This window comes from Paenibacillus curdlanolyticus YK9, assembly GCF_000179615.1.
GTDB lineage: Bacteria > Bacillota > Bacilli > Paenibacillales > Paenibacillaceae > Paenibacillus_T > Paenibacillus_T curdlanolyticus.
The window spans coordinates 1-114,219 of the sequence record NZ_AEDD01000009.1 but is presented as its reverse complement, the minus strand read 5'-3'; the positions used below and the strand labels follow the sequence as shown (position 1 = coordinate 114,219).

Below are 114,219 nucleotides of genomic sequence, written 5' to 3'. Positions count from 1 at the left end.
TCATATCAAATAAATGTTAATTAGATCTACTCATGAGACTGCTGATTCGATAAGATGAAGGAAGTGAAGTGAGAGAAGGAGTTGAACGCCATGTCGGAAGCAGCAATTCAATTGCAGCAGGTGACGAAGGAGTTTAAAGGGAAAAAAGCGGTAGATAACTTATCGTTTACAGTAGAACGAGGAACAGTAGTTGCGTTGCTCGGCCCTAACGGGGCGGGTAAAACGACGACGATTTCCATGATACTAGGCTTGCTGCATCCGACGACCGGGACGGTGAAATTGCTCGGGGGCGCGCCGCAGGATCGTCAGGTACGCGACAGGATCGGAGCGATGCTGCAGGACGTCAGTGTCATTGAAGGGCTGACGGTAGCCGAGACGATTAATCTGTTTCGGAGCTACTATAGCCAGCCTCTGCCGCTGGAGCAGCTTTTGCAAATTAGCGGGCTCGACAACGAGCGGAACAAGATGGCGTCTGCCATGTCCGGCGGCCAAAGGCGAAGACTAGGGTTTGCGCTGGCAGCCGCAGGTGATCCAGAAGTATTGTTCCTCGATGAACCGACAGTCGGCATGGATGTGACGTCACGCCAGCTGTTCTGGGATACGGTGCGGGCAATGGCGGGGAAAGGCCGGACGATTGTGCTCACTACCCATTACCTGGAGGAAGCCGACCAGGTTGCGGACCGCATCATTGTCATTAACGATGGGAAGCTTGCCGCTGACGGCACGCCTAGCCAGATTAAAGCGACGACGACGGGCCGGACGATTTCGTTTACGGCAGGGAATGCGGTCACGACGGAATCCTTGCGCAACATTTCGGGCATTGTGGATATCGAGTGGAATGGACGGCGCGTGAAATTGTACAGTAACGATACCGATCAGCTTATCGCTGAGCTGGTTCGTGCTGAACTGGAGATGAAGGATATCGAAATTATGAGCGGGGGTTTGGAAGAGGCGTTCCGGTCGTTGGTTAGCACGGCTAAAGTATAATAAGGACTGAGGGGTGTAAGGAATGAATGCAAGCACGAGCACGAATGTAAACACGAGCCGAAGCGTGCGCGCAACGGTTCGGAAAGCAGCTTTTGCGCAAATTAAAGCGGAGCTGCTTCGAACGCTGCGAAACCGGCGGTTCGTTATGTTTTCGGTCATTATGCCAATTGCGTTTTACTTTATTTTCACGAGCACGATGGATGCTGACTCTGAAGTCGGCGGCGTCAATTGGAGCGCTTATTATTTGATGTCCATGACCTCATATGGCGTAGCGGGAGCTGGCATCACGTCATTAAGCCAGAAGCTGGCGAAGGAGCGGACACAAGGCTGGACACAGCTGCTGCGTATTACGCCGCTGCCGTCTTGGGCGTTTATCGTATCCAAGGTTGCCTCCCAAGCGTTGATCAATTTATGCACGGTCGTGCTGATGTTCGTCGTTGCGGCTTTTGCGAAGGGCGTTGATCTAAGCGCAGCCGTATGGATCGAGAGCGGATTATGGATTTGGCTTGGCAGCTTCGCTTTCATGGCGCTTGGCTCCCTCGTCGGCACGATTCGCAATACGGATGTGGTTCAAGTCGTGAGCATGATCGTCTATATGGGCATGTCGGTTCTCGGCGGACTGTGGATGCCAGTGGAAACGATGTCGGACACGATGCGGAATATCGCGCATTTGATGCCAACCTATTGGCTGGGACATGGCGCGTGGAATATGCTTGGCGGCGGTGCATTTGACTGGTCCGGCGTGCTTGTCTTGGCGGTGTATGTTGTTGCGTTCACGCTGATCTCTTCCTTTATTATCCGAAAACAAGAAGCGGTCTAGATGATGCGCATAAATCGATCTTCCATGCGGCCTTCCAATAGGCCGCCTTTATACATTTCATTCGTATGGCTCATTTATTTGATCATCCCGCTATATACGATTTTTCAACGGCCATTGGAAGAGATGCTGTTTGATTTGTTGGTCGTTGTGCTATTCGCTGTTATTTATGTCTTTAGCTTCGTGAATGACCGCTATCGGTTTGTCCTTGTTTGGATGCAGTTTCTCATTATCGGCTATTTCACGCTGCATTATGATCCGAATTTCTTTTTTATGGGGTTCTACCCTGCTCCGGTCATCGCGATGATGCGTACCACTTGGCAGATGATTGTGACTTGGGCGGGGCTGCTCTGCCTGCATGTTAGCGTTTTGTGGCTTTATCATTTTGATTTTACGGATAGCGACATGCTTACCGTATTGCCCGCGATGCTTGTTATGCTGTTCATGCCGCTTGCCTTCCGATTAGGACGGCGGTCGAGGGAGCTGCGTCAGAAGCTGGATTTGGCCAATGAACAAATCGCGCGTATGTCGGCGAATGAGGAGCGTGCGCGGATCTCACGTGACTTGCATGATACGCTCGGCCATTCGCTGTCGCTTATTACGATGAAGAGTGAACTTGCGGAGAAGCTGATGGTTAAAAACCCGGAACGAGCAGCGCAAGAGGTGAGAGATATCCAGTCCACTTCTCGAGCAGCGCTCAGGCAAGTGAGGGAGCTCGTGCAGGGCCTCAATATGACATCGCTCGCGGAGGAAATTATCCATGCGAAGCAGCTGCTTGCAGCAGCGAATATATCGCTTCGCATGATTGATGTTGATAACCATGAAGCAGATGCATCGATGCCGCTCATTAACCATATTATCGGGATGTGCTTGCGCGAGACGGTAACGAATGTCGTGCGTCATAGCCAAGCAACGACGTGCACGATTGAGTGCATATGCTCGAAGGATGCTTTTTCGCTTATCGTGACGGATAACGGCATAGGATGCGACGCCGATCAGCTATCGACTCCGCTTGGCGCAAACGGACTGAAAGGCATGAGAGAGCGATTGAAGCTGGTCGAAGGCAAGATGGACATGCAAGCGGCAGTTGGTGGAGGGACGAGCGTACGGTTTGTCGTACCGTTGGTCACTCGTACAACGGAAGGAGGCGATACGAAGTGAAGGTAGTCATTGCGGAAGATCAAGGCATGCTTCGCGGCGCGTTAAGCGCTTTGCTCGATTTGGAGGACGATATTGAAGTCATTGGGCAAGCAGAAAATGGGGAACAGGCGCTGGCGCTCGTTCTGTCATTATCGCCGGATATTTGCCTGCTCGACATCGAGATGCCTTTGCTGTCGGGCTTGGATGTTGCTGAGCGGCTGTTTAGCCTGAAGCATCCGTGCAAGGTGGTCATTTTGACGACCTTCTCGCGAGCGGGCTATTTCCAGCGGGCAATGCGTTCGGGCGTTTGCGGGTTTCTGTTGAAGGATTCGCCGATTGATGAGCTGGGCGCTGCGCTGCGCAAAGTGAATGCAGGCGGAAGAGCGGTTAGCGCAGAGCTTGCTGTCTCATTATGGGAAGCGGGCAATCCGCTCACTGAACGGGAGCAAGAGGTGCTTCGTTATGCAAGTGAAGGGCTCTCGGCTCGTGAAATTGCGGCTCGTGTCCATTTGACAGCGGGAACGGTTCGCAATTATATGTCAGAGTCGATCCGCAAGCTGGAAGCGAAGAACCGTATTGATGCCATCAGCATTGCGACGCATAAAGGATGGTTAACCTAATAGGCATATATGCTAGCCGGCAGTCGCTCTTAAGAGCGGCTGCCGGTTTTGTTATGAAGCTGGGCTGGAGCATAAATCTGGACGGACGGGCATAAGCTGTACAAGCAGACAGGCATGGCGCGGCGAACCGGAGCTCCCGATCCTCGCGTTTTAGGATGCCACTATCGACCTTTCGGGAGGGTTTAAGCGCATGAGAATGGATGGAATAGGCAGCGCACGCTGGCGGCGGCAATGGCTCGTCGCGGCAGCGCTTTTGTTACTGTTTAGCTTAGCACCGCTGCCGAGCTCGGGGAATGCTGATGCTGCTGCGGCGAATGTCAGTGCTATTAGTACGCAAGCCAAAGCGGCAGCGATAATTGACGTAGAATCGGGACGGCTCTTGTATTCGAAAAATGGCGACGAGCCGATGCGCATAGCCAGCTTAACTAAAATTATGACTGCGATCGTAGCGATCGAGAATGGCAACTTGGCGGATAAAGTCAAAGTGAGCGTTCGCGCAGCGGGCAAGGAAGGCTCATCCATATATTTGCGTGCCGGCGAAGTGATGAAGCTTGAGGATATGTTGTATGGGCTTATGCTGCGATCAGGCAATGATGCGGCAACAGCGATTGCCGAGCATGTCGGAGGCTCAATCGATGGCTTTGTGAAAATGATGAATGAGAAAGCGGAATGGATCGGGCTAAAGCACTCCCGTTTCATGAATCCGTCGGGGCTGGATGAGGACGGGCATCTATCGACCGCTAACGATTTAGCGAAGCTGACTGCTTATGCGCTCCATAACCCGACATTCGCGGCAATCGTGAAAACGCGCGTGAAGAAAGCGCCGAACCCGAATGAACAATGGGATTATTCATGGTCCAACAAGAACAAAATGCTGGCCATGTATGAGGGCGCGGATGGCGTGAAAACGGGGTATACGAAAGCTGCGCTTCGCTGCTTGGTAAGTTCGGCTACCCGGAACGGGCAGCAGCTTGCAGCAGTGACGATCAATGACAGAAACGACTGGGCCGATCATCGCAGCATGCTCGATTGGGGCTTCCAGCATTATGTCCCTACCGTTATTGCTAAGCAGGGCCAGCCCATTAGCGGCTATACATTGGCAGCGGGCCAATCGTTCCGCTTCCCGCTAGCCAAAGGGGAAGCATCGGACTTGCATTCGAAGCTTATCCTGCTTGATCCGCAGAGCTCGCGTTATGCACTGGGCGAACGCGGCGTGCTGCAATGGGAGCTGTCCGGCGAGGTTATCGGTGCGATTCCAGTGTATGAGACCGGCAGCGAGCGACTGAGCTGGCCGGACAAGAAGCCGATTCCGGCTGTGGAGCATGCGACTTCCGCACAAGTGGAAGCGGGCTCTTCGTTCAGGACTGCGATACAAGCCGTTGTGCGTGCTTTATTCGGGGGAGGAGCGTGACGCTGTTATGGTGAATTGGATCTGGTTGTTCATGATCGTTGCCAGCGTCGTCTCCGCAGCAGTGACAGGGCGGCTGGATGCCGTCACAGAAGCTGCGTTCGACGGTGCGAAAACCGGGGTTACCGTAAGCTTTGGCTTAATCAGCATCCTCGTCTTCTGGCTGGGATTAATGCGAATTGGCGAGGACGCCGGACTGCTGCGCGTGCTGTCGCGCATGCTGGGACCAATCGTGCGATTTCTGTTTCCCGACGTGCCTCGCCAGCATCCGGCACTCGGCTATATCATGAGCAATATGGCGGCGAATTTGCTTGGACTGGGCAACGCCGCAACGCCGATGGGCATCAAGGCGATGCAAGAGCTGCAGAAGCTTAACCCTGACAAAGAAACCGCAACGCCAGCGATGTGCACGCTGTTGGCATTGAATACGTCCAGCATTACGCTCGTTCCGACTACGTTAATCGCGATTCGGCTCCAATATGAATCAGCCAACGCAGCCGAAATCGTCGGTTCCACGATTGCGGCGACGGCAGTTGCCACCGTAGCTGCAATCGCAGCGGACCGATGGTATCGCAGCCGAGCGCTACGCCGGCCGCCTGCACCGCCTATTGCGCCGGCTTCGCCGAGCGCCGGAAAGGGTGAGTTGGTTGGTTAACATGCTCTCGGCTTTATCGGTGTGGATGATCCCGGCACTTATCGTATTTATTCCTTTATATGCTGCATTTCGTAAGGTTCCCGTCTATGAAACGTTCGTCGAAGGCGCGAAGGAGGGCTTCGGAACGGCAATCGGCATTATCCCGCATATCGTAGGGATGATGGTTGCGATCAGCATGTTTCGGGCATCCGGCGCAATGGATCTGCTGTTATCGGCCTTCAAGCCGCTCGTGGCCGCGCTAGGCATTCCGGCTGAGGTGCTGCCGCTTGGCTTGCTGCGGCCGCTGACAGGCGCAGGGTCGCTTGCTTATACGACCGATCTGATCCGAACCTTCGGTCCGGATTCGATGATTGGCCGCATTGCTTCTACCATTCAGGGGAGCACAGACACGACGCTGTACGTCATCACTGTTTATTTTGGCGCAGTCGGCATTCGCAAATCCCGCTATGCGCTCAAGGTGGGACTGTTTTCTGACCTGGTAGGCTTCGCCGCATCTATAGCGGTTTGTTTGATTCTATTTGGCTAATTGGTTGCGACGACTTTCAAGCACAAGTTCAATGATGGCCCGCTTTGGCGCCATAGCTGAACTTGTGCTTTTGCTTGCTTAAAGTTAATATGGAGATTGAGGTGAAAAAGTTGGAACGTTTACAAAAGATTTTAGCGCAGGCAGGCATTGCTTCGCGGCGCAAATGCGAGGAGCTCATCATCTCCGGACAAGTGGAAGTGAACGGGGTTCCGGTGACGACGCTCGGGGCGAAAGCCGACCCAGAGGAAGATGTTATTACGGTAGGCGGGAAGCCAATCGTGTCGGAGAACAAGCTTTATATTATGTTGAATAAGCCCAAAGGCGTTATTACGAGCGCTAGCGACCCGCAAGGCCGCAAGGTCGTCTCTGATTTCTTGACGGGCATTAAGCAACGCGTATATCCGATCGGGCGACTCGATTACGATACGGAAGGACTTTTGCTGCTTACGAACGATGGCGAGTTCGCCAATTTGCTGACGCATCCGAAGCATCATGTTCCCAAAACGTATTGGGCCACGGTGAAAGGCGTTCCGCATGGCGACAAGCTGGATAAGCTTCGCAAAGGGATAGAGCTGGAGGATGGCATGACATCCCCGGCTGAGGTTGAGTACCAGGATATCGAGCCTTCGGACAAGGAATCGACGATCCGCATTACGATCTACGAAGGACGCAATCGTCAGGTTCGGCGGATGTTTGATGCGATTGGCCATCCAGTTATTCGATTGAAGCGGGTGAAGTTCGGGGAGCTCGGCTTACAAAACCTGAAGCGGGGCGGATGGCGTCCATTGAAGCCGCATGAGGTACAGGAGCTGTTGCAGGAAGCCGCCAAGGCTGAAGGCAAGTCGAGCTATGTGCCATCAGGCAAACCGGCAACGAAGCCGGAATGGAAGCCTAAGCCGAAGCCGAAGCATTTGACTGCATCCGGGGACAAAAACCATTCGAACGGCCAAAAGGAAGGCGGCAGCGAAACGGGACGCAAGCCATTCCGCTCGAAGCAGGCTTCGAATGCGGCGGCGACGACGGGCTCGCGCAAAGGCAAACGATCACGGCAATCTTATGCGGAATCGGTGCTTGGAGCAGCTGCTGCAACGCAAGGGAAGGGCAAGCCTTCCGCTGGCGTTAGCTCTTCAACTAGAGCAGGCAGCCGTTCAGCAGGCAAAGGTCCGGCTAAAGGGCCGTCCGCTTCCGCAGGTAAAACGGGTACGGGAGCGGGAGCGCGCGTTAACGACCGCTCAACGGGCCGCGGCAGCGAACGTTCGGTTGGCGCTAGCCGCAGCGGAGAAAGTGCTGCGGGCCGAAATGCAGGACGCAATACAGGCCGCAGCTCAGAACGTCCAGCAGGCCGAGGCGCCTCGCGTTCTTCGGAGTGGACGACCGAGCGTCCATCGGGTCGACCGTCGACATCGGGCGGCAGAAGGTCACATAAAATTCATAAATAATCGTCGACGGCATTTCTCAATGCCGTCGAATTTTCGTTATAATGAGGAAGAATACGGTTACGCGACGAACTAGAGGTGATAGGCTTGGGAAAGTATCGGAAACCGGTACAGATCGTGATTATGCTAGGCGTCTTGCTGCTCGGCGGATATGCGATCGGCAAGGCGTTGTTTGCGTCTGGCGACGGCAGGCCGGAAATCGGCGGACAAGCGCCTAATTTTACGCTGCTTGACCTGAAGGGGCAGTCGCATCAACTGTCGGACTACAAGGGAAAAGCGGTCGTCGTTAATTTCTGGGGATCATTTTGCCCGCCATGCGTGAAGGAAATGCCTGAATTTCAACGGCAGTATGACAAGTGGGGCGATAAGTCGCTCAACATTTTGGCGGTTAACTTAAGCGAGGATGACTTGACCGTCCAAACGTTTGTTGGTGAGCGCAACTTATCTTACCCGATTCTGCGCGATGCGAACCGTGTGATCGAACGAAAGTATGGGTTAGAACAATACCCTACGACATTCTTTGTGAAACCCGATGGCACGATAATGGATATTTTCGTCGGCGGGATGACGGAGAAGGATATTGACGATCGAATCGAGCGGTTATTGCAGTCGTAGTGTCGGATCGGACCATTCATAAGGAGGCTTCACCCTTTGTTTCAGAACACGAAGTGCGAATGCGGTCATCAAAATCCGCCCGAAACGCTCTTATGCGAGTCGTGCGGAAAGCCGCAAATGGAAGTGGAGGAATCCAACGAGCCGCTTGAAATGCGTTATGACGGCATTGCCAGGCGTTCGCAGAAAAGCAATCAGAGCTTGCTCGACAAGGTTTGGAGCTTCTTCTCCTCGGTCAAAATTGCGATTTATCTCATTCTTATAACGCTGCTCGGCGCGGCTGTCGGGACGATCTATCCGCAGGAGAAGTCAGCCGATTATTACGCTGAGCATTACGGCTGGAGCGGAGAACTGTACGACAAACTCGGATTGTCGACCATGTATGACTCATGGTGGTTCGTCGGGCTGCTCGTTATGATTGGCACATCGCTCGTGATTTGCAGCTTGGACCGCGTTTTGCCGTTGTATCGCGCGCTGAACAAGCAGCAGATTCGCAAGCATTTGCAATTCATCAATCGGCAGAAAACGGTGTACAGCGGACCAATCGATGGCGATCCGAAGGAATGGGTAGCAACGCTTGAGAAGCATTTGAGAAAACGCCGTTATCGCGTACATACTGACGGCAGCGCGCTGCTGGCCGAGAAAAACCGTTTCAGCCGCTGGGGCCCTTACATTAACCATATCGGACTTATTGTGCTGCTGCTCGCTCTATTGGCAAGGACGATACCCGATTGGAAAATGGAGCAAACGATTGCCGTAAGGGATGGCGAAACCGTTCAAATTCCGGATACGGAGTATTATGTCAAGAATGAGAAGTTCACGATCGAGTTCTACAACAAGAACGAGCTCCCGGATCGATTGAAGGAGCAAGTAAGGCCGAAGCTTTATAAAACGCAGGCGGTGCTGTACAAATGCGTCAGCCAATGCGATCTGCCGGGCGTCGAGCCTAAGCTCGAGCAGGTAAAAGCGCATGACATTATCGTCAACCATCCGATGTCGTATAAGGGCGTTACGATTTTCCAAATCGGATATGACGATGTGCCTCTGCTGAAGAGCGTCAAGCCAATTATCGAAGACAAAGTGAACGGCAAGACGTACGGGCCTTTTGAATTGCCGATGAAAAATCCGAAAACGACAATTGAGGTTGGGCCGTATACGCTGTTTTTGAAAGCGAATTACATGGAATTTGCGCTCAATGAGCAAGGGGACCCGGTAACGCTGTCGCGCGATCCGAAATCGCCGGCATTTATTTTCATGATCAAAGGACCAGGGTTAGATCCTTCCGGCGAGCCTTATATGTATTTCCCATTACAAAAGGACAAGCAGCGCTTCAGCCAAGATAAGATCAACCATGATCTTTCCTCGAAGCTCGAAATCCGCGTTGAAGGCATGGAGAACGTATCGTTCAGCACGTATACGAGCTACTTGCTCATTCGTGTCGACACGGCGCTTACGTTCGTATGGATTGGGCTTGGCATTTGTATGCTCGGCTTGTTAATGGGTGCATATTGGCATCACCGCAGGATTTGGCTGCGCATCGATGACGGTATTCTGTCGCTGGGCGCGCATACGAATAAAAACCATTTTGGGATGCGATCCGATGTGGAATGGGCGCTTCAGCGAATGGGCATATCTGTCGAGCGGGACGCGCTGGACAACGGAGGTTATAATTCGTGAATTGGGTAGACTTTAGTGGCAATGCCTATTTGGTAGCATTCGCATTATACTGCTTCGCCTTCATGTTCTATGTGATTGCGATTGCAGGCAGCAAGTGGAGCAATCGTGAATCGAAGACGCATACGAAAAAATGGGGGCGCATTGCCTTCACCGTCTCATCGGTTGGGTTAGGTGCCCAGCTTGTCTACTTCTTCACCCGCTGGTACGGAAGCGGACAGATTCCGACGAGTAACATGTATGAATTCATGTCCTTCCTGTCTATGGCCATTATGATCGCTTTCACGATCATATACGCGATTTACCGGAAGCCGATACTCGGGATGTTTGCAACGCCGCTTACGGTTATTATCGTCGCATATGCATCGGTATTTCCGAAGGACGTGCAGCCGCTTATCCCATCCTTGAACTCGTACTGGCTCAAAATTCACGTGACGACAGCAGCGCTTGGCGAAGCCTTCTTCGCAGTCGGCTTTGCTGCTGGCCTGATGTATCTGCTCCGCGTAGTCGATTACACGCGTAAAGATGCGAAAGCGCGCAAAGAGCAGCGTTGGATCGAATTTACGATGTACGTAATCGTAGTTGTAGTCGGATTTATCGCGATCGTATTCTCCTTCCGCGGCGCGGGCTATGAAGCGCACTTCACGCAAGAAAATGTGAGCGTCGATTCGGCAGGGCAAACGAATACAACGCAAGAGGAAGTTACTTATTCGCTTCCGCCGATTTTCAAGCCTTACAATAGTGAAGTCGTTTCGATGGATTCGTTCTTGGGCATGAACAAACCGCTGCTAGAAACGCCATCCTGGATGAACGGCATTAATGCAGGACGTAAATTGAATACCGTTATTTGGTCGATAATTGCGGGTTCAATTTTATACGGACTGCTGCGCTTAATATTCCGGAAGCCGCTCGGGGCAGTGATCTCTCCGCATATGGACGGGGTTAACCCCAACGACTTGGATGAAATCAGCTATCGCGCAATCGCGATCGGCTTCCCGGTCTTCACGCTTGGCGCGCTAATCTTCGCTATGATTTGGGCACAAGAAGCATGGGGCCGCTTCTGGGGTTGGGATCCGAAGGAAGTATGGGCGTTAATTACCTGGTTATATTACAGTGTATATTTGCATTTCCGCCTGTCGCGCGGCTGGCAGGGCCACCGTTCAGCATGGCTTGCGGTTATCGGTTTCGTTATCGTTTGGTTTACGCTGATCGGCGTCAACCTGATTATTGCGGGACTTCACTCGTACGCTGGCGTATAACGCTGACGCTTCAATTTTGAATACAAAGGGGTATGTTTCATGACGGAACCAGCGCATCGCATATTGGTCGTAGACGACGAAGAACGGATTCGCCGATTGTTGAAAATGTACCTCGAAAAAGAAGGTTATGAAATCGAAGAAGCAGAGGACGGCGAGACTGCTCTTCGCATGGCCGCAGGCAAGGATTATGATTTAATCATGCTGGATGTCATGCTCCCAGGCATCGATGGCGTCGAGGTATGTTCGCGGCTGCGCCAAGTGAAAGCTACGCCTGTCATCATGCTGACGGCGAAGGGAGAGGAAATGAATCGCGTGCAGGGATTCGAGGCTGGCGCAGACGATTATGTCGTGAAGCCCTTCAGCCCGCGCGAAGTCATTTACCGCGTCAAAGCGATTCTGCGCCGCTCATCCGCTACCGCTTTTCTGACGAAGGAAGCGAATTCGAGCAATAATATCGTGCTTCCGCATCTTGTGATCGAGCACGACGCGCATCGCGTATCTGCAGGCGGTCAAGAGGTCAGCCTTACGCCGAAGGAATACGAGCTGCTGCATTATTTGGCCGTATCGCCTGATAAGGTGTTCTCCCGAGAGGAACTGCTGAAGGATGTATGGAATTATGAGTTTTTCGGCGATCTCCGGACGGTAGATACCCATGTCAAGCGGCTTCGCGAGAAGCTGAACAAAGTATCGCCTGAGGCGGCTTCCATGATTACGACAGTCTGGGGAGTCGGGTATAAGCTTGAGGTGACCAAGTAATCCATGAAGCTATGGCGAAGCGTAGTTGGTAAGCTCTGGATGACGATTATCGTGCTTGTAGCCGTTGTTCTGCTTATATTGGGCATGTTCCTGCTGCAATATATCGATGTCAATTTCCGAGACAACACAACCTCTCATCAAGTTAAAGTATTGTTCGTCGTTACGGGCATAATCGGGTTTTTATTATCGACGTTCTTCGCCTTCTTCTTGTCCTCCAAAATTACGCAGCCGCTGATTGAGATGAAGAAAGCGGCTGCTTCCATTTCAATGGGTAATTATCGTACGCGCGTCCCGATACGTTCATTGGATGAAATCGGGGATTTGGCGCATGCGTTTAACCGAATGGCTGGCGATCTCGACTCGTTGATTAAAGACTTGAATCATGAGAAGGACCATCTGTCCAGCATATTGCGAAGCATGTCGGATGCGGTTGTCACCTTCGATGCGGAAGGCTCGGTGACGATGTCGAATCCGCCAGGCGAGAAGCTGATCGAGAAGTGGAATCGGTTGGACTGGGAGGACGAGGAAGCGAAGCTGACGGGCGTGCCAGGACCGCTTAGAGACTTGTACAGCCGCGTAATTATTGATGGCATAGACAGCAGCAGCAAAATTAATGTGCGCAATGGCGTATGGTCTGTCGTTATGGCGCCCCTAAAGTCAGATGAATCGGTCCGCGGTGCAGTAGCGGTTATGCGAGACGTTACAGAGGAGTTCAAGCTGGAGAAGCTGAGACGGGATTTTGTAGCGAACGTGTCGCATGAGATACGAACGCCGTTGTCGATGCTGCAAGGGTACAGCGAAGCCATTCTCGACGGCTTCGCAGATTCCCCAGAGGAACGCGATGAGCTCGTACAGGTCATTCATGACGAATCGGTTCGCATGGGGCGCCTTGTCAAAGACTTGCTTGATCTCGCGCGAATGGAAGCGGGGCATACCGAGCTTAAGCTGATGCCTTGCGACATCGATAATCTGGTCAAGCGTGTTCATCGCAAATTCTTAACCTTCGCGAAGGAACGCGATATACGTCTCGTTTGCGAACTGCCCGAGCAGCATTTGTTTATGGAAAGCGCTGATGAGGACAGACTGGAGCAAGTGTTAACGAATCTGTTGGACAATGCGCTGCGGCATACGCCGGCTGGGGCAGTCATTACCGTTTCGGGCAAAATGCGAGCAGAGGAGCTCGGGCGAAGCGAGCCTGCCTATGTGGAGCTTCAGATCAAGGATGAGGGAGAGGGTATCCCGGCAGAGGATCTGCCCTATATCTTCGAACGGTTCTATAAAGCCGATAAGTCGCGTAAACGCGGTTCATCTAGCGGAACAGGACTCGGACTTGCCATCGTCAAAAATATCGTCGAGAGCCATGAGGGCCATATCCATGTCGATAGCCTTGTTGGTAAGGGGACAACATTTACTTTGTTGTTACCTGTCGATTCTCATCGTCCGGTGTCATAGCGCTCCTACTCTGGAGCGCTTTTTTTGTTGGAAAAGAGGGACTAATCTTGTTCAACGTGGAACATTGCATGTCAATTATGCGTCAGGCATACGGCTATCTGGCGGCCAAACATGCGGCATGCATGTTCAGCTTTCTCACTTTTGTTTGGATAAAAAACAAGCCCCCCGCAGCGCGGACATCTGTCAACAGATGTCCGTTCTACGGGGGGCTTTAACGTTAAGGCATTATGCCTTAAACGAGATGAATTTCTTTTGCGCTGTTCAGGTCAGAGAGTTGTGCTACCTCTTCGATGACCGATTTCGCTGCGCCTTTGTCTACCGTCAGAACCATGATCGCTGCGCCGCCGACGAGCTTACGGCCTACTTGCATCGCAGCGATGTTGACGTCATTGCTGCCGAGCAGCGTACCAACACGGCCGATGATGCCTGGCTTGTCGTTATGCGAGATGAGGATCAGGTTGCCTTCTGGAGCAACGTCAACCGGGTAGCTGTCGATTTGGACGATACGAGGACCGTAGCCTGTCAACAGCGTACCTGCAACTGTGCGCTCTTCTTTGGAAGAACGAAGCGTTACGGTAACGAGGTTCGTGAAGTCTTTTGCGACATGCGTTTTATTAACGACGATGTTCACGCTGCGCTCTTTAGCCAAGTGCATCGAGTTAACGACGTTAACTTGATCTGCGCCAAGGTGATGAGCGAGTACGCCGCGAGTAATATAGCGCGTCAGTGGCTGCGTATCTACCTCTGCGAGGTCGCCGGAATAGCTAACGACGATCTCTTTTACTGCGCCGTCCGTCATTTGGGAAACGAAGTTGCCGAGCTTCTCGCCAAGCGTGAAGTAAGGCTGAAGGATTTTGCGCACATTTGCAGGGATTGGAGGCATGTTCACCGCATTGATGAACGGCTCGTCACGCAGAATGTGAAGAACTTGCTCCGATACGTCGATTGCAACGTTCTCTTGCGCTTCCACCGTCGATGCGCCAAGATGCGGAGTTACGATGATTTTCGGATGCGTCAGGAACGGATGGTCAGCAGCTGGCGGCTCCACTTCGAATACGTCGAATGCAGCGCCTGCAACGATGCCTTGGTCAACAGCTTCTACGAGCGCTTGCTCGTCGATGATGCCGCCGCGTGCACAGTTTACGATGCGCATGCCTTTTTTCATAACTTCAAATTGTTTGCTCGAAATCATGTGGCGCGTTTCTGGCGTGAGCGGCGTGTGAACCGTCATGAAGTCAGCATTGCGCACGATGTCATCAACAGAAGCGAGCTTGATGCCCATCTCTGCAGCACGTTCTTCCGTAAGGAACGGATCGTAGCCGAGAATGTTCATGCCGAAAGCTTTAGCACGTTTAGCAACTTCGCTGCCGATACGGCCCATGCCCATAACGCCAAGCGTTTTGTTGCGCAGCTCTACGCCGAGGAACGATTTGCGGTCCCATTCGCCGCCAACCGTTTTCAGGTAAGCCTGCGGAATGTGGCGAGCGACTGCCATCATCATTGCAAACGTGTGCTCGCAAGTCGTAATCGTATTGCCGTCTGGCGCATTGATTACGATAATGCCGCGTTGCGTTGCAGCTTCGAGGTCGATGTTGTCTACGCCTACGCCTGCACGTCCAACGACTTTCAGTTGCTTGCCTGCATCCATGATGCGAGCCGTAACGCGCGTTTGGCTGCGAACGAGAAGGGCGTCATATTCGCCAATGATGGCTACGAGCTCGTCCTCGCTCAATCCAGGCTTTTTGTCGACGCTAACGTCTGCAGCGTCCACGAGCTGCTGAATGCCAAGATCACTAATCGGATCCGATACTAACACTTTAAACATGTGCTAATTGCCTCCTGTCTGATCGTAAAAAAACGAAGTGCTGTATTGCTAAAGTGAATATGTAGGAAAAACTCCAGAAGGAGTCATTCGACATCAAGTTACGCGCCCGGACATCTGCTAAAAAACATCGCCCCGTTACCGTGGTGCAGCAGCGGGACGAAATTTGTCCGATTGACGGGTATTTTTGCATATAGTCATAACGTCTACTATTTTATAGCAAACGGCTGTAGGATTGCAATGCCGAAACTTGCCGACCTGTGAATTTTTCGTTATGATTCAGTCATTGCTGATGAGGGGGAAACTGCGTGAAACGATGGGAAGACATTACGGCCGGCGAGCTGATCGCCTTGCTTGAAGACGGGCGCGTGAAGCCCGAGCAGATTATTGACGTGCGAGAAGCGGAGGAATGGACGTATTACCACCTTGAAGGTACGCGTCATGTCCCGATGAGCCAATTTCAAAGCATGCTAAGCACGTTGTCCAAAGAAGAGGCCTTGTACATTTTATGCGCACATGGGGTAAGAAGTGTCGCTGTATGCAACTATATGCAAGAAAACGGCTACTCGGCGCACCTCAACATCGCTGGAGGTATTGCCGAAGTAGCCGCTATTCAAGGATTTCAATACGATTAAATCGTTATTTGTCCTCAGGCAGGAAGAATGGCAGTTGCGGAAGCAGCTGATTGGCGTACAGCCTTCCCATGCTGTTTTGGAAATCGCCGCCGCGAACGGCCTTCGTGTCCGCAAGCAATTCCGCGATCGGGCCGATCAGGCGCATGTTCAGCTTGTTTGCTTGGCCTGAATTGATGAATTCATCAATTCGGCTCGTCAAGTCTTGCGGGTAGTAGCCGACGACCTTGCCTGCGGATGCTACCAGATCGGCGCTCAGCTTGTTCTTGACGATTAAGGGCATTTTTTTCCATTCGGAAATCGAAAGCGAGTTCGGCATTTTAATCGCGCTCGGAATGTCCGCATCGATTGTCGCGCTCCATTTGAGCATAGCCTCATAGTAGGACTGGTGTCCCTGAAGCGACTTGGCGACAGCGGCTTTATAATCACTGTCCTTCTTCAAAGCAGTCATCAGCTGCGCAACGGACGCATCATCGTTATTGCCTGACAGCCGCTTTGATACGCTTTGGAACGATGCCAGGCTTTTGAGCAGCTGCTGCTGGGATTGCTCAAGCAAGGTTGCATGCTGAGTTGACACGGATGAAATTTCATTGAATTTTTGTTGAGCTAGTGTCGAGAGACGCTTGAACTCCGTTGGGAAATCGCTCGTTTGTTTCGTATTGGCGCGATCCATCGCGGTTAGCCATTCATTTTGAAATTCACGATATGGCATGAAGATCGTATGATAGAACGAAACTAGATCCTGTTGCTGGAACGTGCCTGTTGTTGTCGGCTTGCTCTCAAGCTGTTTTTGCGCTTCAAAATTTGCGGTCGTGCGATCGGAGCCAACCCGATAGCCAACGAAGAAGGAGCCAACTGCGCAGACTAGCATGAACAGAAAGCCGAGCGTCATTAACATTTCGGTTCTAGATAATTTTTTACTCATTAAAGAATCCCCTTCTCTATGTATAATAGGAATTACTGCGATAAAAAATAATAATTTATGTATAATTCCATTAACTATCATTCGAATGATGTCGAAATCAAATTATGTGGTATAAGTATAGGCGATACGGATTCAAATTGGAATACAATGAATGTGGACAGGCGGTAGGGAATGAAAAAATTTGATCTAAAAAAAATCAAATTCCGGCAAGTCTCGGTTGATCAAATCGACGACAGGCTTTTGCTCATGAATTTGTATCTTACGCAGGCAGTTACCCTTATTATCGGTATTGTATGGATTTTATTTCAGCATAGAAATCCAATTCGTTTATTAAATCTGCCGGAAGGCTCTGAATATTGGATGTACGGTCTTGGTTTGGCTGCTGCGGTTCTTGTCGTCGATCTGCTCATCTCCAAATTCGTGCCCGAGGAAGCCTCAGATGATGGCGGAATTAACGACCGATTGTTTAAGCGCCGGCCCATCTGGCATATTCTCGTCATTTCGTTCGTTGTATCGGTATGCGAGGAAATGCTTTTCCGGGGCGCAATCCAGCATGCGATCGGCCCGTATTGGACAAGTATTATATTCGCAGCCATTCATGTCCGGTACTTGCGGCACTGGATTCCGACGGGGCTTGTGTTTTCGATCAGCTATGGGCTTGGTTGGATCTACATCCAGACAGGCACGCTTTGGGCCCCTATCATAACGCATTTCTTAGTCGATGCGATCATGGGCTTTATCATCCGGTTGCGGAAGGATGAGGAAGCATGAGCCGCATTCAAAAATTCGGCAGACGGAATGCAGCGCCGGCCGTCCAGCCGGAGGAGCGAAGAGCACGTACGCGCGCGCGCCGAGACCGCGTGGAAGCCGAGGCGGAACTTATTAGCGATGATGCAGAAAGCGGCCTGCCGCCTAGACGGAAGAAGCATCCGTCGAATAAGCAGCAGACCGCGAGATTATATTACCAAGCACTTTTCTTGTTATTTATTATTCTAATCGTAGGGTTATTCTTGTTCGGGAAGCGTACCATTGCGCCTTCCTGACAGGGATAACCCTGTTTAGTTATCGGCCCAGATCGGTATCGATCGTGGCAGGGTCAATGAAGCCGTATCCTTTGCCCTCGAGCTTCGTAAGCAGCTCGTCGAGCGCTTTTGCCGTCCATGGCAGCTCATGCATTAAAATGTTGGCGCCAGGATGGAGCTGCTCCAATACGTTGGCAATGACCTTATCAGGCTTATCCTTGGTAGAGGAATCCCAGTCGAGGGAGCCGTTGGACCACGTCATGTAGAGCATGCCGTTATTTTTGACAATCGATTTGACGGTATCATTGCCTGAACCGAACGGCGGCCTGAAAAACTTAGGCGCGTCGCCAGTTAATTCTTTTACTTTCGCGCTAACGTCTCCAACCTGCTGCTCGACCTTTTCCTTCGTTTCTTTTTTTAGGTCGATATGATCCCAGGAATGGTTGCCGATCGTTTGGCCGCGGTCATGGATCAGCTTAAGCAATTCAGGATGCTGTTTGACGCGATATCCATTTACGAAGAAAATCGCTTTCGCTTTATGCTTATCAAGCGTATCCAGCATGCTCGTGAGCTGCTCCAGCTCTTTTGGGCCGTCATCGAACGTCAAAAGCACGACCTTGTCCGTCGTTTTTTGCTTGTCGATCGGTACGAAGCGGTACACTTTATTCATCTTATATAAAATAACCGGCTGCGAGGTGGCAGGCTTCGTCTGGTCGGGATGATCCTCGCTTGGCGTTGTCTTATCCGTTGGTTTGGCGGGCGAGACGGGATCGGTCGTAGTTGGCGCTGCTGGCTTGACTGCCGGTTGTGATGTAGCTGCTGGCTGATTGCCTTGCTTCTCTTCAGTGGATTTGGCAGTCGATCCGCAAGCGGAAAGCGCCACAGCTAGTGTAAGCGGGATTGCTGCTTTTAGCATGCGATTCATGGGGAGGACCTCCGTCTGGCAAGATAATGGAATGGTGGTAGTGCTTCATAATAGAAGCATGCCATCCATTGTATCATATTTCATTGCGATGAATGTATGCACGTTTTCCTGTATTTCACGAGCATGCCGAAGCGATCGAAGCGCACACTAAGAACGGAATCCAGAATGACTTTGAGGAGGCTGCAGCATTATGAAAATGAGCGGATTTATCGTTGGCGGCTTGCTTGGCATGGCAGCGGCCATGTACGCGGCGCGCAAGCGCCCCGGCTTGGCAGCGTGGGCTGTTGATGCAGCTGGAGATATGATGTCGTCTGCCAAAAATCGGATGATCAGCAAGGTCGTAGAGCGCAAGATGACCAAGTGGAGCAAGGGAGCTGCGCACGCTGCCCCAAAGCCGTCAGCCGCTTCCGCAGACAGTACCGCAGAAGCTTGGAAGCAGTTAGGCGCGCTCGTTGAGAGCGATCCCGAGCTGAAGCGGGAGACGGAAGCGATTATGGCGTCAGCTGGGAGCAAGAACGACGCGAGCGCTGCAGCATCATTAACGAAAACGCATTAACCCCGATCGCAGCAGTTTCTGAATAAGTTTCAATTTTCAGTAAGGGACGAATCCATTGCGAGAAAGTTAGCGAAGGATCGTTCCTTTTTTGTGCGGCGATAGTGCATTCCCCGGGCGGACATGGTAACATAGGTATGTGGCATGATGGTATCACACATCATTGGCATTCTCATACCTTGTTATAACAGATGCTGCAGAGGAGGATCCTGTCATGAAAATCGAACGGCTGAGTCAAGACAAAATTCGTATATTTCTGACGTTCGACGACCTACTGGAGCGGGGCATTCAGAAGGAGGACATGTGGCGGGAAATCCCGAAGGTGAATGAGCTATTCAGCGAGATGATGGATCAGGCTCACTCCGAACTCGGGTTCGAAGCCAGCGGTCCACTTGCCGTTGAAGTGTTCGCACTCCCGGCTCAGGGTATGGTTGTAATTGTTACCCGCGGCAAACTGAACGTGCACGCTGACGATTCCGTACATGATGATGAAGATGCGGACGAGGACGTGTACGAAATGGAAGTTACGCTGGAACAAAGCGACATCGTGATGTACGCTTTCCGAGACTTTGAGGATGTGCTTGCGGTCTGTCGTCGGCTACAGCAATCCGAATTGACCGAGGATGGCCGATTGTTTGCCTATAATGGCAAATATATACTGGCGCTTGACCCTTCGCTTATTGATTCTACAAGGCATAACGCACTTATTGCATTGCTGGCCGAATTTGGCGAGGCGACTTCCGTTACGGAAGCAGTGCTTGAGGAATACGGCAAAACGATTATTAACGCGGGCGCCGTTCGCGAATTGTGCAAACACTTTACATTTTAAGCTAGATCGGTATAGAGAGCATCTTGCGCGATGAAGCAGCGCAGGATGCTTTTTCTTATTCTATCGCAGCAAGCCTGTCATGCATTATGATGGAATAGCAGGGGGATGCAAGGTCCATACTGAACGGTGAGCTGTTTTGACCTACGCCAGATCAGCATACCTTTAGGGGGTTCTTCCACTATGTCTACGCCAACACCGGAGAAGCATGATGTACTATTGTCGACCCAAATCGTGATTGAGCAAGCGCTGAAGAAGCTCGGCTACAGCGATAGTATGGTTGAGCTGCTTAAAGAACCGATGCGGATTCTAACCGTACGGATTCCTGTTCGAATGGACGATGGCAACACCCGCGTGTTTACTGGCTATCGCGCCCAGCATAATGATGCGGTCGGCCCGACCAAAGGCGGCGTTCGATTCCATCCTGACGTAAATGAGCATGAAGTCAAAGCGCTTTCGATCTGGATGAGCCTCAAATGCGGTATTGCAGACCTTCCTTACGGCGGGGGCAAGGGTGGCGTTATATGTGATCCTCGCAAAATGTCCTTTCGCGAGCTGGAGCTTCTGAGCCGCGGATATGTGCGCGCCGTAAGCCAAATCGTTGGTCCGAACAAGGATATTCCGGCCCCTGATGTCATGACGAATTCGCAAATTATGGCGTGGATGATGGATGAATACAGCCGTATTCGCGAGTTTGATTCTCCTGGATTTATTACGGGCAAGCCGCTTGTGCTCGGTGGATCGCGGGGCAGGGAAACCGCTACTGCCCGCGGAGTTGCTATCATGATTCATGAAGCGCTTCGGACTAAAGGAATTGAGCTGAAGGGCGCGCGCGTAGTTGTGCAAGGCTTTGGCAATGCAGGAAGCTACCTAGCCAAATTTATGCATGACGCCGGCGCGGTCGTAATCGGTATTTCCGATGTGAACGGGGCGTTGTATAATAAAGAAGGGTTGGATATCCCTGATTTGCTAGATAAGCGAGATTCGTTCGGCACCGTGACCAACTTGTTTAAGACAACCATTTCGAATGAAGAACTGCTGGAATTGGACTGCGATGTGCTTGTTCCGGCTGCAATAGAGAATCAGATCACTGAAATGAATGCGCCCAAGATTAAAGCTCGAATCATTGTGGAGGCGGCGAACGGGCCTACGACGCTGGAAGCGACCCGCATCGTGACGGAACGGGGCATATTGCTCATTCCCGATGTGCTGGCAAGCGCTGGCGGGGTGATTGTATCTTATTTTGAATGGGTACAAAATAATCAGGGCTATTATTGGTCAGAAGAAGAAGTCGATACGAAGCTGGAGTGGATGATGCGCAAGGGGTTTCGACAAGTCTATGAGCTTCACCAGTCCCGAGGCGTGAATATGAGGCTGGCAGCTTACATGTCGGGTGTTCGCAAAATGGCGGAAGCCGTACGGTTCCGCGGCTGGGTATAACAATAACAAAACAACGCAGAGAAGGAGAGGTGAGAGGATACGATGCTTTTTTCGGTATTGACTGCGGCGATTGCGCCGGGCGTTTTTCTTCTCACCTATCTTTATTTGAAGGATAAGTACGATACCGAACCGATTCATATGGTCGTTCGCATGTTTTTTATCGGCGTTCTCATCTTATTTCCCATTATGATTCTCCAGCGCGGCGTCGAGCTCTGGTGGGGGGATCACCAGTTTATTACTGCGTTTGGCCTCTCTGCATTGGTCGAAGAATGTATCAAATGGTTCGTCCTCTATCATATTATTTATAATCACACCGAATTCGACGAGCCGTATGACGGAATCGTTTATGCAGCGTCGATTTCACTAGGATTTGCTACTTTAGAAAATGTGCTGTATGCACTCATGCAGCCTTCGGGCTTCGGAACGCTAATGTTTAGAGCGCTGTTGCCGGTATCCGGCCACGCCTTGTTCGGCATTACGATGGGGTATTACATGGGCAAAGCCAAGTTTGCGTCCGCCAAACGAGTCAAGCCTTATTTGATTTTGTCGCTTACACTGCCTATTCTCTTCCATGGCCTGTATGACTGGATATTGCTTGCGTTTGCGCATGTGTGGATGTGGATTATCCCTCCGTTCATGGCGTTTATGTGGATATGGGCTTTGCGGAATATGCAGAGGGCGAATAATCGATCGCCGTTTCGGCTGCTGCCGCGCGAGGACGAGATTAAACTATAGCTGATCGGTCTATACTGGTGACCATAAGACTTGCAGCGAAAGACTTCGTAGTGAGGGAATGGGATGAGCCAGGAGGGAATGGATTCATGTTAGGTCAGCGTGTCAAGGTTAGGATCCGTTGCAACGTTTGCGGGGAAAAGTTCGTGCTGCGCGGCAAACGGGAGAAGGAAAAGATCGATACCGGATTTAAGCAATGCATCTGCAACAATCTGGACGATTTTGAGATTGAGGAGCAGCTGGTTTGAGGTTGATCGGCAAATATAGGCTATAGCGGTGAATAAAGCTTCTTTCGGTAAACCAAACTAACGTCAGGTTTGGGACCAGAAAGGAGCTTTTTGTTATGTATAGAAGGCTAAGCGCGGTAATGTTTCCGATCCTTGCGTTGCTGTGCATCGGATCATTCTATTGGGGTTATCAGGAGCATCAAGAGAAGAACTCGATCTTGATTAAGGCGGAAAATCAGTATCAGAGGGCATTCCATGATTTGAGCTATCATGTTGAACAGGTGCATCAGCAGTTGGGCAACACGTTAGCGGTAAACTCGAAGTCGCAAGCGTATCATCGCAAGGGGCTGGTTAACGTATGGCGACTGACGAGCGAGGCGCAAAATGAAGTGAATCAGCTGCCGCTGACGCTTCTTCCCTTCAATACGACGGAGGAGTTCCTTTCGCGGATATCCAACTTTGCCTATAAGACGGCTGTTCGCGACCTATCGAAGAACCCGTTGACGGACGATGAATTTAAGACGATGAAAACGCTATATGACAACTCGGAGGAAATCTCGAAAAACCTGCAGGCGATGCAGCAAAAGGTGCTTCAAAACAATTTGCGCTGGATGGATGTTGAAGTGGCGCTTGCTTCTGAGAAATCAACGCGAGACAACACGATTATCGATGGCTTCAAGACAGTTGATAAAAAGGTTAGCGAATATCCCGAAATCAACTGGGGCCCATCCGTTGCAAGCATGTATCAGAAACGGACGGTCAAAATGCTCAGCGGCAAAATGATGACGCCTGAAGACATTAAAAAGAAAACGGCGGAATTTTTAGGGCTGAAATCCGATGCGAATATTCGCGTGGTCGAGAATGGGCAGGGGACGGAATACGCATCCTATTCAGCGACGATCGAAGAGAAGAAAAACCACACCATCGAGCTGGACTTCACGCAAAAAGGCGGCAAGCTGATTTGGTACATGAATCCTAGGGAAATAGGGGAAAAGAAGTTAGGGTTCGAACAGGCGAAAAAACATGCAGACAAGTTCCTTGGCGAACACGGCTATAAAGGAATGGTGCCAGTCAGCTTTGATGATTACGGCAATGAAGGCGTGTTTACCTATGCAGCGACGCAAAATGGCGTTGTGATTTATCCGGAGAAGCTTACCGTTAAAGTGGCGCTGGATAACGGCGATCCGCTAGCCATACAAGCGTCTGACTTTGTTTATGAGGACCATAAGCGGACGATTCCTAAAGCCAAAATATCCAAAGCGCAGGCAAGGGCAGCATTAAACCCAGCGATGAAAATATCGTCAGAAAAAATGGCGATTATATTAAACGATATGGGCGAAGAGGCGCTTTGCTATGAGTTCACCGGCAAGATCAACAAAGAAGAGTATAAGCTTTACATTAACGCGGATACCGGCATTGAGGAATCGATCGAGCAAACACCGGAATTGCGTTAAAATACCGCTGCGGGAGCACTGAATTTTCGACAGCAACCGCGCGTTTCGATATAGCTCCCCACCATGCGACGTGATATAATCACCGTATGGGAGGGGAGCCGTTTGCTGCCAATAATTAATCAGATCTTACATATCCAGATTGCTTCCTCGGTTGAAGCTGCGGAAGAGCCTAAATTTGAATACAAATCCCGGATCGCAGATGACCGCGGCGACAATTTATTTATTGAATTGCCTCTCCACGAGGCGACAGGCCATTACAAGAGATTGTTGCTGGGCGATGAGCTGTCGATTCTATTCATAACCGAGAACGGCGTCAAACATTATTTCAATACGCATGTTACAGGGTTTGAGGAAGATTCAATCAAGCTTATTCGCATTCAAAAGCCAGAGCCGCAAGCGATCACGAGAACGCAGCGTCGCCATTATTTGCGCGTAGCAGCAGAGCTTGAGGTCGCCGTATTAACATCGAACGGGGATCGATTCACTACGCTCACCGATGATGTGGGCGGTGGAGGGATTTCCTTTATATGCGAAGGTTCATGGCAACTGGAGCAAGGCTGCTCGATTCAATGCTGGCTGCTGCTGCCTTATAAGAATGGCACGATTGACCATGCCTCCTTCAAAGCAGAGATTGTACGTGCAAATCAGCTTACTACAGGTCGCTCGCATGTCATGACCAAATACGTTGACATGCCTGACTTTGAGCGGCAAAAGATCATTCGTTATTGCTTTGAGCGGCAATTAGAGTTCCGTCACAGATAAGACGCGAATAAAAACCGACGAACGGGAAATCCTACGTCCATCCGCCAAAATCAGGGAGGAAGACGCAGGATGGACCGTTTTTTTAAATGCAGCAGGCATATGAGTAATAAGCGTCACAGCATTGTCAAAAGTACAACGCGAAATCAATCCGATAAACAGTGTAAATTGTCAGAAGATGTAAGTCGAGTCTTGCGAAATATCGTTCTTAGCCTGTTGGTGATAACGATTTTATCTCAAATGCTGCTACGGTTCGACCTCGTCCGACAACACGCGACAAGCGCGGAAAGACTAGAAGGAATGCCCTTTAAGCAAGGGGTGCGAGCTTTGCATTGAAGAATGTAGTGTGGTATAATTTTCACGTTCGCAGGCTGAGCCTGCTTTTTTCTTGACAGGAAAACGGGAGCAGCGGTAGTTGTCGTGAGGCTGATCTCAGTAGGGGGGTTCGCAGTTGTTATCGCAACAAGACGGCGGACGGGAACGGATCAACATCGCGATCGACGGACCCGCGGGAGCTGGCAAGAGCACAGTAGCTCGTTCAGTCGCCGAAACATTAGGTTATATCTACATAGATACTGGGGCGATGTATCGTGCGGTTACGCTGAGCGCATTGCGAAGCGGCATCTCGCCAGATGATCGCATGCAGTTAAGCCAGCATGCCGAAAGTATCGAAATCTCACTTCAACCATCTTCTGCGGGACAGGTCGTCCTATTGAACGGATGTGACGTAACTATCGACATTCGTTCGCGCGAGGTCACGCTTAACGTATCGCAGGTGTCAGCTGTAGAGCGGGTGCGAGTTCGGCTCGTGGCCATGCAGCGGCAGCTTGCACGAGGCAAAGGCGTCGTTATGGATGGCCGTGACATAGGGTCTCATGTGCTGCCAGACGCAGAATTGAAGGTTTATTTGACAGCTACGGTGGAAGAGCGCGCGCTGAGGCGATTCAAAGAGCTCGATGGTAGAGATGGCATTACGCTTGAGCAGCTTGAGCATGAGATCGCCGAGCGTGACCGTAAAGATCAAGAACGAGAGATTTCGCCGCTTGTTTGTGCGCCGGATGCGATCGTATTGGACAGCACGTCGATGACGATTGAACAGGTTGCGGACAACATCGTCAATTTAAGTAGAACCAAATTGGCGGAGGCGAAGTAAACTATGGTATATATCTTTTGTCGCGCATTGCTGCGCCTTCTATATGGGCTCTTGTTCCGATTGGAAGCGGTAGGGCGGGAGCATGTGCCTACGGGTGGCCCTGTCATTCTAGCTTCCAATCACTTAAGCGTACTCGATCCGCCTACGATCGGAATAAAGCTTAAGCGTAAGGTTAACTTCATGGCAAAGGCGGAGTTGTTTGACATCCCTTTGTTTGGTTGGGTGATTCGCCAGTGCGGCGCATTCCCTGTCAAGCGCGGCGGTGTCAGCAAGGAGTCGATTCGGTCTTCGATTGAGCTCCTTAATAACGGCGGCATGATGGGCATTTTCCCAGAGGGGACGCGCAAGAGCACAGGCGATGCAGGCAAGAAGGGCGCAGCGATGATTGCTCTGCGAAGCGGTGCAGCAATCGTTCCTGTATACATCGAGGGCAATTATAAACTTTTTCGTAAAATGATCGTCCGATATGGTCCGCCAGTGGATTTATCTGATATTATTGCAGAACCATCAACGGATGCGCTGGAACGAGTGACTGAACGCATAATGAGCGATATTCGCTCGTTGCGAAAAAAATAAGTTTTAAACGCTGTGTTTCGTCCTGTTTCAACCAGGGCGGGCAGGTTTAAATAAATGTTGGGGTATGAATTGAGGAGGTTATTTTCAATGTCAGAAGAAACGAAGATTGAAGAAACCACAGCTGCGGAAACGATCAGCCAGGACGCCTTGGACAACTTTGTGTCCTTGAAGAAGGGCGACACGGTTAAAGGCACGATCGTCAAAATCGAAGACAACCAAGCTACGGTTAGCCTTGGATATAAATATGACGGCGTGATTCCGCTGCGTGAGCTGTCGTCGGTACAGCTCGACAACGCTGCTACAGCAGTTCAAGTTGGCCAAGAGGTTGAACTGAAAGTTGTTAGCATCGACGACGAGAAAGAAAAGCTCGTGCTTTCCAAACGCGCAATCGATGGCGAGAAAGCATGGGAAGAACTGCAAGCTAAATTCGACAACAGCGAAGCATTCGACGTTGTTATCGCTGATGTTGTGAAGGGCGGTCTCGTAGCGGATGTTGGCGTACGCGGCTTCATTCCGGCATCGATGGTAGAGCGTCACTTCGTTGAAGATTTCTCGGATTACAAAGGCCGTTCGATCAAAGTCAAAGTGAAAGAAATTGACCGCGAGAACAACAAAGTAATCCTGTCCGCTAAAGAAGTGCTGGAAGCAGACTTCGAAGCGAATAAACAAAAGATCATTGCTTCGCTTGAGCCAGGTCAAGAGCTTGAAGGTACGGTACAACGCCTGACGCCATTCGGTGCATTCATCGATATCGGCGGCATCGACGGCCTTGTTCACGTTTCCGAAATCTCGTGGCAGCATGTTGCACATCCGAAAGATGCCGTTTCTGAAGGCCAATCGGTACGTGTTAAAGTGTTGAAAGTTGATCCTGCCGCTGGCAAAATCAGCCTCAGCATGAAAGCTGCGCAACCAGGTCCTTGGGATTCCGCAATCAATAGCTTTAATACAGGTGATATCGTTACGGGTACGGTTCGTCGTATCGTTGATTTCGGTGCATTCATCGAAATCGCGCCAGGCGTTGAAGGCCTCGTACACATTTCGCAAATCGCACACCGCCATGTAGCTACGCCGCATGAAGTGTTGAAAGAAGGTCAAGAAGTTAAAGCTAAGATCCTTGACTTCAACCCAGCGCAAAAACGTGTATCCTTGTCCATCAAGGAAACAGAAGAAGCTCCGGAGCAAGCTCCGCGCGCTGAGCGTCCGGCACGTGCGCCAAAAGAAGACCATAGTGCAGCAATCGCAGCAAATAACCAAAGCCTGAGCTTCACGCTCGGCGAGCGTTTCGGCGATAAGCTGAGCAAATTTAAATAAGTTCCTTCCCTTGGCCATGGGCCATAAGGTACGATAATAGAAACAAGCCTGCCATTAGCGAAAGCTAGTTGCAGGCTTGTTTTGTTTTAAGCTGCGGTTGGGGTTATGCTTCGCTTTCATTGTGCATAATACAGGCAAGCGAGGTGAACGTAGCTGTTATGAATCCAGGGTATATTTCTTATTGGCTCCTTACCATAATGGCCATTTTATTGTTTACTGGCTGGTGGAAATGGTTGGCGGATGATGTGCGGCCGCGGCATATTGCGATTTTGGCAGCTGGCTGTATACTCTTGTCCAATATCGTTGTCCCGTTTGATTTTTTGAACGAAAATCTAGGAGGAATTAGCCTCACGGTTTGTTGGTTAGGCGTATGGTCAATCGCAATCCTTGCATTACGGCCTGTGGAAGGCTCGTTGCAGCGTTTTTATTTGTTTTTTGCTGCTTTGTTGGCTGGGATAATGGGGGGCTGGCTTCGTATGCTTTATACGAATGACCCTGTACTTATCGTGATGGATGCGACTGCAGACGCAGCGATATTGATCGGACTGACAGCTTCGCTTAGTGCGCTGAGCCGTGCATCCTTGTTATTTGGCGTCGTCACGCTGGCTTCCATTGCGGAACCGATGCTTGTGGGCAGCCTGCTGCCAGCTTCATCAGTGAAGCCAATAACGATTGGCTCGCTCGCTTGGTGGGACAGTTACTTATTAGCATGGTTTACGGCTCGGATTGTTGTATTGATCGCTCGCGGCACAAAAGCTGTAACTGCCAAATGGTTTACTCGAGCTGCAGGAGAGGGAGAAGGAGGCGTATAACGATGGTCCATTGGTTAGAAACGTACACAAGCAATCATAAATATATGCTTGGCGTATCGATAGGCGTCCTATTTGGATTAGCTGCGAGGCTTCTTATGATGCGAACCGATTATCGACAGTATCCCACCTATCCTCACGGCAGAATTATACATGTTTCGCTTGGCATCATCGCTGCTGCATTAGGAGCTGTTGCCATTCCAGCATTATATAAGAAGGATTATACGGCCATCACCTTCTTGACGCTTGCGGCTCAGCAGTTTCGAGATGTTAGAAAAATGGAGAGAGATACGCTGACGAATATCGATAGCATGGAGCTGGTTTCTCGGGGAACAACCTATATTGAAGGAATTGCAATGGTTTTTGAGGGGCGCAACTACCTTGTTATATTTACATCGCTGCTGACGAGCCTTTTTTCGATTGCATTTAACATCTGGATCGGTAGTCTTGCAGGAGCCGTTTTAATCTTTGTTGTTCAGTTTTTGAAGTCAGGCAAATCGATCTCGCATATTGCGGAAGTGGAATCTGCGCCGCTGCGAATCGAAGGCCCGGATCTTTACGTGGGCGACATTTATATTATGAACGTAGGACTGAAAGCGGATCAAGAGCTGATCGCTGAGCGAGGTTTAGGGGTCATCGTCAAGCCGTTTAATCCGAATGGGAAAGCGACGCTGTCGAATCTTGGTCAGAGGCAAGCGATATTGTACGATCTATCGACGATACTCGGCGTTTTCCGCGATAGCGGCGAACCGTCACTGGTTCCGATGGCCAAGCTGGACATGCGCGACGGAAGGCTTGGTGTATTCATGCTTCCGCAGGAGAAGGATGCAGGGAAAGCGGCGGAAGTCGTTAGGCGTGTCCCGATCCTGGAATCTGCGGTACGAATGCCGACAGAAGCTTCGGTGAATAAAGGGGGGAGTTAATAATGGCGCGCATCGTGGCAATCGTGTCAACAGAAGGAGCATCCGTGATGAGTGGGGGAGCTCCGGTTTTTATTGAGGCGAATGCGGATAACCTTCAGAGGACGGCTTTTTTGCTCGAAAAAATTTTAGATGCAAATGCACATGATTTAAAGAACGGCAGCTTTGTTCTGGTTGATCATCATACATAGCGGGATATGAAATGTTAGCCAAGCTGATTTTTTTTTGCTATGATGGTTATCGTGAGTATTTTCGAAGGAGTGGAATCTTATGGCAAGACCCGTTATAGCAATTGTCGGACGGCCGAATGTAGGGAAGTCCACCATCTTTAATCGGGTCATCGGTGATCGGCTGGCCATTGTTGAAGATAAGCCGGGCGTAACCCGCGACCGGATCTATGGCACAGGTGAATGGAATGGCAGAGCGTTTAGCATCGTCGATACTGGTGGTATTGAAATCGATGGCGAAGACGAGATCATGAAATCGGTCCGAATGCAAGCTGAGCTTGCTGTTGAAGAAGCGGACGTTATTATATTCATGGTAGATGCAAAAGCCGGAATGACCCATGCGGATGATGAAGTAGCCCAAATGCTCTTCCGTTCGCGCAAACCAATCGTCGTCGCGGTCAATAAAGTGGATAACTTTAACCGTATGGATGATGTGTACGAATTTTATGGATTAGGCTTCGGAACGCCTGTAGCGATTTCGGGATCGCACGGGACGGGCATCGGCGATCTGCTGGATGCTGCTGTAGAGAAATTACCCGAGCAAGTGGATGAAGAGTATGACGAGGATGTTATTCGCGTTGCGTTGATCGGCCGACCGAATGTTGGCAAATCGTCGCTTGTCAATGCGATTTTGGGCGAAGAACGCGTAATCGTAAGCGACGTGGCTGGCACGACGCGCGACGCGATTGATACGCCGTTCGAGAAGGATGGCCAGCGTTACGTGCTGATTGATACAGCCGGTATGCGCAAACGCGGCAAAGTTTACGAAACAACGGAGAAGTACAGCGTTATGCGCTCCTTGAAAGCGATTGAGCGTGCGGATGTTGTTCTGATTCTCATAAACGGAGAAGAAGGAATCATCGAGCAAGACAAGCATATCGCGGGATACGCGCATGAAGCAGGCAAAGCTTCTATTTTTGTGGTCAATAAGTGGGATGCTGTCGAACGGGACGAGAAGACGATGAGTCATTTCACGCAGGACGTTCGCGATCACTTCTTGTTCATGCACTATGCGCCGATTGCTTTCCTTTCCGCGAAAACGAAGCAACGCTTGCACAAGCTGCTACCGATTGTTAACCATGTATCTGAGCAGCATGCGCTGCGCATTCAAACCCACGTATTGAATGATGTTATCTCGGATGCAGTTGCAATTAATCCGCCGCCAACGGATAAAGGCAAGCGGCTTCGGATTAACTATGCGACGCAGGTGGCGACGAAACCGCCTACGATCGTTATTTTCGTTAATGATCCGGAGATTATGCATTTCTCGTATGAGCGGTACTTAGAAAATAAAATACGGGCTGCTTTTAACTTTGAGGGGACGCCGGTTCGCCTGTTCACACGCCGTAAATCCGATTCGGATTAAGCGGCGATTGGGGCGGATTGCACAATAACGACTAGTCAGATGGACTAGGCATGTAGGGGAGAACGACATTGTTAAACGCAGTCATCGCGGTTGTCATTAGTTATTTGTTAGGATCTGTATCTTTTAGCATCGTCATTGCACGTTTAGTGAAGGGCATCGACATTAGGCAGCATGGCAGCGGCAATGCGGGGGCGACGAATACGCTGCGCGTACTTGGAAAAGGGCCGGGCATCGCGGTATTCATTCTCGATATTCTCAAAGGGGTTGCAGCTGTAGGAGTTGGCTATGCGCTTAACGGTGAATATGAGTCTTGGACGCCGGTACTATGCGGCTTGGCCGCTATCGTAGGCCATAATTGGCCGATTTGGTTCCGATTTAAAGGCGGCAAAGGAATCGCTACGACAGTTGGCGCAATTATGACGCTTGCCTTCATACCTGCCCTCATCGCAGGTCTTGTCGCAATCGCGATCATCGCAATTACGCGTTATGTTTCCGTTGGCTCGCTGTTTTTTGCAGCGCTTGTTCCAGTCGGCGTTGGTTTTATGACAGGAGCGGGACCGCTATTGTGGGCTAGCTTGTTGATTTGCGTCTTCGCATTCGTACGGCACCGGTCGAATTTGGTGAAGCTTGTACAAGGTAAAGAAAACAAGCTGGGCGCGAAGAAAGGGTAGACGAATCTAATGATGAATGAAATCCGAACGAATGGACGTAAAGCAGCAGTGCTTGTTGCAGGAAGCTGGGGGACGGCGCTGGCCGCAGTGCTATGCGATAATGGGTTTGATGTCTCCATCTGGACGAGGAATGCGCTGCAGGCAGAAGAAATGAATACGACACATACGAACAGTCGCTACTTGCCAGATTGCCCGCTTCCAAGCTCGTTGAAAGCAACAGCTGTGATGAGTGACGCGCTTGATGGCGCAGAGCTCGTATTATTTACTTCCCCATCTTCGGCGATGCGTGAGGTGGCTAAGCAGGCTGCTCCATCACTGCCGGCAAATGCACTTGTCGTTCATGCAACTAAAGGATTTGAGTCAGAGACATTGAATCGAATGACAACAGTATTGTCGGAGGAATTAGGCAGATCGGAAGATTCAATGGTCGTGCTGTCCGGCCCGAGCCATGCAGAAGAGGTTGCGCGGCGTCAGCCGACGACCGTTGTCGTGGCATCAGTGGATCAATCCTGTGCAGAGCAGGCGCAAGATGCTTTTATAAACGCTTACTTCAGAGTTTATACCAACCCGGACGTCATTGGGGTGGAGGTAGCTGGCGCGATTAAAAATATTATTGCATTAGGCGCCGGATTATCGGATGGGCTCGGCTTCGGCGACAATGCGAAAGCAGCTTTATTGACGCGCGGTCTCGCTGAAATAAGCCGGCTTGGAACGGCGATGGGGGCCAATACGCTGACGTTCGCAGGACTTGCTGGCGTGGGTGACCTTGTTGTAACGAGCACAAGCAAGCATAGTCGGAACTGGCGAGCAGGCTCAATGCTGGCCGAAGGGCTGGAGCTCGAAGAGGTGCTCTCGCGGATGGGGATGGTCGTCGAAGGCGTACGAACGACGATGGCTGCTCGCAAGCTCGCAGAACGCTACGAGGTGGAGATGCCAATCGCTGAGCAGCTTTATCAAGTGCTGTTCGAGGGATGCGCGCCAAAGACTGCGGTCGGATTGCTTATGGGGCGCGGACGGACGCATGAGAGCGAGCAAGTCGCTCAGGACTGGGGCCTACACCAAAGCTAAACGCCTCTCATATGATGCTAGCAGCGTACGATTTCGCTTAAGGAATCGGAGTTGCTGCGCATAGGGAGGAGGCGGCGAAGATGGCAGACAAGAAAAACCTGTCTAAAGACGTACTGAGTGCCGTCAACAAAAAAACGGGCAAGGCGATATCGGAATCCGAAGTGAAAAAGCTCGCTAGCGGCGTAACAGCAGAGACGATGCAGAGCGAAGCGGAGCTTAAGAAGCTGATTAAGCAGGTTTCAGCAATGGCTAAGGTTCCGGTGTCGGATCAGACGATCTCGGACATCGTTAAAGCGGTTAAAGCGAGCGGCATGAATATGTCTAACATGGAAACCATTATGAAATTAATGATGAAAAAGTGACGGCATAGCGCCGAAACACCGTTCGTGTATGACTTTCACCAAAACGGGGAAGACGAAACGGCGCCGTCCATGACGGTTCGCCGTTTCTTTTTTATTGAACAGCTGGACAATCTAAGTTGGATGACGGACGGGGGCGTGAACAGGCTTGGATCCCATGACAAAGATGTGGATTTCTTTTGTAGGAATCGGACTAATGGCATTTGCTGCTTTTTTAATATCCTTTGCGAGGTATAAGACGAAAGGCGTAGTAAGGCTGCTGCTATCGATTATTGCATTCATTTTGTTAGTCTTCGGATTTATTTATGGCGCTTTCACTGTGTTTACATAAGGGGTTTGACTACTGAGAGGTGGAGGGAAGATATTCATGCTTGAGCTGAAAGGGAGAACTAAAACGGCAGCAATCGAGCCAATAGAAGGATTTACGCTGCTTGATCTGGCACTTAAAGCTGACGTTGATTGGCAGTTCTCATGCTCGCGCGGCACTTGCGCACGCTGCCGCTGCCTCATTGAGGAAGGCGGCGATCTTCTGGGCGAAATTACGGATTCAGAATGGGACCGTCTTGAACCGGAAGAATTCGATCAAGGCTACAGGCTTGGCTGCCAAGCAACGGTGAAATCGATGGATGGTCGAATTGTAGCGATCAATAAGCCATATTTTTAGAACTCCGCCCTCGAAAGGACGTGCATGATGGTACAACTGGAGCAGTTGGAGCGGCTGGAGTTTGTAATGGGCGTTATTGCCGATGCTGTGCATGACAGCGGTGCGCGTTGGGTCATCGGGGGTAGTACGGGACTTGCGCTTCGCGGCATTGGGATTGGGCGTGCGCCTCGTGACCTGGATATCTATGCGGATTTGGATAGCGCGGTGCTGCTTCATAAGCGACTTGAGCGCTACAGCGTCGATTCGCAGCACTGGAGCGAGACGGAACGCTTTCAATCGCTGCTCAGCCATTATGTGATCGAGGGAGCGCCTGTCGAGGTCGTAGGGGGCTTCATTGTGCGTGCGCATGGCTGCAGATATGCGCTGGAGGTTGACGATTGGCTGCTCGGTCACAGTCTGGAAGTGCAGTGTAATGGGCGGAAGCTGTATGTCGTCCCTTTATCGCATGAGCTATTGTTTAACGTTCTTCGCGACCGTATCGATCGCGCTGATATAATTGTGCAAGCAGCAATAGAAAGCAAGGGAGCTGGCGAGCTGGCTGATCAGCTCATTGAGCTCTCTTCCCGCAATGAGCTTGATGAACAATTGATCGCCCCGTGGCTGCGTAAGCTGCGAGGAATAGGAGATGAACTGCGCGATGAGCGGTGAATCGGAGCTGCTTTTACAGCCTAGCGGCAAGCGTGTGAAGGTAAGGAAAGGCGCGAAGCTATTGGATGCGATACGGCGTGCAGGCGTGCATTTGCCAACGCGCTGTGATGGCAAGGCGGCTTGTATGATGTGCAAGGTTAGGGACATAAATGGATCGGGCTTGACGGCGGTTAGCGACCAAGAGCGAAGAAAGCTCGGGGGAATGCACGAACAAGGCTACCGGCTTGCTTGCCAAACTCGAATATCCGGGCCAGCGGCAGTCGAGCTGCCGGAGGACCCTTTACGCGCAGCGGTACGCAGGCAGCTGGAGCGCCAGCGGGAGGAAGAGGATCGACTATGGTAGAAGGGAAGGCTACACCTATGCGACGCATTGTTACAGCAATTATGCTGCTATTCATCATGTCATCCGTTGCCGGATGCATGTATCCGAAGGATCGACTGGTTGAAAACCAGATGCCTGCTAGAGATGCCATATTGAACACGCAGACGGTCGTTAATCAATATTTCAAGGATACGGGCATTCTGCCGATTGTAACGGCAGACGTCAGTACGCCGAAATATGAGAAATACCGTTTGGATTTCGATAAGCTGAAGAGTAAGCGCTACATATCAGATATGCCGGCATCCTCGTTCGAAGGCGGCGGGCAATATTATTATTTGATCATTAACGAGGAAACAACTAGAGATATCAAGCTCATGGATATCGCGGTGTTCCAGCAGGTTATGGATTTGCAGCGGCAAGTCGACACCTACTATGCCAGCGATGCGAAGATGATTTCGCTGAATAAGGATCAGGCGTATCCTGGCTACTACCGCATCGACTTTAAGCGGTTAGGCGTAACTGAGCCTAAGATCATCTCGATCTATTCGGGGCGCGCGCTTTCCCCGATGATTGACGAGAGAGGGCTTGTATACTTGGATTACGGCTTGGATATTGCGCAATCGGTTCAGAAGTCTGGTCAGACGCCTAAAGCGGACAGCGATTTGCGTGAGCTGCTTGTAGCGTCTTCGGATCTAGTACCGGTCAAATCACCTGTCTACAAGTGGGTGAATGGCGAGCCTCAGGCTCAGCCTTGGAGTAACGAACAGTAAGATAACGATAATCAGAGCCTTATTGCTTCACCAATGCTGCGGCTGTTGGTGGGCGATAGGGTTCTTTTTTTGTAAATATCGGCATATAACTCATTCTTGGAAGGCCGGGAGCGAATTGATAGGAGGTAGAAATGTTACGAATGAATCGTCATATTTGTCCTCGTATCGCAATAAGATGTTACTAGTCCAAAACGTTGTACGAGTAGAGTCGCTAGCCTGCCCCTCTTGACCGGTGGAGATGGCGGCGAACCGGAATTTCAATTGGGAGGGATATTGAGTGGAAAAAGTGGACATTTTTAAAGACATTGCTGAACGAACTGGCGGAGACATTTATCTCGGTGTCGTCGGCGCTGTTCGTACCGGTAAATCGACTTTCATTAAACGATTCATGGAGACGGTCGTGCTTCCCAATATAACGAATGATGCCGACCGTGTCCGGGCAATCGATGAGCTTCCACAAAGCGCAGCAGGCAAGACCATTATGACGACGGAGCCAAAATTCGTCCCGAATCAGGCAGTGAAGCTGAGAGTGGCGGAAGGACTTGAGGTTAACGTTCGTCTCGTAGATTGTGTCGGGTATGCGGTTCAGGGGGCAAAAGGCTATGAGGACGAAAACGGTCCTCGAATGATTACTACGCCATGGTTCGAGGAGCCGATTCCGTTCCAGGAAGCTGCGGAGATCGGCACTCGCAAGGTCATTCAAGAGCATTCCACATTGGGCGTGGTCGTTACGACGGACGGCAGCATCGCTGAAATTCCGCGTAACTCATACATCGAAGCAGAAGAGCGCGTAATTGGCGAGCTCAAAGAGGTCGGCAAGCCATTCGTGCTTGTGATCAATTCTACGCGTCCTCGCAGCGATGAAACCCAGCAGCTCCGCAGCGAGCTGCAGTCCAAGTATGATATTCCTGTAATGGCGCTCAGTGCGGCTACGATGGGTGAAGAAGAAGTCGTCTCCGTACTGCGTGAAGTGCTCTACGAGTTCCCGGTTCATGAAGTGAACGTGAACCTCCCAAGCTGGGTAATGGTGCTGAGCGACAACCATTGGCTGCGCGCGAACTATGAAAACTCGGTTCGTGACACGGTGAAGGATATTCGTCGTCTCCGCGATGTTGATCGGGTAGTGGCGCAGTTTATGGATTATGATTTCATTGCGCGCGCCGGCCTGAGCGGGATGAATATGGGGCAAGGCGTCGCTGAAATTGATCTGTATGCGCCAGATGAGCTGTATGATCAAATCCTGATGGAAGTCGTTGGCGTCGAGATCAGGGGCAAGGATCATCTGCTTCAGCTCATGCAGGAATTCACGCATGCCAAGCGAGAATATGATCGCTTCGCCGAAGCGCTTGAGATGGTGAAGACGACAGGCTATGGCATCGCCGCCCCTTCGCTGGCGGAGATGGCGCTCGACGAGCCTGAATTGATCCGTCAAGGATCGCGGTTCGGCGTAAGACTGAAGGCGACTGCGCCGTCGATTCACATGATTCGCGTAGACGTGGAATCGGAATTTGCGCCGATTATCGGCACAGAGAAGCAGAGCGAGGAGCTCGTACGCTATCTGATGCAAGACTTCGAGAACGATCCAATCAAAATCTGGGAGTCGGATATTTTCGGCCGATCGCTGCATTCCATCGTACGCGAAGGCATCCAAGGCAAGATCGCGATGATGCCAGACAATGCGCGTTATAAGCTGCAGGAAACGCTTGGTCGAATTATTAATGAAGGCTCAGGCGGCTTAATCGCTATCATTTTGTAAATATAACCATAAAACGTCTCCTCTCGGCTGCCGGCCGGCCGAAGGAGATGTTTTTTTGTTTCTACCGGTTGCGCAAGCGGGCGAGTGCTCGTATAATTCATCTTTGTGAGCACAAATGCGACATTATTCGACACTGTCAATATATAGAATCGATTAATTTCGACATTAAAACTATTAATTCCGATTGACATACTAGGATAAAAGAGTTATGATCATTTACATCGAAGCGTAAACTGAGGGGGACAAGCAAATGAAGAAGTGGGGAAAATCGTCATTGTTCATTTTGATTGCAGCTATCTTGCTCATCACGGCAGCATGCGGCAGCAAAACGAAAGAGGACGCGAAAGAGGAAGCGACAGGTACAGAGCAAACCGCATCGGGCAGCAGCGAAACTGCGGCATTGAAGGATAAGAAAATTGCACTTATTATGCAATTCAATACGGGAACATTCTCGGCACAATATATCGAAGGCGTGAAGGAGCAGGTTACGAAGTTCGGCGGCAAGGTGCAGGTGTTTGCTTCTGACAATGATTTGGCTAAAATGTCGGGCAACCTCGATGCAGCCATCAACCAAGGCTTCGACGGCATCCTGATCGACCATGGACAAGCAGCAGCGCTGGAAGCGGGCGTGAAACGCGCGTTGGAGAAAAACATTCCGGTCGTAGCATTTGACGCTGACCTGAAAGTGCCGGGCGTAACGGTCCTGTCGCAAGACGACCAGATGATGGCGAGCAAAACGCTCGAGCTGCTTGGGCAAGACGCCGGCGGCAAAGGCAATATCGTTAAAATTTGGGTAGCAGGCTTCGCGCCGATGGAGCGCCGCCAGGTTGCTTACAAAGCATTCCTCGACAGCAACCCGGGCATTAAGGAAATCGCAGCCTTCGGTACGGCGAACAATCCGGCGCTTGACGCACAAACGCAAATGGAAGCGATTCTGAAGCAATATCCGAACAAAGGCGACATTACGGCAGTGTGGACAGCTTGGGACGAATTTGCTAAAGGCGCTACTCGTGCGATTCAGCAAGCCGGCCGCGACGAAATTAAAGTGTACGGCATCGATATGAGCGACGAGGACCTCCAGCTTATTCAGGATCCGAAGAGCCCATGGGTTGCATCCGCAGCTGTTGATCCGAAGGATATTGGCCGCGTGCAAGTTCGTTACCTCTATCAGAAGCTTCACGGCGATAAAACAGACGATTCGGTCGTACTAGACGCCGTACTCGTGAAACGTGATGAACTGCCTAAAGAAGCTATTAATACGACGCAATTGAACGAATATATCAAAGGCTGGAGCGGCAGAACGCAAGGCTACGCCGATTGGATGAAAGAGCTCGAACAAGCGAAATAATCGGATGTAAGCCGGCCGCGGCAAGCGGCCGGTTTTTCCGCGAATGAGAGGAAGCGTGAGCGTATGAAGCAACTCGTAATGAGCGGTATCGCTAAGTCATTTTCGGGCGTTGCTGCATTGAGGGGAGTCGACTTCGACGTCAGGAGCGGCGAAGTGCACGCTTTGCTAGGCGCCAATGGCGCTGGCAAAAGTACGCTAATGAAAATCTTATCCGGCGCGTACATAAGCGACGGCGGCACGATTGCGATAGATGGCCAAACAGCGTCGATTCGCACGCCTTCCGACGCCAAGGCGCAAGGCATACATTGCGTTTACCAAGAGGTGGACACGGTGATCGTTCCGCATCTTACCGTCGCAGAAAATATTATGCTGGATCGGCTTGCCGCAGCTGGCGGTGGCTATCGATTAGTAGATTGGAAGGGGATGGCGAGAGAAGCAGCTGCAATGCTAGACCGTCTAGGCGCTTCGATTCCCGTCCGCAAGCTAGCTGGCGAGTTGACGCTAGCCGAGAAGCAGCTTGTCGTCATTGCGAGGCTACTAACTGAGCAAGCGAAATATGTTATATTCGATGAGCCGACAGCGCCCCTCAGTTTGGAAGAGGCAGAGCGATTGTTCCGCGTTATTGCAGGTTTGAAAAAAGACGGCATCGGCATCATTTTCATCTCGCATCGTTTGCCGGAGGTGTTCCGGCTTTGTGATCGAATTACAGTCATGCGAGATGGCGAAAAGGTGTTGACGACTGAGGCGTCAGCATCATCGCCAGAGGAAGTTGTTACCGCGATGCTCGGGCGTTCGCTTGAGGAAGAGTTTCCAAAGGTGGATGCGAGAATTGGCGATGTCGTGCTGCAAGTGAATGGGTTACAACTAGGGAATCGCGTACGAAATGTCAGCTTTGAAGCAAGAAGCGGCGAAATCGTGGCGATTGTCGGGCTCGTTGGCGCAGGCAAGACGGAGCTCTCTAGAGTGCTGTTTGGCGCAGATTCTCGTAACGCGGGCTCGGTCAGCGTGAGGGGCCGCGAGGTGCAGCAAGGCGACCCCGCTCTGGCTATTGCTGCCGGTATTGCGCTCGTTCCAGAGGAACGGCGTAAGCAAGGGGTGCTCGTCGGCGAAAGCGTGATGCGCAACTTAAGTCTTCCCTTCCTCAAGTCGCTATCACGGTTGGGATTTGTATCCGGGACGAGAGAAACGGATGAAGCAGAGTCGATAATCAAGCGATTAGGGATCAAAACATCGTCAAGAACGGAGCAGGTCGCGCATCTCAGCGGGGGCAATCAGCAGAAGGTGTCGATCGGCAAGTGGCTGCCAACCGGTGCTGACGTCTACTTGTTTGACGAGCCGACCAAAGGCGTTGATGTAGGGGCAAAGAGCGACATCTTCGGCATTATCGGCGAGCTCGCCCAGCAAGGAAAAACGATTCTTTACTTAACATGCGAATTTTCTGAAGCAATAGGGATAGCCGATCGCATCCTTGTGATGTGCGATGGAGCAATTGTGAAACAATTTGCGCGTGGGGAAGCTGCGCAGGAAGATCTGCTGCTTTATGCGAGCGGCGGAAGGGGAGACAACTAGTGAAAGAACGTACGCTGAACTTTATTTTCAAATATGGGGCGCTTCTCGTTATCGGAATCGTTATTTTGTTTTTCTCGCTTTGGGACGAGCACTTTTTCACGTATGCGAACTTAAGCGATATTTTACGCTCGATCTCCATCGTCACGTTCGTCGCAATCGGCGTCACGTTCTCGTTAACGGTTGACGGTTTTGATTTGTCGGTCGGTTCAACGGTGTCATTGACGACAGTTACCGCTGCGACCATCATGGTTTGGTATGAAATGCCGCTCATTGTCGTGATCGTTGTTCCGATTCTGATCGGTGCGCTTATCGGGCTGTTAAATGCACTTCTCATCGTGCGCGTGCGGATTCCTGATTTGCTTGCGACGCTGGCGGTTATGTATATTATCTCGGGTGTGCAGCGGACCTATACCAAAGGGTATTCGATCTACAACAACATGGCGATGGAGGACGGGACAACTGCGCCAGGCAAGTTTACCGACTCCTTCCTGTGGATCGGCCAAGGCAAGCTGTTGGGCATTCCTGTGCCTGTTATTCTGATGGTCATCGCGGTTGTACTCGTTCACCTGTTCTTCAAGTACACGCGCTACGGGCGCCAGATGCAAATGACGGGCGGCAACGAGGAAGCAGCAAGGCTTTCAGGCGTACGCGTGAAGAGGATTCGTACGGCCGCTTACGTCATCTCAGGCGTTTTCGCTGCGATCGGCGGCATTCTATTCGCTGCTCGCACAGGCACGGGGCAGATCGATGCAGGGGCGCCCATGCTGATGGAAGCGGTCGCGTCCGTCTTCGTCGGCTATTCGGTGCTCGGCGCTGGCCGGCCTAACGTAATCGGCACGTTCTTTGGAGCAGTGCTGATCGGCGTGCTGTTGAACGGGATGACGATGATGCATATTCCATACTACACGAATGATATCATAAAAGGCGCAGTGCTCATTTTGGCATTAGCTGTGACGTTCATTCATCTCACAAGGCGCCGCGCATAGCGGCCAACCTGCAAATTGCTGAAAATCGAACGCGGACTTGTAATTACGAAACGGCTGTATTACTATAAGTTTGTTCGCTTAGACAGGTATATTTTTGAAACAATCGGCAAAACAGATGATAATGAACCGACTCACGCTGTCATCAGGGGAGGTGAAACCATTGAACAAAACGGAACTTATTGCAAAAGTGGCCGAGCTGACGGAATTGTCGAAGAAAGATGCGACGAAAGCAGTTGACGCCGTTTTTGATGCGATCTCTGATGCCCTTCAGACTGGCGATAAAGTCCAGTTGGTAGGATTTGGGAACTTCGAAGTGCGCGAGCGCCAAGCACGTAAAGGCCGCAACCCGCAAACAGGCGAAGAAATCGAAATCGCTGCAAGCAAAATGCCTGCTTTCAAACCGGGCAAGTCGCTTAAAGACCTTTGCTCCAATTAATATCGGCTTATGGCCGCTAACGTCCGGATGGCATTCATTCGGACGTTTCTCATTGTTAGCATTTACAGGGCATACATATTGACATTTATTTATAAATAACCATTCCCGGAGCGAGGAGGCATGTAGCATGGAACAAAACCAAGGGGAATATATCGTTGTGAAGGCGAAGGATCAAGGCGTCGTGGTAATTGGCCTAACAAGAGGACTGGATACAAAATTCCATCATACGGAAAAGCTGGACCGCGGAGAAGTGCTGATTGCGCAATTCACCGACCATACGTCAGCGATCAAGATTCGCGGCAAAGCAACGATTATGACGAAGTACGGCACAGTCGATACGGATGCTTAGGCAGCCATTTAAATCACAGAACAAAGGACGCAGGCATTGCCTGCTTTTTTTATGTTCAATTGCAGCAGTGGAATGACAAGCTGATCCGAGTCGTACAATAAGAGGAGAACGAATACTAGCAGCGAAGCGCTAAGCATTGGCTGCTTGAAAGCGGGGAGCCTCTATGCGAATCGGTTTGTCACTGCTTGCCGCTGGACTAATGACGACCGCCATTACGGTGTTGCTGATTACGGTCCATCCAAGAGATGCTTCGCCTGTGATGCGGCATATTTCAATTGCATCATCCGAGGGGAGCAAACGTTTATCCAACGGCAATCTCGTCGATTTCGTCATTGCCACGCCACTCGAAACGAAGCTGAAGCGTGCAAGCTGGACAGCGCCTACGCTTTCGCTTGATTTTGTACTGGCTTCAGACCGCTCGCTCGACGATCCGACAGTCATTCAATTGATGCGTGATGTTGAGTCGGTTGTGCGGATGTCGTTTTTGCAGGCCGAGAACGTGAGCCGCGTGCTCATTCGATTTGGCGAATCGCCTCAAGCCAATGCGGAGGCGGGACTGTATGCAAGCCCATCGAGCACAGCGACTTATCGATTGTTAATGGCTGCGGATGTTCGGCGTACCGACCGTTGGATCACTGAGGAGCAAAGCAGGTGGCAAGGCATGTCGAACGCTGAATCGGATGGGCTTTGGAAAAGCCGGCTTCGATTGTCGTTTACTCCGCTGTGGGAAATGAAGCGAAATGCTGCATTCAAGGCAGGGCAGGACCACATCAGTACGCCGGATGAAGAGTAAGGCTCGTGTTAGTCTCCTTGTAGCAATATCGTGAACATAAAGCGCATGCGTAGGCGATCACGCCTGTTTGTGCTATAATAGTTTAGATAATTGGACAGCAATGCTCGACTGCTGCCTGTTCGGAGGCTTTCCCGATGACACATAACCGCATTCCTCAATTGATTCACAAATACACCGGGCATGACATGATTCAAACGTATACCGAGCTGCCGGCGTTTCCGGATTCACGGATTCGCCTACTCGTCGCGTGCATGAAGGCTAGCGGCATATCGCCCGCGAATCAGGATTTGTATGCTTCCGTCGTGTCCCTCGTACAGATGGGGCTCGATACGCACGACTTGATTGATACGCATACGGGGCACCAATCCGAAACGGAGATGCGTTCTCGACAAATCAAGGTGCTGGGCGGCGATTATTTTAGCAGCCGGTTTTATTTTTTATTAGCGCAGGCCGGGCAAGTTCAGATGATTCGAGCGTTAAGCGAAGCCGTATGCGAAGTGAATCGCATCAAGATGGATTTTTATGGAGACATGAACAAGGCTAGGCTCACGGCACACGAGTACTTGGAATACCGGATTCTCATCAGCTCGGAATTGTTCCGGGCTTTCGCGGCATTGCTTGAGGAAGAGCTGTCTCCGCAATGGAACGGTCTGCTTTCCGCTTTTTCACAATGCGAAACGGTCATGAAGGAATGGCAGAGTCTCAACGATCCCGGTTTATTTTTGAACAGCTGGACGTATTGGCATATCTGGCATACAGGTACGGAAAGCGAGCGCATTTGGCTGGGCGACTTGGTAAGCGATCAGCTGCCTGACGGTCAAGCGCTTGATGCTCTTCTTGTGAAATACAAGATCCGCAGCGTGCTGGCGGACAAGCTTCATGAACATGTGGCAAGCACGAAGGCGATGATATCGCAGCTTAACAGTAGCAGCTTGGTTGACGAGTTATCCGACATTGTAGATACTTTCGTACAGGCATTGTCAGCGCCGGCCTTGCACAGCGAGATGAGGTGACAACTATGGACGTTCAATCGAAGGAAACGCATGTACAATCCGTTTTTCAGAAAATCGCGCCTGTATACGACTTAATGAATGACTTGCTGAGCTTTCGGCGTCACAAGGCATGGCGCAAATTTACGATGAAGCAAATGAATGTCCAGCCTGGGGATACGGGCATCGATTTATGCTGCGGCACCTGTGACTGGACGATCGCAATCGCGCAAGCGAGCGGCAGCGGCCGTATCGTAGGACTCGATTTTAGCTCCAACATGCTTGAAGTAGGCAAGCAGAAAGTGCAGAAGCAGCAGTTGGACAAGCAGATTGAGCTGGTGCAGGGCAATGCAATGGAGCTGCCTTTCGCAGACAATTCGTTTGATTATGCGACGATCGGCTTCGGTTTGCGTAACGTGCCGGATTACACGCGTGTACTGCAGGAGATGGAGCGGGTAGTTAAGCCGGGCGGGAAGGTCGTATGCCTGGAGCTTTCGAAGCCGACCTGGCAGCCGTTTAAGTCGATTTATTATTTTTATTTCGAGCGGGTTCTTCCGACAATCGGAAGGCTTGTTGCCAAGAGCTATGAGCAATACAAATGGCTTCCGGAATCGCTCAAAGCATTCCCGGGCCGCGATCAACTAGCTGATATGTATCGGGAAATCGGATTGAAGGACGTTAAGGCCTTTCCGTTGACGGGCGGCATTGCTGCACTGCACATCGGCGTAAAGGGGACAGACGAGGCATGATTCGCAAAATTCGCATCTTCTTAGAAATGATCAAATTCGAGCATACCGTATTCGCGCTGCCATTCGCATTCATGGGCGCCATACTCGGCGCAATTACGACGGACGGCCGTTGGCCTTCATGGGCTGAGATCGGCTGGATCCTGCTTGCGATGGTAGGGGCTCGGACAGCGGCTATGGCATTGAATCGATTGATCGACCGAGGAATCGATGCGCTTAACCCGAGGACGGAGCAGCGTGCAATTCCAGCCGGGCTCCTTAAAGTTAGTGAAGTCGTATTTTTCATCATTGTTTCTTTTGCCGTATTGATTTACGCCTCGTCGCAACTAAATGCATTATGCGTAAAGCTGATGCCGTTGGCCGTATTCATGCTCGTCTTATACTCGTATACAAAACGGTTCACGTGGCTGTGCCACGTCGTTCTAGGGCTTACGATCGGCCTGTCGCCGCTCGGCGCATGGGTTGCGGTAACTGGGCAATTTGCTCCAGCGGCATGGGTGCTGTTTGGAACGGTCGCGCTATGGCTCGCTGGGTTTGATATTATTTATGCAACGCAAGACTTCGAATTCGATCGCAGCCAAAAGCTGCATTCGATTCCTGCCCGGTTCGGCATTCGCGGGGCGCTTTGGATTGCACGGTCCCTTCATTTTGTCACGGCGATCGGATTTATAACGTTATTTTTCATGACGGATCTAAGCTGGGCTTATCTCGTTGGAACGATCATTTCATGCATCATTTTGTTCTACCAGCATTGGCTCGTTCGCCCGAACGATTTGAGCCGTGTCCAAATTGCGTTTTTCCCAATGAACGGTACGCTTAGCGTCGTCTTATTCGCATTCACGTTCGTTGATTTGCTGGTATTCTGGCAATGGTAGGCTCTTCGTTTCATCAGCCTGCTCGACCTTCACGCTGGGTTGTTGGCATAACCGGTGCGAGCGGCTCCTTATATGGCATTCGGCTAATTGAGGTGCTGCTGCAAGCCGGCGTTTATGTTCATGTTGTCGTGACCGATGCGGGCTGGCGCGTGCTAAAGGAAGAGCTAGGCTGGGATGTTACGCGTCGACAATCTGTGTTTGAAGAACGGTTTGGCGAGCTGGCAGCAGGCGGACGGTTAACGTTTCATCCGAATGCAGACATCGGAGCATCGATCGCAAGCGGCTCGTACCGTGTCGAGGGGATGATTGTTATGCCTTGCTCGATGGGAACATTGGCCTCGCTCGCACACGGGATTTCCGACGATCTAATGACCCGAGCGGCTGACGTAATGATCAAGGAAGGGCGGAAGCTCATTCTTGTACCGCGGGAAACGCCGCTTCATGCCATTCATCTCGAGAATATGCTCACGCTGGCTAAGCTGGGTGTTAAACTCATACCGGCGATGCCGGCTTTTTATTATGGACCGCAAACCATTGCCGATCTGGTAGATTTTCTGGTCGGCAAGGTGCTCGACATGATGCCTATAGACCATAACCTCTTCAACCGATGGGGGGGAGACACCAATGACTAACGATAACATGCTTGCTGTTGGCCGCATCGATTACGCGAACGCATGGCCTCTATTCCATTATGTGAATGAAACGGCGATGGCCGAGCTGGGCGCTCGAGTCGTAGCGAAAATTCCTGCTAAGCTTAACCAGGGACTGCTAAACGGCGAATTGGCGATGTCTGCCGTATCTTCATTCGCGTATGCGCGCCACGCAGAGCAATATTTGCTGCTGCCTGACGTATCCGTTAGTTCGATTGGCAGTGTGCATTCGATTTTATTGTTCCTTAAGAAGCCGCTTGATCAGGTGCGTGAAGGCGTCATTGCGGTGACGAATGCGTCAGCAACCTCTGTTAATTTGCTGAAGGTGCTCATGTCCATTCATTTGGAAGGGGAACCTACCTATGAGACCATGGAGCCGAACCTTGACAATATGCTTGAGCACGCTGACGCCGCACTTTTAATCGGCGATCCGGCTATACACGCTTCGTGGCGCGGGACCGACCTTCAAGTGATCGACTTGGGTAAAATGTGGCATGACTTTACCGGATTAGGCATGACCTATGCGGTCGTTGCCGTTCGTAAAGAAGCCGCCGAGCACTGCCATGACACAATCGCTGCCGTCCATCAACTCATGATGGCAAGCAAACGGAACAGCCTCTTGAATCCGGAGCCGCTCGTACAGCAAGCATGCGAGGAGCTAGGAGGAGAGCCTGATTATTGGCGGATGTATTTCCGAACGCTAAAATATGATTTTGGGGAACGCCAGCAGGCTGGCCTGCGGTTATACTTGAAATATGCAGCACAGCTCGGCCTGCTCGAACGAGAGCCGGAGCTCGAATTTTTCAAATAGCTGTATCTTGCGATGCTGGTTTTGCTTGTGCAAAACCTAATTGATGCTTACGATGCTGGTTTTGCTTCGCAAAACCTTGGGGTGAACCAATGAAACTAATGGATTTGTTTGTGAAGATGAAGGGTGATCTGAACGAGATTGAAGCAGAGCTGGAACGTGCGATCACTTCTGACCACACGCTAATGACGGAAACCTCCGTCCATCTGTTGAAAGCAGGCGGGAAGCGTATTCGACCGATTTTTGTGCTGCTGTCCGGGAAGTTTGGCCAGTATCGGCTCGATGTGATGAAAAATATCGCCGTTCCGCTTGAATTGATTCATATGGCTTCGCTCGTTCATGATGATGTCATTGATAATGCTGAAACAAGGCGCGGACAACTGACGGTCAAGTCCAAATGGGATAATCGGATTGCCATGTACACGGGCGATTATATACATGGAAAAGCGCTGACGGTTGCGACGAAGCTCGATAATCCGCGCATCCATCAGATTTTGTCCAAAGCGATGGTGGAGATGTGCATCGGCGAGATGGAGCAAATCCGCGATTTTTTCAATACCGAGCAGTCTGTTCGCCAATATTTGCTCCGTATCCGCCGAAAAACCGCGCTGCTGATTGCGATTAGCTGTCAATTGGGCGCATTAGCCGCGGAAACGGACGAGAAGTATGCCAATCGCCTGTATCGTTTTGGCTATAATGTTGGGATGGCATTCCAAATTCGAGATGATGTATTGGATCTCTGCGGCACGGAAAAGCAAATTGGCAAACCTCCCGGCTCTGATATCCGGCAGGGTAACATAACGCTTCCTGTATTGCTCGCGCTGCATGATACCTCGCTTCGTCCGAAGCTGCTTCAAGAAATTGAGCGTATTCAGTCGGCGGACGGGGCAGCGGCGGATACGTCTGAGGCACTCCGGCTCATTCGCAGCAGCAATGGCATTAAGCAAGCGGAAGCGCTGGCTGATCGTTACACGCAAAAAGCTTTGACGGCGCTAGAAGGACTTCCGGATCTTGCGGCGAAAAAGAGTTTGAAGGATATCGCGCGTTTCGTCAATAAGCGCAATTATTAGAGCAGCCTTCAATAGAAAGGGGCAAACACGATGGAAAGAACTTTTTTGATGGTAAAGCCGGACGGCGTACAGCGCGGGCTAATCGGAGAGATCGTAGGCCGATTCGAGCGAAAAGGGCTGCAGCTTGTTGCAAGCAAGTTGATGCAGATTAGTCGCGAGACGGCTGAGCTTCATTATGCGGAACATCATGGAAAGCCCTTCTATGAACGGTTGATTACCTTCATTACATCGGGACCGGTCTTTGCGATGGTCTGGCAAGGCGATAATGTTATTGCATTAACGAGAGCTTTAATCGGCAAAACGGATGCTTTAGAAGCGTTGCCGGGCACGATTCGTTCTGATTATGCTATACATACGAATTTTAACCTCATTCATGGATCAGATTCGGCTGCCAATGCAGAGCGGGAGATTGGCATCTTCTTTGAATCTGACCAAATCATTACCTACGAACATACGATTCAACGTTGGATTTAACCGCAGACGCATTGCGACGGTCATCGATCAATGCTTGTCCTCGGAATGCGAGTCAGTCATGATGGGAGGCACCTTGGCGTGGGGGATCAGGACTACGAACTGTTTATCGAGCAGATTAAGAAACGGACAAAAATCGATTTAGCGCAATACAAAGAAACGCAAATGAAGAGAAGGTTGACGACGCTTCGGCAAAAGCATGGGTTTCAGACGTTCGCTTCCTATATGGATGCGCTCGTGCGCGATCAGACCTTCATGGACGAGTTTCTGGATCGGATGACGATTAACGTCTCTGAGTTTTGGCGAAACCCGAATCGTTGGGGCATGCTCGAAAATCGTTTTCTGCCCGAAATGCTTGCAAACAATGGACGAATTTCAATCTGGAGCGCAGCATGCTCTACGGGAGACGAGCCCTATACGACGGCAATGATTCTCGATAAGATGGGCAAGCTGGATCGTACGACGATTACGGCCACTGATCTTGATCATAACGTACTATCCAAAGCACAGGGCGGGCTGTATCATGAACGTTCGGTGCGTGATGTTCCACCGGAATACCGTGATCGCTACTTCTCGTTAGAGGGCGAAGCGTACGCGGTTGATGAACGCATTAAGCGCGCGATCCGTTTTAAGCAGCATAATTTGCTTTATGATCCGTTTGGCGGCCCTTATGATTTGATCATTTGTCGCAATGTTATGATTTACTTCACTGAAGACGCGAAGCACGGATTATATCAGCGTTTTTCAGACGCGCTAAAGCCCGGCGGCATCTTATTTGTGGGCAGCACGGAGCAGATCTTCACGCCGCAGCAATACCAATTTGAGACCGTCGAGACCTTCTTCTATCGTAAAATGGCAAACGCAACCTAGCAGGCTGTCACATTTGTGGATTTAATGCGCATCTCGTGTATACCTTTGTTTCCTTGTTGCAATACTATGGTAATGGAATGACAACCATGGAGGGACAAGATGGATAAGAGGAAAGTAATCGTCGCCTATCAGCGCGGTTACATCACGATTCATGAATGCGCACAAATATTAGGTATTCATTGCGAGCATCTTCGAACGATTGTAGACAGCTCTAAGGCAGAGAACAGCGCAGGCGCATCATCGACTGAGCGTGCTTTGCCGCGTTAAGTGCCTATTGCCAGAAACGAACAGTACACCGGTTGCATACGCAATCGGTGTTTTTGTTTGTCTAATTGATTCGCGCTTCAACGCAGCCAAGCCGTTTCTCAGCGCCGATCGAGGCCATTCATTCGCATTTGACGTTTCTTGTCAAACCGACGGGGCTGTACTATAATGAGCAAAGATGTTTCGGGCATATACATAGCCGGGCTTTTACAAGCCGGTGAAGGGAGAGTTTTGAGCTTGAGTTTACGTTACTTGACTGCAGGAGAAACACATGGTCCACAGCTGACCGCTATTATTGAAGGGTTGCCTAGCAATCTTCAATTAGATTTTGAGGAATTGAACTTCCAATTGCTTCGTCGTCAAAAAGGCCATGGCCGCGGACGCCGGATGCAAATTGAAAAAGATACAGCGAATATCGTAGGCGGCGTACGACATGGTCGCACGACAGGCGCGCCAGTTGCGCTCGTTGTGGCGAACAATGATTGGAAGCATTGGACTTCGGTCATGAACATCGAGCCAATCGAAGGCAGCGACGAGGAGAAACGCCGCGTACACCGTCCGCGTCCTGGCCATGCTGACCTTAACGGCGGTCTGAAATACAACCTGAAAGATCTTCGCAACGTATTGGAGCGTTCCAGCGCGCGCGAAACGGCTGCTCGCGTTGCAGTTGGTGCGGTAGCGCGCCAATTGCTCGCAGCATTCGGCATTAAAGTTGCCGGACAAGTCATCCGCATCGGCGAGATTGAAGCTCCGGCGAACAACCTGCCTGTAGACGAGTTGATTCGTTTGACAGAAGAGTCGCCTGTTCGTGTTGTTGATAAAGAGACAGAAGAGAAGATGACCGCATATATCGATCAAATCAAAGCGGAAGGCGATTCAATCGGCGGCATCGTGGAGTGTATCGTTGAAGGCTTGCCAGTTGGACTGGGCAGCCACGTGCAATACGACCGTAAGCTTGATGGCCGTATCGCGCAAGCTGTTGTATCGATTAATGCGTTTAAAGGCGTAGAGATCGGCATTGGCTTCGAAGCAGGCAAAATCCGCGGCTCGCAAGTGCATGATGAGATTTTGTACACGGAAGAGCGCGGCTACCACCGCGCAACGAACCGTCTGGGCGGCTTCGAGGGCGGCATGACCAATGGCGAGCAAATCGTCGTTCGCGGCGTCATGAAGCCGATTCCGACGCTGTACAAACCGCTTCAAAGCGTGGACATCGACACGAGAGAGCCTTTCACCGCACAGGTTGAGCGCTCGGATGCTTGTGCTGTTCCAGCTGCAAGCGTTGTAATGGAGCATGTAGTTGCATGGGAAGTTGCACGAGCATTCCTTGAGAAGTTCGGCGGAGATTCGATGGAAGAGATTCGCAGCAACTACGATGCTTATCTCGAACAGATCGGACGGTACTAGCATGGTACGGGAACTGACAGTCGCTCTAGGCGAGCGGTCATATCCGATTTATATCGGGGAGGGCCTCCTTCAGGAGGCCGCTTCCTATTTTGATAAGCATGGCGTCAGCAAGAAGTCACCTCTGATGATTGTAACCGATTCGCATATTGGTCCTTTGTATTTGGAAGCGCTGGAGAACGTTTTGCGGGCATCCGGCTTTCAAGTGGTTAGCGCGGTTGTTCCTGCTGGCGAAGGCTCCAAGTCGCTGGCTGTATTCGAGCAGCTTGTGACCAAAGCGCTGGAGGGCGGGCTTGACCGCAAGTCGACGATCGTTGCGCTTGGCGGCGGCGTAATTGGGGATCTTGCTGGATATGTTGCGGCTTCATATATGCGCGGTGTTCGTTTCGTACAGATCCCGACGACGATTCTTGCCCATGACAGCAGCGTTGGCGGCAAAGTCGCGGTCAATCATCCGCTTGCGAAAAACATTATCGGCGCGTTCCATCAGCCCGCGTTCGTGCTCTATGATTTGAATACGCTGCAATCGCTTCCGCCTCGTGATGTAAGAAGCGGCCTATCCGAGGCAATCAAGCATGGCTTGATTTGGGACGAAGCCTTCGTTGCTTGGTGCGATGACAACATGGAGAAACTGCTTGCACTTGATCCAGACGCCCTTGGCTATGCGTTATTCAAAGGCTGCGGAGTGAAGGCAGCAGTCGTTTCGGTAGACGAGACTGAGAATGGCCTTCGCGCGATTCTGAATCTCGGCCATACGATTGGACATGCGCTTGAGGCAGTAGCAGGCTATGGCGAATTAACGCATGGCGAAGCGATTTCGATCGGAATGATCGGGTCCGCTATTGTAGGCGTGAAGCTCGGCGCACCACAGGAAGTATATAAAGTGACTAGACGTGTTCTTGGCAAGTCAGGTCTGCCTGTACGCCTCCCAGAGCATTTTGATACGGATGCGGTAATGCGTGCCATGATGCATGATAAGAAGTTTACAGAAGGCAGCATCGTCTATGTCGTACCGACTGCGATTGGCAAGGTTGAAGTACGCTCGGATGTACCAGCTTCGCTCGTTCGGGAGACGGTGGAATTATTGAAACAGGAGGCCGATTGGCAATGAGTGTTCGTGGAATTCGCGGTGCCGTAACGGTAGAACGGAATGAGGAGCAGTTGATTTTAGACACAACGGTCGAATTGCTGAATGCCATTGTTGTGGAGAACGGCATTGTTCCCGATGATATTTGCAGCGTATTGATAACCGTAACCGGCGATTTGGATTCAACGTTCCCTGCTAAAGCAATTCGCGTCATGCCGGGCTGGGAGTTCGTGCCGCTAATGTGCGCGCTGGAAGTTCCGGTTAAGGGAAGCTTGGAGAAATGCATTCGGTTCATGCTTCATGTGAATACGACGAAGAGCCAATCCGAAATCCGCCATGTTTATCTGCGCGGCGCGCAAGTGCTTCGACCTGATTTGACCAAAGCATAATGATCGATTGACGATCTTTATACAGCTGGTGTATAGTTGAGCTAGTGAATAGAGCAGTGAGCTGAGGCAAGACAGTAAGTTTAGACATACCGAGAGCGGTAGGCGAACGGTAGAGATGAGATTAGCTAAGATGAGATGAGCTTAGATGAGCGATTAACATTACGGTTTGAGATAATCGAATGGGCCTAGCAACAGGCAGCCATTTAGATTATTTCGCTTTCGTAACGTTTGTTCCTCATTGTTCTCTCGATGGACGCACTCATCCTGTACGTTTAGCTCCTGCCTATCGGCAGGGGCTTTTATTTCGTTACGACAAAGGAGAGGACTGCGATGCAAAACGAACTTCAGCAAGTGATCCGGATGGCAGGTACTTATAACTTGATTCCGATCGTTCGCCATCTGATGGCGGATACGGAAACCCCGATTCGCGTATTCCAACATTTCTATAAGGAACGTAATGCGTTTCTACTGGAGAGTGTGGAGGGCGGCGTGAACTGGGCGCGTTATTCGTTCATTGGAACGGATCCTTTCCTTCTCCTTTACGGCAAGAATGGAACGATGATTTTGGAGCAGCGTGGCGAGAAAACAGAGCTGACCGAGCAGCCGCTTGAGTTGCTCAAAGCGAAGCTTCGTTCTTATCGCAGCCCTCAGATCCAAGGTTTGCCCCCGTTTACAGGCGGTGCCATCGGATTCTTCGGATACGACCTGCTGCAATATTACGAAAAGCTTCCGGCTCATCGCATTGATGATTTGCAGATGAATGATTTGCAATTTATGTTCTGCGATCAGGTCATCGTATTCGATCATGTGAAACAGCAAATTCAAGTGATCGGCAACGTGCACATACCGGAAGGTGCAACGGATTCTGAGATTGAGTCGGCCTATCAAGCGGCTTGCGCGCGAATTGACGCAGCGATTGAACGGCTGCAGCAGCCGATTCCTTTGCCCGTAACGGCTGGCGGCCCAATGCCGGTTGACCCTGATCTGGGCGATGTGAAATCCAATGTGACGAAGGAGCAATTTATTTCGAACATTGAGACGGCTAAGGAATATATCCGTTCAGGCGATATTTTTCAAGTTGTGCTCTCGCAACGGTTCAGCATCGAAACAGACGTGAACCCGCTGCATGTGTATCGCGTTCTGCGAACGATGAATCCATCCCCATACATGTATTATTTGAAGCTGGATGATGAGATCATTGTAGGTACTTCGCCCGAGGCGCTTGTTAAGGTCGATGGCCAGAAAGTCGAGACACGCCCGATTGCAGGAACTCGTCCTCGCGGCGCGACACCTGAGGCGGATCTTGCATTGGAGAAGGAACTGCTGGCAGATGAGAAAGAGCGCGCAGAGCACTTGATGCTTGTTGATCTCGGTCGCAACGATATTGGCCGCGTATCTGAGTTTGGTTCGGTTCGTTGCGACTCGTATATGGATATCGAACGGTATTCTCACGTCATGCACATCGTTTCAAACGTTAGCGGCAAGCTGCGTCAGGATAAAGATTTCTTCGATGCATTCATCTCCTGCATGCCTGCGGGCACCGTGTCAGGTGCGCCAAAGCTGCGTGCGATGGAAATCATTGCAGAACTGGAAAATGAGTCGCGTGGCGCGTATGCGGGCGCGATCGGATATTTGGGCTTCGGCGGAAGCCTGAATACGTGTATTACGATCCGTACGATTATTTTCAAGAACGGCAAAGCCTATGTGCAGGCGGGAGCAGGCATCGTATGGGATTCGGTGCCTGAGAGCGAATATGAGGAAACGGTAAACAAGGCAAAAGCGAGCTTGAAGGCGATCCGTACGGCAGAGCTGTTATTCGCAGGGGATAAGCGGGGCGCTGTGAAAGCGGGAACGACGATCAACACCGATTATGAAATGACAGTGTTGCAGGAGGCGAAGCGCTAATGACGGTATTGCCGGCTAACTCGAATAGCATCACCTTGCACAGCGCGATGAACAAGCTGATCGCAGGCGAGCATCTTTCGCGCCAAGAATCGCAAGAAGTGATGGGATATATCATGAAAGGCGAAGCGACTGCTGCCCAAATTGGCGGTATTATGACGGCGCTACGGATTAAAGGCGAGACGCGGGACGAGATCGCAGGCTTCGCGCTTGCGATGCGATCCCATTCGGACCATGTGATTACCGAACAGGCCAATCTGCTGGACACATGCGGTACCGGCGGTTCTGGCATTCATAAATTCAATATCTCGACCGCTTCCTCAATGATCGCGGCCGCTGCAGGCGTTCGCGTTGCTAAGCATGGCAACCGGGCCATGTCAGGCAAGACTGGCAGTGCAGACGTACTGGAAGCGCTCGGCGTCAATATTACGATTACAGCAGAGCAAGCGGCGCAATGCTTGGAGCGGATCGGTATCGTGTTTATGTTCGCACAGCTGTATCATCCATCGCTTCGCCATGCTGCTGGTCCGCGTCGTGAGCTGGGGATCCGCTCGATTTTCAACATGCTGGGGCCACTGGCGAATCCCGCAGGAGCGGATCGCCAGCTGCTGGGCATCTACGACCGGTCGCGCACGGAGACGATTGCACAGGTGTTGAGCGATCTTGAATTGAAACGTGCCATGGTTGTCAGCAGTCATGACGGTTTGGACGAAATTAGCATTTCTGCACCAACGCAAATTTCGGAGCTGAAGGAAGGCGTCGTGCGTACGTACGATCTGGCGCCGGAGGATCTAGGGTTGAAGCGCCATTCGCTAGATGCGATTATTGGCGGCGATTCCGCAGAGAACGCCTCGATTATACGTTCGATTTTCGATGGAAAAGAGAAGGGCGCTTATCGAGATGTTGTGCTTGCGAACGCCGGCGCGTGCATCTATGTTGGCGGACAAGTCGACTCGTTGGTTGAAGGCGTGGAGCGTGCAGTAGCAATCATCGATTCAGGCGCGGCGAAAGTGAAGCTTGAGCAGCTTATTCAAACGACGGGAGAATTGGGCCATGTTTCTTGATAAAATCGTAGTCACGAAACAGCAGGAGGTAGCGGAGCTTTCCGCTCGCTTCTCGCTGAATGCATATGAACGGACAATTTCGGACATGTCCGCAACGCTTGGATTTGAACGGGCGGTTTCTGCAGCGGGCCGCAAACGCGATATGGGCCTTATTGCCGAAGTGAAGAAAGCGTCGCCCTCCAAAGGGCTGATTCGCGAGGATTTTCACCCTGTAGGATTGGCGAAAGCGTATGAGGAGGCAGGAACGGATTGCATTTCCGTATTAACGGACCGTGATTACTTCCAAGGCTCGAACGACTATTTGCAAGCAGTCAGAGAAGCCGTGAATGTACCGCTTCTTCGCAAAGATTTTACGGTGGATTATCGTCAAATCTATGAAGCGCGCGTCATTGGCGCGGATGCGATTTTGCTTATTGCAGCTATTTTGACAAAACAGCAGTTATCGGAGTTCCACGATATCGCTAAGTCCATCGGATTGGATGTGCTGGTTGAGGTACATGACCAACGCGAACTGGAGACGGTGTTGGAGCTCGATAAAGCGACGCTGATCGGCGTTAACAATCGCGACCTGCGCTCCTTCGTAACCGATCTGAAAACAACGGAGCAGCTAATCGGAATCATTCCGCAAGGCAAAGGGATTACGAGCATTAGCGAGAGCGGCATTGCGGGACCGGAGGATGTGCAATATTTGAAATCGGTTGGCGCGCAAGGCTTACTTATCGGTGAGCATTTCATGCGCAAGCCTCATGTCGGGGAAGCGATTGAGCAGCTGTTGGGCCCGGTTGGTGTACGATGAGCAGGACTCGTATCAAAATTTGCGGGCTGCGTGATCGCGAGACGATTCGCTCCATGCACGGATTGAACGTGGATGCGATCGGGTTTGTGTTCGCCCAGAGCAAGCGACAAGTGTCGCCAGAGCTAGCTTCTGATCTCATCGAAGAGGTGAGAGCTTGGCCGACCGCCAGCTCGGAAGGAACTGCTCCGCTTGCTGTAGGCGTGTTCGTAAATGCAGATTTAGCCGAGTTAACGTCAGTTGTGCAGACGGCCGAATTGGATGTTGTCCAGCTGCATGGCAGCGAGACGCCGGAGCTGTGCGCTGCAGTTAAGCGAGCGCTTGACGTTCAAGTGTGGAAAGTGTTCCCGATAGGCCGGAGCGCCGAAGAGGATGCGGCAGGCGCCGACGCGCGCTTGCAGCCGTTCCAATCCGTTGTTGACGCCGTTCTTATCGATACCGCAGGCGGCGGTACAGGAGAGGTATTTGATTGGAACGTAATTCGTGACTATGAGGAAGCTGCCGCTAAGCTCGGAGTACCTTTATATGTGGCTGGCGGGCTTCATTTGGATAATGTGCAGCCTTTGGTTCAACTTTATCGTCCCGGGGGCGTGGATGTATCAAGCGGCGTAGAAACGGAAGGCGTTAAGGATATTGAGAAAATATCTACTTTTGTGAGAAGGGTGTTGGAAGCATGACCCGTTTACCAGACGAGAAAGGCCGCTTCGGCAAATTCGGCGGGCGTTATGTGCCGGAGACGCTCATGAACGCATTGAGCGAGCTTGAGGAAGCGTACAAAAAATATTCGCAAGACGAAGAGTTTCAAGCGGAAGTTCGGTATCTGTTAGACAAATATTCCGGTCGTCCGACTTCGCTTTATTATGCGGAGCGGCTCACGAAGCATCTGGGCGGCGCCAAAGTCTATTTGAAGCGCGAAGATTTGAACCATACCGGCGCCCACAAAATCAACAATACGATCGGCCAAGGCTTGTTGGCCAAACGGATGGGCAAGACCAAAATTATCGCCGAAACCGGTGCTGGCCAGCACGGTGTTGCATCTGCAACAGTAGCGGCGCTGTTGGGACTGGAATGTAAAGTATTCATGGGCGAAGAAGATATGAAACGCCAACAGCTGAACGTATTCCGGATGCAACTGCTTGGGGCAGAAGTCGTACCGGTTACTTCGGGTACGCGTACGCTGAAGGATGCATGCAATGAAACGCTTCGCTACTGGGTAAGCAACGTAGACGATACGTACTATATTCTCGGCTCTGCAACAGGACCGCATCCGTACCCGTTGATCGTGCGCGACTTCCAGCGGATCATCGGCGATGAAGCGCGCGAGCAGATTCAAGAGATGGAAGGCCGTTTGCCGGATTATGTTGTTGCGGCAGTCGGCGGCGGCAGCAACGCGATCGGCATTTTCTATCCGTTCGTAGAGGACGAGTCCGTCAAGCTGGTAGGCGTAGAAGCGGCTGGCCGCGGCGTCGAAACAGAAGAGCATGCGGCGACGATGACCAAAGGGCGCCACGGCGTATTCCAAGGCTCGCTCAGCTATGTGCTGCAGGACGAGTATGGACAAGTCTTGCCTGCTCACTCGATTTCCGCGGGGCTTGATTATCCCGGCATCGGACCTGAACACGCTTATTTGAAAGACAGCGGGCGTGCGCAATACTTCCCGATTACAGATGCAGAGGCGCTCGAGGCGCTGCAGCTGCTGTCGCGTACGGAAGGCATTATTCCAGCTCTGGAATCCGCACATGCGATAGCGCAGACGCTCAAGCTGGCTCCTACGCTCAGCGCGGATGAGATTATTGTCGTCAGCTTGTCTGGCCGCGGCGATAAAGACGTAGAAGCCATTATGGGATACCTCGGAGGTAACGGACATGAATCTCATTGATGCGACATTCGCTCGAATTAAAGAGCAGGACGGAACGGCACTGATCCCCTTCTTGACGATTGGCGATCCCGATCTCGCGACCTCGGTGCAAATTATTCAAAAGCTTGAGCAATCTGGCGCCGACATGATTGAGCTTGGCGTGCCTTACTCGGATCCGCTTGCAGACGGTCCTGTCATTCAGCGCGCGTCTGAGCGAGCTCTTGCTGCTAAACAGATTTCGGTTCAAAATGTATTGGATGTTGCTGAACAAGCGCGCCAGGCCGGCGTTAAGCTTCCATTCATTCTGTTTACGTATTTTAATCCTGTGCTTCAGCTCGGATTGGAGCGGTTTTTCGAGCTTTGCCTGGATAAGGGCATCAGCGGCTTGATTATTCCTGATCTGCCGATCGAGGAGGATGGAGATGTTCGCGAAATGGCAGAGGAAGCGAACATTCATCTCATTCCACTCGTAGCGCCTACCTCCAAAGAGCGTGTCGCTCGCATTGCGGCGAAAGCTAGAGGGTTCGTTTACTGCGTTTCCTCGCTGGGCGTGACGGGCATGCGTTCCGATTTCCATGCGGGTATCGACGAATTCCTGGAAGACGTCCGCAAATCGGCACAGGTGCCGATTGCAGTCGGATTCGGCATTTCGAACCGCGAGCAGGTGGAGCGCTTCAGCAAGCAGTGCGACGGCGTAATCGTCGGCAGCGCGATCGTGCGCAAAATCGAAGAGGTGCTTCCGAAGCTGCAAAACGAGGCGGAACGTGAAGCAGGGCTTGAAGAGATCGGACAATTCGTATCGAATTTAAAGATCGGATAAGGAATAAGTTCGAAGCAGGAACGGCTTGCGCGACACTCGCGTGGCCGTTTTTCTCGTTTGTTAATAATACTTTAAAACATGCTAGAGATATGAGACAATGAAAAACATAGCAATAGCAAAGTCCTGTTAATGAGGTGAAAGTCAATGCAACCGAAAAGCAATATTGTCCATCTTCCAGTGTATCAGCCTGGTAAGCCCGTCGAAGACGTTAAACGGGAGCTAGGCTTGACTGAGGTTATTAAGCTGGCTTCCAATGAGAATCCGTTTGGCTGCTCGGAGAGCGCGAAGGAAGCGGTTATTCACGAAATATCGAACAATGCGAGCATCTATCCCGATGGCGCAAGCGTTGAATTGACGAAAGTATTAGCAGATCGTCTGGGCGTCAGCACGGACAGCATTATTTTTGGCTGCGGATCGGATGAGGTTATTCTCATGCTCACGCGCGCGTTCCTCGTGCCAGGCGACGAAACGATTATGGCCGACCAGACGTTCTCCGTCTACAAACATAACGCTGAAGTTGAGAACGCACGTGTCGTTGAGGTGCCGCTTGTGAACGGCAAGCATGACTTGCCGGCCATGTTGGCGCGCATTACGGATCGAACGAAGATCGTATGGGTATGCAACCCGAACAATCCGACCGGAACGATTGTTAGCAAAGAGGAAATTGATGCGTTCATGAAGCAAGTGCCTAGCCATGTGCTTGTCGTGCTTGACGAAGCATACGTGGAGTATGTGACGGATCCTTCATTCCCTGATGGCATCGAGCTGCTTCCGAGCTACAAAAACTTGATTGTATTGCGCACATTCTCCAAAATTTACGGTCTCGCATCGCTGCGAATCGGTTATGGCGTTGGCCACCCGGATGTCGTTCGTTTTATCAATCAAGTGCGCGAGCCGTTCAATACGTCTCGTGTCGCGCAAGCTGCTGCAATCGCAGCGCTTAAAGATGAAGCGTTCGTTGCGGAGTGCCGGGATCGGAATTCAGAAGGCTTGAACTATATGCGTGAACAGTTCGACCGCTTGGGTCTGCCTTACTTTGATGCGCATGGCAACTTTATTATGTTTGATGCGAAGCTGCCATCGCCGCAAGTATTCGACGCTTTGCTGCGCAAGGGGATTATCTCCCGTGCAGGCTGGCAGTTCTATCCGACGTATATCCGAATTACGGTAGGCAGCCGGGAACAGAACGAGAAGTTCATCACCGCGCTAGAGCAAGTACTGCAGGAAGCGGCGGTGCTTGGGTAGCTTATGATCAAAATTGCGATATTCGGCGTAGGGCTAATGGGAGGCTCGCTTGCGTTATGTTTTAAAGGCAAGTCTGACCTTCATGTGGTCGGCCACTCGACCCGTCTTTCGTCGGTTCACAAATACATCGAACGAGGCGTCGTAGACGCTGCTACGACTTCTCTGCGCGAAGCGGCGGAGGATGCCGACTTTATTTTCCTATGCGTACCGGTCGGAAGCTTGAACGATTATCTTGAGCAGCTATCAGAGCTGGAGCTCAAACCGGGCTGCATTATAACCGATGTAGGCAGCACCAAATCGTCTGTAACGGCTTGCGCGCGCCGTCTTGATTTGAGCCCTGCTGTATTCATCGGCGGGCATCCAATGGCTGGCTCCGAGCGCTCAGGCGTAGAGGCAGCATCATCGTACTTGTATGAGAACGCGTTCTATGTCATCACGCCGGATCACGCGACACCTAACGAAGCAGTAGAGCGCCTTCGCCAGCTGCTGGAATTGACCAAGGCGAACGTGGTTGTCGTCGATGCGGACGAGCATGATGATATCGTTGGGGCGATTAGCCATCTGCCGCATATGATTGCAGTCGCATTAACGAACCAGGTGCGAAAATACAACGAGGATAACAGTCTGTATTCGCAGCTTGCGGCAGGCGGATTCCGTGATATAACCCGCATCGCGTCTAGCGACCCGAATGTTTGGCGGGATATTCTCGTCAATAACCGGGAAGTGATGCTTCGCCTTATTAAGGATTGGAACGAAGGCATACAGCAATTCTCCGATATGCTGACTGCTGGAGATATCGAAGGAATCGGCGAAGCGTTCCGGACATCGGGGGAGTTCCGCAATAGCTTGCCGGAGCGCCGCAAAGGTATGATTCATTCCATTTATGAATGTTACGTCGATGTCCCCGATCATCCCGGCATAATCGGCCGGATTACGACGGAGCTGGGCAATCGGCGGATCAACCTGAGCAATATTCAGATTATAGAGAGCCGTGAGGATGTTCCGGGCATACTTCGCTTATCGTTCCGTACGCAAGACGATCTCGATCAGGCGGTCGTCGCATTAGGCGAACTCCAGTATTCGGTACATTTTTAATCCACGCTGCTGTCTTGCAATCATCCGTGATTGCAGGGCAGCTTTTTTAAATTTATGGAAACTAAGATCATTTATGAAAACGCTTATTGACAAAATGAAAACGGATACATATAATAAAAGTACAGTATGGTTTCTCTCCACTCCTATCCAAATTCTTCGCACTTTGTGCGGACCACCTCTCTATAGAGGTGGTATTTTTTTTGTGCCCAAGTATTGCCACGCGAGATCGCTCTTTGGAAAATATTTAACCAATTCATCGTTTCCCTGTGTTACAATACAGAAGCTTTGGGGTAAGTAATTCTGGCGTCACATCCTTCCAATAAAAAGGTGGGGCAGTAGTTGTCGAATGCGGCAGGACTTTAGCCTTACGAGACGAATTGGATTGGGTATGACTTTTATAAATTCAAATCAAAAAACACCGCAACTTTTTGCTTCCATGTCGGTACAATGATGTAGGCCGACACGGGAAGACTCCGCAGGTGAGGAGGTTCGCCTGTCGTGACCGACACCCAATTGATACGAGAAATTAAAGATGGCAACGTCCAATTGTATGCGGAATTGATGCGGCGTTATCAGCGCAAGATCCTCGCTTTTATTTTTCATATGCTGAAGAGCGGTCGGCTCGAGCATATGGCGGAGGATTTATGCTCGGAAACCTTTTATAAGGCATATCGCAGCTTGCATTCCTTCCGCGAATTAGACGCATCCTTTTCAACCTGGCTATACACGATAGCACGCAATACGGTGCTAAGCGAGCTTCGGAAGCAGAAGGTAAGCAACGTTCCGCTTGATGACGCGAATACGATTCCGCTGGCTCCGCCTGAGGCTGTGCCTGAGCTGCGCTTGCTTCAGAACGAACGGATGGCGATGGTTCGCGAGGCGATTAATAATTTGCCTGAGAAGCAGCGCTCCGCACTCATACTACGTGAATATGACCAATTGGATTATCAGGAAATTGCGAATATATTAGGACAGACGGTTAGCTCTGTGAAATCGCTGCTGTTCCGTGCAAGAGCAAGTGTAAAAACACAGCTCGAGCCTTATTTTGAAGAAACGGCGACTACAGTGGAACCATATGAAGGGATGAGAACGCGATGAGATGCGACGAATGTCAAGAGAAACTCGGTCTGTATTGGGAATTACCCGAGCAGGATGCCGAACGGGCAGCGATTGATGGCCATCTCTTAGACTGTGTAGCGTGCTCGGAGCAGTTCCGGCTGTGGGAAGAAAGCGATTGGATGATCCGATCGCTGTCTGAAGAAGCGGACCCCGATTTTGAAGTGAGAACCCTTCATATTACACAGACCGTGATGGATCGCATTTATGCTGACGCAGACTATTTGAGGCCTGTCCATGACCGTACATATCGTTTTACCTCATCATTCCGGTTTCGAACGGCGCTTGTTATTGCATGTTGTTTAGCCATATTCGGAAGCGGCTTGTTATACGCCTGGTTTGGGGATTGGGGAGCTGGGGTCGAGAAGATCGAGCCAATGACGGGGCTGCTTGAAACAGCAAACGCTGGTAGCGACGGTACTATATTAGGCGGAGAGTTCTACGCAGACGTGCCTGTCGCGAGCATTAGCGATCCGATCGTCCTTAAGGTCGTGCCGACCGTACCGCAGTACTGGATCGTCTTCTCGCTTCTAGGCATTATTGCTTCCTTACTGCTTTTGAACTGGTTTGCGCGCACGCGAAAATAATAGAATTGCCACAAGGAGAAACGGCAGCCCGCCAGGGGCTGTCGTCTTTTTTTATTTTGAGGTTTAAATACCTGTATTTTTCCCATAATGGTAGTACATTCAACAGGAAAGGGGGAGGGAACACGATGAATCTGGCCGATATGCTGGGCTGCGCAGATATTCAACAGCTAAGTCGAATCGCGGGCGAGTACCGGTGCGAGTGTAATGGAAATTCCAAAAACGAGTTGATTCAGACGATTCTCTCCGCCGTCAACCGAAGGGAAGTTTTTGAGGAGCAGGTAGGAAGAATGGGACTGGAAGACTTGCGGTTTTTGAATTCGCTATTGTTCGATTCCCGGTCCTCATTCAGTCTGGAAGATTTGACAGCACGTATTCAACAGAGCAAATTCGGAGAGGTACAGCCGCTCGAAGCAGCCGGTGTGCCGGTAGAAAGCGCCAGAAAACCAAAAACGAATGCGCAAAGCAGTAAACGGCAATCGAAAGCAGCAGCTCTCAAAGCAAAAGAATTGACGCCGCGTGACGTTATTTTGAAATTCAAGCATCAAGGGTGGCTGTTCAATGGATTGGCAGGTCCTAATCGGTACATGTTTCAAGTGCCTGCAGACCTGAAGGCCAAGCTTCGCGAGACGATGGAGCGAAAGCTCATGCTCACGGTAGAAGCTGCGGAAGAGCCTCAGGCGTACCGGGACGAGCAAGGGCTGCTGACAGAAGATTTGTACGCGTTGCTTCGTTATGTGCAGCGCAATGAGATTCCAACAGCAGCTGACGGCTCGATGTATAAACGGAATTTGCTGCAGCTATTGGAGCTGTGCGGCGTGAGAGAATCGCTGCCTGCGAAAGGGGAATGGCGATTCGGATATGGCCGCAAGTTTCATGTATACCCGAATCGGTTGTCACTGCTATACGATTACGCGCTGGACGGCCGTTTGCTGAGCGAAGCTTCTGAACAATTGACGATTACGGCCACTGGCGAAGCCTATCTGGCAGAAGAGCAGAAGGACGTGACAGCCCGGCTGTACAAGTATTGGCTGAAGCTATACCGGACGCCGATCCCGAATATGGTTGCAATCGTCCATTGGATCGATTGCCTGGCTAAACAATGGGTAACCGCAGAGTCATTGCAGCGAACGCTGCTGCCGTACATCAAGCCTTTCTATTATGATACGGCGGAGTCGATATTCGCACAGCGCATCGTAGCTATGATGCTGCATCTGGGGCTGCTGCGAGTAGGCGAGCATGAGCGCTATGGAACGGTAGTTCGTATGACACGATTAGGAAGTGCAATAATCAGCGGCTCGGAATAGCTTTCGAAGGCAAACAGGCCAAGAGAATGCTAACCGCCGCCTGCTAGGCAAGAGTATATTCATTCGAATAGGGGCCATCGTACCGAGCGGCACCGTTGCGGATGAATATGCTTTAGTAGGAGCCGTTTCACTCGTTACCGAGAAAACAAACAATTCCACCCTATACTCTTTCTCTCGGTTCACCCGCCAAAGTCGTCAGAGAATGGACGGAAGACGATTTACTGCGCATGAGAAAGACGATGGAAAGCTACGTGGTGAAAGGAAAAGAATATAGGATCTCTTAACCCCGGTTGGAGGTGTATCCTATGGACAAAATGAAAGCAACCTATGAAACGATGCTTGCTCTGGTTGCAGAAATGGTATTGGATGACGCGGTCTTAAAATTCCGTACGGAACGGATTTATCGAGACATCGATCTTGCGCTGGCCAGCGGCGACGAGGATACGTTCCATCGATTGGCGGAACAATTGAACGCGCTTCGTTTTTCCCATTAGCGGCGATTAGCCGTAGCTCTATCATAGCCTGACGACCGTCTTTAGTACGGATCAGGCTATTTTTGTGCGTTTGCGGTTGGCAAACCGTTCCTGGCACGATAATATGGGTGAAGCGAGGAGAGGATGAGCGAACATGAAGTTCAGCGAAATTACAAGCGAGCAATGGGAAGAATTAAAATCGTATTTGGATACATGCCTGCTTCCGGTTACAGGGCTGAATGGGACAGAATCGCCAGCGGAAACGACGCAAGCGCTTGAGGACTTGCGAGATGTGATGGATGCGATCGAAATTCCGTTTAAAGGCAGAGTTGTGACGTACCCTGCATGCCATTATATAGGAGAGACAGAGGGCCATGACACTGTCGAGCGATTATGCATGGCTTTGAAGCGTTCCGGCTTTCGTTACGTGATCGTCGTAAGCGCAAAATTGCGTAAATTGGCGCCTCCGTCGGCTGATTTAACATTTGTGCCAAATCATGAGGGCGTAAATGTCGATGCGAATGCAATTGGACAAGCCATACGTTCGTTATGGGCGCCGCCAGTTAACGCCTGAAGCAGGATTAGCGCATAATAAATTCCTATTTTGGGGAAAACAAAGGCGATACGATGAAAACCACGGTTACGTTTCCGTGTAATTGTGACAATTTCATAACAAAAAATGAAACGCTTTTTACATCGGTCAAATTAACGTCTTCCATATTCTTGACGCTCCCATACACCTAGGATATTATAGGAATGTCTTAGTTCGTCCATAGTTTTGTCACAATGGACAAGATGGGAGATATGGTTGGCAAAGGGGGTAGAACAGAAGATGAGCAACCACGAGGGCCAGAAACCGGTACGTAAAGAGATGTCCCGGCGTCAATTCCTGTCGTATACGCTCGGAGGTACTTCCGCATTCATGGTGGGAGGCGTCGTGCTTCCGATGGTTCGATTCGCGGTAGATCCGCTCTTGCAGAAGAAAGAGACGAGCGCGTTCATTAAAGTCGTTGAAGAATCGAAAATTACGAACGATCCAGTAGAATACAAATTCAAAATTCATCAGGTGGATGGATGGTACGAAAGCGAAGCTGAGCTCGTTGCATGGATTTCCAAAGACGCGAACAATAAAGTATTCGCGCTTTCGCCAGTGTGTAAGCATTTGGGCTGCACGATTGGATGGAATACCGAGCAAAGCGACCAGTACGTATGCCCGTGCCACGGCGCGCACTACACAAGGGACGGCAAAAACTTGAGCGTCGCACCAAACCCGTTGGATGAATATGAAGTGAAGATTGACGGCGGTTTTATTTATCTCGGACCAATTAAGCCGAACTCACGTGTATAAGGAGGGCGAACACTCAGATGTTTAAAACAGTTTACAATTGGATCGACGAACGTCTCGATGTTGCGCCGTTGTGGAGGGACGTTGCGGACCATGAAGTGCCAGAGCACGTTAACCCTGCACATCACTTCTCCGCATTCGTGTACTGCTTCGGCGGCCTAACGTTTTTCATTACTGTAATTCAGATTTTGTCCGGCATGTTCTTAACGATGTACTTCGTACCGGATATTCACAACGCATATGCGAGTGTCGACTATTTGCAGCATAAGGTTGCATTTGGCGGCATCGTTCGCGGCATGCACCACTGGGGCGCGAGTCTCGTTATCGTCATGATGTTCTTACATACCTTGCGCGTGTTCTTCACCGGCTCTTACAAAGCGCCGCGCGAAATGAACTGGGTCGTCGGGATGCTTATTTTCTTCGTCATGCTCGGACTTGGCTTCACAGGTTACCTGTTGCCATGGGATAACAAAGCTTACTACGCTACGAAGGTCGGTATGCAAATCGCCGAATCCGTACCTTACATCGGTGTGTATCTGAAAGAGCTGATGCAAGGCGGTACAATCGTAGGTGCGCAGACGCTGACGCGTTTCTTCGCGATTCACGTCTTCTTCTTGCCAGGTGCATTGCTTGCCCTGATGGCCGCGCACTTCTTCATGATTCGTAAACAAGGCATTTCGGGACCGCTATAAGCGAAGGGAGGTTATTTCGATGGCGCATGATCACAAATCAAATGAGAAAGTCGTCTATGTCGGTGACTCCCGCGTACGCAAGCGTAGCAACAAAACGATCGTACCACCCGACTATACGGCATTCCCAGGCAAGTCGGAGGCATTCATTCCGAACTTCCTGCTGAAAGAATGGTTGGTTGGTTGCGTTGTTCTCGTTGGCTTCCTTGTGCTGACGATTTCGGAAGCTCCTCCGCTTGGTTATCCGGCGGATCCAACCAATGCAAGCTTTATTCCGATGCCGGACTGGTACTTCCTGTTCCTGTATCAATTCCTGAAATACCCGTACGCTTCCGGCGACTATGTCGTTCTTGGCGCAGTTGCTGTACCAGGCGTAGCGTTTGGCGGATTGCTGCTCGCACCATTCCTTGATACGGGCAAAGAGCGCCGCTTCTATCGTCGTCCGATTGCAGCATCGCTTATGCTGCTCTCGCTGATCGCTTGCATCTACTTGACTAAAGTGTCATGGGATCACTACCAGCATGAGCTGGAGATCACGAACACGATTCCAGAGCATATCGAGCGTGAAGAGAAAGCGCGCGAGGCTGCGGAAAAAGGTCAAGAGTTCAGCGCAATCAAGAAAGAAGAAGCTGTTGCGCTTGTTGACGCAGATGACCCTGCAATGGAAATTGCCAAGGCGAATTGCATCGGCTGCCACGCAACGGATTTGAATGGCAACAAGCAAATGAAAGTGCCTTCTCTGCGCGGCGTAGGCGACATTCTGACGAAAGAGCAGCTAGTTGAGACCGTTACTAACGGTAAGGGCGGCGGTGCAATGCCTTCGTTCAAAGACAAGCTCTCGGCAGCAGAGATCGACCAGATTACAACGTGGCTTTCGAAGCAGAAGAAAGCAGAATAGCCATCTCCACAAAAACCTGACCGTATAGCTTGCGGTCAGGTTTTTTTATCCTGCGCAATTGTTGACTATAATGTAGAAGAACGAAGATGATCGCATGTTCCCAAAGGAGGAAATCGTTTTGCCGCTTAGCTGGTTTTGGAGTCGCGAAATCTTGATGTCAAGACGGATGTTATGGATGCTGCTGGTCATCAATATACTCGGAACGATTTACGGCTACATATGGTATGGAGAGCAGCTGATCCAGACAGCATCAGAGAAGCCGATTTGGATGCTTGTTTTTGTACCGGATAGCCCAACGGCGAGTTTGTTCTTTTCCATCAGCCTCATTTACATGCTCTTATACGACAGCCCCAAATCGAAGCTTGGACAAGCGTTGCGGTCGATTATCGAGGCGCTGGGGGTCGTAACATCAGTAAAGTATGGCATCTGGGCAGTTGCGATGATTGTGGCAGGCTCCTCCATGGGCTCCCCTACGGGGTGGCAGGATTGGATGCTCATAGGCTCGCATCTTGGCATGGCTATTGAAGGTCTGCTTTATGTGCGCTTCATGAGGGTCGGGGCAATCGCAATTGGCGTTGCTACGGGATGGCTCTTGCTGAATGATACGATTGATTATCAATTCGATGTATTTCCGTGGCTTCCTCGGCCGCTGTATGATGTGCTTCCAATCGTATGCGTGTGCACGTTTGCGTTAACCCTATTCAGTTGGATTGTGTCACGAGCCGCGGTTGCTTATCGCGACGGTAAAACGATTGTGAGAGCCTGACTGCAATAGCTAGTCTAATTGGACATCCTCCGTCATAAACTAGAACGAATGGGATGATTGCGATGCAGTCGCGTCGCTGACATCATTCGGAATGGCTGAGGAGGGGTTTCCGTGAGGCGAAGATGGCTTCTCGCAAGTGCCGCTTGCTTTTTGCTGACGATTGCGTTCATCTGTGCAGCGGCAGCTGCGGCATCTTCAGACGTAACGGTGCTGCGAAATCCGGAACAGAAAGCATGGACAAGATTGAACAGTTCAGCTGAATCCTTATATGCGGCGTCCACAGATGGTAACCGGCAGCTGGCTTATCAAGCTGCACAGCAAATGGCAGCTATCCTGCATGACGGACAAGTGCGAATGAGCGGAGCTCTTGAAGGGTGGCGAATGGTTGAGCAAGATGTGCAATCGTTATTGTCCAAGCTCAAAAACGGTCAATCAACCGTTTACTGGAGGGCGCTTGCATCGCGCATCAAGCTGACGATTGACGCTGCATGGCGCATCCATCAAGGTATTCCTTCTTCTGCGCTTTGGCTGCAATATAACAAAGTCATTAGTGAGGATTTATCACGCGTTCGATTTGCAATGACCCGTCCGAATAAAGAAGGATACGAAACGGCTCGCGCAGCTTTCGATACGTTGTCGCAGCATGCGGAACGGATCATGGGCGCTGCGCTGATCATGCGAGGATATCAATCAGCCGACCGTTTTTCCGACAGCATTGTGTATGCAGAACGGTTGCTAACAGCGGGAAAGCAAGGCGAGTTGACGAAACGATTAGCGGATGGCGCGTTATCGCCAGTAGAAAAAACAGCAGCGGTTTTGTTTGCAGGAAATAATCAAGATGCGGAAGAGGAGCCGGTGCTGGCGCCAATTGGAGGCGGTGTCCCGCATCGCTGGATATTCGGATTATCGGCTTTGATTTCAAGTATGCTTACTTATGCGTCTTGGCGAAAATACAAATCGGTGCCGTACGCCATTCTATCAACGAAAAGCAACGTACAATCGGGCAGCCCATTGTTTATAAAACGGAAGCTGTGAACGAAAGAAAAAACCGAACGTTCTGGCTATCAAGTCGACAAGGCTTGATAGCATGACGTTCGGTTTTTTGCGCTGTCTGCGAACGTGCAGGCAAAGTTATTCATCTTCCTTGAAGCCTTCCCCAAGCACATCGTGCACTTCGTTAATGACAACGAAGGCGCGAGGATCGATATCCTTCACGATAGCGCGCAGCGTGCGAACTTCTTGACGATAGACGACACAATATACGATATGCTTATGGGTGCCGGAGTAAGCGCCAATCGCTGGGATCAGCGTAACGCCGCGATCCATGCGCTCCGTAATCCGCCCTGCGATCGTTTCGCCCATATTGGTGATGATTGAAATGGCTCTTGCAGAATAAGCGCCTTCTTGGATGAAATCGATCATTTTGGAGGCGATGAACACTGAGACCAGCGTATATAGCACCTTCTCTTTTGGAATGTAGAGAAGAGCCAGGCCAATAATTACGACATCCAGCGCTAGGATGACCTGGCCCATGCTCCAGCCTTTCCATTTGCCCAAAATGCGTGCAATGATATCGACTCCGCCAGTCGTCCCTCCAAACCGAAATACGATCCCAAGCCCCAGCCCGATCGTAACCCCTGCGTATAAGGCAGCTAGTATGTAATCCTGCGAAGTCTGGAAGGGGACCAGCCAGCCTTTATTAATCGCCCTTTCGATTAGCGCTAGAAACAAGGACAAGGATAGCGTGCCAATAATCGTATAGGCCATTTGCTGTTTGCCGAGCGCCTTAAGTCCGACGAGAAAAAGCGGAATGTTCAGCACCAGCGTTGAGATCGAGAGCGGTGTCCCTAACGCGTAGTTCATTAGCACGCCAATACCGGTCACGCCGCCCTCCATGAGCTGGTTCGGAATGACGAAATAATGGAGGCCGAACGCATAGATTGCAGTTCCAGCCATGACGGGAATAAGCGAACGGGCAACATACCATAAGCGAGCGAGCATTGACCAGCCTCCTTTTAGAATGATCATCGTAGTTGGAGTTACGATACTCGTTAGTATGGCTACTTTTCCGTCGTTGAAAACCATTGTTTTCCCTGCCGCTTTAGGCTAACATATAGAAATAATCCATCACTGCCGGATCAGAGAGGAATGACAAGATGTCACAGAAATCGTTGTCAGACATCCAACGCGAGGTGGATGCCTATATATCGCAGTTCAAAGAAGGCTATTTCAGTCCTCTTGCGCTTCTAGCGCGAATGACAGAGGAGGTTGGAGAGCTCGCCAGAGAGGTTAACCATTATTATGGCGAGAAGCCGAAGAAGCCGGATGAAGCAGATAACTCCATCGAGATGGAGCTTGGCGATTGCTTGTTCATATTGAATTGCTTCGCCAATTCGCTTGGCATCGACCTCACGGAGGCCCATGATAAGGTCATGCATAAATTCAACACGAGAGATGCCGATCGGTGGACGCGTAAGGACGAACAGACAGACTGACCGTAACCTCGCAACGTGAAACGACATATGCTGTACCATTCCTGTGTACAAGGAGGGTAGGCATATGGAAGGAGACGATTGCCTTAAGCAGGCTTACGGATGTATCTTGCGCAACGATTTTGAAGGAGCCATCCGCTGGTTTGAGCGGGCGATTGCTGCCGACCCAGACAATGCCTCGTACTATTATAAATGCTCCATTTCTTACAGCAGAAGCGGCAAGTGGGACCGCGCTTTATATTACGCGTTGCGAGCTGTGGAGCTGGACCCGGAGCAGAAAGCGCATGTGTATCAGCTGCACACCGTACAGGCTAGCTTGCTTGTATCATCTGCAAGATTCGACATGGCGCAGCATCCGCCAGATGCTGCAAGTGCCATTCATACGCTCCAGGAAGCGATTGAGCTTGATCCATTAAGCTTTGATGCGTTTTTCCTGCTTGGTGAAGCGTATGCGTTACTAAACCGGCTGGACGACGCGGTAAGATGCGCGTTGGAAGCGATTCGGCTTAATCCGGGCGACGATTCGGCACGCACCCTTTTTGCAGATATGAGCCGCAAAAGAAGGGCGCTCCGATATCGGCAGCAGAGAAGACAAAGACGAAGGAACAGGTGAATGATAGAATGACGAAACAAATTCGTGTAGCAGTAGCTGGAGCAAGCGGCCGGATGGGCCGTGAAGTGGTAAAAATGGTCATCGATGAAGCTGATTTTGAATTGGCTGCGGCGTCTGCCAGATCAACTGGTCCGGTGGACGCCGGAACCTTTGTCGGGAAACCGGTTAGCGGCGTTACGTTTAGCTCGACCCTTGAAGAAGCCTTGGACAGCGGTCCTGTTGATGTCGTTGTTGACTTCTCGGTGCCGCAAGTGGTTTATGACCATGCAGTAGCTGCGATTACGCGGGGCGTTCGTCCAGTAATCGGCGCTACAGGCCTGTCGCCTGAGCAAATTGAAGAGCTGGACAGGCTGTGCAAGGAGCGGGGAATCGGCGGGCTTATCGCACCGAACTTCTCGATCGGCGCAATTCTGATGATGCAGTTCGCTGCACAAGCTTCCAAATATTTTCCGCATCTCGAAATTATTGAGTATCACGGCGATCAAAAGCTGGATGCGCCATCGGGCACTTCCATCAAAACAGCTGAGCTGATTTCACAGGTGCGCGGCGAGCTGCGCCAAGGCAATCCGGATGAAGAAGAAACGATCGAAGGCTCGCGCGGCGGCTATTACAATGGCTTCCGTATTCATAGCGTAAGGCTTCCAGGCGTGTTTGCGCAGCAAGAGGTCGTGTTCGGCGCATTCGGGCAATCGCTCAAAATTCGCCATGATTCGTATGACCGTGCAGGATACATGCCAGGTGTGGCGGTTGCCGTACGTAAAGTCATGACGTACGAAGGCATGATTTATGGCTTCGAGCACATTATGGACTAATGGGTTGCTTCGTTAGCCTAAGCAATCGGTTCATCGTTATAACAGAGCGGAGAGGGGATCAACTTCCATGTTACATATAGCTTTTATTGCCCACGATCGTAAAAAAGAGGAAATGGTAAATTTCGTGACCGCCTATGAGCATGTCTTTACGCCCCATGAGCTTTATTCGACAGGCACGACAGGCTTGCGCATTATGGAGAATACGTCACTGCAAATTCATCGCTTCATGTCCGGACCGCTGGGCGGCGACCAGCAGATCGGTGCGCTAGTGGCGGAAAATATTATGGACTTTATCATTTTCCTTCGCGATCCGTTGATGGCGCAGCCGCACGAGCCGGACATTATCGCGCTGCTTCGCCTTTGCGATGTGCAAGGGATACCGGTTGCGACGAATATTGCGACAGCCGAGCTGTTAGTTAAAGCGGTCGAGCGCGGCGATTTCGCATGGCGCGAGCTTGTACATAAGTATAAACCAGGTACGCAAAATGACTAAGGAACAATCTTTTCATGCGGAGAAGCTTGATATTCTGATTTTCGGCGCGCATCCCGATGACGCTGAGATCGGAATGGGCGGAACGATTGCCAAGCATGTTCGAGCTGGGCAACGCGTCGGTCTCTGTGATTTGACGGAAGCCGAGATGTCCTCCAATGGCACCGTAGAGCTGCGTCGGCAGGAAGCTGCCGATGCCTCTGCGGTGCTTGGTCTATCGGCACGAACGAATTTGGCATTGCCTGATCGCGGGCTTGGAGCGGAAGGGCATGTTGAAGCGATAACAGCGGAGATTAGACGGTTTCGCCCGAGAATCGTATTTGCTCCGTACTGGAATGATCGCCATCCCGATCATAATCGGTGCAGTGCGCTAGTAGAGGAAGCGGTATTCAATGCCAAGCTTCGGCGCTATATGCCAGAGCTTCCTGCTGTTCAAGTGGAGCAGCTCTTGTTTTATTATATTAATGATGTAGAGGATGTACGACTAGCTGTTGACGTGACGGATGTTTATGAACACAAGCTGGCATCGCTTCGTGCCTATCGCTCTCAATTTGAGGCAGTCTCCCAAGGGGAAGACCGCGTTGTTACGCCACTTACCGGTCGTTATGTGGACAATGTTGAGGCAAGAGACCGTTTGTTGGGCACTGCGCGCGGTTGGACATACGGAGAAGGCTTTACGACCAAGAAGCCGTACTCGGTCGATTTGTTCTGATTGAGCAGGCATGGCGTAAGAGTAGAATGGCGCAGCCATGAACAGCATACGATAAATACCAATTATGCGTTTCCTAGGGGTTGCGAATCGTGACGAGAAAATTAAAAATCGGCATTACATGTTATCCGTCGTTAGGCGGCTCAGGCGTTGTTGCAACCGAGCTTGGAAAGCTGCTGGCTGAGAAAGGCCATGAAATTCATTTCATAACCCACAGCATCCCGTTCCGGTTAGGCAAGTTTCATAAAAATATTTATTACCATGAGGTTGAGGTCAACGATTATTATGTGTTCCGTTACCCGCCTTACGATTTGGCATTAGCGAGCAAGATGGCGCAGGTCGTTCAGATGCAGGATCTGGACCTTCTACATGTGCACTATGCAGTACCGCATGCGATCTGTGCCCATCTTGCCAAACAAATGGTTGGCGATCGGCTCAAAACCGTGACGACGCTGCATGGCACCGACATAACCGTATTGGCGCAGGATGAGTCGCTGAAGGATCTAATTAGGCTAGGCATTAATACAAGCGATGCGGTAACTGCGGTATCCGCCGATCTCATTCGAGAAACGCGCGAGCTGCTGGACATTGCCAAGCCGATTGACCTAACCTATAACTTCGTCGATAAGAGAATCTATTATCCGCGCCAATGCCAATCGTTGAAAGCCGATTATGCGCCTAAGGGCGAAAAGCTGCTGATGCATATTTCCAATTTCCGGCCGGTCAAACGAATTGGCGATGTGATTGACACGTTTGCCAGAGTGGCTGAAGTGATGGATGCAAAGCTGCTATTAGTCGGCGAAGGGCCAGAGTTGATTAAAGCTCAGTTCCGCATTAACCAGCTCGGACTCGATGATCGGGTGCATTTCCTTGGCAAGCAAGATGATGTTGCTCAGCTCATCTCTATCGCGGATTTGATGCTCCTGCCTTCCGAGAAGGAGAGCTTCGGCCTTGTCGCGCTGGAAGCGATGGCATGCGGCGTTCCGACGATTGGTTCGATTGCCGGCGGTATTCCAGAGCTTGTATCGCATGGCGAGACCGGATATTTGTCCGCAATCGGCGATACCGAGTCCATGGCTGCTAATGCGATTCGACTGTTATCAGACGAGCAGCTGTTTAAGCAATTCCGTGAGGCATGCGTTCGGCGGGCCCAGTCGAAGTTTTGCAATGATCGCATTACGGCGGAGTATGAGCGTATCTACTATCGGACATTAGGCATTGAGGCGGATATCCCAATTCCTGTCTGTTCGGAATAATGTGAAATGAATCATACAAATCCCTATTGGGGCGATGAGATGGAAGCGGCGCTTCCCGTCTTGCACACGCTTGAACATGCAGGCTATGAGGCTGTTTTTGTCGGCGGCTGCGTTCGGGATGTCATTGCAGGGCGTTCGATTACTGATATCGATATCGCAACGGCTGCGCTGCCTGACGTCGTCATGTCGCTATTCGAGCGTACCGTGCCTACAGGCTTGCAGCATGGCACTGTAACGGTGATCGTGGACGAACGAACGTACGAGGTGACAACGTATCGCTCGGAAGCGGACTATGAGGATTATCGCAGGCCGACGGATGTCGCGTTTATTGCAGAGCTGGAGGGCGACCTGCTTCGGCGTGATTTTACAATTAATGCGATGGCCTTGCGATCGAACGGCACATTGGTTGACCCCTACGGAGGCTTGACTGATTTGCGAAGGGGCCGAATTCGCTGCGTCGGGCAGGCGGAGGAGCGGTTCCGCGAGGATGCGCTTCGGATGGTCCGCGCTGTGCGATTCGCTTCGACGTTCGGCTATGCCATCGCGCCTAGCGCGTGGCGTGCGCTTCTGCGCAATCGCGAGCTTTTGCGTTATGTGGCGATGGAGCGAATTGGGGCAGAGCTGGATAAAATGATCGGCGGCGCTGGTCCCCACCGCGCCGCCGCGCTGCTCGCCGCAAGCGGCTTGCTCGCGCGCGCCAAAGAGCCGCTGCCGGCTGGCTTCGCCAAGCCGGACTGCGGCTACCGCCAGCGCCCCGCGCTTCGCAGCGGGCGGGGCGCCGGCGGCGCTGACGGCGTGCCGCCGCTCACAGCGGCGCTGGCGCGCCTTCAGAGCAAGGACGACCGCTGGGCGGGCGTCTTCCTCGCGCTCCGGCTATCGCCGGAAGACGCGGAGGAGACGCTGCAGCGCCTGCGCTTCCCGGGCCGCCGCATTGCGTCGGCCCGCTCGGTCGTCATGCTGCACGCTGCGGCAGCGCCGCTCGCCGCAGCAAGCGGCGCGGCTGCTGTGCCGCTTGCTGCTGCCGCATGGGTCGACGCCGTGCTGGCTGCCGGCGTCGAAACAGCAAGCGCGTGGCTGCGCATCACGCGCGCATTTGCCGCGTCAGACGGCCAGATCGGCGGCCTGACGCTCTCCAGCGGGGCGCTGGAGCAATTAGCGGCGCAGCTTGCGCAGATGCCATGCACGGCCGTGCGCGAGCTTGCCGTGAACGGCAGCCTCCTGTGCGCGCATCTTGGCATGAAGCCAGGGCCGCGCACAGGCAGCTTGCTGCAGCAGCTGCTGCGTTCCGTCGCATTAGGCGAGACGCCCAACGGACGAGCGGCGCTGCTTGCGCTTGCCGAAATTTTGGAAGAGGAACGGTAGAATGATGGATCATACACTTCTTGAACTGCTGGAGCAGGAGCAAGGGAACTATTTGTCGGGCGAGACGATCAGCAAGGCAATGAACGTCAGCCGGACAGCTGTCTGGAAGCAGATCCGCAAGCTGGAGGAACGCGGGTACGTGATCGAAGCCTCTCGCAAGCTTGGCTACAGGCTCGTGTCCAAGCCGGACAACCTGTCGCCCGAGAAGCTGTCGGAGCTGCTGCAGACGAATCGATTTGGTCGTTCGCTGCGGTTGTTGGATGTCGTCGATTCGACCCAGAACGAGGCGCAGCGTTGGGCAGAGGATGGAGCGCCTGAAGGGGCGATCGTTATCGCCGAGCAGCAGCTTGGCGGCAGAGGACGAATGGGCCGTAGCTGGGTGTCTCCTTATACCAAGGGCATTTGGATGAGCCTCATCATGCGCCCGAGCACGCCGATCCACTTTGCTCCGCAGCTTACGCTGCTGACTGCAGTTGCCTTATGCCGCAGCTTGCGCAAGTCGACAGGGCTGGAAATCGGCATCAAATGGCCGAATGATTTGCTCATAAGCGGCAAAAAGATCAGCGGCATTTTGCTTGAATCCGCCGCGGAAGACGAACGGATCAAATATGTCATCGCAGGAACAGGCATCAGCGTGAATTTGGATATATCGGATTATCCGGAGGAGCTGCTGGAGCGCGCGACCTCGTTGTCGATCCAAGCGGGCAGGCGTTTCTCGCGGGAGCAAGTCATTGCCGATTTCCTGCTGGAGTGGGAGCAGCTGTATGATTTGTACCTGAAGGATGGGTTCGGCGCGATTCAGACGTTGTGGGAGGCGCTTGCCGTTACGCTGCATCAGGAGGTTACCGTGCAGACGCCGCAAGGGCAGCTTGAAGGAAGAGCGACGGGATTGCATGAAAGCGGAGCGTTGGAGCTGCTGCTTTCCTCGGGCGAGCTGCGACTCGTCTTCTCCGGCGAAATGGGACAACCATCGTCCGCACAGTAGCGTTTCTGCTTAATGCCGCAATCGCAAGCCGATGGTTTAGGCAATGGATGACGTAATGAAGGAACAAAGCCTGCCGCGCTGCGAAATTCGCCAGCATGCGGGCGAATTCCTAAATTTACGTCATCCATTTTTTTTGGTATAATAATGGCACGCAAGGCGGTATCCGTTTTCATGGAATCGCACTTGCAGGGCATTATCCTTTCATTCTAATTTTTAGCACGGAAGCGGGTTTATGATGACGCGTGCGCAACTCTGCTCTGAGCCGTTAGGGACCGAGACAGAAGGAAGCGATGGGTTTGGCGTTCCTTTATCGTTAGGGACCTTTTTAGCGCGGCTAAAAGGTTTTTTTGTGTTTATCCTATACTTTAAAGGGGATGAAGCGGTATGAATCGGCCATTGACGATCACGAAGCTTAAGAAGATGAAGCAAGAGGGGAATCCGATCTCCGTATTGACAGCTTATGATTATCCATCAGCGCGGCTTGCAGAGGAAGCGGGCATCGACGTTATTTTAGTCGGAGACTCGCTGGGCAACGTCGTGCTTGGTTATGATACGACCGTTCCGGTTACGCTTGACGACATGGTGTACCATACCAAAGCGGTGCGGCGCGGCGCTCCGAATACATTCGTTGTGGCTGACATGCCTTTCATGACCTATCGAGTCGGCAAGGAGTCTACGCTTCGCAATGCGGCACGCTTGCTGCAGGAAGGGCTGGCGAATGCCATTAAGCTAGAGGGCGGGGCTGATATTGCCGATGAAGTGGGAGCATGCGTGCGCGCAGGCATTCCAGTCATGGGGCATCTGGGACTGACGCCGCAATCCATTCATCAGTTGGGCGGCTATCGCATTCAAGGAAAATTAGAGCAGGAGGCCGAGGCGCTGCTGCAAGATGCCAAAGCGCTCGAAGCGGCAGGTGCATTCGCCCTCGTCCTGGAGCTGGTAACAGAGCCGATCGCAGAAGCGATTCGCTCAGCGATTTCAATTCCGGTCATCGGCATTGGCGCTGGACGCGGCTGTGACGGCCAAGTGCTCGTTTATCATGATATATTGCAATACGCTTCGCCGTATCGGGAAAAACGTTTCGTAAAAACGTATGCCGACATCGGAACGACGATTCGAAACGCAATCGGCGCATATGTGCAGGATGTGAAGACAGGCGCGTTCCCTGAGCAAAAGCATGCATTCCCGATGGAGCCCGGAACAGCCGTATTGTCGCACTTGTACGGATCTTCCACCGCGGCAAACGGCGGCTCGGAGACACAGCAGCAACAACAGCAGCAGCAGCAGCAGACCGCAGGAATCCAGCAATCAGATGCAGAAGGGCGGTCAACCAAATGATCATCTGTCGAACGAAACGAGAGCTGAAAGACGCGCTTCATAAGCTGCGCGTCCAGCAGCCGGACCGGAAAGTCGGCTTCGTGCCAACGATGGGGTTTTTGCATGAAGGCCATGCAAGCCTTATTCGCCAATCCGTGCAAGAGTGCGATACGACAGTGCTGAGCATTTTCGTTAATCCGCTGCAATTTGGGCCGAACGAGGACTTTGACCGTTATCCGCGGGATGAGCAGCGCGATTTGGCGCTTGCGCAAGCAAGCGGTGCAGATTTCGTATTTATGCCGTCGGTTGAAGAAATGTATCCTTCCAAGATGCTCACTCGCGTGACGGTGGATGTCGTGACAGACAGGCTGTGCGGCGCTTCTCGTCCGGGCCATTTTGACGGCGTAGGGGCAGTCGTTTCGAAGCTGTTCCATATCGTACAGCCTCAGCGGGCGTATTTTGGCATGAAGGATGCGCAGCAGGTAGCCGTCATTCAACGAATGACGATGGACCTTGATTTTCCGATTGAAATCGTCCCATGCCCGATTGTGCGGGAGCCGGATGGTCTCGCGCTTAGCTCGCGCAACGTCTATCTGAGCGCAGAGGAGCGGACGCAGGCTGTCGTTTTATCGCAATCTCTTGCAGAAGCGGCGGCGCTTGGGGGACAGGTTGGCATAACGGTAAGCGAGCTGCAGGAGCAGGTTCGCCGTAAAATTGGGCAATCACCAATCGCGGATATCGATTATGTGGAGCTGTTAGCATTCCCGAATTTAACGCCGCTGGACCCTAATCAATCGCTGGCGGATACCGAAGGCGAGCTTCTTCTGGCTCTTGCTGTCAAATTCGGGCGCACACGACTAATCGATAATCGGATTTTGCGATTTGCGGAGGTAAAAGCATATGTTTAGAACGATGATGAAAGCAAAGCTTCATAGGGCGACCGTGACGGAAGCGAATCTCCATTATGTGGGCAGTATTACGATCGACGAGGATCTGATGGACGCTGCGGATATTTGGGCCAATGAGAAGGTCCAGATCGTAAATAACAACAATGGCGCGCGATTGGAAACGTATGTCATCAAAGGCCCGAGAGGGTCAGGCGTGATCTGCCTCAATGGGGCGGCTGCCCGGTTAGTTCAGCCAGGCGATCAAGTTATTATCATTTCTTACGCGGCCATGTCAGAGGAAGAGGCGCGCGAATATAAGCCTCGAATTGTTATTCTCGATGAGAAGAACCGTCCGCTGGAGTCATTGACAGAAGAAATCCACTCCGTCATCATCTAACGGCCAAGGCGAGCTCATCCCAGCGTTGTATAAAGGCTGGAATGCCGTATGAAATCGCCCCGCGAAACAAAGAATGAGCAATACACCGGTCAGCAATCAGGCATCATTCATTTTGAAAGGCCGGCATCGTTCTACACTCATTCTTACGTAAAGGCGGGTGCAGCCATGTTTGCGCATCTGTTCGCGACGATGAACGACAAGTTGGACGAAATCAGACGTCTGTATCCGAGAGCAACTGGTTCTCGGCGTGATCAGCTGGATCGTCAGCTCGATACGTTGAAGGAAATGAGCGACACAATTGTGGAGCAATGGCTGCTGTTCGAAGAGAAGCTGGCAGACTTCCTGGATCAGTCCAAAACGAGCGCAGCTCCTTCGATCAAAGCCACTGCGCCATCGAAAGCGGCAAGCGAGCCGGAACGGAGCGCAGCGCACAAGGAAGCAGCCGCTGCGGCCGCGACAACGCATACGGCAGGTCCTTCACCGTCGTCTAAGGATGGACAAGAGGAATGGAGCTTGTCGACCGAAGTCGCTATCCAAATTTCCAAAGGGCAAGGCTATTTCAAGCTTCACATGTTCAGCCACGCGGCAACGGAGCTCGAGCAAGCGATTGCGATGGCGCCGGATTGCCAGTTAGCACGCATGTTTTTGGCGATGACGCACATGCATCTTCAGCAGTGGAATGACGCACAGAGGCATTTCCAAATATTAATTTCACTCACGAATTACGCCAAATGGCGAGCGATCGGTTATAATGCTCTCGGGTGTATTCAGGCAGTGGGCATGAATTTGGATCTTGCGGAGCACTATTTTTTGAAGGCGCATGATGCCGATCCCAGCTTTGCGGATTCGCTCATGAATTTGAAGTGCTGTAAGGAAAGGAACGGTCAGCTTTCGCTCCGATTTGGAAGCACGGAGCTGATTCGTTAGGAGAGGATCGGAAGCCGGATGAAATTTGCTGTACTCGATTTGGAAACAACCGGTCATCAGGCCGAAGATGAAATGATTCAGATAGGAATCGTCATGCTGGACGAGGAGCTGAACGTAACCGATACGTTCAGCTCCTTCGTGCGACCAGCGACTGATATTCCTCCATTTATAACGCAATTAACAGGCATCACGAATGAGATGGTGGCTGATGCGCCTTCAGTTGAGGACGTGCTGACGGATGTTGTTAAATTGCTCGGTGACGCGGTGCTTGTCGCGCATAATGTCGGGTTTGACGCCCACTTCATGAACCGGGCGCTGGACCGCTGCGGCTATAGCCCGTTCACTGGCCGTCGATTGGATACCATTGATTTGTTAAGGATGTTGTACCCAACGCTGCCCTCATACCAGCTTGGCGCTGTATCAGAAGCATTCGGGATTACGCATGAGCGGAAGCATCAAGCGGATAGCGATGCAGAAGCGACTGCGATGCTATTCGCTCATTGTGTGCATAAGCTTCGAGACCTGCCGCTGCTAAGCCTGCAGAGGCTAGGCGAGCTGTTTAACGGCTATGATGATTTGAGCTGGTTAATTCAGCTTACGCTGCAGAACAAGGAGCAATCGACCTCGCTGGACACGCAATCCCATGTCTATTTTAACCAACTTGCGATGAAAGCGGGCGATTGGGCGGATCTGGGAGCAGTTCGGACTGACGAGGATATCGAAGCGCTTAATGCTATGAATTTTGAACAGTTCATGAGCGGCGTTCGGGACCGATTCCGTGCAATGATGCCCGATTACGAAGAGCGTGAAGCGCAATCAATTATGTTCAATGAGGTTCATCAAGCGCTTGATCATGAACGACACTTGCTGATCGAAGCAGGAACAGGCACGGGCAAATCGCTCGGATACCTGCTTCCCTCCTTGTTTTATGGGGCAAAGGAGCAAAAGAAAATCGTAGTCAGTACGCATACGATCAACTTGCAGGAGCAGCTCAGACAGCGGGATATCCCGCTTTTGCATGAAGTGTCGCCTTTTCCGTTTCGTGCGGCGGTGTTTAAGGGTAGAGGCAATTATATTTGCTTACGCAAATTCGACAATAAAGTTCGGATGCGCGAATACGTCTCGCCTAACGAAGATGTAATGACAGCTGCCCAGATGATTATCTGGCTAGGCGAGACAGGAACAGGCGACCAAGAGGAACTGAACTTTGGCAATAAAGGCTCGGAATTTTGGGAGACGGTTGCAAGCGATGCAGATTCTTGCCTCAATCGCGCATGCCCTTGGTTCCGCCGATGCTTCTATCATAGAGCGAAGCATGAAGCGAACGTTGCGGATATTGTCATTACGAATCATTCCCTCGTCTTTACCGATATTCAAGCGGAGCATCGTTTATTGCCGACCTATGAGCAATTGGTCGTCGATGAGGCGCATCATCTCGAAGAAGTCGCAGGCAAACACTTAGGCTTGCAGCTCTCTTATTTTTCCTTCGTTCATCCGTTTAATCGATTAGTGAAAGACAGTCGCGGGGGCGGGCTTCTAAGCCAGCTAGTGGCGCTGCTTCACGGTGAATCAGAATCCGGCGTGCCTGCATGGATTGAAATCATCGATGAAGCTGGCAAGTCCATCAACAGCATCCGGGAAGATTGGGATAAGCTGTTCGAGCTTATGTATATGCTTATAGGTACGTCAGGCTCGCAAACCTCGCAGATTGAAACGGGTCAATCCGTGTTCCGGATTCGTCCCAAAGAGCATCCGGCTGGGTGGGCGACGATTGCCGATATTGAGAACAATGTGTATGCTGATCTTAACCGGGCTGTCCGCACATTGGAGAAAACGCTGACGGACATCAAAGAGAAGATAGACGAGACTGTGATTGTGAATCTAATTACAGACTTGAACGGCGCGGTTAAAGACTTGGCTCGTGTCCGCGATGATATGCGTACGTTTATTCGTGCCGATAAATCCGATACGGTCTATTGGATTGAAGCAACGACGCAATTCAAAGCGAAATCGATTCATCTCTATGCCGTGCCAGCCGATGTGAGCGAGCAGCTTCGTACGCATCTGTTCGAGGCGAAGAAGAGCGTTATTCTGACATCCGCAACTTTATCGGTGCAAAAATCGTTCCAGTATGCGAGCGAACAGCTTGGCTTGGCGGGCATGGAGGAAGCGGGCAGACTGACGACGGTTCAGCTCCCTTCGCCATTTAATTATCGCGAGCAAGCGCTCGTCATTATTCCGCGCAACTTCCCGACGCTCAAAGGCGCGGTGACCGAACAACCATTTATCGATATGCTTGTCCAATCGCTAACGGATTCAGCTGTTGAGATCGGCGGTCGCATGCTGGTTCTCTTTACGTCGTATCGCATGCTGCGCATGGTGTATGAGCCGTTGAAGGAAGCGCTGGAGCTGCATCAAATTCAGGTGCTCGGGCAAGGCATCGACAGCGGCAATCGCAGCAAGCTGACACGCCGTTTCCGGCAGCAGCCTGCATCCGTATTGCTCGGCACGAGCAGCTTCTGGGAAGGCGTCGATATTCCTGGGGACGCACTAACTTGCCTCGCGATTGTCCGGCTGCCATTCCAACCTCCGAATCATCCGCTCGTTGAGGCGAAGTCGGAGCTGCTGCTGGCGCAGAAGCAGAACCCGTTCATGAAGCTGTCCATTCCGCAGGCGGTCATTCGCTTCAAGCAAGGCTTCGGACGGCTTGTGCGATCGACGAAGGACCGAGGCATCGTCCTCATCTACGATACGCGCGTATTGGAAACGTATTATGGCAAATATTTTTTGTACTCGCTTCCGGGACCCAAAATTGAACATATGCATCTAGAGCAGATCGTACCGCGTATGCGAGGATGGCTGGAAAATGGACGGGAAGGTGCAAAGGAATGAAGCAGCTTAAAATATCGGAAGCGGTCGTTCGGCGGCTTCCGGTTTATTTGCAAGTGCTGAACGAGCTTACAATGCGTGAGGTGCATACCGTCTCCTCCCAGGAGCTTGGGCGGAAGCTGAATTTGAATCCCGCTCAGATTCGCAAGGATCTGGCATATTTTGGCGAGTTTGGACGAAAAGGGATCGGCTACGATGTGGACTATCTCATCGAGAAAATCAGGCAGATCTTGAATTTGGATAAAACGCACTATGCAGCTTTGATCGGTGCGGGTAACCTTGGCCATGCGCTTTGCAATTATAATTCGTATATACGAGATGATGTCCAAATCACGGCTGTATTTGACGCTAACCCGAATAAGATCGGTACGACGATTAATGGCCTGACGGTTCAGCCGATGGAAGCACTGTCTGAGCAAATACGATCCCAAGGCATTCGCATCGGCATTATTACGGTGCCCGCATCCGAAGCGCAAAATGTCGCAAACGAACTGGTTTCGGCAGGCGTGGACGGGATTTTGAATTTTGCGCCTGCCATTCTTAAAGTACCCGATGAGGTGCGCATTCATCATGCGAATTTTACGACAGAATTGCTTAGCCTAGCTTATTATATTGAAAACGAAAGGTTGGAGCGCGATGAGTGAATGGATCATTAAAAACGGCTTGTTCGTCACGATGGACGAAACGCAGCCAGTTATACGCGGATATTTGCATGTAAAAGGGGATTCCATCGCCTACATAGGGGAGCAGGAGCCGCAGCTGACTGAAGGCGTTGAGGTTATCGACGGCAAAGGCCTCGTATTCATGCCTGGCCTGATTAATACGCACGGCCATACGCCAATGACCTTGCTTCGCGGCTTTGCGGACGACATGGTGCTGCAAACATGGCTTCAGGATAAAATTTGGCCGCTGGAAGCCAAATTCGATGATCAATCGGCTCGCTGGGGCACGTCGCTGGCACAGCTTGAAATGCTCAAAACAGGGACGACGGCTTTCGTCGATATGTACGATCGCATGGATATTATTGCAGGCGTAGTTGAACAATCCGGCATGCGGGGGGTGCTAACGCGCGGCGCGATCGGATTCGGTTCGCCGGAGGAGCTTGACGCCAAGTTTAAGGAAGCGGTTGACTTCGCACGCGATTGGAACGGCAAAGCGGACGGCCGGATTACGACGATGCTGGCGCCGCATGCGCCTTATACTTGCCCGCCAGCCTTCATTGAACGTTTCGTTCAAGCTTCCCATGATCTGAATGTGCCGATGCATACGCATATGTCCGAGACGGCAGCCGAAGTGGAGCAAAATGTACGGGATTACGGCGCACGCCCGGTCGAGCATCTCGATAAGCTGGGCATGTTCGCTCGTCCGACGCTGCTGGCGCATGCCGTCCATTTGACGGACGACGAGATCGAGCTGCTCGCGGCACGCGGTGTCGGGGTATCGCATAATGCAGCAAGCAATCTGAAGCTTGCCAGCGGCGTTGCACGCGTTCCGGAGCTGCTCCGCGCTGGCGTTACTGTGTCGCTGGGCACGGACGGTGCGGCGAGCAACAACAATTTGAGCCTGTTCGATGAGATCCGCCTGGCGGGACTTATTCATAAAGGCGTTTCGGGCGACCCGACGGCTGTTCCTGCATTGGAAGCGTTGAAGCTTGGCACGATCTATGGGGCCAAAGCGATTTGGCAGGAATCGTCAATCGGCAGCCTTGAAGTTGGCAAGAAAGCCGACATTATCGCGCTTGATTTGAACCGACCGCATTATTTCCCGCTTACGGACATCGTATCGCATCTCGTTTATTCGGGAAGCGGCAGCGATGTGCGCCATGTGTGGATCGACGGCAAGCAGACGGTACGCAACGGCGAATGTTTGACGCTGGATGAAGAACGTATTCTGCATGAAGCGCAGGCCGCATTCGAAAGGTTGCTGTAATTGACATGCGCGCTACTCGTAAGAAACGTCCTCCAGTGATGACACCTAAGCGATGGGTCGCGCTCTTGATCGTGCTATTCCTTGGAATACTCGTCGCTCTTAATGTGTGGTATCGAAACGTGTTTTCGGACGAATGGGCTGCGGAATCCATCGCGGAGAAGAAAGCGGCGGCAGTTGCCAACTTGGTTGAAGTGGATGGTGCTGACAAATACGTGTGGGATGAAACGGCTTGGGTTGTTCAAGGGAAAACAGCGGACGGCAAGCTTACTTACGTATGGCTTCGCGATCAATCAACCGAATCCGTTCGGGCTGTTGATGCGGTTTCCGAAGAACAGATTCGGGCTAACATCTTGCAGAGCAAGCCTGACGCCAGCATCACACATATTCGCCCGGGTATTATGAATGGACAGCATGTATGGGAAGTGTACTACTCGCGCGTTGAGAGCGGCGAGCGCAAATATGCGTTTGCTTTTTACAATTTCGAGAATGGTACCTTTATCGATAATTATAAGCTGCCCGCCTCTAGGCTAGCTCAATAATCGTTTAAGATGATGAACGCCGCCAGTGCTACTGGCGGCGTTTCCTTTTATTACACAGCTAAATCGTATATCAATTGTGATATACTCTTCGTATAGCGATTGGCGCAACAATGCGTATAGGAATGACGTTAGAAATAGATTGCATCTCTATGAATGAGATTACACATGAGGGGGATTGCTAACGATGAGAATACGTTGGATACCGGCAGTCGTGTCAGTTGCGGTATGCGCTGGATTATTGTTCGGAGGCTGGTTCACCTATGATAAATTTGCGGTGAAGGACCCGTTAGCGAAGACGGTGAACGGTTTGCCGGAAGTCGCATCGTCTACCTCTACGATTGAGAACGGCACGGTTAAGATTGCATTAGAGCTCACGGATCACGCGGATTTGCGTACGATTTATAGCCGATTAACGACAGAAGGCGCTTCGGTGCTCGACGGACGCAAGCTGAAGCTTGAGGTACAAGGCGTTCAATCGAACGCAGCGTTGGATAAATTATGGTCTACCGTATTATTTGATGTCGCACAGGCGATGGAAACGAAGTCGTATTCGGATATTCCGGATGCGCTGCATAAGCTGGCGGCTGCCAATCCTGGGCTGACGGTCGAGACAGAAATGGATGAAACGAATGTGTATGTGACGCTTCGCGATAAAGGAGCTGTTAAGTACGTCATTCTGCCGCGCACGCCGGCAACGCTGGAGGTGTGGAACGATGCTGTACAATTATAAGTGGGAAATTGGGATAGGCGCTGCAATTTCATTAGTTGCGTTTTTGATTTATAGAGGAATAAACGTTTTACCGTTGTTTCTCGTATTAGGCATTGTTGCCGGGCTGCTGTATACCGCTCGGATGAGAGGGCAGGGGCCGCTGGCTGCTTCATCGCGTGGCTCGCGGGCGAAAGCGCCTGCGCGTACAGAGATGCTCTCGTTCGAACAAATTGGCGGGCAGGAGCGGGCGAAACGCGAATTGGTTGAAGCATTGGATTTTCTTGTGAATAAGGAAGAAATTGCACGCCTCGGCATCCGTCCGATGAAAGGGATTTTGCTGACCGGACCGCCGGGAACTGGCAAAACGCTGTTGGCCAAAGCTGCAGCGCAGTATACCGATTCGGTTTTCTTGGCTGCATCGGGCAGCGAGTTCGTGGAGATGTACGTAGGGGTCGGCGCAAGCCGCGTAAGGGATCTGTTCTCGGATGCGCGCAAAAAAGCGACGAAAGCTGGAAAATCGGCTGCCGTTATTTTTATCGATGAGATTGACGTCATTGGCGGCAAGCGCGATGGCGGACAGCAGCGCGAATACGATCAAACGCTAAACCAGCTGCTGACGGAGATGGACGGTATTCATACGACCGACACGCCTCGTATTTTGTTGATGGCTGCGACGAACCGCAAAGAAATGTTAGACCCTGCTTTGCTGCGTCCAGGCCGGTTTGACCGTCATATTGGGGTTGATCTGCCGGATGTGAAGGGCCGCTTGCATATTCTCCATATTCATGCGAAGAACAAGCCGGTTGAATCGGAGCAATTGCTGGAACGCGCTGCTGCCGAAACGTTCGGCTTCTCGGGCGCGCAGCTGGAAAGCGTCATGAATGAAGCGGCGATTTATGCGATGCGCGAGCATAGCGAGTCGATCGGCCGTTCGCATCTGACGATGGCGATTGATAAAGTGATGATGGGCGAGAAAACGGATCGCGAGACGACGCAAGAGGAGCGGGAGCGCGTAGCGCGGCATGAGCTGGGACATGCGATTATGGCTGAGCTCGTTTCGCCAGGAAGCGTTGCGAACGTTACGCTGTCGCCGCGCGGCCAAGCGCTAGGTTATGTCCGGCATCAGCCGCAGCGTGAACGCTATTTGTACACCAAAGAGTTTCTGGAAGGCCAGATCAAGATTGCTCTGGGCGGCGCGGCTGCCGAAGAGATTTTTTATGGCAACCGCAGCACGGGCTCGCGCGGCGACTTCGATCAAGCGATTAACATGGTGCGGACGATGGCGGAGAGCGGCTTAACGGAGCTCGGCATCATCGATCCGGGCATGCTGACGCCGGAGAAGCTGTCCTCGGTTGCGACAGGCATGCTGGATTCGCTCCTGCAGGAGACGAAGACGATGCTGAACAAGCAGCTGCATGCTTTCGAGTACGCGCTAGACATTTTGATTCAAGATGAAACGATCGACGGAAGCCGATTCCGCAAACTGCTGGTCGAAGCGGGCGATTCGGAAGGTATAGAAGCTGTGCGTCCTGGGAAGGAAGAAGAGAATGTCCATTCGATGACGCTTGTATGACAATCTGAAGGCAGACCACGCGTCTGCCTTCTTATTTGTTATAATTAAAGCTATAATAATAGGGCCAGAGACCTTAGAATTGGATCGTGTTCAGGCAACCGAAGGATCGAGTGGAGGAGAAGGATTTGACAGTACGTAAAGTAGGGGTAATTGGGATCGGTACAATGGGGCAAGGTATCGCGGAGATGCTTGCTTTCAAAGGGCTGGATGTCCAAGTGATGGATATAACGAGCGAGAAGCTGGAGGCCGGATTGCAGCATATCGAGCTGAGCTTAGATAAACAGATCGAGAAGTGGGCGCTTACGCAAGCGGAGAAGAAGCTTACGCTTAATCGGATAAACCGGGCAGACGGAATCGAATCGTTTGCGGACTGCGACTTTGTGATCGAGACGATTACGGAGGACTTGGAGGCCAAGAAAGCGATGTTTGAGCAGCTGGATAACGTATGCGGAGCGGATGTCATCATTGCCAGCAATACGTCGACCTTAAGCTTGACGGAGCTTGCGAGCGTAACGAAGCATCCAGGCCGCGTCATCGGCATGCATTTCATCTATCCGGTTTATAAGATCGATCTCGTCGAAATCGTCCGCGGATTACAAACATCCGACGCGACCTTCGAGGAAACGAAGCATTTCATTGAGGAAGTGATGAATAAAAAAGGCGTCATGGTGTTCGAATCGCCAGGCTTCGTCACGACGCGTTTGATTTGCCTGTTCATTAACGAGGCGCTGCATGTGCTGGAAGAAGGCGTGGCTTCCGCGGAGGATATCGATAGCGCGATGCGAATCGGTTATTCGTTCCAGCATGGGCCGTTCGAGATGGCAGACCGTTTTGGGCTGGACGCTGTCTTAGCCGCGCTCGATCGCATGTTCCGCGAATACGGCGAATTGAAGTATCGGCCTTCCATCGTATTGAAGAAGATGGTCCGTGCCGGACATCTCGGCGTGAAGACCGGCATCGGCTTCTTCCAATATGATAAGGACGGGGATCGGATATGAAAGTACTAGTCATTAATGCGGGCAGCTCCTCGCTTAAATATCAGCTGTATGACATGCGCGATGAATCGGTGCTAGCTAGCGGTCGTGTGGAACGGATCGGGATGGACTCCTCCATCGTGACGCATGAGCCGCCCGGCAAGCCGGAAGTGCGCAGCGTCAGTGAAATTCTTGAGCATACGACGGCGGTTCGCCGCGTTATCGATATGCTCGTGGATCCGAATGTCGGCGTCATCGCTAACATGAATGAGATTGATGCGGTAGGCCATCGCGTCGTTCACGGCGGAGAGGCATTCAAGCAATCCGTTATCGTAACGCCTGAGGTGAAGCTGGAGATCAAGAAGCTGTTTGATTTGGCGCCGCTTCATAACCCTGCCCATATGATGGGCATTCTTGCCGTTGAAGCAAACCTGCCGGAAGTTCCGCAAACGGTTGTTTTTGATACCGCATTCCATCAGACGATGCCTCGCGAATCCTACCTATACCCGATTCCGATGGTGCTCTACCGTCGCCACAAGGTTCGGCGTTACGGCTTCCACGGCACGTCGCATGCATACGTTAGCGCGCAAGCGGCCAGCTTCCTGAAGCAGCCGCTCGAATCGTTGAAGCTGATCACTTGCCATATCGGCAACGGCGCGAGCTGTACGGCAATTAAGGATGGCAAGTCGTTCGACACGAGCATGGGCATGACTCCGCTCGAAGGCTTAATGATGGGCACACGGAGCGGGGATCTTGACCCTGCGGTCGTGCCGTTCGTCATGAACAAAGAGGATCTGAGCGTCAGCGAAGTGAATTCCATGTTGAACAAGCATAGCGGACTCCAAGCGATTAGCGGCTTGTCGAGCGACATGCGCGAAATTACGGAAGCGATTGGCGAAGGCGACAAAAATGCCAAGCTGGCTTTTGATATGTATACGTACCGTGTTCGAAAATATATCGGGGCATACGCAGCGGCGATGAACGGCGTGGATACGATAGTGTTTACGGCTGGCGTAGGCGAAAACTCAAGCGTGCTTCGCAAAGCGGTGTGCGAAGGCTTAACGTTCCTCGGCCTAGAGCTGGACGAAGAACGGAACAATGCGCGCAGCAAGGAAGTGCGATTTATTACAAAAGACACCTCCCGCGTGAAAGTATTGGTCGTTCCGACCAATGAGGAGCTGTTAATCGCGAGAGATACGTATGCGTTAGTAAACGAGCAGAGCGAAGCAAGCTTATAAATTGGTCTTCTATCGGCAACGATAGGAATAAGATAGGATAGGCTCTAGTAAAAGCGTCTATGCTTTCATAAATCGGATAGGAAATGGGGCGGGCAGATGGGAACGGGCAAATTAACGGCAATTCGGAACGTGGGCGATAAAGCGGGCGAATCTGTAACGATCGGCTGTTGGCTGCAAGGCAAACGATCCAGCGGGAAAATCCAGTTTCTAAAGCTGCGGGACGGTTCGGGCTTCATTCAAGGCGTCCTTGCGAAGAGCGAAGCGTCTGAGCAAGCGTGGGAGGCTGCCCAGAAGCTGACGCAGGAGAGCTCGCTATATGTGACGGGCATTGTGCGGGAGGAGCCGCGCAGCCCATCGGGCTATGAATTGAGCGTTACGGGCATTGAAGTGATTCAATACACGGAAGATTATCCGATTACGCCTAAGGAGCACGGCGTTGACTTCCTGATGGATCGCCGGCATCTCTGGCTGCGTTCGCCGAAGCAACGCGCGATTCTGGTTATTCGTGCGCAAATCATTCGTGCCGTTCAGCAGTTTTTCGACGAGAGCGGCTTTACGCTGGTCGATCCGCCAATTTTGACGCCTTCGTCTTGCGAGGGTACGACGAATCTGTTCCATACCAAATATTTTGATGAAGATGCGTATCTTACGCAAAGCGGACAGCTCTATATGGAAGCGGCAGCTATGGCTTTAGGCAAGGTGTACTCGTTCGGGCCAACCTTCCGCGCAGAGAAGTCCAAGACGCGTCGCCACTTGATCGAATTTTGGATGATTGAGCCGGAGATGGCGTTCGTTGATCATGAGCAAAACCTTGAAGTGCAGGAGCAATTTATTTCCTTCGTCGTTCAGTCTGTCCTAACGAATTGCAAAGCAGAGCTGGAAACGATCGGACGGGACATCTCGAAGCTTGAAAATGTTCAGGTGCCGTTCCCGCGCATTACGTATGACGAGGCGATTGAACTGTTACATAAGGAAGGCTTCGACTTGCCATGGGGGGAAGATTTCGGCGCTCCTCATGAGACGGCTATTGCGGAGAAGTTCGACCGTCCCGTGTTTATTACTCATTACCCGGCATCGTTCAAGGCATTCTATATGAAGCCAGACCCGAATCGGCCGGAGGTCGTCCTCTGTGCGGATATGATTGCGCCAGAAGGCTACGGCGAGATTATCGGGGGTTCGCAGCGGATCGATGATCCAGCGTTAATGGCGGAACGATTCCAGGAGCATGAGCTGTCGGAAGAGGCGTATGCGTGGTATTTGGACCTGCGCCGTTATGGTACGGTACCGCATTCCGGCTTCGGACTGGGATTGGAACGAACGGTCGCATGGATATGCGGCTTGGAGCATGTGCGGGAGACGATTGCATTCCCTCGTACGTTATATCGTCTGTATCCATAGGCTGCAAGGATTGTCGAGCAGCAAAGGAACAGGCGCATCATGGGAGGGTCTTCTTTGAAGGATGAAATATGGAAAGCATATGCGCGCGGTCTTGCCGATGCGATGAACAGCGGAGGGGTATTCGTCCCCTCCGTTTTGCTCCGCACTTACCGCGCGATCGCATTAGATGATGGGCATTTGCTGCTGCTTATTCAATTGATGACGTTCCAAATGGCAGAGGGTAATGATTTTCCAACACCAGAGCAATTGGCTGAGCGGCTCGGCCGGCCTGTAAACGCAATCGTTCAGACGCTTCGCCACCTGATGAAGGAAGGGCTGCTTACGATAGAGGAAGAAGTCGACCCGATGACAGGGATTCGTTCTGAACGGTATGATTGGACAAGCTGGCTTATTCGTGCAGGACAGCAAGCTGCGAACATGAAGCGCGAAGCAGCAGCAGCCGCTTCAGCAGCGGCACAGTCACAGTCAGGAGCATCCTCGAATGCGAGAAGGCCAGACGCGTCGTCCGGCGCAGACGGATTAGAAAGCTCATCGAACTTATTCGCTGTCTTCGAGCAAGAATTCGGAAGGCCGTTATCGCCGATGGAATGCGAGACGATCGCGGCATGGTTGGACCAGGACCGGTATTCGGACGAAATCATACGATTCGCATTGAAGGAAGCGGTGTTCGCGGGCAAGCTGCATTTTCGCTATATTGACCGGATTTTATTGGAGTGGAGCCGCAATCGCGTCACGAATGCAGATGAAGCGAGGGCACATGCTCAGAAGTTCCGAGGCGGCGGGCGCAGCTAGCTCTGCGAGCATCGGGATAGGCGTTTCCCTAAGCGGGGGAGCGCTTTTTACATTCATGGCATAAGTTTGGTTTGCATAACGAAAGAAATTGTAATACGATTAGATTATAATAATTCCAAAAGTAAGCCTTTTCACATTATAGGAAAGTTGAAGGATTGCAGGTAAGGGAGGTTTTAATATGCTTACAGTTGAAGCAGAGATCGAGAAGATTAATCGACAAATGACAGCCAAAGGCTACAAGCTGACCGTTCAGCGGGAAGTGACGCTTCGCGTCCTGCTGGAGAATGAACAGGATCATCTCAGCGCTGAGGAAGTGTTTATGCTGGTCAAATCGAAGTATCCCGAAATCGGACTAGCAACTGTTTACCGAACGCTTGAGCTATTAACAGAGCTTCATATTGTCGTTAAGATGAATTTCGGAGACGGGATGGCCCGTTATGATTTGCGCAGCGAAGACCACGAGCATATGCATCATCATCTGATCTGCCATACATGCGGCGCGCTGCACGAGATCAAGGACGACTGGCTGCTGGAGCTGGAGGAGAGGCTTCAACGCGAGTATGGGTTTAAGGTGACCGATCATCGACTCGATTTCACCGGCCATTTTCAATCCTGCAAAGGAACCGAGTGCAAGCGGCAGCGAAAAGTCGTTTGAGTCAACTATATAGAGCAAGACTGGAACAGCCCCTCCGGCAGAAGGAGGGGCTGTTCCTTGTTTATTCAAGTTTACTCGGACTGTTGCTGCTGCTGCTGAGGCTTAGGTGCGGGGCGCTCACTAGCGTTAATGATTTGCCACTTCTCTTCCTATTTCTGTCGGCCTGGCAGGGCAGCTTGTTTCAACAGGTTTAGCTTACATGAACGGTCGTCGGTTTATCTGCTTTTTTACGTTTGGCTCGGTTTTGCGCACGGAGCGTTTTGATGGAGAGGTAGATGCCGGTTACGGTCAACGCGATCATTGCGATCGCTGTTAGATCGATCAGCCAACTTACATCGGTCCCGTTTATCATGCCTTTATGCAAGTTTCGGATGAAGCCGCTCAAATCGTTGCCGCCCCCGCCGGGAGGAAGCATTCTGCCTTCAAAGCCTCTCTTATCAGCTGAATTTGCATCTGAGCGAGAGGTGTCTGTCGTGCTGGCTTGTCCGCCGCCGCCTTGACCGCCAGCATCAGCTTGCTGTGTGAACGCTGGCCTTCCCATGTCGCCGCGCATGCCATTTTCTCGATCCGCACCCCCGATGAGCCATGGCTCAGTCATTAATAGCCCTGTGATGGACTCGATGAGAATAAACACAGATGAAATGATCCCAATCCAGAGATGAAGCTGCTTCGTTTTTTTCATTCATTGACTCTCCTTGTTCGTTGCATGGTGGAATGTCTCTCATTGTAAACGGTCAAGTTGAAAGCGGATTGAATACAGTCTGAATGTCCACTGAAAAAAAGAAAAAAGCCGAACGTTTGCGTTAACAAACGTCGGCTTTTGCCATGCGATCGATTGCATTACCGTCCTTGCTTCAATAGCTCCAAACGATATACATATTCGAAGATAAATTCAAATGCCTCCAGATGGCGCTTCGCCTCGAAAGCGTTCGCCCCCCAAGCGTAGATGCCGTGCTTCCGAAGAATGATGCCGGGGATACCTGCTTGCAGCTTTGCCGTCACTTCAGGCACGATGCGAGGGATGTCTGCGTAGTTCGGGACGATAGGAATCTCGATTTGCGCTTCTTCCTCCCAGTTCCCAAGCCCTTTAATTAATTCGACGCCGTCCACCGGCACAGAACCGCGGTTCCAGAAGTGCTCGGAGATGACGTTATTAAATACGGTATGAACGTGGAAAATCGCCCCTGCGCCGGTCAAGCGGTAAATCTCGCAATGGATCAGCGTTTCTGCCGAAGGCTTCAGCTTTGTCGGCTCGCTAGGCTTACCTTCGCGGTCGACGAACAAGTAGTCCTCTGGCGTATGAACCGTTTTGTCCTTGCCGCTCGCCGTAATCGCGAAGTGAAAGTCGTTCGCATCAAAATCGCCGACACGCACGGACAGATTGCCGCTCGTGCCGGGGAACCAGCCGCGTGAAGCGAATAGCTCCTTGGCGCTCCGAAGCTCCGACAGCGCGCGTTGTTTTTCTTCTGTAGAGATGTGATTGAACGTCATCGTGCGGCCATCCTTTCGTCGCTTAAATAGTCCACAATGGGAAGGAAAGACTCGAACTCGATATGCGGCAGCCCGAGCTCGTTGCACTTCACGGTCAGCTGCGAACGAGAGAAGACGAGGTCCGCTTGCTTCGCGCCTTCGAAATCCGTCACGCTGTCGCCGATCAGAATACGCTCATAACGATCAGCAGGGAATCGGCGCATAATCGTCGTTTTGCACATGCCGCAATCGTTCGTGCAGTGGCTGTCACACGGGTTCGGCCACGTAATTTCAATCTGCTCGCCTTCAAAGCTGCTGCCATTGCAGTAGATATGGTCGCGCGGGATACCGAACTGCTCAAGCACCGGATAGACGAAGAAGTCGATGCCCCCGCTCGTGACGTAAAATTCGATATCCAGCTCGGCACACTTCGCCAGCAGCTCCGCGAAGCCTTCACGGATCCGGACATTGCTGATCCCGTACTGGATCACTTCATCTTTCCGGGACGTCGGCAGAAGCCGGAACAAGTCGCCTACGCCCTGGCGGATCGAAATCCGCTGCGCAAGAATATCTTCCACAATCGCTTCCCAGCCTGGCGGATTAAAGTGCTTAATGATCGCGATGATGTTGTCATTTACGGTAATGGTGCCGTCAAAATCACAGAAAATGACACGTTTTCGTGATGCGGTGCTGCTCATGCTTCTTTGACCCCCCATGCAGTAATCGCAGCTTGAAGGGCTTCATGTCCGGGGAGCGCTGCTGCTTCAGCCAGCTTCTGGCCGGCAAGCGTTGCATCGATCGCTTGACGGAACGCTTGTCCGCCGGCTTCTGTCCCGAGCGGATGCCCGTGGACGCCTCCGCCTGCGTTCACGACAACATCGTTGCCGAAATCCCGAAGGATGAGCGGCACAAGTCCCGGGTGGATGCCTGCGGATGGAACAGGGAAGCTCTTCCGCAAACTTACGGACGGATCAAGCAGAGCGTCACGCACAGCCATGTTTTCATCCCTTGGCATAACGACCGACCCGTATGGGGAAGGGAAGAGGGTCAGGTCCGCGCCAGCCAAACGCATCAGCTTGCCAAGTAACACTGGCGCGGCAATGCCGTAATGCGGCGATGGATAGAAAGCGCCCGCCAGCGATGGATGAGCGGCAATTGGAACGTTGATAGCTGGATCGGCGCTTAATTCATGCAGAGCATCGTAGCCGTAAGCGAGTACGTTAAACAGCAGCGCGTTTGCTCCTGCCTGAATTGCTTTGCGGGCATTGGCGTTCAATTGGGACGTCGGACCGGTTAGGTTGACGGCATAAAGCAGCTCTTGGCCCGTCGCTTCTTTGGCTTTGCGTGCGGCGCGCATGCAAGTCTCAACACGCTTCTCAAGCGGCGTAAGAGGATTCTCGAACAAAATCTCGTCGTCTTTAATAAGATCTACCCCGCCAAGCGCCTGCCGATAAAACTGCTCTTCAAGCCCGCTCAGATCGTGGCCGATTACCGATTTGAAAATGCTCATGAGCAGTGGGCGCTCCTGTACGCCTACGAGCTTGCGAACGCCTTCCAAGCCGAATTTGGGTCCTGGGAATGCGGATCGGAACTCGTTCGATACGTCGAGATCAATCAGTTTGATGCGTCCGTCCATCGACAGCTTCCCGAAAATCGTGACGAGAAGCGCCGGAATGTCGCGGCTAAAGTTCACATCCGGGTAAGCAATGCGAATGTCCGCATACCGTTCGCCAGGCGCCGCGCCCTCTGGCTCATGCACGTCGACAGAAAGCACTTTGCCCAAATGCTTCTCCATCTCTGCTTTTTTCGCTTCCGGAAGCTCCGTCCAGCTGCCGACCGTTAGGCCAACGGCGATGCCTTGCGCTTTCTTGTGGAAGTCAGCTTTGTCGTCGTGGCTGCGATAAGTCGCAATGCAGTATCCGATCACTTCAGCGCACTCCTTTCAATATCAGCGCCCAGCTCGCCAGCGCGCTCTGCCGCCCGTGCTACCGCGCGCTGAACGCCTGTTGCGAAAGCATGCGCGTCAAGCGTCTCAATCGCTGCTTGCGTCGTACCGTTCGGGGAGGTTACTTTTCGGCGCAAATCAGCAGGCTGTTCGCCTGTTTCTTTGACCATTTGCGCAGCGCCTAATACAGTCTGTACAGTGAGCTCGCGAGCGGCATCGGCCGTCAAGCCGAGGTCTTGCCCAGCTTTGATCATCGCTTCCATCAAATAGTATACGTACGCGGGGCCGCTGCCGGAAACGCCAGTTACTACATCGAGCAGCGGTTCCTCGACGACGGCGGTTAAACCGACCGCTTGGAACATCGCTTCGGCGAGAAGCCGTTGTTCAACCGACACCGAGCTGGAATAGCTGATGCCTGTGGCGCCTAAGCCAATTGTGCTTGACGTGTTCGGCATCGTGCGCACGACTGCCATAGGCTGGCCGAGCAGTTGCTCAATCGTGTGGATCGAAAGGCCGGCGATAACGCTGACAATCAATTGATTAGGAGAGAGAAGAGGGCGCAGCTGTTCAAGCGCTGCCGCCGCATCCTTAGGCTTTGGCGCCAGAAAAAGGACGTCTGCCGATTGAATCATTGCGAGCTTCGCCGCTTCGTCAGAACTCGTCTCGACGCCGTAACGGCTCGATAGTTCTTGAAGACGATCCGCATTTTGCCGATTCAGCATGCTGATCTGGGATGGCTTGGTCAGCTCTTGACCGATCAGTCCGCGGACGATGGCCTCAGCCATGGAGCCGGCTCCGTAGAAGCAAAGGCGAAGCGAGCCGAGTGTAGCAAGCGTAGTCGTTGGTTGCATATGAAAACCTCCTATCATATTCGCAGCTTAACCGCGAATTTGACCATTTCCTTTGATTGTATATTTAGTCGAAGTAAGTGCAGGCAGACCCATTGGACCGCGCGCATGCAGCTTCTGCGTACTGATGCCGATTTCTGCGCCGTAGCCGAATTCGAAGCCGTCCGTGAAGCGAGTGGAGGCATTGTGATAGACGGCTGCCGCATCAACGTCTTGCAAAAATTGCTGCGCATTGCTGTTATTTTCAGTCACGATACATTCCGAGTGCATCGTGCCGAACTTTGCGATATGCGCGAGCGCTTCATCCAAGCTGTCGACAACACGAATGTTGAGAATGTAGTCATTATATTCCGTTGCATAGTCCTGCTCGGTTACTGGCGCTGCATCTGCAAGCAGCTCACGCGTAGCGTCGCAGCCACGAATCGCAACTTTGGCAGCGCGCATCCGGTCGGCAATGACAGGCAGATGGGAAGCGGCGCATGCGCGGTGAATAAGTAAAGTTTCCATCGAGTTGCACACCGATGGACGCTGGGCTTTCGCATTAACTGCGATGTTCGCAGCCATCTCGACATCAGCGGACTCGTCTACGAACGTATGGCAAATGCCGGCGCCGGTTTCGATAACAGGTACGGTCGCATTTTGTACAACGTTCTGAATGAGCGAGGCGCCGCCGCGTGGAATGACGACGTCAAGCAAGCCGTTGAGCTTCAGCATCTCATCGACGGAGGCACGGTTGGAATCCTCGATTAGCTGGAGCGCTTCAGCAGGCATTGCCAGGTCAGCGATTGCACCGCGCAGCACCTCGACGATGCGCCGATTGGATTCAAGCGCAGCGGAGCCGCCGCGAAGCACGACCGTATTGCCAGTCTTCAGGCAAAGGCCAGCCGCATCGACGGTAACGTTCGGGCGCGCTTCATAGATCATGCCGATGACGCCAAGCGGTACGCGTTTCATTTCGACTAATAGCCCGTTCGGGCGTTCGAATGACTCAAGCAAATTGCCGACTGGATCAGGTAGCTCAACGATTTGGCGCAAGCCTTCGGCAATCGCCTCGATGCGGGCGCTGTTTAATGCCAAACGGTCCAGCAGCGACTCGTTCGTGCCGTTTTCACGTCCACGCTGCAGGTCGCGCCCGTTTGCTTCAATAATGGAATCCCGCTCAGCAAGCAAGGCGTCCGCCATAGCAAGCAGCGCTTCATTTTTTTGTTCGGTTGTCAGTCGGTTCATGAGCGTTGCAGCGCCTTTGGCTAGCGTTGCTTTGGCGCGTACCTCGCTGATCGTGTTCACTTCACTCATATCCATTGTCCTCCTATGCTTTTAATGTTATCCATTCATCCCGATGGATGACCTCGATGCGTGAAACGTCAATCCGGCGCTTCACTTCATCGGAATTCATGCCTGCTACGGCTTTCAGCTGCATGGACTCGTAATTGACAACGCCGCGGCCGATCGTGTCGCCAGACAAGCCGAGCACCTCAACGACGTCGCCAGGGTGGAAGTCGCCTTCCGATTCCCGCACACCGGCAGGCAAGAGGCTCTTGCCCCCGTTACGGAGCGCCAATTCAGCGCCATCGTCAACGATAATGCGGCCTTGCGGCATAGAATGGAAGCCAAGCCACTGTTTTTTAACTGGCAAATTGCCAAGCGAGGTGTCAAAATAGGTGCCTTTGCCGATGCCGCTAACCGCTAATGCAAGATCTCCCGGTTCTGCTGCACGGCCGACGAACGCCGGCACGCCGCCGCGCATTGCAATTCGTGCGGCCTCCAGCTTGGAGCGCATGCCGCCGGTGCCAACCGATGAGCCGGAGCCGCCCGCGAGCTGCATCAGGTCTTCTGATATTTGCGTAACACGCTCGATCCTTCTGGCATCTTGATTAAATCGAGGGTCCGCCGTGTAGAGGCCATCCGTATCCGTAAGAATGATAAGCTGCTTTGCTTTAACGAGATTCGCAACGAGGGAGGACAGCATGTCGTTATCGCCGAATTTAAGCTCCTCCGTTGCTACGGTGTCGTTCTCGTTAATGACGGGAATTGCGCCTTGCCGCAGCAGCTCCTCCATCGTCATGAGGGCGCTCTCGATACGCCGTCGATTCGAGAAATCCGCCCGTGTAAGCAGGATTTGCGCTGCTATGTAGCCGTCGCGGCCAAACGATTCCTGATAAGCCTGCATGAGCATTGCCTGGCCGACAGCTGCAGAGGCTTGCTTCTCATGCACTTGCTTCGGCCTTGAGGTGTATCCAATAGCTCGGAAGCCTGCCGCAACAGCGCCTGACGTGACCAGCACGACTTGATAGCCTGCACGCTTCAACGCAGACAGCTCCGAGGCGAAGAAGTCAAGCTTGCTTCGATTCAGTCCGCCTTCATCCGAGGTAAGCGAGCTGCTGCCGATTTTGACTACGATACGTTCTGCCATGTCGATCCCTTCCTAATGACGAAGAATGAAAACGGGTATGCATCGAATCCAAAAAGAACGATAAAAACACAAAAAACTTCCGTCCAATAAAGGACGAAAGTCGATGCTTCCGCGGTACCACCTTTGTTGACGACCAGAACCCCAATACGAAAGATCGCGCGTGGAGGGGAGTCGTCCCGCTCAGTGCCTGATAACAGCAGGCGCTGTCCGGCTCATCGCCGGCCGTTCAGGGGTAGGTTTGGGCGATAATCGCGGTAAATTCTTACAGCCTATCGGAATTTACTCTCTGAGCGCGATGTTGCTCGCTTACTGGTCCCATCATTACGTTCCGTGTTTTCGATTACACCAAGCATATCATGATTAGGGGGGAGTGTAAAGAAAGGCAGCGCCCCGAATCTACCGGAAAAGCGCTGCCTTATAAGCATGAAAGCTGTGCATGAAATCAGGCTTGGCTGCCAAAAATACCAAGGGAGCCAATGCGGCGGACGGCTTCCCGAAGTCGTTCCTCCGGGGCGAGCAAGCCAAGACGAACATATCCTTCGCCGCTCTCGCCAAACCCAATGCCTGGCGCGACGACGACGTCCGCTTTCTCCAAGACGAGATCCGCAAATTCGGTTGACGTGTACGGCTTAGGCACAGGTAGCCAGCAGAAGAAGGAGCCGCCTGGCTTCGAAGCTTTCCAGCCGATCGACTCGAGCTCTTCGAACAAGGCATTTCGGCGGCTCTCATAGGTTGCTGTTAGTTCTTCGACGCATTGCTGCGACGCTGTTAATGCAGTTGCTGCCGCTTCCTGAATGCCTCCGAACAAGCTGCAATAATAATGATCCTGGATCAGATTGATCAATCCGACAACTTCACGGTTGCCTAGAGCGAAGCCGACGCGCCAGCCCGCCATATTATATGTTTTGGAAAGCGTGTAAAACTCCACGCCTACCTCCTTGGCACCCGGCGTTTGCAAGAAGCTCACGGGACGCTGGCCGTCGAAGCCAATGGCGCCGTATGCAAAGTCGCTTGCGACAACAATGTTATGCTTGCGCGCGAAGGCGACGGTCTCTTCATAGAAGGGAAGGTCCGCGACGGCTCCCGTAGGGTTGTTCGGATAATTAATGAACATCAGCTTGGCTAGATCGGCTGTTTTAGCAGCAATGGCGCTGTAGTCGGGCAGGAAGCTGTTGCGTTCGTGGAGCGGCATGAAGCTCATCGATGCGCCGGCGAGCTTTACGCCAGACCAATAGTCGGGATAGCCGGGGTCGGGCACCAGGCAAATATCGCCAGGATTCAGCAGACATTGCGCGATCTCGACGAGTCCCGTTTTGCCGCCGAACAAGATCGCGACTTCCGTATCTGGATCAAGCTCCACGCCATAGTCGGCCGCATAACGTTCTGCGACAGCCTCTTTGAGAAAGCGATAGCCGCTGAACGGCGGATAACGATGGTATTGCGGATTATCGGCCGCTGACTTTAGCGATTCGACAATATGCTCCGGCGTTGGGCGATCCGGGTTGCCTTGCCCGAGGTTGATCACATCGCGGCCTTTGGCTGCTTGCGCGTTTGCTTTGGCAACCAGCGCAGCGAAAAATTGTTTCGGTAGACCGCTCATCCGTTCAGCCGGACGAACGGTTACCGTCTCGTTGTTTGTTGGCATCCTTTCGTCACACTCCACCTATTCTGATCGATTTTATTACCTTACTTTAGCATGATGGCGCAGGAGTGTCGAGCGTCAGGCGTACCGAACTGATGAATGATTAGAATGACAAGAATGTGCCCTGCTTTATGTAGGAAGCGTCCCTTCAGGCGCTTGCGCTTAGGGGACGCCAGGCTCGGCTAAGAGGGAATGCCGACCTTTTTGACGAACGGCTTCGTATCTGCGTTGAACAGCAACAAATAAGGGCGTCTTTGCTCATCAAACACAAGCAGCAGCGGCGGCTTGCCTGCGCAGTTGAACAAGAATACTTCTTTGACGACTAATTCGGTTTGGTCAACCTTCACTTTGGCTGGTTTGAGCAGCGGAACGCGGTACACATACAAGCAGGAATCGTCGGATTTGAGCTGCGGCGCGAAGCCGGTGACCGATTTCAACCAGCCGCGTGCAAATTTTTGAAACTGCTTGTCGTTATCGATCGTTTTGACGACCTTTTCCGCCTTTACATCAAAAACTTGAACTGGTTGCTGCGGTGTCTGAGCTTTCTCCGTTGAAGCGTAGGCTGCTGCAGAAGAAGCAAATGCAAGCGTCATTAATAAGAAAGCAACTGCTGCAGCAATTCGGCAATGCGACCGAAATTTCATGACCATTCTCCTTTATCGATAAGATCACTAACGCCGTTCCACGTTAACGTTCCCATCTTGACACGGTTCCATGAGGGGGTATGATTAGGAAAATACAACAGAAATGCAAAGGAAGCGATCAACATGACCAAAGGTACATTGCGGCTTGCGCTGCTTCAAATGGATATTCAAATCGGGCAGCCGGAGCTCAATTTCGCAAAGGTGGAATCCATGCTGCAGAAGGCATTGAAGGCGGAGGAAAAGCCAGATGTGATCGTGCTGCCGGAGATGTGGAACACCGGATATGCACTGGATCAGATCGGTGAGCTGGCAGATGAAGGCGGTCAGCGTACGAAGCAGCAGCTGTCCGCTTTCTCTCGCGAGCATGGCGTCATGATCGTAGGCGGCTCCATCGCGGAGAAACGCGAGAATGGCGTATTCAATACGATCTACGCCTTTGACCGGCAGGGAGAAGTCGTTGGGGATTATGATAAAATTCACTTGTTCCGCCTAATGGATGAAGAGAAGCATCTGCAGCCAGGCGGTAAAATCGGTTCGCTCCAACTGGGCGAGATCGATGCGGGCATGATGATTTGCTACGATATTCGTTTCCCGGAGCTGTCTCGGAAGCTAGCGCTTGGCGGCGCGAAAGTGCTGTTCGTTCCTGCCGAGTGGCCAAATCCGCGGCTGCATCATTGGCGGACGCTGCTGCAAGCGCGTGCTATTGAGAACCAAATGTATGTGGTGGCGTGCAATCGGTGCGGGCAGAGCGGAGAAACCGTATTTTTCGGCCATTCGCTGGTGATCGATCCATGGGGCGAAATTATTGCCGAATCGGGCGATCAAGAGGGGATCTTGACCGCGTCAATCGATTTGGCGTTAGTGGACGAGGTGCGCTCGCGCATCCCGGTGTTCGAAGATCGCCGTCCGTCCTTCTATTAATTAACCGTTATAGTGCTGTTCGACGGTCCGCTTCATCGTTCGGATGAATGCTTCGGCTGCTCGGGAGAGATACCGCCCCTTACGGCTTGCAATAACAAGCGTTCGGGAAGGGGCGGGATCGCCGAGCGCCAAGTATAGCGGCGTAAATTCGCTTCGTGGCGCGCGCGTAATCATTTTCGGGACGAATGCAATTCCCATGCCAGCTGCGACGAGCGATTGAATCGTTTCGATATTGCTGCTTTCAAAAACGATATTGGGCGAGAAGCCGGCTTGCTCGCATAAATCGACCGTAATCTGGCGAAATCCTTGACCCTTCTTAAGTACGATAAAGGGCTCGCTTCGCAGCTCGTCCAGGTCAACTGGGCCTACGTGCTGGGCAAGGGAATGCCGTTCCGGGACGGCGAGGCAAATCTCTTCTTTAATAAGCGGCTCCCAGGCAAGGGCAGGATCAGACAGCGGCAGGGACAGCAGGCTAATATCCGTTTCGCCGCTGGCCGTCAACTGCTCCAGCTTGGATGAGGAGTCTTCGATGAGCACGACCTCGATTTCGGGATATTGGGAGCCGAAGACGGGAAGGACGAGCGGCAGCACATGGGAGCCTGTTATTGGAAGAGAACCGACGACAAGTCGCCCTTTGCGCATATGGGCCATATCCTCCATCTCTTGCTTCAGCTGCTCGGAAGCGTCGAGAATCGTCTGCGCTTTATGAACGAATACCGCGCCGGCATGCGTCAATTCGACAGAGTTCGTCGTTCGGCGGAATAGCAGCACCCCGATTTCCTTCTCCAGCTTCGACAGCTGTTGGCTGAGGGAGGGCTGGGCAATATGAAGCTTCTCGGCCGCGCGCGAGAAGTTTTTTTCTTTGGCAATTTGAATGACATATTGAAGCTGGCGTAATTCCATTATGGCCTCCTAACACAATAGCCGATTTATTGAACGTGTATAAGTCAAGATGTTATTGAAGGTTTGATTTCCTGTCATAGTTATAACCTATAATCGTTATAGATATTATATCTTGGATCAATGAATATGAAAATGTTATTGTTATATTAATTTCAAAGCACTTTTACGAATAGAGAATAGAACTCACGGGGTGATACGCGATGACGAAAAAAAGAACGATGTTTGAAAAAAATTGGGACAATCACGTCATTCATGCAGAAGAAGGCAAACCTAGCGTTATTTATATCGACCTTCATCTGGTACACGAAGTAACGTCTCCGCAAGCTTTCGAAGGACTCCGCATGTCGGGCCGTAAAGTCCGCCGTCCAGAGCTGACGTTCGCAACGATGGACCATAACGTACCGACGAAGGATCGTTTTAATATTACGGATCCAATCTCGAAGCAGCAAATCGACACGCTTACGCAAAACTGCAAAGATTTTGGCGTAAAGCTGTTTGACCTCGACAACATCGACCAAGGCGTCGTTCACGTAATGGGACCTGAGATCGGCTTGACTCACCCAGGCAAAACGATCGTTTGCGGCGATAGCCACACATCGACTCACGGTGCATTCGGCGCGCTCGCGTTCGGTATCGGCACAAGTGAAGTTGAGCACGTAATGGCAACGCAATGCCTCCAGCAATCCAAAGCAAAAACGATGGAAGTTCGTTTCAACGGCTCCCGTAAACCGGGCGTAACGGCTAAGGACTTGATCCTCGGCGTTATCGCAAAATACGGTACGGACTTTGCTACTGGCTACGTTCTGGAGTACACGGGCGAAGCAATTCGCACGCTGACGATGGAAGAGCGTATGACGGTCTGCAACATGTCGATCGAAGCTGGCGCTCGCGCTGGTCTTATCGCACCGGACGAAACGACGTTCGAATATTTGCGCGGCCGCGAATACGCACCACAAGGCGCAGCATACGACGAAGCGGTTAAAGTATGGGCAGAGCTTCGCACGGACGAAGGCGCTGAATTCGATACGGTTGTTGACTTCGACGTTGACTCGTTGATCCCGCAAGTAACGTGGGGCACTAGCCCAGGCATGGGTACGGACATCACGGCTACGGTTCCTAACCCGGCTGACTTCGCAACAGAAAATGAACGTAAAGCGGCTGAAAAAGCCCTTGAATATATGGACCTGAAACCAGGTACGCCAATCAGCGAAATCGAGATCGACTATGTCTTCATCGGTTCATGTACGAATGGCCGGATCGAAGACCTTCGCGCAGCTGCAGAAGTGGCAAAAGGGTACAAAGTTAGCGATCGCGTAACGGCAATCGTCGTTCCAGGCTCTGGCCGCGTTAAGCTGCAAGCTGAAAAAGAAGGCTTGGATAAAATCTTTATCGATGCAGGCTTCGAATGGCGTGAAGCAGGCTGCTCGATGTGCTTGGCGATGAACCCAGACGTTCTTCAACCAGGCCAACGCTGCGCTTCGACTTCGAACCGCAACTTCGAAGGTCGTCAAGGCCGCGGCGGACGTACGCACCTTGTATCGCCAGCAATGGCAGTAGCAGCTGCAGTAATGGGCCGCTTCACGGACGTACGTGACTGGAAGATCAAAACAGAAGTAGCGAACTAATCGCCACCGACCGAGAGGAGAACTGCGAACGATGGAAGCATTTGTTAATCATACAGGTATCGTAGCACCAGTTGACCGCGTTAACGTTGATACGGACGCGATTATTCCTAAGCAATTTCTGAAACGCATCGAACGGAGCGGCTTTGGCCAATTCTTGTTCTACGAATGGCGTTTCTTCGAGAATGGCGAAGTAAACCCGGAGTTTGAGCCGAACAAAGCGCGTTATGAAGGCGCGTCGGTTTTGATCTCCCGTGCGAACTTCGGCTGCGGCTCTTCCCGTGAGCATGCGCCTTGGGCAATTCTCGACTACGGCTACAAGTGCATTATCGCACCTTCGTACGCCGACATTTTCTACAATAACTGCTTCAAAAACGGCATTCTGCCAATCCGCTTGAGCGAAGAGCAAGTCGAAGACCTGTTCCAACGCACGGCGAAGCATGAAGGCTACAAGCTAAATATCGATCTTGAAAACAAAGTGCTGTCGGACGAGCATGGCCTGCGCATCGAGTTTGAACTCGACGAGCACCGCCGCCACTTCCTGCTCAACGGCTTGGATGATATCGGTCTGACGCTGCAGCATGAAGATAAAATTTCCGCTTTCGAAGCAAAACGCGCTGCACAAGCCGTTTAATCGAAAACTATAGCTTGTAAGAAGCCTCGAACGTTTGCCTTTCGGCAGCGTTCGAGGCTTTTGTTTTGGCGTACATAGACGAGGCGTTATTTGCTTTGAAGCTTCTGGTCGATTAGGACGGCTAATGCTTGGCCGCTTTTTCGTTAAGATGCACGACCCTCAGTTGAGCTAAGGTTTCGTCAGCCTGCTATGGCTGTTATCATTTGAACGATTTTGTTCGGTGGATCAGGCGCAGGCTCGCGGCAGCACGCCAGTCAGCCACCTGCTAGGCCAAACAATTGCCCAGCGCGCAGCCGATAAATAATCCGAAGGCTCTTAGACTCTTGTACCGGTACCGTAACGTACACGACTCGGATCTGTACCAGGCTCATGGAGCATCATCATTGCAGCAGCGAATTAAATCGAATGAGCGCCTGAGGTTAACGGCAAAATTTGATTGGATTCTCGTGAACAATTCTCCTGAAAACGCAACTTTTTCCGTCGAATCGCGTCTTATATGTCGTCTGTAAAAGTCGAATTGCGTCCAAGCGGCGCGGCTCGTGACGGGCAATCAAAATTCTAGTTCGAGGTGAAAGATGAGAAAGCTAGTTGTCGTCATCATGTTGCTGTCGGTCGTCATGTCTTTATTTCCTGTTGTGGGACAAGCAGCTTCCGTCGCGCCAAAGCTGTACCTCAACGGCAAACAGTTAATAACGAAAGAAGAGCCGCGCATCTATAACTCTTCTACGTTAGTGCCGGTAAGGGTAGTAGCGGAGGGTCTTGGTTACAACGTCACTTGGAGTCAAGCGGATAAGCGGGTCGATATTAATGATGTTTCGACTGCAATCGCGCTGACCGTCGACAATCAAATCGCTACTGTCAATGGAAATGAAGTGAGTTTGGAGACATCGGCCAAGATTTTCAACAATGTTACGCTAGTGCCGATTCGGTTTGTAGCGGAGAGCTTAGGTTTGCAAGTGTATTTTGACCAGCCGACGATGGCGGTTCACTTGTATAAAGCAGTGACGAGTCCGGAAGAGCCTTCAACGGGAACGGACCCCGGCTCCAACGGTTCGGATGGTTCGGAGACAAACTTGCCCGCTGATGTGCAGGGCATTGTGAAAGCTGTGCAGTTCGATGGCATGTCGAGCGTCACGATCGATTACGATGGCGTGATTAAGCCGAACAAAGCGTTCACGCTTACTAGCCCTGATCGTATCGTCGTTGATCTGCCGAATGCGGCATTCGCTACCGACTTAACGCCGGGTAAGGTCGTAGTCGATTCCCATGAATCGCTCACGCAGGTTCGCTATGCTGTGGGGCCGGACAAGTCGACTACGCTGCGTATCGTTTTAGACCTTAAAAGTCCTACGAATTATACGGTTAAGGAAGAGACTGGACGCATTCGAATTGATGTATTGAATCTTACAGGACCGTCGACGCCTCCGGTGGTTACCCCTCCTGCAGGTGGAGGAAGCACAACGCCGCCGGCTAATAAAGTGTATAAAGTCGTTATAGATGCAGGACATGGCGGCAAGGATCCGGGCGCAAGCAGCGCATCTGGCTTATTGGAAAAAACATTTAACTTAAGCGTTACCTTGAAAGTAAAAGCGCTGCTGGACAAGGAATCGAAGATTCAAGCAACGTACACGCGCGCCAACGATACGTTCATTGAATTAGGCGACAGGGTTAAAATTGCCAACGATTTGAAAGCGGATGCGTTTGTTTCGATTCATGCCAACAGCTACACGGCGACGTCCACTGGCACGGAAACCTACTACTATCGAGCTGAATCTAAGCCGTTTGCCCAGATCATGCACAAATATCTCTCCAAAGCGACCGGCTTGAAGGACAATGGCGTTCGCAGCGGCAACTTTAAAGTGATTCGCGAAACGACAATGCCGGCGATTTTGCTTGAATCCGGCTACTTGTCTAATGCGTCTGATACCAAAGTGTTATTCGACGATGCTACTCAGAACCGAATCGCGCAAGCGATCGTATCGGGCATCAAAGAGCAACTGAAGCTTTAATAAATGAGGTGAGCGGAAATGGCCCAAATGCACAGGAAAGCAGGCTTGCTTATTACAGGCGTACTCGTTCTGGCTTTGACAGCAGGGTGCGGAGCTAACGGGAAGTCATCAGGCGCGGCGCCATCGGACGGCGGGCAGCAGAAGCAAGAGCAGACGCAAGCCTCGAACGATTCGAATGATGCAAAGAAGCAAACGATCCAAGTGTATTACTCGGACAATGATTTGACCGTGCTTGTTGAGCAGAGCCGCGACATTACCTACAATACGGATTCCGAGAAAATAACGGCTGCCTTGCAAGCTTTGCAATCCGATGCGGAAGGAAATGCCGTTTCGTTGTGGAATAAAGCAGAGTTCTTATCTGCGGAGCTTAAGGATAGCAAAGTCACAATTGACATTCATTTTCCAGAAGGATCGCGACTAGGCGCGCCGGGGGAAGTAATGGCATTGGAGGCGCTGAAGAAGACGCTATTCCAATTCAATGAGGTGGGTTCTATCGAAATTCTTGTTGATGGAGAGACAGTCGACAGCCTAATGGGACATGAAGAATTGCCTCATCCGATCGTCAAGTAAGAGAATTTCTTTAGAATACCATGCTGCAAGGATCAGGGGAGGCTGCTCGTTCATGATTTATCATTCAAAATCTTTTAAAGCTTCGGCTTGGCTGCTTGCATTGTCACTAACGGCAGGCGGCACCGTGTCAGCTCAAGACATCATACCAAACCCGACGAGTGTAGTAGCAGCTGCGACGAGTACTGTACAGCAGAAAACGCCATTCGCTGACGTGAAGTCAGGACACTGGGCGGAGAAGCATATTGCCAAACTTGCTTTTCAAGGTATTATACTTGGCAATAACGGTCAATTTCGGCCGTCTGACAACGTAACGCGGGAAGAAGCGATCGTAATGGCCATTCGTTTTGCTGGACTGGAGAGCCAGATCGATCGAAATGAAGCGGTCGTTTTTCCGAACTCATTTAAAGTTGATAATTATTATGTTCCTTATGTCGTGCTTGCGATTGAGAAAGGGCTCATTGAGCAGAATGAGCAATTTAAATTAGCCGATAGCGAAAAAGATTCGCCATGGGGCAGCAGCAAGGCAACAAGAGAATGGGTAACGAAGCTCATCGTGAATGCAATCGGCAAAAGCGCGGATGCCAAGGCGCTGGCCAATTCTCCTGTTTCGTTCGCTGATTCCGCCTCGATCGGCAGCGGATACACCGGCTACATTAACGCAGCAGTATCCTTGCAGCTCGTAAATGGGGTAGCTGGAAATAAGTTTGATCCGAAGGGCGTAGTGAATCGCGCGATGATGGCAACGCTGCTCAGCCGTGCAGAGAGCAAGTATTCCATTGCATACGAGGGACAGTCGGCGGGCATCCTTACGTCGCTCGGCAACGGAACGGTCGGATTGTATACCGATGCGGGGCTAACGACCTTTACGGCGAGCTCGGACACGTTGTATGCACGCTCGGATTCCGAGCAGCTGTCGACTGAATCGGGCATGGTCCAATATGCGCATGCCTATGTCATTTCCAAAGCGGGCAAAGCGCTGTACGTCGAGCTGACGGATACGCAGCCGCAAGTCGAAACGGTGAGCGGCTCATTCGTCCGCTTGGTGCCTGCAAGCCAGAAAATGTATGTGTGGATTGGCGATGAGCCCGTTGAAATTAAGTATGACGATACGCTCCAAGTGTTGGATGAAAGCGGAAATAAGCTTGAGCTATCGGCATTGACGACGGACGCTTCGGTCAAGGTGACGCGCGATACGTTCCGGAAGACGCCGCTTGCCATCTCGGTCCAAATCGTCAATGCGCCCGTGAATAAATCAGGCAAAGGTACGGTTCAATCAGTAGGCGCATCGGCATTGACGATTACGAATGATGCGGGCAAGAGTGAAACTTGGAACGTAGCGGCTGACGCTGTACTCGTGACAGGCAACACGCTGCTGAAATCCTTGAACGAGCTGAAGCAAGGCGATTCGATCACATACGTGGTGAAAAACGGCGTGATCACTCGTGTCGAGGTGAGCGCTTCGGCGTCACGCACGGAATCCGGCGTATACTACAGCTCGGATGCGAAGACCATCACGTACATGAAAGATAATAAATATGTAACGAAACCGATAACGGATTTGACTATCGTTAACATTCAAGGACTTCCGACGGCTTTATTAACGGACTTGAAGTCGGGCGATTTGGTTGAATTGAAAATTAACGATGCGGATCAAGTGACCAGCGTGACCGTTACGAATCGGAAGGTCGAATTGGCTGCAGGCGTTGAAATCCGCAACTACGATGCGAAGTACAAAGCGCTCTCTGTTGTCGATAGCACAGGTACGCTCAAAACGCTCATGTTTAACGCATCGAGCACGATCGATTTCAATGGCGTTCCGTTTACGCTTGATGGAGCGGTTGCAGCAGGATTATTCACGCAAGGCCGCAAAGTTACAGTTAGCTACACGGGCGATACGATTGTGAAGCTTCAGCTGACTTACCGTTATTCGGGTACGGTCGTGTCGGTGAATCCGACAACCTCGAAGCTGACCCTTTCGGTCGGATCAGGCAATTTGTTGACCTTAACGATGCTGTCGCCTGTTGTTGAAGTGTATGGCAAGTCATCGGCTGTATTGTCCGATGTGCTGGTTGGCGATACAGTCACGGCGACGATGAATCAAGACCAGGACAAAGTGGTAGGCATATACGTGCAACGTACGCAACAGCTTAAGGTAGCTGCTGTGAATACGAGCACTTATCGCGTAACGCTTCGAGCACAGGACGGCACATTGGCGGAGTATAGTCTGTACAGCCTCGAGCTGCTCGACGAAACAGGCAACAAAATTTCTGGCGGCAATCTCGCAGTGGGCAACGTCGTAAACGTCACCTTTAGCGGTAAATCGCCTGTTTCACTTCAGCGAGTGCCAGTTACAGCAGGGGCGGTTCGCGGCATCGATGCAAACCAAGTCATCATTGAGGATTACAGCGGCCGCACCACAGCACTGCCGCTTGGGACCGGGTATTCGATCGTACGAGGAGGAGCCGTATCGACCAGCTATACTTCCTTAGTCGTTGGTGACCGTGCCGAGGTGCGCAAGGATACGAAGGGCAATGTCCTTATTACGGTGTTTGCGACCGAGAACAAAAAGTTTTGGAAATACGATTCGTCGACGAATACGCTGCAGACGAAGCGTGCTAGCGTCTCGGACGAAAATTACAAGTTCTCGCTTGCAGGTGTTGCATTAACGTCTAACGGCAAGACCATTGCTCCTCAATCGCTGACGGATGGAGATGCACTCATTTTCTATACCTACGATGGCAAGCTCGTCGAAATTGAGAAGCGTTAAATGATAATGAAATAAGGCTCTTGCTGACCGTTAGCTAATCGCTGGCGGTTAGCGAGAGCTTTTTTCGTTCAGGGCAGGCAATTCGTGGCAAATTGGTTGCGCAGGCTGACATTTTTCGCTACACTTTTGATCAATAGAGAAAATCGGGGAGAGAGCAGGATGAAAGCGAAGGAACGAATGCGCCGCATTTTAGACGACATGACGGAGATGTTCCCGGATGCGCATTGCGAGCTGCGGCACAGCAATCCATTCGAGCTGACAATCGCGGTCTTATTGTCTGCGCAATGTACAGATGAAACGGTGAATCGAGTGACGGAATCGTTATTTCAGAAATATAAAAAGCCGGAAGATTATATCGCCGTGCCGCTGGATGAGCTTGAGCAGGATATTCGGCGGATCGGCTTGTTTCGAAGCAAAGCGTCTAATATTCAGAAGCTGTGCCACCTTGTCATTGAGAAGTTTGGCGGCGATGTTCCGCGTGAGCATGAGCAGCTGACGGAGCTGCCGGGTGTCGGGCGAAAAACAGCGAACGTTGTCATGTCGAACGCATTTGGCGTGCCTGCGATTGCAGTAGATACCCATGTCGAGCGCGTATCCAAGCGGCTTAGCATCGCAAAGCCGGATGACTCCGTGCTTGAGGTGGAGAAAAAGCTAATGAAGCTTGTTCCTCGCGAGGAATGGACGCAGACGCATCATACGATGATCTTTTTCGGACGCTATCATTGCAAAGCGCAGCAGCCGAAATGCGAGATTTGCCCGTTGCTGGATATTTGCAAGGAAGGCGCTCGTAGAATGAAACCGACGGCTAACGTACGTACAAGCAAGAAGGCGTCGGAAGCGACTAGGCCTCGTACGAAGCAAGGGTAGCTCAGGCAGTAAAAGCTGGGAGTAGAGAGACGCCGTTGAGGCGAAAGGCACTGGGAGTGCGACACAAGAAAGTGGGAGAAACGGATGAGTCGTATGATGGAAACAGTCACGAATGAATGGATTCGTTCTATTGAAGCGGTAAGAGAAGCCGTTAAGCGGGCTGGAGATGAAGAAGCGGCAGCGAAATTGAAGGAGCTGGCCGCCAAACGGGCGAACGGGAAGCTGACCGTCGCTTTTTGCGGACATTTCTCAGCCGGGAAGTCGACGCTAGTCAATCGGTTATGCGGCGCAAAGCTGCTGCCGTCGAGCCCGATTCCGACGAGCGCGAATGTCGTCTCGATTCGAGGCGGCGAGCGTGCCTCGGTTACGATTGACCAAGTGCGCGAGGACGGCAGTCTGGAGACGATTGAGCTGCCGACGTCTGAGCTGGAGAACCTGAATCGATATTGTATCGATGGGGCTAAATATATGACGGTAGATATCGTGTATCCGGCAGAGGTGCTGGGCGACGATATTATTTTGCTGGATACGCCAGGAATTGACTCGACGGACGATGCGCACAAGCAGGCGACGGAATCTGCGCTTCATCTCGCGGATGTCGTGTTCTATGTGATGGATTATAACCATGTGCAATCGGAAATCAACTTTACGTTTGCCAAAGAGCTGAAGGATTGGGGCAAGCCGCTTTATTTGATCGTCAACCAGATCGATAAGCACCGCGAGCGCGAGCTGCCATTTGCGGAGTATCGCTCAAGCGTGGAGCAAGCTTTTGCAAATTGGCATTTGGAGCCTGCTGGCATTTTGTATGTGACGATGCGCGATCCGGATCATGCGCATAATGAGTTCGAGGCTTTGCTTGGGCTGCTGCGCAAGCTGGCTGTCCTGCGCGAAGGCCTGGCGGATTGGAGCGTTGCGGCATCTGTTCGGCATTTGACGAAGGTGCATGCGAAGCAGCAGGAGGAGCTGGCTGAGCCGGAGCGGGCGAAGCTGCTGGAGGCTGCTGGCGGGGAGGCTGGAGCGGAGGAGCTTCGCGCGACGATTGCTGCTTTGGAGCAGCGGATTCGCGAGCTGCGCGAGGAGCCGGAGCGGGTACGCTTAGCGCTTCGCGGCGAGCTGCAGTCGCTGCTCGATAACGCCATCATTACGCCAGCTGCGCTGCGCGATACAGCCCATGCTTTCCTGGAGAGCCGCAAGCCGGGCTTCAAGGCAGGCTTATTGTTTGCTGGCGCCAAAACGGCGGCGGAAAAAGAACGACGCGCTGAGCAATTCCGCACGGAGTTTGAGTCCGTTGTCAAATCGGCCATTGAGTGGCATGCCATCGAGCTGCTGCGCAAATCGGCAGATCAAGCGGGGTTGTCGGACGAAGCGATTTCGGAGCGTTTGAAAGAGGCTTCATGGTCGCCATCTGCGCAATGGCTGATTGATCGGGTAAATGCAGGCGCATCGTTCAGCAACGAATATACGATGACGTATAGTCGCGATATTGCAGCAGATGCAAAATCGGTTTATCGGCAGCAGATACTTCCGCTGATCGACGAGATCGCGGCCTTCGCCGGCCGCGAAAGCACAGCGCAGCTGCACGCGGCCGAAGCGGAGCTGGCCGCGCTCGGCTCGCGCGCAGCCGCGCTCGCGCAGCTCGCGGCGCTCGCGCAGCGGCTCGCCGCAGACGCCGCTGCGCTGGCG

General features: G+C 51.8%; 119 protein-coding genes and 2 pseudogenes. 107 read left to right on the top strand and 14 right to left on the bottom strand.

Annotation, left to right across the window (positions count from 1 at the left end):
- Window positions 1–90 precede the first annotated feature (90 nt).
- The 13 genes and pseudogenes from PAECUDRAFT_RS16770 (at window position 91) to PAECUDRAFT_RS16710 (ending at window position 13,342) form a co-directional block, all read left to right on the top strand.
- Window positions 91–987, top strand: a complete 897-nt coding sequence (locus PAECUDRAFT_RS16770) for an ABC transporter ATP-binding protein (RefSeq protein WP_006039314.1) — start codon at window positions 91–93, stop codon at window positions 985–987.
- Window positions 988–1,009: 22 nt separating this feature from the next.
- Window positions 1,010–1,807, top strand: coding sequence for an ABC transporter permease (locus tag PAECUDRAFT_RS16765; RefSeq protein ID WP_006039313.1), 798 nt, complete (start codon window positions 1,010–1,012; stop codon window positions 1,805–1,807).
- On the top strand, window positions 1,808–2,965 hold the full coding sequence (locus tag PAECUDRAFT_RS16760) for a sensor histidine kinase (protein WP_006039312.1): 1,158 nt from the start codon (window positions 1,808–1,810) through the stop codon (window positions 2,963–2,965).
- The gene (locus PAECUDRAFT_RS16755) at window positions 2,962–3,564 is read left to right on the top strand and encodes a response regulator transcription factor (protein ID WP_006039311.1); all 603 of its coding nucleotides are present in this window, start codon (window positions 2,962–2,964) and stop codon (window positions 3,562–3,564) included. The genes PAECUDRAFT_RS16760 and PAECUDRAFT_RS16755 overlap by 4 nt, the downstream gene beginning before the upstream one ends.
- Before the next feature lie 190 nt (window positions 3,565–3,754).
- A complete protein-coding gene (locus tag PAECUDRAFT_RS16750) occupies window positions 3,755–4,975 on the top strand; it encodes a D-alanyl-D-alanine carboxypeptidase family protein (RefSeq protein WP_006039310.1) in 1,221 nt (406 codons plus the stop codon).
- A gap of 7 nt (window positions 4,976–4,982) precedes the next feature.
- Entirely contained in the window at window positions 4,983–5,627 is a 645-nt protein-coding gene (locus tag PAECUDRAFT_RS16745; protein ID WP_006039309.1) for a nucleoside recognition domain-containing protein, read from the top strand.
- A 1-nt stretch (window position 5,628) separates the two neighbouring features.
- Window positions 5,629–6,153, top strand: coding sequence for a spore maturation protein (locus tag PAECUDRAFT_RS16740; protein WP_006039308.1), 525 nt, complete (start codon window positions 5,629–5,631; stop codon window positions 6,151–6,153).
- Window positions 6,154–6,263: 110 nt separating this feature from the next.
- Window positions 6,264–6,948, top strand: a pseudogene (locus tag PAECUDRAFT_RS26435) (pseudouridine synthase); the annotation flags it as partial.
- 728 nt (window positions 6,949–7,676) lie between these two features.
- A complete protein-coding gene (locus PAECUDRAFT_RS16730) occupies window positions 7,677–8,204 on the top strand; it encodes a redoxin domain-containing protein (protein WP_006039306.1) in 528 nt (175 codons plus the stop codon).
- Window positions 8,205–8,240: 36 nt separating this feature from the next.
- Window positions 8,241–9,878, top strand: a complete 1,638-nt coding sequence (gene resB / locus PAECUDRAFT_RS16725) for a cytochrome c biogenesis protein ResB (RefSeq protein ID WP_006039305.1) — start codon at window positions 8,241–8,243, stop codon at window positions 9,876–9,878.
- Window positions 9,875–11,134: a c-type cytochrome biogenesis protein CcsB gene (gene ccsB / locus PAECUDRAFT_RS16720; protein ID WP_006039304.1), complete on the top strand. Its 1,260-nt coding sequence runs from the start codon at window positions 9,875–9,877 to the stop codon at window positions 11,132–11,134. The genes resB and ccsB overlap by 4 nt, the downstream gene beginning before the upstream one ends.
- A 39-nt stretch (window positions 11,135–11,173) precedes the next feature.
- Window positions 11,174–11,890 (top strand): response regulator transcription factor, encoded by a 717-nt coding sequence (locus PAECUDRAFT_RS16715; protein WP_006039303.1) that lies wholly within the window; start codon window positions 11,174–11,176, stop codon window positions 11,888–11,890.
- Between the two features lie 3 nt (window positions 11,891–11,893).
- Entirely contained in the window at window positions 11,894–13,342 is a 1,449-nt protein-coding gene (locus PAECUDRAFT_RS16710) for a HAMP domain-containing sensor histidine kinase (protein ID WP_006039302.1), read from the top strand.
- A gap of 232 nt (window positions 13,343–13,574) precedes the next feature.
- On the opposite strand, the gene serA is transcribed toward PAECUDRAFT_RS16710, so the two are convergent.
- A complete protein-coding gene (serA, locus tag PAECUDRAFT_RS16705) occupies window positions 13,575–15,167 on the bottom strand; it encodes a phosphoglycerate dehydrogenase (RefSeq protein WP_006039301.1) in 1,593 nt (530 codons plus the stop codon).
- Between the two features lie 305 nt (window positions 15,168–15,472).
- Between serA and PAECUDRAFT_RS16700 the strand changes: the two genes are divergently transcribed.
- Window positions 15,473–15,799, top strand: coding sequence for a rhodanese-like domain-containing protein (locus tag PAECUDRAFT_RS16700; protein ID WP_006039300.1), 327 nt, complete (start codon window positions 15,473–15,475; stop codon window positions 15,797–15,799).
- A 4-nt stretch (window positions 15,800–15,803) separates the two neighbouring features.
- Here PAECUDRAFT_RS16700 and PAECUDRAFT_RS16695 read toward each other — a convergent pair whose 3' ends face one another.
- Window positions 15,804–16,721, bottom strand: coding sequence for a hypothetical protein (locus PAECUDRAFT_RS16695; RefSeq protein ID WP_006039299.1), 918 nt, complete (start codon window positions 16,719–16,721; stop codon window positions 15,804–15,806).
- Between the two features lie 171 nt (window positions 16,722–16,892).
- On the opposite strand from PAECUDRAFT_RS16695, the gene PAECUDRAFT_RS16690 reads away from it, so the two are divergent.
- Window positions 16,893–17,492: a CPBP family intramembrane glutamic endopeptidase gene (locus PAECUDRAFT_RS16690; protein WP_006039298.1), complete on the top strand. Its 600-nt coding sequence runs from the start codon at window positions 16,893–16,895 to the stop codon at window positions 17,490–17,492.
- On the top strand, window positions 17,489–17,764 hold the full coding sequence (locus PAECUDRAFT_RS16685; RefSeq protein WP_006039297.1) for a hypothetical protein: 276 nt from the start codon (window positions 17,489–17,491) through the stop codon (window positions 17,762–17,764). The genes PAECUDRAFT_RS16690 and PAECUDRAFT_RS16685 overlap by 4 nt, the downstream gene beginning before the upstream one ends.
- A 19-nt stretch (window positions 17,765–17,783) precedes the next feature.
- Here the strand turns inward: PAECUDRAFT_RS16685 and PAECUDRAFT_RS16680 are convergent, their stop codons facing one another.
- On the bottom strand, window positions 17,784–18,668 hold the full coding sequence (locus PAECUDRAFT_RS16680; protein ID WP_006039296.1) for a polysaccharide deacetylase family protein: 885 nt from the start codon (window positions 18,666–18,668) through the stop codon (window positions 17,784–17,786).
- 190 nt (window positions 18,669–18,858) lie between these two features.
- On the opposite strand from PAECUDRAFT_RS16680, the gene PAECUDRAFT_RS16675 reads away from it, so the two are divergent.
- The 60 genes and pseudogenes from PAECUDRAFT_RS16675 (at window position 18,859) to PAECUDRAFT_RS16390 (ending at window position 69,373) form a co-directional block, all read left to right on the top strand.
- Window positions 18,859–19,224, top strand: coding sequence for a hypothetical protein (locus PAECUDRAFT_RS16675; protein WP_006039295.1), 366 nt, complete (start codon window positions 18,859–18,861; stop codon window positions 19,222–19,224).
- A gap of 211 nt (window positions 19,225–19,435) precedes the next feature.
- Window positions 19,436–20,050 (top strand): genetic competence negative regulator, encoded by a 615-nt coding sequence (locus PAECUDRAFT_RS16670; RefSeq protein WP_006039294.1) that lies wholly within the window; start codon window positions 19,436–19,438, stop codon window positions 20,048–20,050.
- A gap of 180 nt (window positions 20,051–20,230) precedes the next feature.
- Window positions 20,231–21,487 (top strand): Glu/Leu/Phe/Val family dehydrogenase, encoded by a 1,257-nt coding sequence (locus tag PAECUDRAFT_RS16665; protein ID WP_006039293.1) that lies wholly within the window; start codon window positions 20,231–20,233, stop codon window positions 21,485–21,487.
- A 42-nt stretch (window positions 21,488–21,529) separates the two neighbouring features.
- Entirely contained in the window at window positions 21,530–22,222 is a 693-nt protein-coding gene (prsW, locus tag PAECUDRAFT_RS16660) for a glutamic-type intramembrane protease PrsW (RefSeq protein WP_006039292.1), read from the top strand.
- 86 nt (window positions 22,223–22,308) lie between these two features.
- Complete coding sequence (locus tag PAECUDRAFT_RS26150; RefSeq protein ID WP_006039291.1) at window positions 22,309–22,467, top strand: hypothetical protein; 159 nt, start codon at window positions 22,309–22,311, stop codon at window positions 22,465–22,467.
- A gap of 95 nt (window positions 22,468–22,562) precedes the next feature.
- Window positions 22,563–23,900, top strand: coding sequence for a germination protein YpeB (gene ypeB / locus PAECUDRAFT_RS16655; RefSeq protein ID WP_006039290.1), 1,338 nt, complete (start codon window positions 22,563–22,565; stop codon window positions 23,898–23,900).
- Between the two features lie 102 nt (window positions 23,901–24,002).
- Window positions 24,003–24,662, top strand: a complete 660-nt coding sequence (locus PAECUDRAFT_RS16650) for a flagellar brake protein (RefSeq protein WP_006039289.1) — start codon at window positions 24,003–24,005, stop codon at window positions 24,660–24,662.
- Between the two features lie 448 nt (window positions 24,663–25,110).
- Window positions 25,111–25,812 (top strand): (d)CMP kinase, encoded by a 702-nt coding sequence (cmk, locus tag PAECUDRAFT_RS16640; protein WP_006039287.1) that lies wholly within the window; start codon window positions 25,111–25,113, stop codon window positions 25,810–25,812.
- A 3-nt stretch (window positions 25,813–25,815) separates the two neighbouring features.
- A complete protein-coding gene (locus PAECUDRAFT_RS16635) occupies window positions 25,816–26,388 on the top strand; it encodes a lysophospholipid acyltransferase family protein (protein ID WP_006039286.1) in 573 nt (190 codons plus the stop codon).
- Between the two features lie 87 nt (window positions 26,389–26,475).
- The gene (gene rpsA / locus PAECUDRAFT_RS16630) at window positions 26,476–27,699 is read left to right on the top strand and encodes a 30S ribosomal protein S1 (RefSeq protein WP_006039285.1); all 1,224 of its coding nucleotides are present in this window, start codon (window positions 26,476–26,478) and stop codon (window positions 27,697–27,699) included.
- Window positions 27,700–27,857: 158 nt separating this feature from the next.
- The gene (locus PAECUDRAFT_RS16625; RefSeq protein ID WP_006039284.1) at window positions 27,858–28,511 is read left to right on the top strand and encodes a hypothetical protein; all 654 of its coding nucleotides are present in this window, start codon (window positions 27,858–27,860) and stop codon (window positions 28,509–28,511) included.
- 2 nt (window positions 28,512–28,513) lie between these two features.
- Entirely contained in the window at window positions 28,514–29,431 is a 918-nt protein-coding gene (locus PAECUDRAFT_RS16620) for a YIEGIA family protein (RefSeq protein WP_006039283.1), read from the top strand.
- Window positions 29,432–29,433: 2 nt separating this feature from the next.
- The gene (locus PAECUDRAFT_RS16615) at window positions 29,434–29,619 is read left to right on the top strand and encodes a capping complex subunit for YIEGIA (protein ID WP_006039282.1); all 186 of its coding nucleotides are present in this window, start codon (window positions 29,434–29,436) and stop codon (window positions 29,617–29,619) included.
- A gap of 79 nt (window positions 29,620–29,698) precedes the next feature.
- Complete coding sequence (der, locus tag PAECUDRAFT_RS16610; RefSeq protein ID WP_006039281.1) at window positions 29,699–31,021, top strand: ribosome biogenesis GTPase Der; 1,323 nt, start codon at window positions 29,699–29,701, stop codon at window positions 31,019–31,021.
- Window positions 31,022–31,089: 68 nt separating this feature from the next.
- Window positions 31,090–31,692 carry a glycerol-3-phosphate 1-O-acyltransferase PlsY gene (plsY, locus tag PAECUDRAFT_RS16605; protein ID WP_006039280.1) on the top strand — a complete coding sequence of 201 codons (603 nt, stop codon included), beginning with the start codon at window positions 31,090–31,092 and terminating at the stop codon, window positions 31,690–31,692.
- 9 nt (window positions 31,693–31,701) lie between these two features.
- Window positions 31,702–32,760 carry an NAD(P)H-dependent glycerol-3-phosphate dehydrogenase gene (locus tag PAECUDRAFT_RS16600; RefSeq protein ID WP_006039279.1) on the top strand — a complete coding sequence of 353 codons (1,059 nt, stop codon included), beginning with the start codon at window positions 31,702–31,704 and terminating at the stop codon, window positions 32,758–32,760.
- A gap of 80 nt (window positions 32,761–32,840) precedes the next feature.
- Window positions 32,841–33,122, top strand: a complete 282-nt coding sequence (locus PAECUDRAFT_RS16595; RefSeq protein WP_006039278.1) for a stage VI sporulation protein F — start codon at window positions 32,841–32,843, stop codon at window positions 33,120–33,122.
- A 154-nt stretch (window positions 33,123–33,276) separates the two neighbouring features.
- Window positions 33,277–33,450: a DUF2768 family protein gene (locus PAECUDRAFT_RS16590; protein WP_324603678.1), complete on the top strand. Its 174-nt coding sequence runs from the start codon at window positions 33,277–33,279 to the stop codon at window positions 33,448–33,450.
- A gap of 36 nt (window positions 33,451–33,486) precedes the next feature.
- Window positions 33,487–33,783: a 2Fe-2S iron-sulfur cluster-binding protein gene (locus tag PAECUDRAFT_RS16585; RefSeq protein WP_006039276.1), complete on the top strand. Its 297-nt coding sequence runs from the start codon at window positions 33,487–33,489 to the stop codon at window positions 33,781–33,783.
- Between the two features lie 24 nt (window positions 33,784–33,807).
- Window positions 33,808–34,431: a nucleotidyltransferase family protein gene (locus PAECUDRAFT_RS16580; RefSeq protein WP_006039275.1), complete on the top strand. Its 624-nt coding sequence runs from the start codon at window positions 33,808–33,810 to the stop codon at window positions 34,429–34,431.
- Window positions 34,421–34,774: a 2Fe-2S iron-sulfur cluster-binding protein gene (locus PAECUDRAFT_RS16575; RefSeq protein WP_006039274.1), complete on the top strand. Its 354-nt coding sequence runs from the start codon at window positions 34,421–34,423 to the stop codon at window positions 34,772–34,774. Before PAECUDRAFT_RS16580 ends, PAECUDRAFT_RS16575 begins: the two co-directional genes overlap by 11 nt.
- A gap of 17 nt (window positions 34,775–34,791) precedes the next feature.
- Window positions 34,792–35,523 carry a hypothetical protein gene (locus tag PAECUDRAFT_RS16570; RefSeq protein WP_040713045.1) on the top strand — a complete coding sequence of 244 codons (732 nt, stop codon included), beginning with the start codon at window positions 34,792–34,794 and terminating at the stop codon, window positions 35,521–35,523.
- Window positions 35,524–35,800: 277 nt separating this feature from the next.
- Window positions 35,801–37,279 carry a stage IV sporulation protein A gene (gene spoIVA, locus PAECUDRAFT_RS16565; protein WP_006039272.1) on the top strand — a complete coding sequence of 493 codons (1,479 nt, stop codon included), beginning with the start codon at window positions 35,801–35,803 and terminating at the stop codon, window positions 37,277–37,279.
- 250 nt (window positions 37,280–37,529) lie between these two features.
- Entirely contained in the window at window positions 37,530–38,627 is a 1,098-nt protein-coding gene (locus PAECUDRAFT_RS16560; RefSeq protein WP_006039271.1) for a sugar ABC transporter substrate-binding protein, read from the top strand.
- 63 nt (window positions 38,628–38,690) lie between these two features.
- A complete protein-coding gene (locus tag PAECUDRAFT_RS16555; RefSeq protein ID WP_006039270.1) occupies window positions 38,691–40,196 on the top strand; it encodes a sugar ABC transporter ATP-binding protein in 1,506 nt (501 codons plus the stop codon).
- Window positions 40,196–41,182 carry an ABC transporter permease gene (locus tag PAECUDRAFT_RS16550; protein ID WP_006039269.1) on the top strand — a complete coding sequence of 329 codons (987 nt, stop codon included), beginning with the start codon at window positions 40,196–40,198 and terminating at the stop codon, window positions 41,180–41,182. Before PAECUDRAFT_RS16555 ends, PAECUDRAFT_RS16550 begins: the two co-directional genes overlap by 1 nt.
- A gap of 160 nt (window positions 41,183–41,342) precedes the next feature.
- A complete protein-coding gene (locus PAECUDRAFT_RS16545; protein WP_006039268.1) occupies window positions 41,343–41,618 on the top strand; it encodes an HU family DNA-binding protein in 276 nt (91 codons plus the stop codon).
- A 127-nt stretch (window positions 41,619–41,745) separates the two neighbouring features.
- On the top strand, window positions 41,746–41,967 hold the full coding sequence (mtrB, locus tag PAECUDRAFT_RS16540; protein WP_006039267.1) for a trp RNA-binding attenuation protein MtrB: 222 nt from the start codon (window positions 41,746–41,748) through the stop codon (window positions 41,965–41,967).
- Window positions 41,968–42,130: 163 nt separating this feature from the next.
- A complete protein-coding gene (locus PAECUDRAFT_RS16535; protein ID WP_006039266.1) occupies window positions 42,131–42,760 on the top strand; it encodes a hypothetical protein in 630 nt (209 codons plus the stop codon).
- A gap of 134 nt (window positions 42,761–42,894) precedes the next feature.
- The gene (locus PAECUDRAFT_RS16530) at window positions 42,895–43,773 is read left to right on the top strand and encodes a heptaprenyl diphosphate synthase component 1 (RefSeq protein ID WP_006039265.1); all 879 of its coding nucleotides are present in this window, start codon (window positions 42,895–42,897) and stop codon (window positions 43,771–43,773) included.
- Between the two features lie 5 nt (window positions 43,774–43,778).
- Window positions 43,779–44,498, top strand: a complete 720-nt coding sequence (locus tag PAECUDRAFT_RS16525) for a demethylmenaquinone methyltransferase (protein ID WP_006039264.1) — start codon at window positions 43,779–43,781, stop codon at window positions 44,496–44,498.
- The gene (locus tag PAECUDRAFT_RS16520) at window positions 44,495–45,370 is read left to right on the top strand and encodes a UbiA-like polyprenyltransferase (RefSeq protein WP_006039263.1); all 876 of its coding nucleotides are present in this window, start codon (window positions 44,495–44,497) and stop codon (window positions 45,368–45,370) included. The genes PAECUDRAFT_RS16525 and PAECUDRAFT_RS16520 overlap by 4 nt, the downstream gene beginning before the upstream one ends.
- Window positions 45,364–46,002: a UbiX family flavin prenyltransferase gene (locus PAECUDRAFT_RS16515; RefSeq protein WP_006039262.1), complete on the top strand. Its 639-nt coding sequence runs from the start codon at window positions 45,364–45,366 to the stop codon at window positions 46,000–46,002. Before PAECUDRAFT_RS16520 ends, PAECUDRAFT_RS16515 begins: the two co-directional genes overlap by 7 nt.
- Complete coding sequence (locus PAECUDRAFT_RS16510) at window positions 45,995–46,831, top strand: menaquinone biosynthesis protein (RefSeq protein ID WP_006039261.1); 837 nt, start codon at window positions 45,995–45,997, stop codon at window positions 46,829–46,831. Before PAECUDRAFT_RS16515 ends, PAECUDRAFT_RS16510 begins: the two co-directional genes overlap by 8 nt.
- Before the next feature lie 89 nt (window positions 46,832–46,920).
- On the top strand, window positions 46,921–47,898 hold the full coding sequence (gene hepT / locus PAECUDRAFT_RS16505) for a heptaprenyl diphosphate synthase component II (protein ID WP_006039260.1): 978 nt from the start codon (window positions 46,921–46,923) through the stop codon (window positions 47,896–47,898).
- 30 nt (window positions 47,899–47,928) lie between these two features.
- Window positions 47,929–48,372 (top strand): nucleoside-diphosphate kinase, encoded by a 444-nt coding sequence (gene ndk, locus PAECUDRAFT_RS16500; RefSeq protein ID WP_006039259.1) that lies wholly within the window; start codon window positions 47,929–47,931, stop codon window positions 48,370–48,372.
- Window positions 48,373–48,417: 45 nt separating this feature from the next.
- Window positions 48,418–49,239: a CheR family methyltransferase gene (locus PAECUDRAFT_RS16495; protein ID WP_050794385.1), complete on the top strand. Its 822-nt coding sequence runs from the start codon at window positions 48,418–48,420 to the stop codon at window positions 49,237–49,239.
- A 99-nt stretch (window positions 49,240–49,338) separates the two neighbouring features.
- Complete coding sequence (locus PAECUDRAFT_RS26145) at window positions 49,339–49,506, top strand: hypothetical protein (protein WP_006039257.1); 168 nt, start codon at window positions 49,339–49,341, stop codon at window positions 49,504–49,506.
- A 234-nt stretch (window positions 49,507–49,740) separates the two neighbouring features.
- Window positions 49,741–50,910, top strand: a complete 1,170-nt coding sequence (aroC, locus tag PAECUDRAFT_RS16490; RefSeq protein ID WP_006039256.1) for a chorismate synthase — start codon at window positions 49,741–49,743, stop codon at window positions 50,908–50,910.
- A 1-nt stretch (window position 50,911) separates the two neighbouring features.
- Window positions 50,912–52,018, top strand: coding sequence for a 3-dehydroquinate synthase (gene aroB, locus PAECUDRAFT_RS16485; RefSeq protein WP_006039255.1), 1,107 nt, complete (start codon window positions 50,912–50,914; stop codon window positions 52,016–52,018).
- Complete coding sequence (aroH, locus tag PAECUDRAFT_RS16480; protein ID WP_006039254.1) at window positions 52,015–52,383, top strand: chorismate mutase; 369 nt, start codon at window positions 52,015–52,017, stop codon at window positions 52,381–52,383. Before aroB ends, aroH begins: the two co-directional genes overlap by 4 nt.
- A gap of 330 nt (window positions 52,384–52,713) precedes the next feature.
- Entirely contained in the window at window positions 52,714–54,288 is a 1,575-nt protein-coding gene (gene trpE / locus PAECUDRAFT_RS16475; protein WP_006039253.1) for an anthranilate synthase component I, read from the top strand.
- On the top strand, window positions 54,288–55,349 hold the full coding sequence (trpD, locus tag PAECUDRAFT_RS16470; RefSeq protein ID WP_006039252.1) for an anthranilate phosphoribosyltransferase: 1,062 nt from the start codon (window positions 54,288–54,290) through the stop codon (window positions 55,347–55,349). The genes trpE and trpD overlap by 1 nt, the downstream gene beginning before the upstream one ends.
- Window positions 55,339–56,145, top strand: coding sequence for an indole-3-glycerol phosphate synthase TrpC (gene trpC / locus PAECUDRAFT_RS16465; protein WP_006039251.1), 807 nt, complete (start codon window positions 55,339–55,341; stop codon window positions 56,143–56,145). The genes trpD and trpC overlap by 11 nt, the downstream gene beginning before the upstream one ends.
- On the top strand, window positions 56,142–56,819 hold the full coding sequence (locus tag PAECUDRAFT_RS16460) for a phosphoribosylanthranilate isomerase (protein ID WP_006039250.1): 678 nt from the start codon (window positions 56,142–56,144) through the stop codon (window positions 56,817–56,819). Before trpC ends, PAECUDRAFT_RS16460 begins: the two co-directional genes overlap by 4 nt.
- A complete protein-coding gene (gene trpB / locus PAECUDRAFT_RS16455) occupies window positions 56,816–58,021 on the top strand; it encodes a tryptophan synthase subunit beta (RefSeq protein ID WP_006039249.1) in 1,206 nt (401 codons plus the stop codon). The genes PAECUDRAFT_RS16460 and trpB overlap by 4 nt, the downstream gene beginning before the upstream one ends.
- Window positions 58,008–58,820 carry a tryptophan synthase subunit alpha gene (gene trpA, locus PAECUDRAFT_RS16450; RefSeq protein ID WP_006039248.1) on the top strand — a complete coding sequence of 271 codons (813 nt, stop codon included), beginning with the start codon at window positions 58,008–58,010 and terminating at the stop codon, window positions 58,818–58,820. Before trpB ends, trpA begins: the two co-directional genes overlap by 14 nt.
- 144 nt (window positions 58,821–58,964) lie before the next feature.
- Window positions 58,965–60,065 carry a histidinol-phosphate transaminase gene (hisC, locus tag PAECUDRAFT_RS16445; protein WP_006039247.1) on the top strand — a complete coding sequence of 367 codons (1,101 nt, stop codon included), beginning with the start codon at window positions 58,965–58,967 and terminating at the stop codon, window positions 60,063–60,065.
- A 3-nt stretch (window positions 60,066–60,068) separates the two neighbouring features.
- Window positions 60,069–61,160 (top strand): prephenate dehydrogenase, encoded by a 1,092-nt coding sequence (locus PAECUDRAFT_RS16440; protein WP_006039246.1) that lies wholly within the window; start codon window positions 60,069–60,071, stop codon window positions 61,158–61,160.
- 498 nt (window positions 61,161–61,658) lie between these two features.
- Window positions 61,659–62,258, top strand: a complete 600-nt coding sequence (locus PAECUDRAFT_RS16435) for an RNA polymerase sigma factor (RefSeq protein ID WP_006039245.1) — start codon at window positions 61,659–61,661, stop codon at window positions 62,256–62,258.
- The gene (locus PAECUDRAFT_RS16430) at window positions 62,255–62,863 is read left to right on the top strand and encodes a zf-HC2 domain-containing protein (RefSeq protein ID WP_006039244.1); all 609 of its coding nucleotides are present in this window, start codon (window positions 62,255–62,257) and stop codon (window positions 62,861–62,863) included. The genes PAECUDRAFT_RS16435 and PAECUDRAFT_RS16430 overlap by 4 nt, the downstream gene beginning before the upstream one ends.
- A 125-nt stretch (window positions 62,864–62,988) precedes the next feature.
- The gene (locus PAECUDRAFT_RS16425) at window positions 62,989–64,167 is read left to right on the top strand and encodes a hypothetical protein (protein WP_006039243.1); all 1,179 of its coding nucleotides are present in this window, start codon (window positions 62,989–62,991) and stop codon (window positions 64,165–64,167) included.
- 43 nt (window positions 64,168–64,210) lie between these two features.
- Window positions 64,211–64,451 (top strand): annotated as a pseudogene (locus tag PAECUDRAFT_RS26430) (gamma carbonic anhydrase family protein); the annotation flags it as partial.
- 21 nt (window positions 64,452–64,472) lie between these two features.
- Window positions 64,473–64,661, top strand: a complete 189-nt coding sequence (locus PAECUDRAFT_RS16420; protein ID WP_006039242.1) for an IDEAL domain-containing protein — start codon at window positions 64,473–64,475, stop codon at window positions 64,659–64,661.
- 133 nt (window positions 64,662–64,794) lie between these two features.
- Window positions 64,795–65,214 carry a DUF2487 family protein gene (locus PAECUDRAFT_RS16415; protein ID WP_006039241.1) on the top strand — a complete coding sequence of 140 codons (420 nt, stop codon included), beginning with the start codon at window positions 64,795–64,797 and terminating at the stop codon, window positions 65,212–65,214.
- Between the two features lie 258 nt (window positions 65,215–65,472).
- Window positions 65,473–65,988, top strand: coding sequence for a ubiquinol-cytochrome c reductase iron-sulfur subunit (locus PAECUDRAFT_RS16410; protein ID WP_006039240.1), 516 nt, complete (start codon window positions 65,473–65,475; stop codon window positions 65,986–65,988).
- 17 nt (window positions 65,989–66,005) lie between these two features.
- Entirely contained in the window at window positions 66,006–66,677 is a 672-nt protein-coding gene (gene qcrB / locus PAECUDRAFT_RS16405; protein ID WP_006039239.1) for a menaquinol-cytochrome c reductase cytochrome b subunit, read from the top strand.
- Window positions 66,678–66,696: 19 nt separating this feature from the next.
- Window positions 66,697–67,572: a menaquinol-cytochrome c reductase cytochrome b/c subunit gene (locus PAECUDRAFT_RS16400; protein WP_006039238.1), complete on the top strand. Its 876-nt coding sequence runs from the start codon at window positions 66,697–66,699 to the stop codon at window positions 67,570–67,572.
- Window positions 67,573–67,690: 118 nt separating this feature from the next.
- Window positions 67,691–68,338, top strand: a complete 648-nt coding sequence (locus tag PAECUDRAFT_RS16395; RefSeq protein ID WP_006039237.1) for a DUF1405 domain-containing protein — start codon at window positions 67,691–67,693, stop codon at window positions 68,336–68,338.
- A 111-nt stretch (window positions 68,339–68,449) separates the two neighbouring features.
- Window positions 68,450–69,373, top strand: coding sequence for a sporulation protein YpjB (locus PAECUDRAFT_RS16390; RefSeq protein ID WP_006039236.1), 924 nt, complete (start codon window positions 68,450–68,452; stop codon window positions 69,371–69,373).
- A gap of 96 nt (window positions 69,374–69,469) precedes the next feature.
- Here PAECUDRAFT_RS16390 and PAECUDRAFT_RS16385 read toward each other — a convergent pair whose 3' ends face one another.
- A complete protein-coding gene (locus PAECUDRAFT_RS16385) occupies window positions 69,470–70,339 on the bottom strand; it encodes a YitT family protein (RefSeq protein ID WP_006039235.1) in 870 nt (289 codons plus the stop codon).
- 155 nt (window positions 70,340–70,494) lie between these two features.
- On the opposite strand from PAECUDRAFT_RS16385, the gene PAECUDRAFT_RS16380 reads away from it, so the two are divergent.
- From PAECUDRAFT_RS16380 to fur, 23 genes are all read left to right on the top strand, one after another.
- Complete coding sequence (locus tag PAECUDRAFT_RS16380; protein WP_006039234.1) at window positions 70,495–70,833, top strand: nucleotide pyrophosphohydrolase; 339 nt, start codon at window positions 70,495–70,497, stop codon at window positions 70,831–70,833.
- Between the two features lie 64 nt (window positions 70,834–70,897).
- Window positions 70,898–71,443, top strand: coding sequence for a tetratricopeptide repeat protein (locus PAECUDRAFT_RS16375; RefSeq protein WP_006039233.1), 546 nt, complete (start codon window positions 70,898–70,900; stop codon window positions 71,441–71,443).
- An 8-nt stretch (window positions 71,444–71,451) separates the two neighbouring features.
- Complete coding sequence (dapB, locus tag PAECUDRAFT_RS16370; protein WP_006039232.1) at window positions 71,452–72,255, top strand: 4-hydroxy-tetrahydrodipicolinate reductase; 804 nt, start codon at window positions 71,452–71,454, stop codon at window positions 72,253–72,255.
- 67 nt (window positions 72,256–72,322) lie between these two features.
- Window positions 72,323–72,748: a methylglyoxal synthase gene (mgsA, locus tag PAECUDRAFT_RS16365; protein ID WP_006039231.1), complete on the top strand. Its 426-nt coding sequence runs from the start codon at window positions 72,323–72,325 to the stop codon at window positions 72,746–72,748.
- A complete protein-coding gene (gene bshB1 / locus PAECUDRAFT_RS16360) occupies window positions 72,741–73,457 on the top strand; it encodes a bacillithiol biosynthesis deacetylase BshB1 (protein WP_006039230.1) in 717 nt (238 codons plus the stop codon). The genes mgsA and bshB1 overlap by 8 nt, the downstream gene beginning before the upstream one ends.
- 89 nt (window positions 73,458–73,546) lie before the next feature.
- Entirely contained in the window at window positions 73,547–74,710 is a 1,164-nt protein-coding gene (gene bshA / locus PAECUDRAFT_RS16355; RefSeq protein ID WP_006039229.1) for an N-acetyl-alpha-D-glucosaminyl L-malate synthase BshA, read from the top strand.
- A gap of 6 nt (window positions 74,711–74,716) precedes the next feature.
- Window positions 74,717–76,072: a CCA tRNA nucleotidyltransferase gene (locus tag PAECUDRAFT_RS16350; RefSeq protein ID WP_006039228.1), complete on the top strand. Its 1,356-nt coding sequence runs from the start codon at window positions 74,717–74,719 to the stop codon at window positions 76,070–76,072.
- A gap of 1 nt (window position 76,073) precedes the next feature.
- Window positions 76,074–77,057 (top strand): biotin--[acetyl-CoA-carboxylase] ligase, encoded by a 984-nt coding sequence (locus PAECUDRAFT_RS16345; protein WP_006039227.1) that lies wholly within the window; start codon window positions 76,074–76,076, stop codon window positions 77,055–77,057.
- A 384-nt stretch (window positions 77,058–77,441) separates the two neighbouring features.
- Window positions 77,442–78,395: a 3-methyl-2-oxobutanoate hydroxymethyltransferase gene (gene panB / locus PAECUDRAFT_RS16340; RefSeq protein WP_006039225.1), complete on the top strand. Its 954-nt coding sequence runs from the start codon at window positions 77,442–77,444 to the stop codon at window positions 78,393–78,395.
- Window positions 78,392–79,282, top strand: coding sequence for a pantoate--beta-alanine ligase (gene panC / locus PAECUDRAFT_RS16335; RefSeq protein ID WP_006039224.1), 891 nt, complete (start codon window positions 78,392–78,394; stop codon window positions 79,280–79,282). The genes panB and panC overlap by 4 nt, the downstream gene beginning before the upstream one ends.
- Window positions 79,275–79,658: an aspartate 1-decarboxylase gene (panD, locus tag PAECUDRAFT_RS16330; protein ID WP_006039223.1), complete on the top strand. Its 384-nt coding sequence runs from the start codon at window positions 79,275–79,277 to the stop codon at window positions 79,656–79,658. Before panC ends, panD begins: the two co-directional genes overlap by 8 nt.
- Window positions 79,659–79,706: 48 nt before the next feature.
- On the top strand, window positions 79,707–80,585 hold the full coding sequence (locus tag PAECUDRAFT_RS24820) for a tetratricopeptide repeat protein (protein ID WP_050794380.1): 879 nt from the start codon (window positions 79,707–79,709) through the stop codon (window positions 80,583–80,585).
- Window positions 80,586–80,603: 18 nt separating this feature from the next.
- Window positions 80,604–83,477 (top strand): ATP-dependent DNA helicase DinG, encoded by a 2,874-nt coding sequence (dinG, locus tag PAECUDRAFT_RS16320; protein WP_006039221.1) that lies wholly within the window; start codon window positions 80,604–80,606, stop codon window positions 83,475–83,477.
- Complete coding sequence (locus PAECUDRAFT_RS16315) at window positions 83,474–84,118, top strand: redox-sensing transcriptional repressor Rex (RefSeq protein WP_006039220.1); 645 nt, start codon at window positions 83,474–83,476, stop codon at window positions 84,116–84,118. Before dinG ends, PAECUDRAFT_RS16315 begins: the two co-directional genes overlap by 4 nt.
- Entirely contained in the window at window positions 84,111–85,403 is a 1,293-nt protein-coding gene (locus PAECUDRAFT_RS16310) for an amidohydrolase (protein WP_006039219.1), read from the top strand. The genes PAECUDRAFT_RS16315 and PAECUDRAFT_RS16310 overlap by 8 nt, the downstream gene beginning before the upstream one ends.
- Window positions 85,404–85,408: 5 nt before the next feature.
- Window positions 85,409–85,942 (top strand): cell wall elongation regulator TseB-like domain-containing protein, encoded by a 534-nt coding sequence (locus PAECUDRAFT_RS16305; RefSeq protein WP_006039218.1) that lies wholly within the window; start codon window positions 85,409–85,411, stop codon window positions 85,940–85,942.
- A gap of 184 nt (window positions 85,943–86,126) precedes the next feature.
- Entirely contained in the window at window positions 86,127–86,672 is a 546-nt protein-coding gene (locus PAECUDRAFT_RS16300; RefSeq protein ID WP_006039217.1) for a hypothetical protein, read from the top strand.
- Window positions 86,656–88,224: an AAA family ATPase gene (locus tag PAECUDRAFT_RS16295; RefSeq protein WP_006039216.1), complete on the top strand. Its 1,569-nt coding sequence runs from the start codon at window positions 86,656–86,658 to the stop codon at window positions 88,222–88,224. The genes PAECUDRAFT_RS16300 and PAECUDRAFT_RS16295 overlap by 17 nt, the downstream gene beginning before the upstream one ends.
- Window positions 88,225–88,349: 125 nt before the next feature.
- Complete coding sequence (locus PAECUDRAFT_RS16290; protein ID WP_006039215.1) at window positions 88,350–89,222, top strand: 3-hydroxyacyl-CoA dehydrogenase family protein; 873 nt, start codon at window positions 88,350–88,352, stop codon at window positions 89,220–89,222.
- Window positions 89,219–90,436, top strand: a complete 1,218-nt coding sequence (locus PAECUDRAFT_RS16285; protein WP_006039214.1) for an acetate/propionate family kinase — start codon at window positions 89,219–89,221, stop codon at window positions 90,434–90,436. Before PAECUDRAFT_RS16290 ends, PAECUDRAFT_RS16285 begins: the two co-directional genes overlap by 4 nt.
- A 96-nt stretch (window positions 90,437–90,532) precedes the next feature.
- The gene (gene asnS, locus PAECUDRAFT_RS16280) at window positions 90,533–91,834 is read left to right on the top strand and encodes an asparagine--tRNA ligase (RefSeq protein ID WP_006039213.1); all 1,302 of its coding nucleotides are present in this window, start codon (window positions 90,533–90,535) and stop codon (window positions 91,832–91,834) included.
- 54 nt (window positions 91,835–91,888) lie between these two features.
- Entirely contained in the window at window positions 91,889–92,626 is a 738-nt protein-coding gene (locus PAECUDRAFT_RS16275; protein WP_006039212.1) for a DnaD domain-containing protein, read from the top strand.
- Window positions 92,627–92,804: 178 nt separating this feature from the next.
- A complete protein-coding gene (gene fur / locus PAECUDRAFT_RS16270) occupies window positions 92,805–93,281 on the top strand; it encodes a ferric iron uptake transcriptional regulator (RefSeq protein ID WP_006039211.1) in 477 nt (158 codons plus the stop codon).
- 190 nt (window positions 93,282–93,471) lie between these two features.
- Here the strand turns inward: fur and PAECUDRAFT_RS16265 are convergent, their stop codons facing one another.
- The 9 genes from PAECUDRAFT_RS16265 to PAECUDRAFT_RS16225 form a co-directional block, all read right to left on the bottom strand.
- The gene (locus tag PAECUDRAFT_RS16265) at window positions 93,472–93,963 is read right to left on the bottom strand and encodes a PepSY-associated TM helix domain-containing protein (RefSeq protein ID WP_006039210.1); all 492 of its coding nucleotides are present in this window, start codon (window positions 93,961–93,963) and stop codon (window positions 93,472–93,474) included.
- Window positions 93,964–94,121: 158 nt separating this feature from the next.
- A complete protein-coding gene (gene mtnB / locus PAECUDRAFT_RS16260; protein ID WP_006039209.1) occupies window positions 94,122–94,772 on the bottom strand; it encodes a methylthioribulose 1-phosphate dehydratase in 651 nt (216 codons plus the stop codon).
- Window positions 94,769–95,449: a 2-hydroxy-3-keto-5-methylthiopentenyl-1-phosphate phosphatase gene (locus tag PAECUDRAFT_RS16255; protein WP_006039208.1), complete on the bottom strand. Its 681-nt coding sequence runs from the start codon at window positions 95,447–95,449 to the stop codon at window positions 94,769–94,771. The genes mtnB and PAECUDRAFT_RS16255 overlap by 4 nt, the downstream gene beginning before the upstream one ends.
- Window positions 95,446–96,678 carry a 2,3-diketo-5-methylthiopentyl-1-phosphate enolase gene (locus PAECUDRAFT_RS16250; RefSeq protein WP_006039207.1) on the bottom strand — a complete coding sequence of 411 codons (1,233 nt, stop codon included), beginning with the start codon at window positions 96,676–96,678 and terminating at the stop codon, window positions 95,446–95,448. Before PAECUDRAFT_RS16250 ends, PAECUDRAFT_RS16255 begins: the two co-directional genes overlap by 4 nt.
- Entirely contained in the window at window positions 96,675–97,547 is an 873-nt protein-coding gene (proC, locus tag PAECUDRAFT_RS16245; protein WP_006039206.1) for a pyrroline-5-carboxylate reductase, read from the bottom strand. The genes PAECUDRAFT_RS16250 and proC overlap by 4 nt, the downstream gene beginning before the upstream one ends.
- 27 nt (window positions 97,548–97,574) lie before the next feature.
- Complete coding sequence (locus tag PAECUDRAFT_RS16240; protein WP_006039205.1) at window positions 97,575–98,840, bottom strand: glutamate-5-semialdehyde dehydrogenase; 1,266 nt, start codon at window positions 98,838–98,840, stop codon at window positions 97,575–97,577.
- 13 nt (window positions 98,841–98,853) lie between these two features.
- Window positions 98,854–99,957 (bottom strand): glutamate 5-kinase, encoded by a 1,104-nt coding sequence (gene proB / locus PAECUDRAFT_RS16235; RefSeq protein WP_006039204.1) that lies wholly within the window; start codon window positions 99,955–99,957, stop codon window positions 98,854–98,856.
- Between the two features lie 442 nt (window positions 99,958–100,399).
- Entirely contained in the window at window positions 100,400–101,602 is a 1,203-nt protein-coding gene (locus PAECUDRAFT_RS16230) for a pyridoxal phosphate-dependent aminotransferase (RefSeq protein WP_006039203.1), read from the bottom strand.
- A gap of 179 nt (window positions 101,603–101,781) precedes the next feature.
- Window positions 101,782–102,243, bottom strand: coding sequence for a hypothetical protein (locus PAECUDRAFT_RS16225; protein ID WP_006039202.1), 462 nt, complete (start codon window positions 102,241–102,243; stop codon window positions 101,782–101,784).
- 123 nt (window positions 102,244–102,366) lie between these two features.
- On the opposite strand from PAECUDRAFT_RS16225, the gene PAECUDRAFT_RS16220 reads away from it, so the two are divergent.
- A complete protein-coding gene (locus PAECUDRAFT_RS16220; protein ID WP_006039201.1) occupies window positions 102,367–103,164 on the top strand; it encodes a carbon-nitrogen family hydrolase in 798 nt (265 codons plus the stop codon).
- Here the strand turns inward: PAECUDRAFT_RS16220 and PAECUDRAFT_RS16215 are convergent, their stop codons facing one another.
- Window positions 103,165–104,067, bottom strand: coding sequence for a LysR family transcriptional regulator (locus PAECUDRAFT_RS16215; protein WP_006039200.1), 903 nt, complete (start codon window positions 104,065–104,067; stop codon window positions 103,165–103,167).
- Window positions 104,068–104,267: 200 nt separating this feature from the next.
- Between PAECUDRAFT_RS16215 and leuC the strand changes: the two genes are divergently transcribed.
- The 7 genes from leuC to PAECUDRAFT_RS16180 form a co-directional block, all read left to right on the top strand.
- On the top strand, window positions 104,268–105,692 hold the full coding sequence (gene leuC / locus PAECUDRAFT_RS16210) for a 3-isopropylmalate dehydratase large subunit (RefSeq protein WP_006039199.1): 1,425 nt from the start codon (window positions 104,268–104,270) through the stop codon (window positions 105,690–105,692).
- Between the two features lie 31 nt (window positions 105,693–105,723).
- Window positions 105,724–106,323, top strand: coding sequence for a 3-isopropylmalate dehydratase small subunit (leuD, locus tag PAECUDRAFT_RS16205; RefSeq protein ID WP_006039198.1), 600 nt, complete (start codon window positions 105,724–105,726; stop codon window positions 106,321–106,323).
- Window positions 106,324–106,898: 575 nt separating this feature from the next.
- The gene (locus PAECUDRAFT_RS16200; protein ID WP_006039197.1) at window positions 106,899–108,332 is read left to right on the top strand and encodes an N-acetylmuramoyl-L-alanine amidase family protein; all 1,434 of its coding nucleotides are present in this window, start codon (window positions 106,899–106,901) and stop codon (window positions 108,330–108,332) included.
- An 18-nt stretch (window positions 108,333–108,350) separates the two neighbouring features.
- Window positions 108,351–108,902: a GerMN domain-containing protein gene (locus PAECUDRAFT_RS16195; RefSeq protein ID WP_006039196.1), complete on the top strand. Its 552-nt coding sequence runs from the start codon at window positions 108,351–108,353 to the stop codon at window positions 108,900–108,902.
- Between the two features lie 52 nt (window positions 108,903–108,954).
- Window positions 108,955–111,669, top strand: coding sequence for an S-layer homology domain-containing protein (locus tag PAECUDRAFT_RS16190; RefSeq protein WP_006039195.1), 2,715 nt, complete (start codon window positions 108,955–108,957; stop codon window positions 111,667–111,669).
- A 159-nt stretch (window positions 111,670–111,828) separates the two neighbouring features.
- Window positions 111,829–112,536 (top strand): endonuclease III, encoded by a 708-nt coding sequence (gene nth, locus PAECUDRAFT_RS16185; protein ID WP_006039194.1) that lies wholly within the window; start codon window positions 111,829–111,831, stop codon window positions 112,534–112,536.
- Window positions 112,537–112,620: 84 nt separating this feature from the next.
- The coding region (locus PAECUDRAFT_RS16180; RefSeq protein WP_006039193.1) for a dynamin family protein at window positions 112,621–114,219 on the top strand (1,599 nt) is incomplete at its 3' end.

Excerpts from the sequence above, each read along its gene's own strand:
- PAECUDRAFT_RS16295 (WP_006039216.1), top strand. The coding sequence starts at position 86,656 with ATGCTGTACAATTATAAGTGGGAAATTGGGATAGGCGCTGCAATTTCA.
- PAECUDRAFT_RS16285 (WP_006039214.1), top strand. The coding sequence starts at position 89,219 with ATGAAAGTACTAGTCATTAATGCGGGCAGCTCCTCGCTTAAATATCAG.
- PAECUDRAFT_RS16315 (WP_006039220.1), top strand. The coding sequence starts at position 83,474 with ATGAAGCAGCTTAAAATATCGGAAGCGGTCGTTCGGCGGCTTCCGGTT.
- PAECUDRAFT_RS16300 (WP_006039217.1), top strand. The coding sequence starts at position 86,127 with ATGAGAATACGTTGGATACCGGCAGTCGTGTCAGTTGCGGTATGCGCT.
- fur (WP_006039211.1), top strand. The coding sequence starts at position 92,805 with ATGCTTACAGTTGAAGCAGAGATCGAGAAGATTAATCGACAAATGACA.
- PAECUDRAFT_RS16375 (WP_006039233.1), top strand. The coding sequence starts at position 70,898 with ATGGAAGGAGACGATTGCCTTAAGCAGGCTTACGGATGTATCTTGCGC.
- PAECUDRAFT_RS16510 (WP_006039261.1), top strand. The coding sequence starts at position 45,995 with ATGACTAACGATAACATGCTTGCTGTTGGCCGCATCGATTACGCGAAC.
- PAECUDRAFT_RS16670 (WP_006039294.1), top strand. The coding sequence starts at position 19,436 with ATGAAAATCGAACGGCTGAGTCAAGACAAAATTCGTATATTTCTGACG.
- PAECUDRAFT_RS16710 (WP_006039302.1), top strand. The coding sequence starts at position 11,894 with ATGAAGCTATGGCGAAGCGTAGTTGGTAAGCTCTGGATGACGATTATC.
- PAECUDRAFT_RS16415 (WP_006039241.1), top strand. The coding sequence starts at position 64,795 with ATGAAGTTCAGCGAAATTACAAGCGAGCAATGGGAAGAATTAAAATCG.
- PAECUDRAFT_RS16345 (WP_006039227.1), top strand. The coding sequence starts at position 76,074 with ATGATGGATCATACACTTCTTGAACTGCTGGAGCAGGAGCAAGGGAAC.
- mtrB (WP_006039267.1), top strand. The coding sequence starts at position 41,746 with ATGGAACAAAACCAAGGGGAATATATCGTTGTGAAGGCGAAGGATCAA.
- PAECUDRAFT_RS16190 (WP_006039195.1), top strand. The coding sequence starts at position 108,955 with ATGATTTATCATTCAAAATCTTTTAAAGCTTCGGCTTGGCTGCTTGCA.
- proC (WP_006039206.1), bottom strand. The coding sequence starts at position 97,547 with ATGCAACCAACGACTACGCTTGCTACACTCGGCTCGCTTCGCCTTTGC.
- PAECUDRAFT_RS16525 (WP_006039264.1), top strand. The coding sequence starts at position 43,779 with ATGGACGTTCAATCGAAGGAAACGCATGTACAATCCGTTTTTCAGAAA.
- mtnB (WP_006039209.1), bottom strand. The coding sequence starts at position 94,772 with ATGACGTTCAATCACATCTCTACAGAAGAAAAACAACGCGCGCTGTCG.
- aroB (WP_006039255.1), top strand. The coding sequence starts at position 50,912 with ATGGTACGGGAACTGACAGTCGCTCTAGGCGAGCGGTCATATCCGATT.
- PAECUDRAFT_RS26145 (WP_006039257.1), top strand. The coding sequence starts at position 49,339 with ATGGATAAGAGGAAAGTAATCGTCGCCTATCAGCGCGGTTACATCACG.
- PAECUDRAFT_RS16430 (WP_006039244.1), top strand. The coding sequence starts at position 62,255 with ATGAGATGCGACGAATGTCAAGAGAAACTCGGTCTGTATTGGGAATTA.
- PAECUDRAFT_RS16440 (WP_006039246.1), top strand. The coding sequence starts at position 60,069 with ATGATCAAAATTGCGATATTCGGCGTAGGGCTAATGGGAGGCTCGCTT.
- leuD (WP_006039198.1), top strand. The coding sequence starts at position 105,724 with ATGGAAGCATTTGTTAATCATACAGGTATCGTAGCACCAGTTGACCGC.
- PAECUDRAFT_RS16570 (WP_040713045.1), top strand. The coding sequence starts at position 34,792 with ATGCGACGCATTGTTACAGCAATTATGCTGCTATTCATCATGTCATCC.
- PAECUDRAFT_RS16685 (WP_006039297.1), top strand. The coding sequence starts at position 17,489 with ATGAGCCGCATTCAAAAATTCGGCAGACGGAATGCAGCGCCGGCCGTC.
- PAECUDRAFT_RS16460 (WP_006039250.1), top strand. The coding sequence starts at position 56,142 with ATGAGCAGGACTCGTATCAAAATTTGCGGGCTGCGTGATCGCGAGACG.
- PAECUDRAFT_RS16625 (WP_006039284.1), top strand. The coding sequence starts at position 27,858 with ATGAATCCAGGGTATATTTCTTATTGGCTCCTTACCATAATGGCCATT.
- trpC (WP_006039251.1), top strand. The coding sequence starts at position 55,339 with ATGTTTCTTGATAAAATCGTAGTCACGAAACAGCAGGAGGTAGCGGAG.
- mgsA (WP_006039231.1), top strand. The coding sequence starts at position 72,323 with ATGTTACATATAGCTTTTATTGCCCACGATCGTAAAAAAGAGGAAATG.
- ndk (WP_006039259.1), top strand. The coding sequence starts at position 47,929 with ATGGAAAGAACTTTTTTGATGGTAAAGCCGGACGGCGTACAGCGCGGG.
- PAECUDRAFT_RS16675 (WP_006039295.1), top strand. The coding sequence starts at position 18,859 with ATGAAAATGAGCGGATTTATCGTTGGCGGCTTGCTTGGCATGGCAGCG.
- PAECUDRAFT_RS16580 (WP_006039275.1), top strand. The coding sequence starts at position 33,808 with ATGATGGTACAACTGGAGCAGTTGGAGCGGCTGGAGTTTGTAATGGGC.
- PAECUDRAFT_RS16410 (WP_006039240.1), top strand. The coding sequence starts at position 65,473 with ATGAGCAACCACGAGGGCCAGAAACCGGTACGTAAAGAGATGTCCCGG.
- PAECUDRAFT_RS16695 (WP_006039299.1), bottom strand. The coding sequence starts at position 16,721 with ATGAGTAAAAAATTATCTAGAACCGAAATGTTAATGACGCTCGGCTTT.
- PAECUDRAFT_RS16740 (WP_006039308.1), top strand. The coding sequence starts at position 5,629 with ATGCTCTCGGCTTTATCGGTGTGGATGATCCCGGCACTTATCGTATTT.
- PAECUDRAFT_RS16220 (WP_006039201.1), top strand. The coding sequence starts at position 102,367 with ATGACCAAAGGTACATTGCGGCTTGCGCTGCTTCAAATGGATATTCAA.
- trpA (WP_006039248.1), top strand. The coding sequence starts at position 58,008 with ATGAATCTCATTGATGCGACATTCGCTCGAATTAAAGAGCAGGACGGA.
- trpB (WP_006039249.1), top strand. The coding sequence starts at position 56,816 with ATGACCCGTTTACCAGACGAGAAAGGCCGCTTCGGCAAATTCGGCGGG.
- asnS (WP_006039213.1), top strand. The coding sequence starts at position 90,533 with ATGGGAACGGGCAAATTAACGGCAATTCGGAACGTGGGCGATAAAGCG.
- leuC (WP_006039199.1), top strand. The coding sequence starts at position 104,268 with ATGACGAAAAAAAGAACGATGTTTGAAAAAAATTGGGACAATCACGTC.
- PAECUDRAFT_RS16745 (WP_006039309.1), top strand. The coding sequence starts at position 4,983 with ATGGTGAATTGGATCTGGTTGTTCATGATCGTTGCCAGCGTCGTCTCC.
- PAECUDRAFT_RS16595 (WP_006039278.1), top strand. The coding sequence starts at position 32,841 with ATGGCAGACAAGAAAAACCTGTCTAAAGACGTACTGAGTGCCGTCAAC.
- PAECUDRAFT_RS16750 (WP_006039310.1), top strand. The coding sequence starts at position 3,755 with ATGAGAATGGATGGAATAGGCAGCGCACGCTGGCGGCGGCAATGGCTC.
- PAECUDRAFT_RS16575 (WP_006039274.1), top strand. The coding sequence starts at position 34,421 with ATGAGCGGTGAATCGGAGCTGCTTTTACAGCCTAGCGGCAAGCGTGTG.
- PAECUDRAFT_RS16560 (WP_006039271.1), top strand. The coding sequence starts at position 37,530 with ATGAAGAAGTGGGGAAAATCGTCATTGTTCATTTTGATTGCAGCTATC.
- PAECUDRAFT_RS24820 (WP_050794380.1), top strand. The coding sequence starts at position 79,707 with ATGAAATCGCCCCGCGAAACAAAGAATGAGCAATACACCGGTCAGCAA.
- trpD (WP_006039252.1), top strand. The coding sequence starts at position 54,288 with ATGACGGTATTGCCGGCTAACTCGAATAGCATCACCTTGCACAGCGCG.
- PAECUDRAFT_RS16615 (WP_006039282.1), top strand. The coding sequence starts at position 29,434 with ATGGCGCGCATCGTGGCAATCGTGTCAACAGAAGGAGCATCCGTGATG.
- PAECUDRAFT_RS16225 (WP_006039202.1), bottom strand. The coding sequence starts at position 102,243 with ATGAAATTTCGGTCGCATTGCCGAATTGCTGCAGCAGTTGCTTTCTTA.
- PAECUDRAFT_RS16305 (WP_006039218.1), top strand. The coding sequence starts at position 85,409 with ATGCGCGCTACTCGTAAGAAACGTCCTCCAGTGATGACACCTAAGCGA.
- PAECUDRAFT_RS16310 (WP_006039219.1), top strand. The coding sequence starts at position 84,111 with ATGAGTGAATGGATCATTAAAAACGGCTTGTTCGTCACGATGGACGAA.
- hisC (WP_006039247.1), top strand. The coding sequence starts at position 58,965 with ATGCAACCGAAAAGCAATATTGTCCATCTTCCAGTGTATCAGCCTGGT.
- PAECUDRAFT_RS16520 (WP_006039263.1), top strand. The coding sequence starts at position 44,495 with ATGATTCGCAAAATTCGCATCTTCTTAGAAATGATCAAATTCGAGCAT.
- PAECUDRAFT_RS16760 (WP_006039312.1), top strand. The coding sequence starts at position 1,808 with ATGATGCGCATAAATCGATCTTCCATGCGGCCTTCCAATAGGCCGCCT.
- PAECUDRAFT_RS16200 (WP_006039197.1), top strand. The coding sequence starts at position 106,899 with ATGAGAAAGCTAGTTGTCGTCATCATGTTGCTGTCGGTCGTCATGTCT.
- PAECUDRAFT_RS16515 (WP_006039262.1), top strand. The coding sequence starts at position 45,364 with ATGGTAGGCTCTTCGTTTCATCAGCCTGCTCGACCTTCACGCTGGGTT.
- PAECUDRAFT_RS16530 (WP_006039265.1), top strand. The coding sequence starts at position 42,895 with ATGACACATAACCGCATTCCTCAATTGATTCACAAATACACCGGGCAT.
- PAECUDRAFT_RS16255 (WP_006039208.1), bottom strand. The coding sequence starts at position 95,449 with ATGAGCAGCACCGCATCACGAAAACGTGTCATTTTCTGTGATTTTGAC.
- PAECUDRAFT_RS16590 (WP_324603678.1), top strand. The coding sequence starts at position 33,277 with ATGACAAAGATGTGGATTTCTTTTGTAGGAATCGGACTAATGGCATTT.
- PAECUDRAFT_RS16555 (WP_006039270.1), top strand. The coding sequence starts at position 38,691 with ATGAAGCAACTCGTAATGAGCGGTATCGCTAAGTCATTTTCGGGCGTT.
- PAECUDRAFT_RS16350 (WP_006039228.1), top strand. The coding sequence starts at position 74,717 with ATGAATCATACAAATCCCTATTGGGGCGATGAGATGGAAGCGGCGCTT.
- PAECUDRAFT_RS16765 (WP_006039313.1), top strand. The coding sequence starts at position 1,010 with ATGAATGCAAGCACGAGCACGAATGTAAACACGAGCCGAAGCGTGCGC.
- prsW (WP_006039292.1), top strand. The coding sequence starts at position 21,530 with ATGCTTTTTTCGGTATTGACTGCGGCGATTGCGCCGGGCGTTTTTCTT.
- PAECUDRAFT_RS16680 (WP_006039296.1), bottom strand. The coding sequence starts at position 18,668 with ATGAATCGCATGCTAAAAGCAGCAATCCCGCTTACACTAGCTGTGGCG.
- dapB (WP_006039232.1), top strand. The coding sequence starts at position 71,452 with ATGACGAAACAAATTCGTGTAGCAGTAGCTGGAGCAAGCGGCCGGATG.
- serA (WP_006039301.1), bottom strand. The coding sequence starts at position 15,167 with ATGTTTAAAGTGTTAGTATCGGATCCGATTAGTGATCTTGGCATTCAG.
- PAECUDRAFT_RS16715 (WP_006039303.1), top strand. The coding sequence starts at position 11,174 with ATGACGGAACCAGCGCATCGCATATTGGTCGTAGACGACGAAGAACGG.
- nth (WP_006039194.1), top strand. The coding sequence starts at position 111,829 with ATGAAAGCGAAGGAACGAATGCGCCGCATTTTAGACGACATGACGGAG.
- PAECUDRAFT_RS16230 (WP_006039203.1), bottom strand. The coding sequence starts at position 101,602 with ATGCCAACAAACAACGAGACGGTAACCGTTCGTCCGGCTGAACGGATG.
- rpsA (WP_006039285.1), top strand. The coding sequence starts at position 26,476 with ATGTCAGAAGAAACGAAGATTGAAGAAACCACAGCTGCGGAAACGATC.
- PAECUDRAFT_RS16635 (WP_006039286.1), top strand. The coding sequence starts at position 25,816 with ATGGTATATATCTTTTGTCGCGCATTGCTGCGCCTTCTATATGGGCTC.
- ypeB (WP_006039290.1), top strand. The coding sequence starts at position 22,563 with ATGTATAGAAGGCTAAGCGCGGTAATGTTTCCGATCCTTGCGTTGCTG.
- hepT (WP_006039260.1), top strand. The coding sequence starts at position 46,921 with ATGAAACTAATGGATTTGTTTGTGAAGATGAAGGGTGATCTGAACGAG.
- PAECUDRAFT_RS16420 (WP_006039242.1), top strand. The coding sequence starts at position 64,473 with ATGGACAAAATGAAAGCAACCTATGAAACGATGCTTGCTCTGGTTGCA.
- PAECUDRAFT_RS16240 (WP_006039205.1), bottom strand. The coding sequence starts at position 98,840 with ATGAGTGAAGTGAACACGATCAGCGAGGTACGCGCCAAAGCAACGCTA.
- PAECUDRAFT_RS16665 (WP_006039293.1), top strand. The coding sequence starts at position 20,231 with ATGTCTACGCCAACACCGGAGAAGCATGATGTACTATTGTCGACCCAA.
- PAECUDRAFT_RS16770 (WP_006039314.1), top strand. The coding sequence starts at position 91 with ATGTCGGAAGCAGCAATTCAATTGCAGCAGGTGACGAAGGAGTTTAAA.
- PAECUDRAFT_RS16495 (WP_050794385.1), top strand. The coding sequence starts at position 48,418 with ATGCGAGTCAGTCATGATGGGAGGCACCTTGGCGTGGGGGATCAGGAC.
- PAECUDRAFT_RS16620 (WP_006039283.1), top strand. The coding sequence starts at position 28,514 with ATGGTCCATTGGTTAGAAACGTACACAAGCAATCATAAATATATGCTT.
- PAECUDRAFT_RS16425 (WP_006039243.1), top strand. The coding sequence starts at position 62,989 with ATGAATCTGGCCGATATGCTGGGCTGCGCAGATATTCAACAGCTAAGT.
- dinG (WP_006039221.1), top strand. The coding sequence starts at position 80,604 with ATGAAATTTGCTGTACTCGATTTGGAAACAACCGGTCATCAGGCCGAA.
- PAECUDRAFT_RS16585 (WP_006039276.1), top strand. The coding sequence starts at position 33,487 with ATGCTTGAGCTGAAAGGGAGAACTAAAACGGCAGCAATCGAGCCAATA.
- panB (WP_006039225.1), top strand. The coding sequence starts at position 77,442 with ATGAATCGGCCATTGACGATCACGAAGCTTAAGAAGATGAAGCAAGAG.
- PAECUDRAFT_RS16215 (WP_006039200.1), bottom strand. The coding sequence starts at position 104,067 with ATGGAATTACGCCAGCTTCAATATGTCATTCAAATTGCCAAAGAAAAA.
- PAECUDRAFT_RS16265 (WP_006039210.1), bottom strand. The coding sequence starts at position 93,963 with ATGAAAAAAACGAAGCAGCTTCATCTCTGGATTGGGATCATTTCATCT.
- trpE (WP_006039253.1), top strand. The coding sequence starts at position 52,714 with ATGCAAAACGAACTTCAGCAAGTGATCCGGATGGCAGGTACTTATAAC.
- panD (WP_006039223.1), top strand. The coding sequence starts at position 79,275 with ATGTTTAGAACGATGATGAAAGCAAAGCTTCATAGGGCGACCGTGACG.
- PAECUDRAFT_RS16535 (WP_006039266.1), top strand. The coding sequence starts at position 42,131 with ATGCGAATCGGTTTGTCACTGCTTGCCGCTGGACTAATGACGACCGCC.
- qcrB (WP_006039239.1), top strand. The coding sequence starts at position 66,006 with ATGTTTAAAACAGTTTACAATTGGATCGACGAACGTCTCGATGTTGCG.
- PAECUDRAFT_RS16600 (WP_006039279.1), top strand. The coding sequence starts at position 31,702 with ATGATGAATGAAATCCGAACGAATGGACGTAAAGCAGCAGTGCTTGTT.
- PAECUDRAFT_RS16380 (WP_006039234.1), top strand. The coding sequence starts at position 70,495 with ATGTCACAGAAATCGTTGTCAGACATCCAACGCGAGGTGGATGCCTAT.
- PAECUDRAFT_RS16385 (WP_006039235.1), bottom strand. The coding sequence starts at position 70,339 with ATGCTCGCTCGCTTATGGTATGTTGCCCGTTCGCTTATTCCCGTCATG.
- proB (WP_006039204.1), bottom strand. The coding sequence starts at position 99,957 with ATGGCAGAACGTATCGTAGTCAAAATCGGCAGCAGCTCGCTTACCTCG.
- PAECUDRAFT_RS16690 (WP_006039298.1), top strand. The coding sequence starts at position 16,893 with ATGAAAAAATTTGATCTAAAAAAAATCAAATTCCGGCAAGTCTCGGTT.
- PAECUDRAFT_RS16400 (WP_006039238.1), top strand. The coding sequence starts at position 66,697 with ATGGCGCATGATCACAAATCAAATGAGAAAGTCGTCTATGTCGGTGAC.
- aroH (WP_006039254.1), top strand. The coding sequence starts at position 52,015 with ATGAGTGTTCGTGGAATTCGCGGTGCCGTAACGGTAGAACGGAATGAG.
- PAECUDRAFT_RS16195 (WP_006039196.1), top strand. The coding sequence starts at position 108,351 with ATGGCCCAAATGCACAGGAAAGCAGGCTTGCTTATTACAGGCGTACTC.
- der (WP_006039281.1), top strand. The coding sequence starts at position 29,699 with ATGGCAAGACCCGTTATAGCAATTGTCGGACGGCCGAATGTAGGGAAG.
- panC (WP_006039224.1), top strand. The coding sequence starts at position 78,392 with ATGATCATCTGTCGAACGAAACGAGAGCTGAAAGACGCGCTTCATAAG.
- PAECUDRAFT_RS26150 (WP_006039291.1), top strand. The coding sequence starts at position 22,309 with ATGTTAGGTCAGCGTGTCAAGGTTAGGATCCGTTGCAACGTTTGCGGG.
- bshB1 (WP_006039230.1), top strand. The coding sequence starts at position 72,741 with ATGACTAAGGAACAATCTTTTCATGCGGAGAAGCTTGATATTCTGATT.